This window comes from Mesorhizobium sp. P2_E6, assembly GCF_056403835.1.
This window is the reverse complement of the sequence record NZ_JBFUEQ010000004.1, coordinates 444,724-560,066: the sequence shown is the minus strand read 5'-3', so window position 1 is coordinate 560,066 and position 115,343 is coordinate 444,724. Positions and strand designations below refer to the sequence as shown.

Sequence of the window (115,343 nt, the reverse complement as noted above, 5' to 3'; positions counted from 1 at the left end):
CATCATTTGGCGATCTCGGGAGGAACGCTTTGTGACTGAAGAAAAACTGATCGAGTTCAAGTCGATTACCAAGGAGTTTGGCGGCACCCGCGCGCTCTCCGACGTGACGCTCGATCTGCACAAAGGCGAGATCCTGGCACTGCTCGGCGAGAATGGCGCCGGCAAGTCGACTTTGATCAAGACGCTCGCCGGCATCTACCGTCCCGATGGCGGCCGCATCCTGTTTCGCGGCGAGCCCTATCACCACCGCCCGCCGCGGCCCAACCAGCGCCAATCCGTCGCCTTCATTCACCAGGATCTCGGTCTGATCGAATGGATGACGGTCGGCGAAAATGTCGGCCTCGCCCAGGGATTTTCGCTGCGCTCTGGTCTCATCGACTGGCGTTCCACCGAAAAGCGGGCGCACGAAGCCCTGAAGCTGGTCGGTTGTGATTTCGATCCGACGACGCGCGTCCAGGATTTGACCCGCACCGAAAAATCACTGGTCGCCATCGCCCGCGCGCTGGCCACCGAGGCCGATGTGCTGGTGCTCGACGAGCCGACCGCCAGCCTTCCGGCCGACGAGGTCGACCGCCTGTTCGACGCCATCCGCCCGCTCAAGCAGCGCGGCGTTGGCATGATCTATGTCTCGCATCGCCTCGACGAGATCTTTCGCATCGCCGACCGCGTCGCCGTGCTGCGCGACGGCAGGCTGGTCGGCCAGAAGAAGGTCGCCGACACCAGGCCCGACGAGCTGGTCGAGATGATCGTCGGCCGTCCGGTAAGCCAGGTTTTCAGCAAGGCTCAAACGCAGCCCGGCGAGACGGTGTGCGCCGTCCGCGACTTGGTGTGCGCCGGCGCTGGCCCGGTGTCGTTCGACGTGCGCAAGGGCGAGTTGCTCGGCCTGGTCGGACTGCGCGGCGCCGGACAAGAACTGGTCGGCCGGGCGCTGTTCGGCTGCCAGGCCTTTTCCGGCTCGGTGACGATCAATGGCGCTACGCCCGACCTGTCGAGCCCGATCGCGGCGATGTCGGCCGGCGTCGGCCTCATCGCCCGCGACCGAACCGAAGAATCGATCGCGGCCTCCTTGTCGATCCGCGAAAACAGTTTTCTCAATCCCGGTGCCGGCAAGCGGGGCCTGTTCTCGTTTCTGGCACCGCACAAGGAGGCTGCGCTGGCGCAAGTGATCGGCGGCTTGGTTGGGCTGCGCCCCAACGATCCGAACCTGCCGATCGAGGCGTTGTCGGGCGGTAACCAGCAAAAGGTGGTCGTCGGGCGCTGGCTCCACACCGGCCGCACGTTGCTGATCGCCGAGGACCCGACGGCCGGCGTAGACGTCGGCGCCAAGGCCGAGATCTACCGGCTGATCGGCCGCGCGCTCGAAGCCGGCCTCGCCGTCGTCGTGGTGTCGACCGATTTCGAGGAGATCGCGCATATCTGCCACCGCGCGCTGGTGTTTTCGCGTGGACAGATCGTGCGCGAACTCACCGGCGACGACCTGACCACATCCGCCGTGATCATTGCGGCATCGGCTTCCGAAGCCGCCTGATTTTTCTGGGAGCGAACCCATGCAATCGATCGAATCCAGCGCACTCGAACCGACAAGCGGCGAAATGGCGGGCTTGTCTTTTGGGCAGAAGATCATCCGGCTGTTGCCGGTCTACGGGCTGGTGATCCTGACGGCGCTGCTGATCCTTTTGTTCTCGATCCTGCTGCCGAACACCTTTCCGACGCTGCTCAATTTGCGCTCGATCATCTCCGACAAGGCGATCATCGCGCTGCTGTCGCTGGCGGCGATGATCCCGATGGCGTCCGGTCGCATCGACCTGACCGTCGGCTACGGCATCGTGCTGTGGCACATCCTGGCCATCAGCCTGCAGACCATGTTCGGCGTTCCGTGGCCGCTGGCGGTGATCATCGTGCTGCTGCTCGGCGCCGCGACCGGCTTCCTCAATGGGCTGCTGGTCGAAGTCGCCCGGATCGACTCCTTCATCGCCACACTCGGCACCGGCACCGTGCTCTATGCTCTCGCCCTTTGGCACACTGGCGGCAGGCAAGTGGTTGGCGTGTTGCCCAACGGGTTCTACGCGCTGAACGGCACGATGGTGTTCGGGTTGCCAATCACCGGCCTCTATGTTTTGGCGATCGCCGTCGCGCTGTGGATCATCCTCGAATATCTGCCGATCGGCCGCTACGTCTATGCCATCGGTGCCAATCCGAAGGCTGCTGCGCTGAACGGCATTCCGGTGCGCCGCTTCGTCATCGGCGCCTTCATCTCGTCGGGTTTCCTGACGGCGCTGACAGGTGTGCTGCTCGCCTCCAAGCTGCGCATCGGCCAGGCCAGCGTCGGGCTGGAATATCTGCTGCCGGCGCTCGTCGGCGCCTTTCTCGGCTCGACCACCATCAAGCCCGGACGCGTCAATGTCTGGGGCACGATGACGGGCGTCATCATCCTGGCCGTCGGCATTTCCGGCATCCAGCAGTTCGGCGGCTCGTTCTTCGTCGAACCGCTGTTCAACGGCGTGACGCTGCTCGTCGCCATCGGCATCGCCGGCTACGCCCAGCGCAAGCGCGGCGCGGCGCACAGGGCCAGGATCAAGGCCGTAGCTCAGTCCTCGAAGTGACCAGCCGAACCCATCCGGGAACAATGGAATGAGCGACTACGAGATTCTGGACGATCGCTTCCGAAAGCTGACGATCGGGCATGCCAAGCTCGAACGGCTGTGGACCGGCAGCCGATGGGCCGAGGGGCCGGTCTATGTTCCCTCAGCAAGGCATTTGCTGTGGTCGGATATCCCCAACGACCGGCTGCTGCGCTACGACGAAAGCGACGGCTCGGTTAGTGTCTTCGAAACCCATTGCAACAACCAGAACGGCCACACGCTCGATGGCGAGGGCAGGGTTGTCGCTTGCGAACATCGCGGCCGGCGCATCTCCCGGCTCGAACATGATGGGCGCTGGCAGCCGCTTGTCGAAACCATCGACGGCAAGCGGTTCAATTCGCCGAACGATGTGGTGGTCAAATCCGACGGGACGATCTGGTTCACCGACCCGGTCTACGGCATCGACAGCCATTATGAAGGCATGATTGCCTCGCCGGAGATCGGCGGTTCCCATGTCTACCGGTTCGACGAAGCAACCGGCGAGGTGGGTGCGGTCATCACCGATATGGTGCAGCCGAACGGGCTGGCTTTTTCGCCCGACGAGAGCATCCTCTACGTGTCGGATACGGGCGCGAGCCATGTTCAGGGCCTGCCGCGTGCGATCAAGACCTATGATGTCGCCGCGGACGGCCGCTCGCTGCGGTCGCGCGGCACGCTGGCCGAGTGTGGTGCAGGGTTTTTCGACGGGTTCCGCGTCGATCGCGATGGCAATATCTGGGCCTCCAGCGCCGATGCGGTTCGCGTCTACGCGCCGGATGGGGTGCTGATTGGGCGCATCCTGGTTCCCGAAATCGTCTCCAATTTGTGCTTCGGCGGTCCGAAGCGCAACCGCCTCTACATCACCGCCCAGACGTCGCTCTATGCCATCTATGTCAACGCGCATCCAGCCGGTTTGGGCCCGGTGGCTGGGCATATCAGCCAGTGACCTGGCGCCCGAAGGCGAGTTCCGGAAGACCAGACAATTTTTTTGAAACCAAGGGAGGTACCAACATGCAACGCAGAACATTTTTGAAATCATCCGTCGCCTTGATGACTATCGCAATCGCTGCTCCAGTCCTGTTCGCCGGCCAGGCACGGGCGGACGCGATGGCCGACGCCATGGCGGTGGTCGAAAAATATGCCCAGAAAGTCACCGCCTGGGACGGCCCGACCACCGGTCCGAAGGCGCAGCCGGGCAAGACGATCGTCGTGCTCGCCGGCGACCTCAAGAACGGCGGCATTCTGGGCGTCACCACCGGCGTCGAGGAAGCGGCCAAGGCGATCGGCTGGGAGGTCAAGGTGATCGACGGCGCCGGCTCGATCGGTGGCCGCACCGCCGCCTTCGGCCAGGCGATGGCGCTAAAGCCGAATGGCATCGTCATCAACGGTTTCGACGCCATCGAGCAGGCACCGGCGCTGGAGCAGGCGAAGGCTGCCGGCATCCCGCTGGTTTCCTGGCATGCCGGACCGGTGATCGGACCAGACGAAAAGAGTGGTGTCTTCGCCAATGTCTCGACCGACGCCATGCAGGTCTCGACGGCCGCGGCCGACTGGGCCTATGCCGACGCCAAGGGCAAGCCCGGCGTCGTCATCTTCACCGATTCGACCTACGCCATCGCCATCGCCAAGGCCGACAAGATGAAGGCGGAGATCGAGCGCCTGGGCGGCAAGGTGCTCGAATATGTCGACACGCCGATCGCCGAGACCTCGCAGCGCATGCCGCAACTCACCACCTCGCTGCTGCAGAAATACGGCGATGCTTGGACGCATTCGCTGGCGATCAACGACCTCTATTTCGACTTCATGGGACCCTCGCTTGCCGCGGCAGGCAAGGCCGGCACCGACGCGCCGATCAATGTCGCCGCCGGCGACGGTTCGGAATCGGCCTATCAGCGCATCCGCGCCGGCCAGTTTCAGAAGGTAACTGTCGCCGAACCGCTCAACCTGCAGGGCTGGCAACTGGTCGACGAATTGAACCGCGCCATCGCCGGTGAAAAATGGTCGGGTTATCTGTCGCCGCTGCACGTGGTGACGGCCGAGAATGTCGAGTTCGACGGCGGCCCGAAGAATGCCTTCGACCCCGACAACGGCTACCGCGACCAGTACAAGAAAATCTGGGGCAAATAAGCACGCACGGAGGCGGGCGCATCACCCGATGCGCCCGCAAACCCGACCGATGTCTCAAGCGCACAAAGTCAGGAAAGTATTGCCATGATCATTCGCTACGCCCTCTTCGAAGGTGAAATCCATCCCGGGCAAGAGAGCGAATTCCGGCGCTTCGTCAGGGACAGGCTGGTGCCGCTGTGGACACAGTTTCCCGGCGCCCAGGAAGTGCGTGTTCTCGACGGCACGGCGCGCGACGAAGGTGCGCCCGCCTACGCGATGGCGCTGGCCATTCGCTATCCCGACATGGACGCCTGCAACCGGGCGCTTCAATCCGACGTAAGATTTCAAAGTCGGGAGGTCACCGGTGAACTGCTGAAGATGTTCACCGGCCGCGTGCATCACCATGTTTTCGAGGCAAATGAGTACGAGCCGGTCTGATTGGGATCTTGATCGGCAACGCTCCCATTGCTGTGATCGGCGTAGGCCGGTATCGGTGGTTGCGTATTCATGATTTGAACCTGCGGACCAGACGTCGCCCATTGGCTGCGGAACCATACGGAACAATGCGGGAAGATGTCTGATTTTGGCCCACGAAAAACTCAACAAAATCAACGCTTTTGATATACCCTCCAGGCCCACCAAAAGACCCATATAAGTAATTGATTCTGCTGTATATTTCTGAGGTTGCCCACAGCGTGGACTCGAACCCCCTCAATCTGACCAAAAACTAGCAGCAGGGATTTTCGTTGCGATCTCAGAATCGCCTGAGGCGAGATTGCATTGTTCGGGGGTTTGAATTGCGAGAGCGCTACCGCCTTTCCCCCAACTCATCAGATCGGCGGTTCCTGCTCCGTTGTCTTGGATGAGGGTTCATTTTGAATTGCCCGCAGCCGAAATCGTCAGACTGGCAGCCCGAGCTGCTTTCTCAGGCTCTTGTCGAATGCGGACGCGGGGACGAAACGGCGCAGGAGACTGACCTGGCGCGCCATTTTGCCCGCCGCATAGCGCCTCTTGGGCGCGGGATCCGTCGCAGCCGCCAAAACGGTCTTGGCTACCACTTCGGGCGCATCGCCTTTTTCCATCGCTTTCCGCACGGCCATGGTCATGCCGGCGCGCGCGGAGTCATAGACATCAAGCAACTGATCGGGCGCGGCGAGATTGCCCTCGAATGATGTACGGGTATAGGCGGGCTCCACCAACGACACGCGAATGCCGAACGGGCGCAATTCGTGATCGAGCGATTCGGAATAACCCTCGATGGCATGTTTGGTCGACGCGTAAAGCGCGAAATAGGGGGCGGGGATAAACCCCTGTACCGAACTCAAATTAACGATCCTGCCCTTTGCTTGGCGTCGCATTGTCGGCAACACCGCGTTGGTCACGCGGAACACGCCGAAGACGTTCACGTCGAACAGCGCCTGAGCCTGTGTGATCGAGGACTCTTCCGCGCCGCCAAAGAGACCCATGCCGGCATTGTTGACGAGCAGGTCGATGCGTCCAGCCTTGGCCAGAACGTCATCGACCATTTTCGCAACGGACGCGTCGTCGGTCACGTCACAGGCGAGCATGGCAATGCCACCGGAGTTTTCGGCGGCTCCGCGACGGCTGGTTCCGAATACGCGATAGCCCGCGCTTAGCAAGACATCGGCGGTAGCGCGGCCGATGCCGGAAGATGCCCCTGTGACCAGGGCGACGCCAGGATTGGTCTTGTTCATGGAAATCATTTCTTTCTTTGTGTTGGATCGGAGTTGGAGAAGCATGAAAGATCGGTCCGAAGGGTGCCAATCATGAGCGCCCCTGGCCCTCGCGTCGGGCCGCCGGGGCGGTCCAGCGCCTGAACAAGGCGCTGGCATTCACGCCGCCAAAGCCGAAGCCATTGGAGATCGCGTAATCCATCTCCATTGGCCGGGGCTCGTTTGCGACGAAGTCGATGCCGTCGGCGGCCGGATCGGGAGCGCTCAGATTGAGCGTTGGCGGCGCCACCTGATCCCGGAGCGCCAGGATCGCGAAGATGGCACCAAGCCCGCCAGCCGCGCCCAGCAGGTGTCCGGTCGCCGATTTCGTTGCGCTGACAGCTATCGCGAAATCGCGCCCGAACACGCTCTTGATCGCTTCGATCTCACCCAGGTCGCCTACTGGCGTGGAGGTCGCATGCGCATTGAGATGACGAACCTCGCGCGGCGAAATCCCTGCTTGCGCGATGGCGATCTCCATGGCCCGGCGCGCACCGTCGCCATCCTCAGGACCAGAAGTGACGTGGTGAGCATCCGCAGTCGTCCCGTAGCCGACGAGTTCGGCTAGCGGTTTTGCGCCGCGCGCCAGCGCATGGCTCAACGCCTCGATGACCAGCACACCCGCTCCTTCACCCATGACGAAGCCGTCGCGCGATGTGTCGAAGGGACGCGAGGCTTGAGCCGGCGCCCAATTGAAGCCGGTTGAAAGAGAGCGTGCCGCAGCAAACCCACCGAGACTGACTATGTTCATGCAAGCTTCCGTGCCCCCGCACACGGCAATATCAGCCTCGTTCGCGCGGATGAGACGGGCCGCGTCGCCGATCGCCTGGATGCCGGCCGCGCACGCCGTCACTGGCGCGCCGAGCGGGCCTTTGAAGCCATGGCGGATTGAGATGTGGCCTGCTGCGAGGTTCACCAGGAAGGACGGCACCGTAAAAGGCGACAGGCGGCGGGCGCCACGCAGGTCGACCGTACGCACGGCTTCTGTGATGGCGGGGAACCCGCCGACCCCCGAAGCGATGACCGTTGCCGTGCGCAGGCGATCCGTTTCCAAGGCAGGCTTCCATTTCGCCTGTGCAAGCGCCTCCTCTGCAGCAGCCAGCGCAAAGAGAATGAACCGATCCACCTTGCGCTGATCTTTTGCGGACAGGACGCCATCAGGATCGAAGCCAGCGTCCGGATCTTCATCCAAGGAGGGAACCACGCCGCCAATCTTCGCCGGCAAGTCTCCCACGACATCGTCAGGAAGCCTACGGATGCCCGAACGACCGGCCAGCAGGCGCGACCATGACGCTTCGACATTGGCGGCAAGGGGAGTGACCGCTCCCATGCCTGTAACAACAATCCGTCGCATTTATTTTCCTATCAAGTTGAGTGCGGCGCCAGCACTGCGCACGCCGTTCAAGCGCGGGCTGCTTCGCGAACCTGATCGGTCGCCGCATCCAGAAAGGCCTGTGCGAGATCGGGATCGTTGACGACGCGCGAAAGGAGCACCGCGCCGACCATCGTCGAGAGAATGGCCATGGCCTTGCCGCCGGTCTCCTCGCCATTGGTCTCGGCAATGAAACGGCCGAGGATATCGAGATGCTCCTTGATGCCGGCTTCGAATGACGCCTTCACCTCGGCGCCCTGCCTGGCAGCATCCGAGCCGAGCGCCACGATCGGACAGCCGTCCATCTTTTCTCCGCGATGATCCATACTGAGGTAGAATCCGATCACCGCGTCCAGCGGATCCTCAGGGTTCGCCGCAATTGCGGTCGACCATCGGTGGGTGGCACTCTCCATCGCCCGCCTGGACGCCTGCGCAGCCAGGTCGTCCTTTGATGCGAACTGCTTGTAAAAGGCGCCCTGGGTCAACCCGGCACCCTTCATCAGATCCTTAAGGCCGATGCCGTCAAAGCCGCGCTCGCGAAAAAGGCGGCTTGCCACATTGATCACGGTCTCGCGGTTTTCCGCAGCTTGAATTCGGCTCACGCGCATCATCGCTCTCCTTTTTTGATTGCGTTCGTAATCTATAATAGATATAGAGGGTGAATGCAATCTATCAAGAAAAGATACGAGATGATCCGCAAAACCCCGAGGGCTTCGCTCGCCTAGCAAGGATGTGACGGTCTCGACCGAGACTGACAAGCATCTGCGGGCCGACGCGACAATGCGTTGACCCTACACGCATACCGCACCTGCTTCCGGCAACGAGTTCTTGCGTCCGCGGGCTTGCCACACGGTGCTCTCGATCGTGCCATCCATTAAATTTGGAGGAGAGGTGAAATGCTATACAGTTATTTTGTCGAGAAATCGATCCGACAGAGCTTCGACCACATCAACAACCATCGGTGGGATGCGGCGGTGAAAGCACTCGCGCCGCATGTCCATCACCGAGTTTCCGGCGCCCACGCACTTGGCGGTGAGCGCCACGATAAAGAAGCTCTGCGCCGCTGGTTTCAGCGCTTCGGCCGTGTCCTGCCCACTCTTCGTCTCACGGTCAACCGCATCTGGGTGAAGGGCTGGCCGTGGCATACCACCGTGTCTGCCCAGTGGGACGGTACTGCAACGCTGCTCAACGGCGACACGTCGTACGTCAACCGTGGTCTCCACATGTTCACCCTGCGGTGGGGAAGAGTCTATGCAATTGAGGAATTTTTCGATTCGCAAGCGGCGGCTCGCGGTCTTGCCGCCCAAGGTGCATCTGGCCTCGAAGAAGCTGTCGCCGAACAGATTGTAAGCTAACAGAAGCGCGATCAGAGGCCACCAAAGGCCACCGGGTCATGTGACCGTGGGTGCGCTACCCGTGGCCCTCATAGCTTGGCTCGGGGTCGCCAGCACCTCGGCCCGGAAAATGCGTATTTGCCATCAGCGGTTCCTCCCGGTCCTCGATTGTGAGAATCGACTCACCTGAACTCGCGTCGGGGGGCGCCGCCGTCTCGCAGCCTGAATGCGACTCACACGCATTTTTTAGATTGCATTCGTAATCTATAACCTGTATAGCGGTCGAATGAAATCTATTTTGAGATGGAGGCGATCGTGAAAAAGAGAACCGTTATCGTATTGGGATCGACCCTGATGGCGATGTCATGGGCGGCGGCATTCGCCACGTTTGCTACTCCTGCGCAGGAAGCTCCTTTGGTGATCGACCCGAGGCAGGAAGCACCATTCGTCAGACTTGTGTCGGCAGCGCCGGTCACCGGATCAGAACGTGGCTTTACCGGAATCATCGGGGCGAGGGTGCAGAGCAATCTCGGCTTTCGGGTTCCCGGCAAGATCGTGGAACGGTTGGTGGACGTCGGTCAGCAGGTCAAAGCCGGTCAGCCGCTGATGCGGATTGACGATACCGATCTCCGCCTGGCACTTTCGGCAAAGCGCAATGCCGTTGCGGCTGCGCGGGCAACAGTCGTTCAGACACAGCCGGATGAACGGCGATACGCCAGCTTGCTCGGCAGTGGGTGGGTTACACCGCAGCGCTACGAGCAGGCGAAGGCTGCGTTGGATACCGCTCAAGCGCAACTTGCCGCTGCCGAAGCCGATGCACGGGTCGCCGAGAACGAGGCGGCCTACGCAGTTCTGTTGGCGGACGCGGATGGAACGGTGGTTGAAACGCTTGGCGAGCCGGGGCAGGTCGTCGCAGCCGGCCAGCCTGTGATCCGCACCGCCAAGGCAGGCCCGCGCGAAGCGGTCGTCGCGCTTCCCGAAACGATCCGGCCGGCGATCGGCTCGGCGGCCGTGGCCAGCGTGTATGGTGGCGATGAGCGTCGTTATTCAGCGCATCTGCGGCAGCTGTCGGACTCCGCCGATGCCCAGACCCGCACATATGAGGCGCGCTATGTGCTGGACGGCGAGGCTGCCACGGCACCGCTTGGCGCGACGGTAACCATTCGGCTCGCAAGCCAGGTGAAACAGCCGGAGGTTCAGGTGCCACTGGGAGCCGTGCTTGATGACGGCCGCAAGACCGGCGTTTGGGTGTTGGACAGCGCCACCTCAACCGTACGCTTTCAGCCCGTCCAGCTTGTTCGTGTTACCAGCGAAACCGCTGTGATCTCCGGTTTGAACTCCAACGTTCCCATTGTGTCGCTCGGCGCCCACCTCCTTCAGGAAGGCGCTCTCGTTAGGACTGGGTCCGAGAGCGGGAGCAACTAATGGGCTTCAATCTTTCCGCGATCGCCGTTCGCGAACGCGCCGTCACCTTGTTCTTCATCCTGCTGCTGGTGGCTGCCGGAGCCTACGCCTTCCTCATGCTTGGCCGGGCCGAGGACCCTAGCTTCACCATCAAGACCATGACGGTCACGACGGCGTGGCCGGGCGCGACGGCGCGCGAGATGCAGGACCTCGTCGCTGAGCCGTTGGAGAAGCGGCTTCAGGAACTGACTTGGTACGACCGGGTGGAGACGACCACACGGCCAGGGTATGCGTATATGACGGTCACGCTGAAGGACAGCACACCGTCATCCGTCGTGCAGGAGGAGTTCTACCAGGCTCGCAAGAAACTCGGGGATGAAGCCCGCAACCTGCCGCCCGGCGTCTTCGGCCCCTTCGTCAACGATGAATATTCGGATGTGAGCTTCGCCCTCTATGCGCTGAAGGCCAAAGGCATGCCGATGCGGGAACTGGCGAGGCAGGCGGAGGTGATCCGCCAGGACCTCCTGCACGTGCCCGGCGTCAAGAAGATCAACATCCTTGGTGAACGTCCCGAACAGATATTCGTGGAGTTTTCCTACGCCAAGCTGGCAACCCTCGGCGTGTCGGCACAGGACATCGTCGCTGCCTTGCAGCGGCAGAACACCGTCACGCCAGCAGGTTCGATCGACACCCTAGGGCCGCGCCTCTTCATTCGGGTCGACGGCGCCTATGACAGCGTTCAGGCGATCGCCGACACGCCGATTGTCGCTGGGGGGCGGACGCTGAAGCTCTCTGACATCGCCGAAGTCAGCCGCGGCTCTGAGGACCCTCCCACATACCTCATCCGACGCCAGGGCGAGCCTACCATCATGCTTGCAGCGGTTATGCAGGAGGGCTGGGATGGGCGCGCGCTCGGCAAGGCACTGGAGGACAAGACTGCCTCGATCGCGCAGACACTGCCGCTCGGCGTGACGCTCGACAAGGTAAGCGACCAGGCCGTCAACATCACCTCGGCGGTCGACGAATTCATGTTGAAGTTCGCGATGGCGCTCGGCGTCGTGCTGCTGATCAGCCTGATCAGCATGGGCTGGCGCGTCGGCATCGTCGTGGCGGCCGCCGTCCCTTTGACGCTCGCCGTCGTGTTCCTCATCATGCTGGAAACAGGCCGGTTTTTCGATCGCATCACGCTCGGCGCCCTCATCCTGGCGCTTGGTCTTCTTGTGGACGACGCCATCATCGCCATTGAGGTGATGGTGGTGAAGATGGAAGAGGGCATGGACCGCATCAAGGCGGCGGCCTATGCATGGAGCCACACTGCGGCGCCGATGCTATCGGGAACCCTGGTGACGATCGCCGGATTCGTGCCGGTGGGTTTTGCGCGCTCGACGGCCGGCGAATACGCCGGCAACATCTTCTGGGTGGTGGGGTTCGCCCTCATCGTCTCCTGGATCGTAGCGGTGGTCTTTACGCCTTATCTCGGCGTCAAAATGCTGCCCGCGATCAAACCGGTCGAGGGCGGTCACCACGCCATTTACAACACGCCTAACTATCGACGTTTGCGGCGGCTCATCACCTTTGCCGTGCGGCATAAATTTGCAACCTGCGGTATCGTTGGCATCGCCTTCGCGCTTTCCGTCGTCGGTATGGGGGGCATCAAACAGCAGTTCTTTCCGACATCCGACCGCCCCGAAGTGCTGGTGGAGGTTCGCCTGCCGGAAGGTGGTAGCATCGACACAACGACCGCAGCGGTCGAGAAGATCGAACATTGGCTGGACAGCCAGCCCGAGGCCAAGATCGTCACGAGCTATGTCGGTCAGGGCGCTCCGCGCTTCTTCTTCGCGATGGCCCCGGAGCTTCCGGATCCCGCTTTCGCCAAGATCGTCGTGCTGACCCCGGACGCCGAGGCGCGTGAGGCGTTGAAGAACCGGCTCCGAGAGGCGGTGGCGCAGGGGCTTGCACCCGAGGCGTATGTCCGCGTCACGCAGCTTGTGTTCGGCCCCTACACGCCGTTCCCGGTCGAGTTCAGGGTCATGGGACCCGATTCCACTCAACTCTACAGCATTTCCGAAAAGGCCCTCGACATCATGCGGAGCGTTCCGGATGTGCGGCAGGCCAACCGCGACTGGGGCAATCGCACGCCCGTACTTCGCTTTGTCCCGGATCAGGATCGACTGAACCTCATGGGCCTCTCGCCGGCGGAGGTGGCACAGCAACTGCAATTCCTTCTCACCGGCATCCCCGTTACGCAGGTCCGCGAGGACATCCGCAATGTCCCCATCGTGGCACGCAGCGCCGGTGGCGAGCGGCTGGATCCGGCGCGTCTGGCGGACTTCTCACTCGTGAGCCGAGACGGCCGCTCGATCCCGCTCGACCAGATAGGGCATTCGGAAATCCGTCAGGAAGAGCCAATCCTGAAGCGCCGCGACCGGACGCCCGTTGTCACGATCCGCGCGGACATCAATGAGGCGACCCAGCCTCCGGAGGTCTCCAAGCAGATCATGAAGGCCCTTCAGCCGTTGATCGCGTCCCTTCCGGTCGGCTATCGCATCGAAATGGGCGGATCGATCGAAGAGGCTGAAAAGGCCAACACCGCGCTGGGCAAGGTCTTCCCGGCTATGATAGCTGCCATGTTGATCGTCATCATGCTGCAGGTGCGATCCTTCTCGACGATGTTCATGGTCATGCTGACGGCGCCGCTTGGCCTTGTCGGCGTCGTGCCGATGCTGCTTACCTTCCACCAGCCCTTCGGATTCAACGCCATTCTGGGTATGATAGGACTGGCCGGCATCCTGATGCGCAACACGCTGATCCTGACCGAACAGATCAAGGAGAACCGTGCTGCCGGCATTGACGACTATCACGCTGTCATCGAGGCCACGGTGCAACGCACACGGCCCGTCATCCTGACCGCACTTGCAGCCGTGCTCGCGTTCATCCCCCTCACGCACTCTGTCTTCTGGGGATCGATGGCCTATACGCTGATCGGGGGAACGGCGGCCGGCACGGTGTTGATCCTGCTCTTCCTTCCCGCGCTCTACATCGCGTGGTTCCGGATCAAGCCGACCGCGGATGAGCCCCAGGAGGTTTCGCCGGAGGAGCCGGAACTGCGACCAGCAATGGCTACCGAGTAGGACTCTGGTGTCGAGCTTCGTTTGATGCCCAGCAGGTTTATCCTTTCAGCCTAATTAAAAGGACCAATCTCTCAATGACTCAATTTGTTACTTGTTCAGAGGGGCGCTTCGCTTATTTAAGCTGGGGTGAAGAGGGTGCTCCTATCGTCTTTTGTCTGCACGGCTTCCCAGATACGCCGCATAGTTTCAGCGACTTCGCGACCAAGCTCTCCTCTTTGGGTTATCGAGTGATCGCACCTTGGTTACGAGGTTACGCGCCTTCCACGTTGGATGGCCCCATCACAACCGAACAGCTCGTCAAAGATATTAAGAGTCTGATTGAAGCAATCTCTCCAAACAAAAAGGTCTTTATCGTCGCGCACGATTGGGGCGCGGCCCTTACCTACTTGACGCTGTCGCAGTATCCGCAGCTGTTCTTGCGGGCGGTGACCGCCTCTGTGCCGCATCCGACAGTTTTTTTTAAGAGCATCGTTACAAAGCCAAGTCAGTTTAAAAAGAGCTGGTATATCTTATTCTTCCAGCTAGGCCCCCTCGCTGATTACTTCGTGTCAAGGAATAAATTCTCCCTGATAGAAAAGCTGTGGCGGACTTGGTCTCCGGGCTATGCGCTCTCTGCCTCGCAATGGAAGATCATTAAAGAATGCCTCTCTCAAAGTATGCCAAAGCCGGTCATGTATTACCGTGCGATGTTCTGGCCGCCGTTGCCAGCCCTCAAGCAACTACGGGCGGCCAACAAGGTTCATACGCCGCTGCTGTATGTGCATAGCGTTGAGGACGGATGCATCAATCTTGAGTCTCGACGCGGCCAAGAGAACTATTTTATGGCGGAGCACCAAGAAGTCTTGCTTGAAGGCGTAGGCCACTTTGTGGCGCTCGAAGCCCCTGACAGACTGGCTCAAGAAGCGCATCGCTGGTTTCAAGGTTAGCAGTGTTCCGGTTTATTGAGACAGGGGATAAGTCGCGGTGGCGGAGAGTTCGAACGCCCGCTTGACCACCTCGCGCGGATAGGGCGGCGTGTGGTCGACGGTGCCGACCTGCTGCACCTCGTCGACGATCAGCATGTTCTTCTTGTCGAGGAACAGAATGCGGAACTGCGGCCTTATGGAGCAAAAGCACTGGTGCGTTTGCTCCATAGGACCGCTCCAGTCGACTGTTTGACGTCACGGGACCATGCGGAACGATACGGGAAGATTTCTTATTTTTGCCCACGAAAAACTCAATAAAATCAAGGATTTCAATACGTCCTCCAGGCCCACCAAAGTGACCGCTTAAGTGGCTGATTTTTATGAAATTTTCGGAAGGGGCCCACGACGTGGACTCGAACCGCCTATGTCTCACCTACCACTCATTGGTCGCAGGTCAGACAACCGACCCAAATCTGATCGTTTGTTGAGGTCGTGTGCAGCGCGTTGACGACTCTGTGCGATTGCAGGTTTTGCGAACATTAGAAATCCGAACACAGGTTCCAAAAAACCAGCCTTCGGATTTCGAGGTGGATGTCAGATTGGTCGTGTCCTGAAAACGGTCGGCTGCCGGACATAGCCGTGTCGCCTATTGGCCTGGCGCACAGATTTCCCTGATCGCTCTGAACGTCAGCTTTGCGCCTCAATCTCGGCCGTTGAGATCAATTAGGGGGTTGCCCAAAACCAGACATCTCCGGCGACCAAGTTGGCGGGCCCCGAGTGGGCCAAATCCAAATCCTTCCGATGACCGCTGTCGGCCGTTATTGCTCATCGGTTCCGTCAGGCGGGCCAGATTCGATATTGCCTGCCGGCTTGAATCTGCTCATTTCGAAAATCCGGGTGGCGCCGTTTTCCACGGTACGCCATCGCGGCCCATTTCGTAGCCTCTTTCGTACAGCGCCCGCATGAACTTGTTATCGAACGGGCTTTTTGCTTCGACTGTGAAGTCGGTTGGAATATCTATGTAGCTGTATTTGATGCCGTCGCGCTTGGCGACGGCGTAAAGCCGGTAGAGATCGCCAATCCCTTGCGTCTTGATGAGAGAAGAGACCGCCTTTTCGGCAATGTCAGGCAGCGTGGCCTTGACGATGCTCGGTTCCGGCGTCGTCCGGCCGTTGCGGATGATATAGAGCCGCGCCTTGACCCGAGCGTGGAACGTCTGGTCGAGCTCGCGCAGGCTCAGTCCAGCCGGCATCAGAAAGACCTCGTTGCTGGTGCCACCGTCGACATGCATTTCGTGATAGGTCTTGCCCGCCGCGGTCACTTCCAGTTCGACCGGCGGAAAAATGCCGGGAATGGATGTGGAAGCCAGGATGACCTGCTTGAAGAGCTTCAACCGGTCCGGCCGATTGCTCGCAGCAATAGCACCCATGTCCCAGATTACCGCCCGGTCCGCGTCGAGGTTGGTGGTTCCGATGAAGAGTCGCCGTCCCTTAGCTGACTCCCCTGCGATCTGATCGAGCATGTCCTGGGTTATGTATTTGTCGAGCATCTTGGCGAGCGGCGCATTGCTTGTGAAGGAGGCGCTTGACAGCACGCCGAGGAAGCTATGCTTGGTATAGATGTTGGCATCCTTGATTGTGGCGAAGGATTGCTTGAGTTGATCGTCATAAGCAGGCCCTAGGAACGCAAATGGAGCGATCAAAGATCCAGTACTGATGCCGGTGACAATGTCGAACTTGGGCCTAGTCCCGGCCTTGGTCCATCCGGTGAGAATTCCTGCTCCGAAGGCGCCGCTGCTGCCACCGCCGGAAAGCGTCAGCACATTGAGCTCTCGCGGTTTTATGGATGGGTCGGTCTTGGCCGCCTCCAACCGCTCGTTTCGAAATAAGACGAGCCGATCGGGCGGGACACTTGCATAGGAATCGCCCCAGGCACGTATGTCGCCGGGGAAGCCATTCACCTCGGCTGTCGCCATGTGGTCTGTAGGCACGCCGTCGCGTGGATAGGCTGCAATGCAGCCTGCAAGCTGGGTTACACACAGCCCAAGGAGGGTGAACCTCAGCAGAGCTTCCGCGGTCCTGGAGCTGAGCACTGCCTCGCTCGCTCGCCGCAGAATGCATGGGATGGCTGCCAATCCAACGTAGCGCACGCGCGGGGTCTCACAGGTAAATGGCATGGAAAGTTCCTCCGAATGTCATCGTAGGTGAGCCAACTCCACCCGGCAGGACTCCGCGAATGCGCGCAGGATGTCATGGGCGGCGACATGCGTGTTCCGCGCCTCCGGAGCAGTCGAAGGCGACTCGTACGTGTCTATGATGCGTTCGAGTACAGCTTCGGCGGCACCGATCGTGTTGGGCGCGGCAAAGAGGCGTAGCTTGTTGATGGTGGCATACATGGGAACAAGCTTGGCTGGGTCATCCAGGCGTTCCTGGACGATGCCATCTGCATAGGTTTTGGATGCCTGGTCGATCAACTCGCCGAACAGCCGCTCGCGATGCGAGCCTTTCTGTTCGAGCCGCTGCATATGGTCCTTTTGATACTGGGTGAGCCAGGTCGTGGCCACGGATGACAAAGCACCGATGGCCGAGCCGGCCAATGCCGATAGGGCTGAGATGGTCGCAGGGTCCAAAGTCATGGAGTTGCTCTTGAAGTTTCCGGTCGACGCCGGTTTGGTGGAGTGGATCCTCGCCAAGCCGAAACTCTGGCCGATTTTGAAATGTTCAGGCGTGCCACTGCCGGTGGCACGCTTCCTGCCCGAACCACCGTCTTGGTATCGTACGAGCGTGCCACGGATTGCGCGTGCTGCAGCGCCGCGAGCGGCATCTTGTCGACATGGCCGCGGGTGATCTGGTCCGGGAACATGGCGGCATCCGATTGTAGAAAGCGCTCGACGAGAGATGACGTTTCCGACATGGCTGTCCCCTTTCTCAGTACTGGGGTGCGAGAATGGGGAATGCCGGAACGTCAGGCACTGCTGTCGTCGTTTCGTCCTTTTCCCGTATGCCGTTTACAGCGACATAAAGAGCCGGGAGGAAGACCAGGGTCAGCAGGGTCGCGACGGCGAGCCCTCCGACGATGGCGAAAGCCATCGGTCCCCAGAACACGTCGTGCATGATCGGGATCATGCCGAGGATCGCGGCGGCGGCCGTCAGCATGATCGGCCGGAACCTGTGGGTGGTCGCGTCGATCACCGCCCTCCAGGGTTCGATACCCTGCGCCCGCTCGTGTTCGATTTGGTGGACAAGGATCACCGAGTTGCGGATGATCATACCGGCCAGCGCAATAATGCCGAGTGTCGCGATGAAGCCCATCGGCGTATTTGTGGTGAGCAAGGCAGCAGCGACGCCGATGAGACCGAGCGGCGCCACACTGATCACCATTGCCAGTTGGCGGAAGCTTCCGAGCTGCACCATAAGTACGGTGAGCATCAGGGTGATCATGAGCGGAAACTGGGCCACAAGAGCGGCGTTGCTCTGCGCGCTCTTTTCGACCGTGCCGCCGGTCTCAAGCAACGTGCCAGCCGGCATCGACTTGCGCAGCCCCTCGATTGCACCAGCGATCCGCCCGTGAACGGATGCTGGTTGCAGCCCCGGCAGCGGCTCTGCCTGCACGGTGATGGTGGGTAGGCGACCGCGGCGCCAGACATAGCCGTCATCGAGATCATACTGGAACTGCGCCAGCTCGCGCAGGGGAACCGAGGCACCGGTGGGCGTCGTGATCTGCAGATTGCGCAAGGCTTCGACGCTCGACCGCTCGTCGCTCTCGGCCCGTGCCACGACGTCGACCAGGTATATCGAGTCACGGATCTGTGTAACGGTCGAACCGCTGATCACACGGTTGAGCGCCTGGGCGAGCTGCTCGGAGCTCAGGCCTGCCTGCCGAACCCGGTCCTGGTCGACGACAATGCGCAGCGCCTTGTTCTTCTCTGCCCAGTCGTAGTTGACATTACGCACAAGGCCCGATGCTCGCAGAGTTTGCGCGACCTGCTCGGCATACTGCCTCGCCTCCTCGGTGGTCGGGGCGCTCACACGATATTGCACAGGCCAGCCGACGGGTGGTCCGAGTTCAAGGCGCGAGATACGAACAGTCACGTCCGGAAAGCTGCCGGCGAACAGGGTCTCCAGCCTGGCCTGCACCCGGTCACGCGCCTCGAGGTCCTTGGTGACAACCACGGTCTCGGCCATGAAGTCGTTGTCAAGTTGCACGTCGAGAGGCAGGTAGAAGCGGATGGCGCCGCCTCCGACATAGGACGAGAAGCGGGCGATGTCGGGGTCGCCGGCAAGGGCCTTTTCCAGCCGCTCCGTCTGCGCTTCGGTCGCAGCGATCGAGGCATTCTTCGGCAGGGTCATCGTCACGAGGAGCTCGGGCCGGTTGGAGGTCGGGAAGAACTGCTGCTGCACGAAGCCCATGCCGTACAGGGACGCGCCGAAGAGGATGAGCGCCGCGGCGATGGTGGGCCAGCGGTGCCGCATGGCGAAGCCAAGCAGGCGTTCGAAAGCGCGCATGAACCGGCCCGGCTCGCCGTTAGCGTGCGCTTTCTTCGGGTGCGACGGCAGAAGAGAGAGACCAATCACCGGCGCGAAGACGACGGCCACGAACCATGAGGCAACGAGCGCCACCGCGATGACGACAAACAGCGAGAGGCAGTATTGTCCCGTGTTGCTGTTGGCGAAGCCGATCGGCAGGAAGCCGAGGATCGTGATCAGCGTCCCCGTGAGCATCGGGAAGGCGGTGGAGGTGTAGGCGAAGGTTGCCGCCTTGATCTTCTCCATGCCTTCTTCGATCTTTGAGATCATCATCTCGATGGTGATCATCGCGTCATCGACGAGAAGCCCGAGCGCGATGATCAGGGCGCCGAGGGAGATGCGCTGCAGGCTGATGCCCAGCGCATCCATGGCCACAAAAACGATGGCAAGCACCAGGGGGATGGAGAGGGCGACCACAAGCCCGGCCCTGAAGCCGAGACTGAGGAAACTGACCACCAGAACGATGACGATCGCCTCTACAAGTGCTTCGGTGAAGCCGCCGATCGCTTCGTGCACGACCTCGGGCTGGTCCGACACGAGGTTGAGCTCAATGCCGACGGGAAAGCGCTGTTTCAGGCGTTCGGCCGCCTCGTGCAGGCCCTTGCCGAAGTCGAGATTGTTGCCGCCCTCCCGCATGTTGACACCGATGCCGATCGCCGGCTTGCCGTTGACGCGGAACATCTTGCTGGGCGGGTCGCTGTAGCCGCGCTGGACCTGGGCGATGTCGGTCAGTTTGTAGAAGCGCCCGTCAATCCAGAGGTTGAGGTTGGCAATGCCGTCAGGCGACAGCAGGGAACCTGTAACGTCGACGAGCATGTTCTCCTGAGGCGTGTTGATGATGCCCGAGGGCGCCACGGCATTCTGCCGGGCGATCGCCGCCAGCACGTCGTCCAGGCTGAGCTTGAGGTTCGCGAGCTTTTGCGGCGAGAAGTTCAGATAGACCTTCTCATCCTGGTCGCCATAGATATCGACCTTACCGACGTCGGGCGCACGCAGGAACTCGCCCCGCGCGGTCTCAGCGAAGTCGCGCGCTTCGCGTGCGGTGAAGCCGTCATAGGTGATGCCGTAGATGGTGCCGAAGACGTCGCCAAATTCATCGTTGAAGAAGGGCCCGACCACGCCTTGCGGCAGGGTCGGCCTTATGTCGCTGACCTTCTTGCGGACCTGGTACCAGATGTCGCTAAGGTCGCGCTTGGGCGTCGATTCCTTCAGGTAGACGAAAATCGTCGCCTGACCGGGCTTAGTGTAACTCTTGATGTAGTCGAGGTTAGGGGTCTCCTCGAGCTTCTTTTCGATCCTGTCCGTCACTTGCTTGAGCGTGTCAGCCGTGGTGGCCCCCGGCCAGTTTGCCTGGACCACCATGGTCTGTACGGTGAAATCCGGATCTTCCTGGCGGCCGAGCCGCTCATAGGCGCTCACCCCGCCAATGACGCAGATGAGCATGAGGAAGACGACGAGGGCGCGGTTGTGGACAGCCCATTCGGAGAGATTGAAACGCGTCATCACTTGGTCTCCGTCTCTGGCTTCACAAGGTCACCGTCGGCGAGCGAATTGACGCCGGCGGTCACCACCTTCTCCCCAGCGGACAGTCCGTGGCTCACCACGATCGAGGCCGCATCGAATTCGACAAGCTTGACCTCGCGGCGCTGCACCTTGTCGTCCTGGCCGACCACCCAAACCTGCGGGCGGCCTCCGGACTGCAGCAGAGCGCTCGGCGGCAATGTCGCGACCTCCTGACCTCCTTCGCTTTCGACGCGACCGACAACCACGGCCCCGAGGCGCATCTCCGCCGGCGGCGAAGCCAGCGCCACCTTCACCTGATAGGTGCCTGTCGCGCTGTCGGCCTCTGGCGAAATCTCGCGGATCGTGCCGGTGACGGCGATGTCGAGACGTCCCTGCAGCGATACGTTCACCGCCATGCCGAGCTTTGCCCGGGTGACATCATTGGTGGCCACCGCGAACACCGCCTCGCGTGCGTCATTGCCGGATATTTCGACGACCATCTGGCCCGCAGCCACGACCTGACCCGGGTCGGCTCCAGTCGCCGTCACCACACCGTCGTCGGGCGCCGTGAGCTGGGTATAGCTTAGTTGGTTCCGGGCGATACGCAGATTGGCTTCGGTCGCCTGGACCTCCGCTCGTGCGCTCTGCAGCGACTTGAGCGCGTCATCGTACTGGGAATGTGTGGCGAAGCCTTTGCCGAGCAGGATTCTGAAGCGTTCCTCCTGTGCGGATGCTTGGGCGAGCGCGGCCTTTGCTGCATCGACGTCGGCCTCGGCCGCAGTCACCTTGTTCTGGTAGTCGACGGCGCTGAGCTCCGCGAGCTTCTGGCCTTTCTTGACGATTGCGCCCATGTCGACCTCTCGCGAGATCATTCGACCGCCGACCTCGAAGCCGACCGCGCTCACATAACGCGATCGGATGCGGCCGGCGCCCTGCGCCACCAGCGCGAGCTTGTGAGGCGTTACCACGACGACCCGTGCAGGCCGTGGCGCTGATGGTGCGGCGGATTCTTCTTGAGAACAGCTGGAAAGACAAAGGCACGCGATACAGGCAGAAAGGAGCAGACCTGATGGCAGGCGCATGAGAGCCTCCGTTGGAACGGTGAGGTTGAAAGGATCGGCGGTTTTGCGAGCGCGGCGATCTCGCCGCTGTTCAATTTTGACTTTGGACTTTTAAGTCAAATCGACTATATGGTCAATATGAGATTTGCGCATTTGTGCTGTGCAAAAAAGTTAGGGGGATTGCAAAGAGTGATCTGAAAGGCAGGGCAGGGAGCCAGAGAGACGGGCGAAGGCACGCCTCTCTGACGGGTCTACTGCATGAACCACCCGTGACTCACCACGATCGACTGGCCGGTCAGTGCGTTCGACGGGAACGCCGCGAGGAACAGCGCTGTTTCCGCGACGTCCTGCACGGTCGTGAACTCACCGTCGACCGTTTCCCTCAGCATCATTGTCTTGATCACGTCTTCGGGAGAGATTCCGAGCTCGCGCGCCTGTTCCGGGATCTGTTTTTCCACCAGCGGCGTGCGGACGAATCCGGGGCAGATCACGTTGGCGCGGACGCCATGGGCGGCGCCTTCCTTGGCCACGACCTTGGCCAGGCCGATCAGGCCGTGCTTGGCGGTGACATATGGAGCCTTGAAAGGAGACGCCTCCTTGGAGTGGACGGATCCCATGTAAATGACGCTGCCGCTGTTCTGGCGGTACATTTGCCGCAAGGCGGCGCGGGTGGTCAGGAAGGCTCCATCCAAGTGGATAGAAAGCAACTTCCTCCATTTCTCGAAATCGAACTCGACGAGCGGCGCGACGATCTGGACGCCGGCGTTGCTGACAAGGATGTCGAGGCGCCCAAAGGTTTCGACAGCCCGCGCCATTCCGTTCTCGACCTGCTCCTCGTTGCTAACGTCCATGCCAATCCCAAGGGCGCGCTGAGAGGCCGGATCGATCTCAAGGGCCGTCTCCTGGGCCGCCTTCAGATCAAGATCCGCGATGACCACCTTTGCACCCTCGCGGGCAAAAGTAAGCGCAAGCTCCTTGCCAATGCCGCTCGCAGCTCCGGTGATTACCACGACCTTGTCCATAAGCCGGCCGCCGGCGTTCCCGTTTGATGGTGCTTCATTCTGCAAACGCATGGATTCTTCCTTTCAGATCGCGAGGATCGGATTTTGCGAGGTAGTCATGAACGACCTTGCCGAGCGCGAGTGTGAGATCGGCGACGATGTGCATCGCCGAAACCACCTCGAGCACTGGCAACTCGGCGACCGGAGCCAGTGCATGCGACCAGAGGTTCAGGGATGCCGGACCGGTCCAGGCGCCTCTCAGATCGACATCCTCCAGGTGATACTCCACGAGCTCGCAGATGCGCGGCGTGCCGTCGACGTGGGGAATGATCTTGAGCAGGAAATTCGGCTCCGCGAGGGAACCTCTCACCACCGAAAGATCGGCTGCTTGGTGCTTGTAGCCCATGGTGGCCGTAGCAACACGCACCGGGCCGTAATCGAGCGTACCCACCAAGGTATCAGTCTCAGTGCGCAGTGTCGGACTCGCAAGCTTCTTTGGAAATCCCCACAGCTCGCGCCCTCCGGCAATCGGTGGGTGGTCGTTAAGAAACATGCAGTGGGTATAGCTGCCTTTGCGGCCGCGCAACGTGACAGGGATGACCTGTCCGCTCTCCGTGTAGTTGCCGAAGCCCGTCGAGTCCGGCATGCGAATGAACTCGAATTTCACGAGGGGTTCGGATAGTTCGAGCGGCTCCGGCACGAGACTGCGCAGCTTCTTTGGATCTGTCCGATACGTGATGATCAGGTATTCGCGGTTTCGGAAGCGATATGGACCGACCGGATAGGCCGGGCTGGTCAGGGGCATGGCGAAGGCCGTTGCCCGGACGGTGTCTTGATGCATGGCTGAAGATTCCTTCAATTGTTGAAGTGGATGGCTCGCGTTGAGGAGGAGTCGCACAGGCTTGCGATTGGACTGAGCACGTCAGGCACCATTGCAGGCGCCTATTCCCGCCCGTCCTCGGCAAGATCGTAGGTGCTCACCCCTTCCAGGTTGTCGGGCCGTTGCAATGCCTCGGGATGGCGTAACGTGCGCACGGCGTCGAGATAGCCGGCGCGCCAATGCTCCTCCATGGACAGCCTCGAGAACTCATAATCCTTCGAGTGCCCCTCATGTTGTTTTGAGCGATATATCAGGTGCACGAGTTTGTAGACCTTGTGGTCCGCGATCGAGCTCAGTGCGGTTGCTTCCTCGCTGTCGAGCAACTCGGGCGGCAGTTTTGAAAGAAGGCTCGCGAGGGTGTGTCGGGCACGCTGATATTGCTTGAACTGATCGGTGTGCGCGCGTGAGCGGCTCGCATACTGGATTTCCTTCTGCCGCGTCGCGACCTCGGACAGATTGCGAGGAAATTCGCCGCGCGCACTCCAGAGATCCACCTGGAAGGCGAGCGTGTCCTGCCGTGCCCCATGTTCGACTACCCATTGCAGAGGCGTGTTCGAGATAAGGCCGCCGTCCCAATAGAATTCGCCGTCGATCTCGACGGCGGGGAAGCCAGGCGGAAGCGATCCGCTGGCCATCACGTGCTCGGGGCGGATTGTATGCTGATCATTGTCGAAATAGACGAAATTTCCGGAGCGCACGTTTACCGCACCGACACTGAAGCGCATGCGGCCGGCGTTGATCCGGTCGAAGTCGACGAGCCGCTCCAGTGTGCTCTTCAAATGTTTGGTTTCGTAGAAGCTCGTCCCCTCGAGGGAGCCGTCCGCTTGCAGCCAGGGAACGGGCTGCCGAAGGCTGAAGAAGCCAGGGGCACCGGCGACGAGCGCGCAAGCCGCGCTGAACTGATTGAAGAGCGAGCGGGGCAGGTTCCCTATCGGAGAGAATGAGGGCGCGGCAGCCCAGTCGAGAAGTGGGTTCGCGGTGATCTCGCGCCAGAAGGCCCGCAGCTTTGGAACCCGTTCGGCAGGTTCATTACCGGCTATTATGGCCGAGTTGATGGCACCGATTGAGACCCCGGCGACCCAGTCTGGATGGATATCGGCTTCGGCAAGAGCTTCGTAGACTCCGGCTTGATAGGCTCCGAGCGCGCCGCCGCCCTGCAACACCAGGGCAACGCATTCGAACGGGAGAGGCCGTTTTTCTGTTCTGAAGTCTTTCGGAGACAGTACGTTCATGGGGATGCTGTTCCTTCTTATCTGAAAGCGATAGGGCTGCAGGGGAGCCCGAGTGGGGCCGGTCGAATTCGCCGGCTGAATTTCAATTTGCATCTTTAGGTCAAATCGACTATATGGTCAATATGAGATTTTCGTAATGGTGCAATGCAAAAAGGTATGACGGATGGCAAAGGTTGATTTGGCGCGCAGGGCGGAGATCGGACGCGAGAAGCGGGAAAGGACACGCGCGTTGATCGTGGACGCAGGGGCAATGCTTCTGGCGGAGCGGCCTCGCGAGGGCCTCACGGTGGATGCAGTGGTAGAGGCAGCAGGTGTCGCGAAAGGCACGTTCTATTATCACTTCCAGAGCATCGATGAATTGGCCTCAGCCGTAGGGGAGAAACTCGGGGAGAGCTTTGACGCCGTGCTGACGCCTGCGCGCCTGGAACTACAAGATCCAGTCGAACGCCTGTCCTTCGCCTTCACGCGATTCTTGGAAAAGGCGATCTCGGACTCCAACTGGGCCCGGCTTGTCGTTCAGAGTTCTCACTCACCAACGGAATTTGCGCGAGCGATCCGTAATAACCTCAAGGCGGATATTGCCGAGGCGATTGTTCAAGGCCGCCTGAGCGTTCGGGACGCAGAGTTGGCAGTCGACATAGTGATTGGGATATGGCTGCAGGTGACGCGCGGCATTCTAGAGCGAGGCGCTCTGCCCGAATTGACAGGCCAGACTGTTAAGGCGGTGCTGCGCGCCATTGGCTCATCGCAGTCGGAGCAGCGTAAGGCTGCGAAGACATGATAGCGGATTGCGTTGAACGAATGTCCGCATTGCATGCCGTCCAAGCGATGAAGTTCTCCCCAGGATGTTCCAAGACCGTGGCTTGAAAGGCGATCTCTGGGTCAGGACCAGCCAAATCCCTTTGCCGAGACGAATGTCTGCCAGATCACGTCTCACACCCGAAAGCTGCCCGACCGCTTCCGGCCCAAAAACAGCCGCGTTCGTCACAGGTTCATCGACCTTTTTTGGGGGATGAAGAGGCACCTCGTGGAGGGAAACCTAGTCCTCCTCCTGGTCCTTAGGTTCGCCAGACCATATGAGAGAATACGAAGGAAATGGGTTGGCGAACCATCCGCCAACATATTGATTTTGTGTAGGAAACGTTGACCCTCCGTGACTAAAATAATCGTTATCCGCCAATAGGTTACGAAGCGGTTCGCCAAGGTCGACAAGAAGCTGGTTCAGCCATTCGGCAATAGGGTCACCTTATACCGAATGGCAGCTTTGGGTCGCATCGCGGTCGTTGGAGTGAAACTTTGCACTGCCTGGAAGCGGGCATTCGGGCTGTCCGGAAATTTTCAGGCCACGTCCCGCCGAATTGGCTTGCGATCGTCAGTCGCGAACACCGCGCTCGCCTCGCTGACGATAGAGACATGGTCCCTGGCGGCCTTGCCCGCAGCCACGCTGTCTCCGCGCATGATTGCGGTGACAATTAGGTCGTGTTCCTGCCAGGATTTGGCCAGCCGTCCGGGCAGCATGAACTGCGCGCGGCGGAAGGGTGCCAACCGGCTGCGGGTCATCACGGTGAGATCGTGGATATGCGTATTGTGGGCGCCACGATAAAGCCGGCTATGGAACTCGGTGTTGAAATACTCATAGTCCTCCTCGGCGCCCAGCTGAACCATCCGCGCTGAAGCCTGGTGCTCGATCTCGAGCCCGCGGCGCTCGCTGCTGGTCATGCGCTCGGCCGAGAAGCGCGCGCAGATCGCCTCCAGTTCGGCCATGCTCTCGAACATCGAGGCGAGATGCTCCTGCGTCACGACGGCGACGATAGCGCCCCTGTTGGGTCGCCTCTCGACCAGGCCCGTGGCGCTGAGCTGGCCGAGCGCCTCCCTGACCGGGGTGCGTGATACGTCGAAGCGGGCGGCGAGCGAGGCCTCGTCCAGCTTTTCGCCGGGGCGCAGGTAGCCGGTGACGATCCGGTCGCCGATCGCCCGCACCATCTGATCCACGGTCGTGCCCGACCTGATCAAGCTGCGCTTCCCCGACAAGTTTCCTCCGTCGCGTCTTCTCGTTGAGTCGGCCGACTCGTTGGTCCTTCGACTCGACATGCCTTCTATGCCTCTATTTTAATCTGCCTGTCAAACTGGCTATTTTCAAGGCAAAAAGTGCATGCAATTGCCTCTGCTGTGAGCACACGCCTTCGATATGATAACTGATTTTATTGGATAAATCTCAATTAGAAAACTGGCATGGTGATTGCATGCACTTTCTTGACGGCATGTTAACCGACCCGGAAAAGGGTCCCAAAGGGGAGCATTCACTATGACCGACAGATTCATGCTTAACCGCCGCCAACTGCTCAAGACGTCCGCCGCGGGAGCCGCGCTCGGCCTGGCCTCGGCATCCTTTCCCATCAGCCGTGCCTTCGCCGCCGCCGCCACCGTCGGCTTCATCTATGTCGGCCCGAAGGACGACTATGGCTACAACCAGGCGCATGCCGAGGGGGCGGCGTCGCTGAAGGGCATCGAAGGCATCTCCGTCGTCGAGGAGGAAAATGTTCCCGAGACGGTCGACGTCCAGAAGACGATGGAATCGATGATCAATCTCGATGGCGCCTCGCTGATCTTCCCGACCTCCTTCGGCTATTTCGATCCGCACATGCTGGCCATGTGCGCGAAATTCCCCGACGTGCAGTTCCGCCATTGCGGCGGCATGTGGAACAAGGACAAGCATCCGATGAATGCCGGTTCCTATTTCGGCTATATCGGCATGGGCCAGTATCTCAACGGCGTCGTCGCCGGCCACACCTCGAAGAGCAAAAAGCTCGGCTTCGTCGCCGCCAAGCCGATCCCGCAGGTGCTACTCAATATCAACTCCTTCCTGCTCGGCGCGCGCTCGGTCGACCCGACGATCACCTGCCAGGTGATCTTCACCGGCGAGTGGTCGCTGGCGGTCAAGGAGGCGGAAGCCACCAACGCCCTGGTCGACCAGGGCGCCGACGTCATCACCTGCCATGTCGACAGCCCGAAAGTGGTGGTCGAGACGGCCGCCGGCCGCGGCGCCTTCGTCTGCGGCTATCACGCCAACCAGAGCCCGCTGGCGCCGGAAAAATACCTCACCGGTGCCGAGTGGAACTGGGCCAAGGTCTACAAGATGTTCGTCGACGACCTCATCGCCGGCACGCCGCTTCCCAATTTCACTCGCGGCGGACTGGCCGACGGCTTCGTCAAGATGAGCCCGCTCGGCCCCGCGGTCGGTGAGGCGGCCCGCAAGCAATTCGACGCCACCCTGGCCGAAATGATGAAGGGCGGCTTCTCCGTCATCAAGGGCCCGCTGAAGAGCAACAAGGGCGCCGTCGTGGCGACGGAAGGCCAGGCCTTCGCGGAGACCGCCATCGAGCTCGAAAGCATGGACTATCTCGTCGAGGGCGTCGTCGGCTCGACCGCCTGAAGCTGAGTGCGGAGACGGGGACCATGACGGATACGACCAGCAGTGCGGAAGCGCCGGCGATGCTCGGCGCCAGGGGATATCCGGCGGCGCTCGAATGGGTCGCCAGGCGGGCGGAAGCTTTCGTCATCCCGCTCGCGGCGCTGGTCGTCGGCATGGTCCTGTTCAGCCTGTTCATTGCGCTGGTCGGCAAGTCGCCGGTCCAGCTCTATGAAACCATGTGGCGCGGCGGCTTCGGCTCGTGGTTCTCCATCCAGAACTCGCTGTCGCGCGGAGCGCCCCTGCTGCTCGCGGCGCTTTGCGTGGCGCTGCCGGCGCGGCTCGGCCTCGTCGTCATCGGCGGCGAGGGCGCCATCGTTCTCGGCGGCGTCGCCGCCGCTGCCATCGGCGTGGCGCTGGGCGGCGCGCCATCATCAATCGTCATTCTTGCCATGGGCGTGGCGGGCATGGCCGCCGGCGGCATCTGGATAGGTGCCGTCGGCGCGCTCCGCCACTACCGGGCCGTCAACGAAACCATCTCCAGCCTGCTGATGGCCTACATCGCCATCGCCCTGATGAACCAGCTGGTGGAAGGGCCGCTGCGCGACCCGGCCTCGCTCAACAAGCCCTCGACCCAGCCGCTCGCCGATATCTACCGCATCGGCAACATTCCGGGCATGGAGGTGCATTGGGGGCTTGCCGTCGGCGTCGTCGCCTGCGTGCTCTCCTGGCTGCTGATCGAAAAGACCCGCTGGGGCTTCGCCGCCCGTATCGCCGGCGGCAATGTCAGGGCAGCGCAGGTGCAGGGGCTGGCCGTCGGACCGCTCATCGTCGGCTTTACCGCGCTTGCCGGCGGCTTTGCCGGCCTTGCCGGCATGCTGGAAGTCGCGGCCGTGCAAGGCAGCGCCAACGGCTCGCTCGCCGCCGGCTATGGCTACACCGGCATCCTCGTCGCCTTCCTCGCCCGCCACAACCCGCTTGCCATCATCCCGGTCGCCATCCTGCTTGGCGGCATCGACGCGTCCGGCGGGCTGATCCAGCGCCGCATGGACCTGCCCGACGCCACCGTGCTGGTGCTGCAAGGCATGCTGTTCATCGTCATCCTGTTCAGCGAGACCTTGTACGGCCGCTTCAAGGCCTTCAATCCCGATTTGTGGCAGAGGGCCTCCTGATGGACGCAACCGAGATCGGTCTCTGGGGCGTGCCGCTCGCCATCCTCGGCGGTGCCATCCGCGTGTCGACGCCCTTTATCTTCGTCTCGCTCGGCGAGGCCATCACCGAGCGCTCCGGTCGCATCAACCTTGGCCTCGAAGGCACGCTCGTCTTCGGCGCCATGACCGCCTATGCGATCGCGGTGATGACCGACTCGCCATGGCTCGGCCTGCTGGCCGCCGCGGCCGCCGGCCTTTGCTTCGGCCTGTTCCATGGCTGGATCTGCAAATTCCCGAAAGTCAACGACATCGCAATCGGCATCGCGCTGATGCTGTTCGGCTCGGGGCTCGCCTTCTTCTTCGGCAAACCGTTCATCAAGCCGAAGGCGCCCAACCTTCCGGCCATTCCGTTCGGCGCCTGGTCCGACATTCCGCAGGTGCAGGCGGCACTCGACGTCAACGTCCTGTTCCTGATCGGGGCGGCACTTTCGCTCGTCCTGTGGTGGGCCTTCCGCAACACCCGCGCCGGCCTCATCGTGCGCGTCGTCGGCGACAGTTCCGACGCCGCGCGCGCCATGGGCCTCAACCCGAACACGGTGCGCCTCGTCGCCACCGGCGTCGGCGGCGCGCTGGCCGGCATCGGCGGCGCCTATCTGTCGCTCTACTATCCCGGCAGTTGGACGGAGCGCATCTCGTCGGGCCAGGGGCTGATGGCGGTGGCGCTGGTCATTTTCGCGCGCTGGAATCCGCTCGGCTGCTTTGCCGCCGCCCTTCTGTTCGGCGGCGCCGGCGCGCTCGGACCGGCGCTGCAGTCGGTCGGCGTCACGCAAGGCTACTATTTGTTCTACGCCGCCCCCTACATCCTCACCTTGATCATCATGATCGCCACCTCGTCGCCGACCCGTTCGCTTGCCGGCGCGCCGGGCGAATTGTCGATCACCAAATGACTGGCACCAAATAACTGGAGTTTTTGCCATGAACGCCAGAGCCGAAATCACCCAGCGCTATATCGACGCCGACCCGTATCCATGGCCCTACAATGGCGAACTTCGCCCCGACAACACGGCGTTGATCATCATCGACATGCAGACCGATTTCTGCGGACCGGGCGGCTATGTCGACCATATGGGCTACGACCTCTCGCTGGTGCGCGCGCCGATCGAGCCGATCAAATCGGTGCTGTCGGCTATGCGCGCGAAAGGCTACACCATCATCCACACCCGCGAGGGCCACCGGCCCGACCTCGCCGACCTGCCCGCCAACAAGCGCTGGCGCTCGCGCCGCATCAATGCCGGCATTGGCGACCCCGGCCCCTGCGGGCGCATCCTGGTGCGCGGCGAGCCGGGCTGGGACATCATTCCCGACCTTTACCCGATCGAGGGCGAGCCGATCATCGACAAGCCGGGCAAGGGCTCGTTCTGCGCCACCGACCTGGAGTTGATCCTCAACCAGCGCGGCATCGAAAACATCGTGCTCACCGGCATCACCACCGACGTCTGCGTCCACACCACCATGCGCGAGGCCAACGACCGCGGTTTCGAATGCGTGATGCTGGAGGATTGCTGCGGGGCGACCGACTACGGCAATCATCTCGCCGCGATCAAGATGATCAAGATGCAGGGCGGCGTCTTCGGTGCGGTGTCGAACGCGGCGTCCTTCGTCGCCCAACTGCCGTGAGGAAGCCAGGATGAGCGCGATCACCGGCAAAGCCGTCGGCGTACAGACCATCGGCATGGCCATGCGTTTCGGCGCCTTCACGGCGCTGGGCGATGTCTCCATCAAGGTGCCGGCCGGCTCCTTCCACGCACTGCTCGGCGAGAACGGCGCCGGCAAGTCGACGCTGGTCAAATGCATAATGGGTTTCTATCACCCGACCGCCGGCGACATTCTGGTCGACGGCCGCGAGGTGGCGATCGCCAGCCCCAGGGACGCATCGGCGCTCGGCCTCGGCATGGTCTACCAGCATTTTACGCTTGTCCCGTCGCTGACCGGTGCCGAAAACCTGGTCATTTCGCGTGAGAAGGTTCCCGGCGTGATCGACTGGCGCAAGGAGCGCGGCGACCTTGCCGTGTTCATGGATCGCATGCCGTTCAAGCTGCCGCTCGACGTCAAGGTGGCCGAACTGGCGGCCGGCGAGAAGCAGAAGCTGGAGATCATCAAGCAGCTTTATCTTGGCCGCTCCTTCCTGGTGCTGGACGAGCCGACCTCCGTGCTCACCCCCGGCGAGGCGCAGGAAGTGCTGGGCCTTGTGCGCGACATGACAAAAGCCGGCGACCTGACCGTGCTGATGATCTCGCACAAATTCCACGAGGTGACGGCGTTCGCCGACGACGTCAGCGTGCTGCGCAAGGGTCGGCTGACCGGCACCGGCCGCGTCGTCGACCTCGACCGCAAAGCCATGGCGACGATGATGATCGGCGATCAGCCGATCGCCGCGCTCGACAGCCGCGCCGAGCCGAAGCCGGACGCCGAGATCGTGCTCAAGGTCAAGGCGCTGAAGGCGCCTGACCGCACCGGGCTGAAGTCGATCCGGATCGAGGATCTCGGCGTGCGCTCCGGCGAGATCGTCGGCATCGCCGGCATTTCCGGCAACGGCCAGAAGGAATTCCTCGAAGTGCTGGCCGGCCAGCGCCCCCGCGATGCCGGCGAAGTCATGGTGCGCGGTACCGCCTATGCGGCGACGCGCGCCGAGGCGCGTGCGCTTAACGTCCGCCTCATCCCGGAAGAGCCGCTGAAAAACGCCTGCGCGCCGAAGATGACGGTGGCCGAGAACATTTCTTTCCGCACCTTCGACATCGACAGCAACGGCAAGCCGGTAAGCTGGATCAGCGCCGGCGCCATCAAGGCATTCAGCGCCGGGCTGGTCGAGCAGTTCAAGGTCAAGACCGCCTCGCTTGCCTCGCCAATCGCTTCGCTGTCGGGCGGCAATGTGCAGCGTGCCGTGCTCGCGAGGGAACTGACCGGCGAAGTCGACCTTCTGATCGTCTCCAACCCATGCTTCGGCCTCGACTTCTCGGCCGTGGCCGAAATCCGCGCCCGCATCATGAAGGCGCGCAATGCGGGTGCCGCCGTGCTCCTGATGTCGGAAGACCTCGACGAACTGCTCGAACTGTCCGACCGCATCTTCGTCATGTCGGACGGCGCGCTGGTCTACGAGACGCCGATTGCGCAGGCCAGCGTGCAGACCATCGGCGAACACATGGCGGGACATCACTGATGGCGGAAATCGATGCGCTGCCGTTTTCCTTCACCTTCAAGCCGCAGACCATGGCGCTGGTGGTCATCGACATGCAGCGAGACTTCGCCGAGCCCGGCGGCTTCGGCGCCAGTCTCGGCAACGACGTCGGTCGCGTGACCGCGATCGTGCCGACAGTGAAGCGGCTGATCGAAGGCTTTCGCGCTGCCGGCCTGCCGGTGATCCACACCATGGAGTGCCATAGGCCCGACCTTTCGGACCTGCCGCCGGCCAAGCGCGACCGCGGCAATCCGTCGATCCGCATCGGCGATATGGGCCCGATGGGACGTCTACTGATCGCGGGCGAACCCGGCACCGCGATCCTCGACGAGCTTGCGCCCTTGCCCGGCGAGATCGTCATCGAGAAGCCCGGCAAGGGCGCCTTCTATGCGACCAGCCTCGGCAACGACCTCAAGTGGATCGGCGCCCGCCAACTGGTCTTTGCCGGCGTGACGACCGAAGTTTGCGTGCAGACGACGATGCGCGAGGCCAACGACCGTGGCTATGAATGCCTGGTCGCCGAAGATGCGACGGAAAGCTACTTTCCCGAATTCAAGGCAGCGGCCTTGGCCATGATCAGGGCGCAAGGCGCGATCGTCGGCTGGACGGCAACGACCGACCAGGTGCTGGAGGGAATCGCGAATGCCTAATCTCGCGTTTGCCGGCCTGCTTGACGGCGGCTGGCGCGATCTGGCGTTCGAGCATTTCCGCGACGGTATCGGGGTGTACTGGCTGCTGAAGGGCGGACCGGTCGAACCCTCGGTCGCGATCCTCAAATACCGGCCCGGCGCCGGCGTGCCGCGCCACCGCCATGCCGGGCTGGAAACCATCGTCGTGCTGGAAGGCATCCAGAGCGACGAGAACGGTGACTATCCTGCCGGCAGCGTGATCCTCAATCCGGTCGGGACCGAGCATTCGGTGTGGACGAAGGACGGCTGCGTCGTGCTGATCCAGTGGGACCTGCCGGTGATCATTCTGGGGGAGACGAAATGAGTGATGTCCACTTCGACATAGCGAGCCTGCACGCGGCCTATCGGGACGGCGTCAGCGTTGGCGATGTGATCGCGACGATCCATGCCCGCATCGAGACAGCTGATGATCCGGGCATCTTCATCCATCTCGCCGCGAGGGCGGATCTGCTTGCGGCGGCCGAAGCGCTCGGCCCGTTCGACCCGCTGGGAAAACCGCTCTGGGGCATCCCCTTCGCCGTCAAGGACAACATCGACGTCGCCGGCATGCCGACGACCGCGGCCTGCGCCGAATACACCTACTGGCCCGACAGTGACGCCACCGTAGTGGCGCGGCTGAGGGCAGCCGGCGCGCTGGTCGTCGGCAAGACCAATCTCGACCAGTTTGCCACCGGCCTTGTCGGCGTCCGCACGCCCTGGCCGATCCCGCGCAACGCCATCGACGCGGAGCTGGTGCCGGGCGGCTCCTCCTCGGGGTCGGCGGTGGCGACGGCGCGCGGCATCGTTTCCTTCGCGCTCGGCACCGACACCGCCGGCTCCGGCCGCATCCCGGCCGGCCTCAACAACATCGTCGGGCTGAAGCCGACCGTCGGTGCGCTGTCGACGGCCGGGGTGGTGCCGGCCTGCCGAACGCTCGATTGCGTCTCGGTGTTCGCGCTGACCGTCGACGACGCCTATCGGGTGTTCTCGGTCGCAGCCGCGCGCGATGCGGCCGATCCCTATTCGCGCGACATCGCCGTGCAGCCGCTCACCGCCCGCCCGCCGGTGCTGAGCGTCGGCGTACCGGCGAAGGCCGACCTGAAATTCTTCGGCGATGCTGCGATGCAGGCCGGCTTCGAGGCCTCGCTCGCCATGCTGTCGCGGCTCGGCTGCCGGCTGGTCGAGATTCCCTTCGGCGATTTCTACGCCACCGCCAACCTGCTCTACGAGGGCGCCTGGGTAGCCGAACGCTATGCCGCAATCCGCGATTTCATGGAAGCCAACGAAGCCGCCTTGCATCCGGTGACGCGCAAAATCATCGGCGGCGCCAGAGGTCTGTCGGCGGTGGACGCCTTTCGCGGCCTCTATGCCTTGCAGGCCTACAAGGCAAAGCTCGCCCCGGTCATCGCCTCGGTCGACCTGCTCTGTGTGCCGACCGCGCCGACGCACTACACCACTGCCGCCGTGCTCGCCGATCCGGTCGAGACCAACAGCCGGCTCGGCACCTACACCAATTTCGTCAATCTGCTCGACATGTGCGGTATCGCCGTGCCGACAGGCAAGCGCGACGATGGGCTGCCGATGAGCGTGACATTGCTTGCGGCCGCCGGACTGGACGGCCTTGTGGCGTCCGTCGCGCGCGATCTCCATGCCGCGAACGGGCTCACCCTCGGCGCGACTGGCTGGCGGCAGCCGAGCGCGCAGCCTGTCGGCGCATCGACCGAAGACGGCACGATCGAATTGGTGGTGGTCGGCGCTCACCTCTCGGGAATGCCGCTCAATGGCCAGCTTAGGGAGGCTGGTGCCCGGTTCTGCCGGGCGATGAGGACGGCCTCTTCATACAAGCTTTATGAGCTCGCGGGCCAAGCCACGCCCAAGCCGGGACTGGTCCGTGTCGGCAACGGCGGCACTGCGATCGAGGTGGAGATCTGGCGGCTCCCTGTCGACGCTTTCGGCCACTTTGTGGCCGCCATCCCGCCGCCGCTGGGCATTGGCAGTATAGAGCTTGATGACGGCAGCACCGCCAAAGGCTTTCTGGTGGAATCCGTGGGCTTGCTAGGCGCTTCTGACATCTCGTCATTCGGTGGCTGGCGCCGCTTTTTGTCAGATCGCGTTCCCGTTTGAACTTCATCAACGCACTTTGCGAAGGTAAGAGGGGCTAGGCCCGACCGAGGTAGGTTGAACTTCTGATTATCTTCGTTGCGAAGCCGGAAAGCTGGCAGTCCGCTTGCAGCCCAAAATCAGCTACGCTTGTCACGGGTTCATCGATCCTTTTGTCCGCGTGCATGGAAAAACTAGTCCTCCTCCTAGTCCTTAGGTTCGCCTGACCATACGAGTGAATACGAAGGAAATGGGTTGGCGAACCATCCGCTAACATATTGATTTTGTGTAGAAAACGGTGACCCTCCGGGCCCACCATAACTATTGATTTTTGAGGCGGCAAATCACGGCTGCTTCATGCCACAATCATTCTCTGACGCAGCTGCGGAATAGAGAAGCAGAGAGAATGCTAAGCTTGGACGTCAAATCGCGCCGAGCAGACTCTGTTGTGGACAAGAAAACCCGGCGGCAACCCGCCGGGTTTCGGTTTCGCCGAAGCGAGACCTGTTAGAAGTCGCGCTGGAAGCGGAGCATACCACCGACGCTGTTCTCCTTGTCGGCAGGCGTAAACGCGGGGTTGACAAAGTCAACATCGCCAAACCGGCCTGCATGGAGATAGTCGACTTCGGCCGTGACCGTGAAGCCGGGAACAACGTTGTAAGCGACGTTCGCTGCAACGCCGAGGTTCTTCCAGTCGTCAGCAGACACCTGAAGGTTGAACGAGGTCTTCTCGTTGAATTTGTAGGTGCCACCACCCCAGACTGCCCAGTTGCCGCCCCACTGCTTGTAGAAGCCGCGACCGTTGGCCGGGAAAGCCAGGGTCCCGTCGCTGAGGTTGTCGTCGGTGCCGTAGCCCGCCATGACCCACAGTTGCAGAGCGTCAGACACGTTCACGTCCAAGCGGGCCTTGAAGGCGACTTCTTCGTAGTTGCTGTCATAAGCGACGACACCGGTGATGGCGCCCCAGCCCTGCGTCCACTTCACACCGCCGACGACATGCGGAACGTAGCTGTCGATCGTGTAGGCGCCATAGCCTTCTTCGAGCGAGACGACGGCGGAGAAGCCGTTGCCAGCATCGAAGTAGTACTGGATGACGTTGGTATCGAAGACGCCGTACGGAACCAGCGTATCCTGGAGGACGTTGCCGGCGTAGCCGACGAACGTATCGAAGGCCGATTCGTCCTTGCCGACGCGCAGACCACCGAGCTGGATCCAGGCGAAGTTCAGCTCGGTGTCCTTATTGTGAGCGTCGTTGCCGAACTCGTCACCGAAGCCGTTCAAATTACCGAATCTGAAGCGGGTCTCGGTGTAGGTCTTCAAGGTACCGAGTTCGGTTTCCTGGCCGGTCCAGGTCTTCAGCGTGAAGCGGGTGTTCTTGAAGTACGTGCTGTTGTCATCTCCATCCTGATGATCCGCGGATTTCGCACCGTCGAACGAGCCGGTGTCACCGATGCCGATGTCGTAGCGGACATAGCCGCCGATGCGCAGGCAGGTTTCGGTGCCGGGGATGTAGAAGTAGCCAACGCCGTAGACGTCGCAGATCTTGACGTATTCAGCGGGTTCCGGCTCGGCGACGACGACGGCGTCGGCGGCGCGCGCACCGGAAACAGCGATTAGAGCCGCAGCGGAGCTGAGAAGAAGGCTCTTGACGTTCATTTTAAACTCCAGCTTCAAAGTGGGTGCCGTGAATCTACCGGCCTCCGAAAGAGATGAGTCACACTCTTTTCCAAGTGCGAGATTTACGCTCGCGCTTAGTCACCACAATCGAAATCGGCCGCAACGAAATCAGTCGAGACGACATTGCCCAAACGATGTGACAAAAAAGGTACTATTTCTTTTCAACCCTAGGTCGCAGTAACGATTAAACTATCTGAGCCAGATAGCGATAGCGGCGCGTTTAACGAAGAAACCCGTGAAGTTGGCCAGCTGCTTGTCGTAGCGGGTTGCGACACTGCGGAACTGCTTGAGCTTCGGAGAATGGCCCGCCGTCTTCGGCGACGTCAAGATGAGGACAGCGCTCCTCGACCGTCTCACCCATCATTGCGAGATCATCGAGACCGGCAACGAGTCCTGGCGCTTCAAGAACCGCGCCTGATCACCCAATCAGCTGCCAAGCGCAATCCGCGCTCGACCGGGCTGCGCAACCCTGACCAGGTCCGCCCGGGCGAACGTTGACCGCTCCGCACTACATAAAGGAGGTCAAAATTGGACGCCGATCGGAGGGCAGTTTTGGAAGCCGTTTGACAAACGGGATCTGGCGGAAATGTGTGACCGAACCAACAGGCGGCGAAAAGTTCGCATTTGAAGGTGGAATTGCGCCGACAGCATTCCTCAAAAATCAGTGCTTCAAGTCATATGCTTGACCCGTCGATCGTAGTTGCTCAAGTGTTTTTCCTGCGCAACTTCCCGACCCGTCTGCGCCCACCGGATCGGCCTTGCCTCTTACAGTTATGGTGCCGGCCAGCCTGTCCGGCGAAATATAGACGGCAACCCCGTCTTGGCTAATTGTGGACAAATAGAAAGCACGATGCAGACCGCTAACCTCGCAATGCACCAAGAAGGGAAAGTCATCAAATGATCCCTCGCTGGAATGCGCGATGGCCGCAAACTGCGATAGCGCAATGGCAGCAAAAGCTGCTCTTACGCGAGGATTCCGCCAAGACGCGACATATGCCATTGATTGGAACCCCCGCTTGCTCGCCGTTATCCTTGATCGCCCGGTCGTGACGGTGGTGGTGCGGACAACCACGCCATTCCCACATCCGCCCTATGAGCGGCTCTTCGAAAACCAAGTTCCGCACATAACAAGTTTCGCGCATATAGTGTCATTTGGCAAGTTCAGGCCCAGCGAGTGCAATCGGAAAATGGCGCTTCATGGTATGTGTCCTCCCAAAAATCCCGGCCTCAGCTGGGGCGCCGTCGGCTGCCTAGTGTCTCGCCCTTACTCTAAAAGTTTGGACCCTTGTTCCACGGGCGCGGTGCCTGGGGTGTCGCCCAGAACGCTTCACCGTATCTGCCTTATCTAGTCGTGCGGCGAACAATGCCTGGATCGGCTCTGCATCGCGGATTGTGCGGGCATCGTGGATGTCCTTGATGGGCGATCAAGTCAATCACACGTGGCCGCAGCCTCAAGCGCTTCGGCACGGGAAGGTTTGTGCAAATCCGCGATCCGCCGAACAGAAGCGTAGAACCTTGGATAGTCGCCGGAGCACAAATCGAACAAGCGAAGAAACGCCGGAACCTGTTCGCCATAGACAGCGGTCGCGGCGAGCTTTGCGTTGTTGATCGGGGCATCGAACCACGCGTCGTACCCCCGGTATCCGCCCCAGCGCCTGTCGCGCATTTGCCTGTAGCGCGTCCGGAGCTTGTCGATCGTGGCTGCCTTGGCAGCCGCCATCTGCTCCGGGGTACGGGGACTTGCATAGACCTGCCCCAACTCGTCCCGCGTTTTCGACAGCAGTCCAAGAAAATCGGCTCGGCGCTTGCGATCGGCTTCGTAGCGGCGCAATCCGGCGCGATCGCCAGCAGCGCGCAGCCATTTCCTTACGCCGGTGGTTTCGACGGCAACCGCGAAAGCCTCATTGAATGCGGAATCGTCATGCACATAGATGCGCTGATGCGCCAGCTCATGAAAGACAAGGCTTGCGAGATACGTGTCATCCTGACGAAGCATGGTGCTTAGCAGCGGGTCACTGGACCAGCCCAGTGTGGAATAGGCGGTGATGCCTGTGACATAGACGTCCAGCCCCTGTCGATGAAGCTCGACAGCGGTGTCAGTCGCGGATTTCCGAGCAAAGTAACCCCGGTACGGCACGCAGCCGAAAACCGGAAAGCACCAGGTTCGCGGCGTCAGGGAGAATTGTGGCGCCGCAAAAACGGCCCAGGTCACAGCGTCCCGACCGATGTCAACATAGCTGCGGTAGCTGTTGTTTTCGGGCAGTGCCAGTTCATCTGTGGCAAACCGTCGTATGGCGCTCGCCGACGTCAACTTGGTGCGCAATGCCTCGGGCGTGGAAGGATCATGGATCAGTTTTCCAACATCTTCGCGCGCCGCCATGATCTGCACATGACCTTCCAACGACTGCGCGTAGTAGGAAATGCTTGTGCAGCCGGTCACCCCGGACGCCATGATCATCGCGGCAAGCAATCGAAAAACGCGCTTCACCAGCTTGCCCACCGCTTGCTCTTCTCCCCATGGAGCAAATATCCCCATTGCCCCGGTCTCAAACAGGCGCACCAATTTTCGTCAAGGTCTGGAAGGGGTGGCGGGTCGAAATTTCGACTTTGGCAGGTTTGGCAAATGCGGGCCATTCGCCTCGAGTTGACGGATGTCCCACCGCGGGACGGAGTCCGCAAGCTGCGGACTGTCCACTGGGATGCTACATTCCCCCAAAGCGCCGGTCTGCTGCCGGCCTGATCTCAGTCCTTCGATGTTACCAGTAGGTGTGGCTGTTCGGAGCGCGGAGCAGACAGGACGTTACGATGCGGATGCTGCGACCTTGGAAGGCACACCGCGTCCGAACTCGACGTCCCAGCTACGCTCCACGGGTGCGGCTTCGCCACTCAACCCGAGTTTGGGGAAAAGCAGTTCGGCGACGTTGAACGCCTCTTCCAGGTGCGGGTAGCCGGACGCGATGATCGTTTCGATGCCGATGTCCTGATACTCACGTATGCGCGCAGCAACATTGTCGGGATTGCCGACCAGCGCCGTTCCCGCGCCGCCACGCACCAGCCCAGGTCCAGCCCACAGATTCGGACCGACAACCAGCCGGTCGCGCCGGCCCTGATGAAGTGCCGACATGCGCTTCTGCCCAACGGATTCCGAGATGTGGACAAATCCGTTCTGGGCTTCGGCGATCAGGTCGTCGGTGACGTGGCTGATCAGCCGGTCAGCGGCAGCCCAGGCCTCATCCTCCGTTTCGCGTACGATCAGATGAATGCGAAGGCCGAAACGGATCGTGCGGCCTTGTGCAGCCGTTGCTTTCCTCACGCGATCGATCTTCTCGGCAAGCTGGTCCACCGGTTCGCCCCAGCTCAGATAGGCGTCCACATGCTTGGCGGCGATTGCAATGCCGGCGTCGGAAGAGCCTCCGAACCAGAGTGGCGGATGGGGTTGCTGAACCGGCGGGAAGGAAATGTCGGTGCCGTGGGCAGAAAGGTACTTGCCCTCGAAATCCGCTGGCTCACCCGAAAGTATCCGCCGCCAAATGGTCAGGAACTCGTCGGTTTGGGCATAGCGCTCGTCATGGCTGAGCTTGTTGCCGTCGCCGGCGAGGTCGGCTGGATCCGCGCCGGTGACGACATTGAGCAGGACGCGGCCGCCGGAGATGCGGTCCAGGGTGGCGGCATGACGGGCAAACAGGGCCGGTGTTCCGCTGCCCGGCCGAAGTGCGACGAGGAACTTCAGCCGTTCGGTGAGCGGGATCAGCCCGGCCGCCACGATCCAGGCGTCCTCACACCGCGTCCCGGTGGGCAGCAGCACGCCCTTGAAGCCAAGCCGGTCGGCGGCCTGGGCGATCTCCTTGAGATAGCCGAAGGTTGCCGGGCGGTGCCGCTCGTCGGTGCCGAGATACGGTCCATCGCCATGCGTCGGCAGGTACCAGTAGAGGTCGAGCGGCTTGCTGGGCATCGGATTGTTCCTTCAGCGATGTGGAATGTGTGGGCAGGCAAGCGTCAGAGCTTGCCCTTCCAGGGGATGAGACGGTGCTCCAGCCAGCGCATGCCGCTGGTGAACGCAAAGGCAAGGATGGCGATGACGATGAGGCCGACGAAGACGACGTCGGTGGCGAGGAAATTGGCGGCCGACATGATCATGTAGCCAAGGCCTGACTGGGCCGCGATAAGCTCGGCCGCGACCAGCGTCGACAATCCGGCACCGATGGCAATCTTCAAGCCGGTCATGATTTCCGGCAATGCGGACGGCAGGATGATGCTGGTGAACAGTTGCAGCCGGCTGGCGCCGAGCGACAGCGCGGCATTGATGCGTTCAGCCGGCACTGACCGGACACCGGCCTGTGCGGCAAAGCAGATTGGGGCAAAGGTTGACAGCGACAGGAGCACGATCTTGGAAGTCTCGCCGATGCCCAGCCAGATGATCAGCAGGGGCAGGTAGGCCAGCGGCGGCAAGCCCCAGTAGAGATCGATCGGCACGCTGAAGATGCCCTTGACCCAACGATTGAGGCCCATCAGCAGGCCGAGCGGAATGCCCAGGAAAATGCCGACGCCGAGCGCCGCGGCGATACGGCCCAGGCTTGCCAGTGTGTGGTCGAGAAGCGTGCCGTTGGCATAACCGTCGGCCCAGACGGCGCTGAACTGGGTCAGCACCTCGGCTGGCGACGGCAGGAACAGCGGCGACGCCCAGCCAAAGCGCGCGGCGATGAACCACAACGCGATCAGTGCAGCCAGCGTGACCAGGCTTATGCCGAGCGTGCCTGTCGACGCGGATCGGCGTGGCCGGAGGGAAGGCCTGCGCTGGGTCGTCGAAGGTGGGAACGAAGTCGGGGAATTGGCGGCAAGCGTCATTGCAAGGTTCCTGTGCGGGCGCCTTCCGGCTGGTGGATCAGCGAGCGGATTTCCTGACGCAGTTCAATGAAACGCGGGTGGGACTGGATCGGCCCGATGTCGCCGCTCCTGGCAAACTCGCGGACGAAATCGGCCTCGAACCGGGCAACGATACGGCCAGGCCGAGGCGACATCACAACGATGGTCGTGCCGAGCGTGAGGGCTTCCTCTATGGAATGGGTGATGAACAGGATCTGCTTGCCGGTCTTGGCCCAGACCGAGGCCAGAAGCTGCTGCATTGTCTCGCGCGTCAGGCTGTCGAGGGCGCCGAACGGCTCGTCCATCAGCAGGATCTTCGGATCGGTGGCCAGGGCTCGCGCGATGCCGACGCGCTGGCGCATGCCGCCGGACAGTTCATAGGGCGGCTTTTCGGCGAAATCGGCGAGCCCGACCAGTTCCAGCAGACGCCTCGATCGCTCATGGCGTTCACTGCGCGGCACGCCCCGGTATTTCAGGCCGAGAGCAACGTTGTCCAGCACATTGGCCCAGGGCAACAAGGTATCCTTCTGGAAGACGACACCACGATCGCCGCCGGGGGCGACAATCTCCTTTCCATCCAGAGTGATCGTGCCCTGGGTGAGCGGCAGGAAGCCGGCGATCGCGTTGAGCAATGTCGACTTGCCGCACCCGGAAGCACCGACGGCGACGACAATGGAATCAGGTGCAATGTCGAGCGAGACGTGATCGAGCGCGTGAACGTCCTGGCCGTCGGAAGCTGGAAAGGTGACGCTGGCGTCGCGAATTCGAAGCATGGTGGCCTCCAGGCAAGCCTGGCTGGCGAGATTGCCGCCAGCCAGAGCCGAATGTCGTTCAAGGACTTTTAGTTGGAAGCCTTGGCGGCCTCCGCATATTGCGGATCGGCGGCTGAGGCGTAGCTGTCCTTGATGGCGGTGATCTTCTTCTGGTCCTTCAGGAAGCCCGCAGTGTCCTTGAGGATTTTCGCGACAGCGCTCTTGTCGCCACCGCCCAGCCATTTGTCGGAAGCCTGTTCGTCGAGCGGCGGAACCACCGTCGTCTTCAACTGCTCCGAATTCTCGGCCGCCGTGCCGCCCTGCAATTTGGCGATCGCCTTGGCGCTCTCGGAGTCCGGTCCCCAGGAAGCCGGGTTGGTCAGGTATGACGTCGTGTAGCCGTCGATCAGCCGCACATACTGGCCGAGGAAGTCGGGATTGGCCTTGGCAAAATCGCCGGTCACGACAAGTGCGCTGAAGGTCGGAGCGCCGCGATCAGCGACCTGGCCGGCTGTGAGCAGGACCTTGCCGTTCTTCTTGAGTTCGGAGAGTGCCGGATCCCAGACGAAGGCGCCATCGATGTCACCGCGCTTCCAGGCCGCGACGATTTCGGGCTGAGGAATGGCGATGACCTGGGTTTCCTTCTCCGTGATGCCTTCCTGCTTGAGTACGGCGAGAAGCTGGTAATGGTCAGTCGAGACGGGTGCTGCGGCGAGCTTCTTGCCCCGCAAGTCGGCCGGCGACTTGATCTCGGGCCGCACCACCAGGGCTTCGCCGTCACGAGAGACCGAGGAGATGTAGAACGCCTTCACGTCGATGCCCCTGCTGACGGCGGCCGCGAACGGGCTCGATCCGACATCACCGATCTGGACGTCGCCGGATGCGATGGCGGCGAAGATGTCGGCGCCTGAATTGAAGCGGCGGAATTCGATGTCCCAGCCGGTCTTCTTGGCAAGATCGCCATTGGCAATGCCGAGATTGTACGGATTGGCACCCGTCTGGTAGGCGATGACGACTTTCTTGTCGGCGGCAAGCGCTGCGGCGGAGCTGGCCGCCAGGGCAAGCCCGACAAGGGCAGCGGAAATCAGTTTTCGCATGGTATCTTAATCCTTTGAAACAGAGGGCACAGCTTCGATTGCCAGCCCTGAGGGAGGGGCCGAGGATTAAAGTCCACTAATATTATAGACTTAGACAGGGATGAAATTCCGAAAGGCTGGCCCTCGGTAAAAAATTACGGCTTCGACGCGAACCGGCCCCAACGGATCATTCTCACGCAAACCCGAGGGGCCGGTCCGACGCATTATTTGTGGGATCAGTCCGTTTATCGGCGGGTCGAATTTCTCTCGACTGCCGCGGCCGCTCTAGCTTGAACTAATGCTTGCTGTTCACCGGCTTGCGATTATGGTTGGCCAGGTTTTCTGAGGCGGCAGGGGAAACAGCATTTTGCCTCGTCGATCAGCTCGATCGCACCTGCTTGGTCTGATCGCGGCCGCGGTGATACCGGTCTGGCTCTTCGCGGCCTATCTGCTGGTCCAATATGCTGTGCATGAGCGGTCCCGCTTCGACCAGGACGCTCGCCAAACCGCCCGGCAGGTTTCGCTCGTTGTCGAGGGCGAACTAGCCAATCTTCAAACGACTCTCAACGGTCTGTCGAAATCGCCTGCTCTGGCCAATGGCGATCTGGAAACCTTTCGCGGCGAGGCGCTCAGCCTGGTCGAAGGGACGGACCGGATCATCGTCCTGCGCGATTTAGGTCGCAATCAGTTGTTGAATACAGGGATCGGGCACGGTGAAGTTCTGCCGCCGGTCGAACCGATGCCGGCAGGGGATCTGGAGAAACTCAAAGCGTCCGGCATTTTCGTCAGCGACGTCTTTGCCAGCGAGGATTCCAAAAACTACCGCATAGCCGTTGCCATACGGGTGCCGGCGCCGACGGGCGAAGATCTGGTCCTTTCGATTTCCATCCCGACCGGACGCATCCGGGATGTGATGATGCCTGCTGTTCTTGAGGGGTGGACGGTTGGTGTTGGAGATCGCCACGGAAGTTACGTGGCACGTTCCAGGTCGCATCAGGAGATGAGCGGCAAGCCTGGATTGCCGGAATATCTGGAAAAGATCGTTGGCCGCTCCGGCAGCTTCACATCCCGCAACTTCGAGGGCACCACGCTGCTGGCGGGCTACTACCGATCCTCCTATTCCGATTGGTTCTATACCGCCAACGTGCCGCTTTCCGAGGTGCAGGCGCCGCTATGGCGCTCGCTCGCGGCAATTTGCGGGATCGGCCTGCTGGCACTTCTTGTGTCGATCGCTCTCGGCTACGTCGTGGGAAAGCGCTTCACTGGAGCGACCACCGACCTAGCTGCCCGAGCTGAGGCGCTTGGTCAGGGCCGCGCAGTTGAGCCCATGTCCACCACGGTTGCGGAGTTCGGCGCCATTGCGCAGGCGCTGGTAGACGCCGAGCGCGCCATCGCCGAGCGCCGGTATGAATTGGAGACAGTACTGGAGACGGTGCCGGCAGCGGTCTGGTTCACCTATGACCCCCAAGCCCTACAGGTCATTCGCAATCGCTTCGCGGCGGAACTCATGGGTTTGCCGACCGACGCCCGCAAATCGTTTGGCGCGCCCGACCTCGTGATCAACACCGTGGCGGTCAAGGACGGGCATACGGTGAGCCGAGAGGACCGGCCTCTGAGCCGGGCCATGCGTGGAGAGCTGACAGACAACGAAGAATTCGCCTATACGCTTCCGTCTGGCGTGGAGCGCTTTCTGCTCTCGAGCGCGCGTCCGATCCGCAGCCCGGGCGGCAGCATAATTGGTGCCGTGCAGATCAGCCTCGATATAACCGACCGCAGACGCGGCGAAGAGCATCGCAAATTGCTGGTCAACGAACTCAACCACCGCGTCAAGAACACGCTTTCGGTGGTCCAGGCAATCGCAAGCCAGACGATCCGCAACGCAACCACTTTGCCCGAGGCAGGACGGGTCCTGTCCGACCGGCTCATCTCGCTGGCGAAGGCGCACGATATCCTGACGCAGAAGAACTGGAGCGGCGCCGATCTCCATGATCTGGTCACAGCCTCGATCAAGCCACACGCTCCGATCGAACGATTTCAAATCAGCGGAGGGAAGGTTTGGCTTCCGCCCAACGTCGCCCTTTCATGTGCTCTAGCACTTCATGAACTTACGACAAATGCGATCAAATATGGGGCGTTGTCGAATTCAAACGGCAGGGTTTCGCTATCCTGGAAGCTTGTTGGTCAAAAACAGCAACGCCAACTTGAACTCGAATGGCGAGAGACTGGTGGCCCGACCGTCGGTCCCGTCGAGCGCAAGGGGTTTGGCACCCAGCTCCTGGAGCGCATATTCGACTCCGATTCCGCGGGACGCGTGGTGCTGACTTTCGAAAGATCGGGACTGGTCTGCCTTTTCCAGGTGAACCTGTCTGAGCCGAATGAGGCTGAAGCACATTTTCCAGGCAGCGAAACTTAGACCTCGCTGTTCAGTCCAAACTATTTTCGGGTGCGCCAATGGCGCATGGCGGACCCTTGGAAGTCATTCGCTTGAGTTGATTGCCGGCGTGTCGCTTCTGGCACCGTGTGATTTCAGGCTGCGTCGCAAGAACGGCGACAGATGGGATCGTCAGACCATCAATCCGCAGTCTTGCCCAATGTGTCGGCGACGACCGCACCGCGCTTGCCCATGGGCAGGGCAGGGCCCGTGGTCGAGTCAACGGCCGTCTGATGTTCCATCTCCGCGTTGATGGCGGCGCCGGCAATAAGGATGATGACTGAAATCCAAGTCCACATCATCAAGCCGACCACCGCGCCAAGCGATCCGTACGTGGCGTTGTAGTTGGCGAAATGCTGCAGATAGAACGAGAAGAGCCACGATGCCCCGATCCAGACAGTGGTCGCGATCAAGGCTCCCCAACTCAGCCATCGCCACTTGGCATACTCTCGACTCGGCCCGAAGCGATAGAGCAGGGAAATGCCGGTCAGCGTGGTGCAAACCAGGATCGGCCATCGGGACGCCGCAACAAGCGTTTCGGTCCAGGCATCAAGGTAGAAATAGCGCAACAATGCCGGAACGACGCCCACGGTCAGCAACAGCACGATGCCAATCAGCAAGGCTCCGACCGTAAACAGGATCGACATCAGGTTGAGGGTGATGAAGCTGCGTTTCTCGCGCTCTTCATAAGCAATGTTCATGGCGTCGAAGAGCGCCTTCATGCCGCTGTTGGCGCTCCATAACGCGATGCCAAGGCCGATGAAGAAGCCGGTTCCGAGAGCACCCGGTTTCTGCTTGGCCAGGGCCTGCAATTGGTCGCGAATAAGATCGAGCCCGCCCGACGGCAGCAAACCGCCCAGATAGGCGACATGATCCGCGACCGTGACAGGATCCGCGACGAAACCATAGATCGAAATGAAGGCCGCCAGCGCCGGAAACAGGGCGAGCAATAGATAGAAGGTCGCGCCTGCCGCGACCAGCAGGACCCGGTCCTTGTTGAATTCTTCCCACAGCCGCCAGAAGATATCCTTCCAGCCCAGTGCCGGGATCTGTGATGGCCAGGCAGCATCGCGTCCGCGGCCTCTAGGCTCCGACCGCAGGGTGGCTTTGCTGCCTTCTGTGGTTGATGCAGCTCGACTGGCCGCTTCCCCATCGATGAGTGAGGGTTTCGTTCCGGTCGGCTGCTGTTTCCCTTCCGCCTTCGAAGCCACTGTGCGCGCCTCAATCAATCCCGCGTTCAACAGATGTCGTTGGGCGCCGCCAGCGCGGCAAAGTACCTCTCGCCTGATCCGGCTTTGCTTAGCCGTCCAACACCGCCTTTCAGATCGGCGCAGCTACGTCTCTTTCTGCGCGCTCTATTAGGCGACATGATATCCCCTAAGGACGGCCCGTCGCTGCCGTGAATGGAGCGACGGGCGTTATGCTCAGTCGCGCTTCCGCGGGTCGGAGAATTCGAACCTACCATCCCTGCCGGCCATACCAGTCATCGATATCGCGACGGGCTCGATCCTTCTCGATGCCGTAACGCTCCTGGATTTTGCCTTCGAGCTGATCGCGTTTACCGGCGATTCGATCAAGATCATCGTCAGTGAGTTTGCCCCATTGTTCCTTGATCTTACCCTTGACCTGCTTCCAGTTTCCTTCGACGCGGTTCCAGTCCATGACACAGGGTCTCCTTCGTTTCACACAAGGCCAAACGTCGTCCGAAGAGGGAGGTTCCACGATGTCCTCGCCGTTCGGACTTTCTCAAAACGCTGTGCAGATGGCCGGAGCCTGTTGGGCTGGGCAGGCGGCAGGAACCATCCACCTCGCGGGCCGTTGGGTCACAGGAAGGGACATCCGACAGATGGTTGACGAGCAAGGAAGGCCACCGGCTGCGACGGACGATATGGCTCGTCGTCTGGCTAGAGAGACCGGCATCACCGAAGCACAGGCCCGTGAGTTGATCGACTTCCTCGGGCTCAATTGGGCATCGCTCTTGCGGGAAGCGCGGATGCTGAAAAACAGGAAGCCTTAGACCGCAGCTTTCTGACTGGGATCATGTGGAGCCTGTCGGCAGCCAAGACAAACGGCCGAGCTTTGGGCCGTGTGATCCCGCTGACGGGATCACACGGCCCGATAGTATCAATATCCGTCGGGACACCGTGCGATGTAGACACGCCCATTACGATCTCTGTAGCGGCACTGACCGGCTTCACTGGCATGCCCGATCACCGCGCCCGCAATGGCTCCAGCGGCACCGCCAACGATCGCGCCTTTCACGGGATCACCGGCTACGGCGGCACCAATTGCCGCACCGCCCAGACCACCGACTGCGGCGCCCTGCTCGGTGCGCGAGCATGCTGCGAGCGGAATGATAAGGCTCAATATGAGCAATGTCTTTTTCATGAGTTGTCCTCCAGCGGCCCGACATTGAGCCCGGTGATAAATGCGCGATTTGTTTTTTCGATCCATCGATTTGCTAATTTAGCTTTTGATTGCGCGAGCCATCTTCAGCGAGGGCAGAAACGGAAGACCACGTACTGGTTCAAGCATGGACTGCTCGGCGCATCTGTCCGGCGAGGAAAACCTTCGCATCTAGAAAAGGCGGCATGGGCATTGGAACATTAGACAGTTCCAAGTGTTCACTCGATGCGAGGGTTGCCACCAAATCCTCAAAGGCTGGGCGAGAGAGCTTGGTCTGCCAAATCATTTTGAGGAGATCGAACCGTGCACAGCATTATCTATCTCGTCGGGCTCGTCGTCGTCGTCCTTGCCGTTCTGAGCTTTTTTGGCCTCAGGAGGTAGCACAAAGCCGACATGACCCAGACTGTTGAACCGCCAATATTGCCAGAGGGCAGCCCGGATCGGGAGATCAATTGTGAAGTCGCACTGGAGACCGCATTTGCTGCTTTGGTAACTGCCTCACAGGCGCAGGGATGGACACCCCACGAAACGGCCGTGACCCTGTTGAAGATTGCCACACAACATGGCCAGCAGGTTCAGGCTCTCGTTGCGGCAATCAAGAGCGAGCCGAAATGAGTCAATGGGTTGGCAACGCGGTAGTGGATCAGTTTGAACTCTGAAGCGCTGGCTATTTCTAGCGGCTTCGACCGCCGTCAAAAGGTCGCCAACTTATGGATGTCTGCATCGCCCGAACACGGGACGACAATATCAAAACCGGCAAGAGCGGCTTGCTGCTCATCTCAGACAATTATGATGCCTTCGCCGCGCGTGTGTTGGCGGCAAGAAGCGCGGTTCGCACTCTCGATCTCATGTACTACCTCTGGCATGACGACCACACCGGCCGCTTGCTTCTGCAGGAAGTTTTCCGGGCCGCTCAGCGGGGCGTGCGCGTGCGAATGCTGCTTGATGACGTCAACCCGCGCAAAAGTGATTCTGCATATCTGGCGTTGAGCAGCCATCCAAACATCGAGCTGAAGCTGTTCAATCCGAGCGGCGTCAGAGCACGCGGCATTGTACGCGGCATGGAAGTTCTCCTGCGGCTTTTTGCATTGACGCGCAGGATGCACAACAAGGCGTGGATAGCCGACGACGACATCGCCATTGTCGGGGGGCGCAATGTCGGCGATGCCTACTTTGATGCAGCAGAAACAAATTTCCGCGACCTCGACGTTCTCCTCCTCGGCCCCGCCGTGCAGCAAACCGCCGAAATTTTCAAGGCTTTCTGGACGTGCCAGGACGCAAAACCAATTGGCGCGCTCGGTCCAGCCGCTGCGACCACGCAGGCCGAATTGTTTGGAGGAAGCGATGCTGAAACCGAGTCAAAACTTTTGAACGGGATCGGCGACCATGGGACCGTCGCTGAGTTCATTGCGGCCGGCAACGATGTGCACTGGGTGGAACGTGTTCGAGTGATTTCCGACCCTCCAGAGAAAGTGCGCGGCTGGAGACGTCGCAGTTGGCTGTTGAAGGAATTGCTTCCGATCATTCAGTCAGCGCGCAATTGCTTGGAAATTGTGTCTCCCTATTTCATTCCTGGCAAAAGGGGGTCCGCAATCTTGTCGGACCTCGTCAGCAACGGCGTTGAAGTTGCGGTTCTGACCAATTCATTGGCAGCCACTGATGTCGCAGCGGTCCACGGCGCCTATGCAAATTATCGCAAGCGATTGCTCAGGAACGGTGTCAAGATTTTTGAGCTTCAGCCGTTCAGCCGGCGGCAGGCGATCTCGGTATTTGGATCCAAGGGCGCCAGCCTGCACACGAAGGCTTTCAGCGTCGATGACAAGACCGGTTTCGTCGGCTCCTTCAATTTTGACCCGCGATCGGTGTCGTTGAACTCGGAAATGGGAGTGCTTTTTGAGGATCAGGAATTGGTCGCTGAACTGCGGCGCAGGTTCCAGGCAGAGATATCACCGGAAGCGAGTTATCGGCTCGAACTGAAAAACAACGCGCTCCACTGGCATGGATGCGACGAAGGCAGGTCCCAAAATTATTCTCACGAACCTGAAGCGGGGATTTTCCGCCGCATCCTGGCGATCCTGGTCCGCCATCTCCCGATCGAGTCCCAACTTTAGGCAGCAACGCGACCATCGAGTGTCACCCTGCTACCGGTCACTCGCCCACGGTGCTCGAGGCATGTGTAGCGTAAGGTCGAGCCTAAGCGCGTAGATCCCTGCGTTAACGCGTCTTCGTGCCGAGGGCAGCAGGGTTGCCTGCACGCAGTACACAACGATCGAACTAGGCCAGAGCCCGCAGCGCGGTCGGCGCGTCAGAGTCAAAGCTCGACTTTGGCGACGTTGTCTTTGTATTCGTCTTTGGGATCGAACCCGAGCAACATCTTGATCCCTGCCATTACGCTCGATCCATCCAGCCAAATCTCTGCCTCCCGCGGATCGAACCGTAGCAACGCTAGCCTCGGATCATCTTTCCCGCCCTCAAACCATGCGGCCACAAAGCGATTCCAAAGCCGATCGATCGTTGCACGGTCGTTGTCGAGCCAAAGATTCCCCTGCACCGTGGCGAACAGATCGTGGCCTTTGGACGTGAAGGTCGCGGTCGCTTTGCTGCCATCCGTCAGACCCTGAACGAGTTCGGTGTCTTTCGCCGTAAAGAACCAGACTGGACCATTTCCGTCAGTCTCCATTTGTGCAGTCATTGGACGAGGAATGACCTTGGAGTTATCGAGTCCGATCATCATCGTCATATCGGACTTCAAGGATGCCCAGAACCTGGATTTGAGTTCGGCGGGGGCTGGCATAGGCGTTTCCTTTCGAATTGGCGAAAGGGGACAAACGACTGTTGGGCATGTCGGTTCCGAAGGGGCCGGCGATTGGTCCGGTGGTTCGTGTGTTTTGAGCACCACGTCTACGCGGCCGTCAGTACAGACGAAGGTGGTCCGCCGCGTTCGCTAGGGCAGCCTGTCTGCAGTTTTCGCTTGCGAGAAAATGCTATGGTAGCTTATCAATTGGCTATGCCTTGGCGATGCCTTCTGTCCTCTTAATGAGCGTCCATCGGCGCAATTGGGATGGCCGAAAATAGAAGGTCCTTGGTCGCCACGGGGTGCGTAAGTTCGAATGCGGGAGATTGCGAATTGAGCCAGTCAGCGCCGAGACGCTTGGTGATCGGAATAAGTGGCGCTTCGGGAGTCGTGTACGGTATACGACTGCTTGAGCTTGGACGAGAACTCGAGTTGGAGACGCATCTGGTCATGACGAAGTCAGCCAAGATTGCTACCGCTCACGAATCTTCAACGAAGGTCAAGGACATAGAAGCACTGGCCAGCGTCGTTCACTCGGCTGACGACATAGCGGCTTCCATTTCGAGCGGCTCCTTCAAGACCCTTGGTATGATCGTTGCGCCCTGTTCCATACGAAGCCTTTCCGAAATTGCCCATGGCACGACATCGAGCCTCTTGACCCGAGCGGCAGATGTGGTCCTGAAAGAGCGTCGCAGACTGGTGCTCATGGTGCGCGAAACGCCGCTCCACCTTGGGCACCTGCGTAGCATGACCCTGGCGACCGAAGCCGGCGCTATCATCATGCCGCCGGTCCCGGCCTTCTACTCAAAGCCGGAGACCATCGCCGATATCGTCGACCACACTGTTGGGCGAGCACTTGACCTGTTCGGTTTCGATGTCTCGGGACTTCGGCGCTGGTCCGGACATTGACGCGACTGGTCCCAAGCAGATCCTAAGCTGCGCGCCGATCAATCCAAGGTGACATTGATGTTCTTGAGCTGCGTGCAGGCCAGGAGTTCCTCGATGGATTCCTCGCGGCCGAGTCCCGATTGCTTATAGCCGCCAAACGGTGCGCCCAAATAGTGTGCGCTGCTGTTGTTGATCCAGATGTAGCCGGCTTCGATGCGCGCGGCCGCTTTATGAGCGGTTGATAGATCGCGGGTCCAGATCGAGGCGGTAAGGCCGAGGTCGGAGTCGTTGACGGCCTCGAACATCTCCTCCTCGTCTTGCCATTTGATCACCGACATCACTGGTCCGAAAATCTCCTCGCGGGCGATCCTCATTGCGGGATGCACATTCACGAAGACCGTCGGTGGATAGAAGAAGCCGCCCGAGAATTTCGGATCAGCAGGCGCGAGACCGCCTGCAATCAGGGTGGCGCCGTCCTCGTGTCCGTACCGGACATATCTCTCAGTTTTCTCCAATTGCTGCTGGCTGACCAAACAGCCCATTTCAGTTGTCGGGTCGGTGGGAACACCATAGGAAAACTTGGAAACTGCCGCGGTTATTTGTTGGACGACCGCATCGTGAATGGACTCATGCAGGAATATCCTCGATGTGGATCCGCAGGACTGGCCGCACCAGGTGAAGTTCATTCCTTGGACGGCTCCCGCGGCGACCTTGGCCGGGTCAGCGTCGGGAAACGCGACAAGCGCGTTCTTGCCGCCGAGCTCCAGGCTCAACTTCTTCAACGTACCGGCCGCAGACCGGGCAATCGCCTTGCCGGTCTCGACGGAACCGATCAGTCCGACCATCGCGACCTGTGGATTCTCGACCAGCGCCTCGCCACATTCACGCCCGCCAGGAAGTACGCTCAACACACCGTCCGGAAACAGGTGGCCGATCAACTCGGCGAAGAGCAGGGTCGACAAAGGAGCCTGTACTGGCGGCTTGATGACAACAGCATTTCCAGCCACGAGAGGCGCAGCGGCACGTTGCGCGGCGAACAGGAAGGGGTGATTGAAAGCATTGATACGCACCACCACGCCCAATGGCTCACGGACGGAATAATTGAGCGAATCGTGGCTGAACGGAATCGTGTTCCCTTTTAACTCGGTTGCCAGTCCCGCAAAAAACTCGAATGTCGCCGCACCTGCCTCGGCGTCACGGATCATTCTCTTGAAAGGGCCACCGGAATCGGCCGAGTCCGTCAGGGTAATCCTCTCCGAATTCGCGCGGATGATCCTCGCTGCCTCCCTGACAATAGCCGCCCTTTCGGACAATTTGACCTGCCGCCAGATCTTGAATCCCGCGGTGGCCGCGCGAACTGCCTTATCAACATCCGCTTTGCTCGCCGCCGCGGCATTTCCCAAACTTTCCCCCGTAGCCGGGTTGATGATCTCGTCAACAGCGCCATCCATCGCCTCGTGCCATTGGCCGCCATAAAAGAGGGTTCGGTGGGTTGGTAGAGCAGCCATGTACGACGTCATTCTGGTTCACTCCGCGCTGATTGGGTCGTGCCAGAACATGGTCCCGGCGAAAAAATGTCGGCTTCGTCGAACCTTTCGAGTTCGCCATAGCATACAAAATGTATATTAATTCATAAGGCTTACCCGCGTCAACTCGTGGCTCGATCGCGGCTCGTGACCATAGGTCCGTGGTGAAGCGACCAGTTGATAAACTGGCTCGCAGGTTGAGAAGCTGACCGCTCTCAAGGCGGCGCGGCAAGATAGGAGACGCCATCCGAGTTTTCATCATGTCTGGCTTTACAACGAATTTCAGTGTGGAAAATGCTCCCACCGTAGCCGTCGAAATTGCTATCCGAAAGATTACCCTATAAACATATGTTTCGAATGTATTGTCTTCTTTGTTGTTTCACGGAGAGCGCGGTGGTCAAGCCTGCCTTTCACGATAGAGCCTATGCGATGAAGAATGTCATGGAGATGATTGGATAATGGCGGCGCTGAAGAACAAGTCCGTCGAGCGCCCTGCGAAGAAAGGCCCGCCTCCCAAGAGGAAGACCAAGGCTCGTGCGTTCGTTCCTCCTGTGACGGTTTCCCATGCCGAGTTGCTGGTCGACGGAAGCGACGACAATTTTCGGCAAGTGATCTATCTGTTTGTCGAGGTGCTCGGCAGGCTGGCGATGTGCCGGGAAGCCTTTGGCCGGGCAATCGGGCTGACTGGGTCACAATTTGCGGTACTCGTTGGGGTTGCTTACCGCCAAGGAGAAGGCGGCGTCACCATCAAGCGGCTCTCGAACTATGTCCATCTCGCTTCCACGCATGTCACGACGGAAGTTGGACGCCTCATTCGCAAAGGGTTGCTGAACAAGGTTGCGGCAGACGATGATCGTCGCAGCGTCCTGGTCAGCCTCACGCCCGAAGGCGAAGCCGCCGTCATATCGGTGACCGCGTTCGTCCGGCAGGTAAACGACGTGTTGTTCGCGGGCATCACCGCGGCGGACCTGGCGTCCGCGCAATCCATGTTCACCAGACTATCACGCAACAGCGAATTCGCCGTCGCCGAACTCAAGGTTGCCGAGCGCGACGACAGGTTCTTCGACAAGGATTGATGTGATGGTTTGTTTGCTGTCGCAGCATTGACCTCACGGCATCAATCGGACGTTTGTGCAGCGCGCTGGGACGGAATCCACAAATCGGACAGCTCGGTGCACACCACGCTGTCGTAGGACAGATCTGCGTTGAGGATACCCAGATCGCGTGCAAAGCGGCTCATACCTTCAACCGCACGTCTTGAGACGGACGCATCGTAGAAGGGCAGGTCGCGACGAATGAGATCGACTATGAGGTCCGCCGCTCTACCGGGGAAAAGCCTACGTCCGACTTTGCCTGCGAGGTCGACGTCCTGTTTCAGCGCCGCGTGAGTTTCAACGATCGCTGAGACGATCGCGGCCGCCTCTTGGGGCCTGTCGGCAGCAAAGGACGCCCGCGTGGCGATCGACGCAAATGTGAATTCAAATGCAGAAGGTGGGCCGTCTCGCCGAACATCGGCGACGACCGATCCTATCCCATCTCGAACCGCCAGTTCGGCGGCCATCCCGTTTGCCCAGAACCCATCGATCAGCCGCTCTTCGAGCGCCTTGGCCGCGTTCAATCCGAAATTCACCGTCTGACCAGGCTTCGATGGAACCGGCATGATGGTCACGGTGTCGGTCTCGATCCCGCTCTCGACCAGCAGCCGACGCAACCCCATCTCGACCCACGGTGCAGCGCCAATGCGCTTGCCTCTCACCACCGACAAGTCGTGGCGTGATGCCTTGAAATCCGTATGCATGACCAGGAACCAGTACATGCCCTGGGCTTGGGCGCAGAGCAGCTTGGCGCCTTCGAATCCTGGAAATGCCGCCAGCGCCGAATGCGCGGAACCGGCCACGATATCGACGTCGCCGTCACGCAAGGCGCGGTAGGCCCGGTCGACCGGGAAGATGAGCTCGAGCGACACGTCGAGCCCAGCCTTCTTGAAGAAGCCGAGTTCGATCGCCGCTTCGGCGGGAAAGTACGAATTCGACACCAGATCGGGAACGGCGAGCTTCAACATAGGCATTTCCTGTCCAGGGAGGCGACAGCCAGGTGGGTGATGTCACCCAGGGCCGGATCCTAGTAATAGTGGGTCTCGAGAAGCAGGCAGCCGTGCTTCGACTTGAACGGGCCGTGGTAGATGCCGGGCGGGCGAACCGCATAGGTGTAGCCGGTGAATTCTTCTCCGCCCTCTCCATTGATGTCGTTGCCAACGATCAGGTCGCCCGCAAGGAGAAAGACCTCTTCCCAATAGGCGTGAACGAACGGGGCGGTCGTATAGACACCAGGGTCGAAGCGCAGAAGGCGGGTGCGGTTTCCCTTACCCGCCGCCTCGTCCAGACTGCCGGCGACGATCTTCTGCTTGATGCCCGACGGATAGCCTTCGGGCGTGTGCCAGCCTTCGTCCAGGTCGAGCTTGAAGAATTCCTGATGAACCTTGGTCGTCGACATGCCGATTATCCTCGTTCGGGTAAGCTTATGGTCGAATAAGAGGCGGTCAGGCTCTCTCCGGTCAGCGGATCGCGAAGCGTCATCTCGAAACGCTCGGATGCGCCGATCTCTCCTTGCACCGCGAGCGTTCCGCAAAACATCGCAGAACCATCAGCCATCGTTTCCTTGCCCGTCCCAAGTCGGATCAGTTCCGCTGGCGGTCGCATCGTGCGCAGCGTTCCCTCCTGGTAGAGGCGTCGCTCGCCTCCAACTACGACATGAGATTGAATCTCGAGGTCGTCCCATCGATCGGCGACGTCGGCGAACCGCCACAGAATGCGCCCGACGGGTTTGGCGCACATCTGCTTGGACAAGGTGACGCCGACCGTCTCGGCCTTGCGGTCCGTATGATCGGAACCGATCCCCACCCAGAGTTCACCGGAAAGCGAGAAAATCACCGGTTCGACTTCGCCGCTGGAAGCTGTCCCCATCACCTCGATGGTCTCGTTCGTCGTCAGCAGGGACGACGCGACGCGATAGAAGATCGGGGTTGCTTCGGGACGCCGTACACCGAGCGCCTCAAGTTCGAGGATATGCTTTTCGACCGCCTCCTGATTGCGCCCGGTCCAGCCCGCGATCGTCAGGTGGGTGATCTTCTTCGGATCCAGTGCCCTTGTCTGTATCATTGGAATTCTCCGCCCGTGGCCGATTGCTTCGATGGATTGCCGCCAAGGCCTGCCAAGCAGGCCTCGACCGCGCGTGCGATGGAAAGAAGCCTGTCGTCCTGGCCGGCCCGACCGACCAACATGAGGCTGGCACTTGAGCCTATGCCCGTCAGCGGCAGCGCTATGGCCGGACAGTCGAAGAAGTTCGCGACCGCCGTGTTGCGCAGCAACATGAGATTGCGCTCCGAGAAGCCTTCAGCCGTGCTGACCTGATCGAAGGTCGGCGCGACAATCGGCACGGTCGGCATTACCAGCACGTCCAATTCCTCGAAGTGCTGATCGAAGCTTCGTGCCAAGGCCTGCCGTTCACTGATCATGTCGATATAGTCGGCAGCACTGATCGAGCTTCCTCTCTGAATGCGGCTCAGAATGTTTGGATCAATGTCCGGGTTCCCGTCCAAGCGATGGCGGTGAAGGGCGAAGGCCTCAGCCGCGGCGATGCCGCCGCGCTGGTTGACAGCGCGCATGCCGTCGAATTCAGGTGCCGCGACATCCCTGACCAGCACGGATGCGCACGAGAGCGCCGCAAGCGCTGCCTCGAAGCCCTCCGACACCACACCATCAAGACCATCGAGAACAAGGCCTTGAGCGACGCCAACGCGCAAGCCAGCCAGCGACGTCGCGCGGGAAGAATGCGGCTCCTGGCCCGACATGATTGCCACCGACACCGCGCAGTCGTCGATCGTGCGCGCGATCGAACCGACGGAATCGAGCGTCATCGAAAGAGGGTACGCGCCCGTGGTCGGAATACGAGCCTTGGTCGGCTTGAACCCGACAAGACCACACAGCGCCGCTGGAATCCTGACCGATCCACCAGTGTCGGTTCCGATGCCGATGCCGCAGAACCCGTCCGCCACCGCGACCGCAGCCCCCGATGACGACCCTCCGGGTACGCGGTTCCTGTCGAGTGGATTGCGCGGCGTGCCGTAATGGGGATTCGTGCCGATGCCCGAAAATGCGAATTCGCTCATGCTCGTCTTGGCGACGATGACGGCGCCGGCCGCTCGGAGCCGATGGATGGCCGGAGCGTCTGTCCCCGCCACTCGTCCCTCGTGCAACAGGGCCTTGGATCCCGCCCGCGTTACTTCGCCCCTGACGTCGAAGAGATCCTTGATGCTGACAATGACACCATCGAGCGGACCCAAAGGCGTTCCGGTGCGCGAACGGGCGTCGGCAGCATCCGCGGCCTCCCTCGCGGCGTCGGCATAGACCGTCAGGCAGGCGCGGGAGCCTTCACCCGACGGATCGCCGATCCTGGCGAGTGCCTCCTCCAATCGCTCTCTTGCAAGGGTTGGACCGCTATGCATGGGGTCTGTTCCGTCGAACCTATTTGTATTAGTCTTTTATCTACATTAGATAGCTTCATTGAACATATAAAAGCATGAGGCCGGTCTGTCCAGCCGTTTTCGCTCGGCTAGTCGCGGCGGGCCGACGCCAGGGTCCGTTGCGGTGGCTGCATGCCGTCTCTAGACTCGGATCGCCTGCTGTTGGGACGCCGGCCGCCAACTGCCGGAGAGAGGCTATCGATCGATGACCGGGAAAGCCGACAATACCGACGGGAATGGGCTTTTCGCGCCGCATCCGTTCTGGAGTTTCTCGCTCGAAACCTATGGTCGGCCCGAAATCGGCAGCGCCTGTCTGAAACTGCAGGAGAAATTGGGCGTCGACGTCAATCTGCTGCTTTTTTGCGTCTGGTGGAGCGCGCAGCCCAGGCCAGATCTCGACCGAGAGACGTTCGGCATCATCGTCGAAAGGGCCGATGCCTGGCATAGAGAGGTCGTCCTTGTCATGCGCGCTGCTCGCCGTGCCTGCAAGGCGGGAGCCGCGTCGCTCACCGCGGATGAGGCAAAGGGGCTGCATAGGCACGTGCTTGCCAGTGAGATCGAGTGTGAGCACGGCGAGCAACTCATCATCGCGAGGACTGCTGAGGAACTGACTGCCGGGAGGGCGCCGAGAGAGGACGGCCGCCTCGCCGCACTGCACAGCAACCTACGGCACTACTTCACGCTTGCCGGCATTCGGCCGGATCGGGATGACCTCGAGGAATTGGAGCGTGTGACCGGCTGCTCCTTCACGGCGTGGTGAAATCACTCGGTTTCGCGCGAGGCCTGGTTCAACATAAGCTTCATAAAAAACATAAATTTCGTATGTTTTAATTGACTTTCGCGACGATGAAACGCAGACTTCTTCCAGCCGGTTGACGAGCCGAACGACGCAATCCGCCGCGGACATAAGGCCCGGCGCGCGACCATCAAGATACATTCCGAGGAAGCGATGACGAACGAAGCCGGCATCTCCTATCCGTCAGTGCAGCTGTTCATCGGGAACACATGGCGCAACAGCGACGACGGAGGAACCTATTCGGTCGTCAATCCGGCGACAGGACAACCAATCGGCCATGTTGCCAGCGCAACTGCGATTGACCTCGAGCGCGCGGTGGAGGCGGCACGGCTGGGCTTCGCCGAATGGCGCGCCGTCGCACCTTACCAGCGGTCGAAGATCATGCGCGCCGCGGCAGCGCTGCTGAGGGAGCGTACTGCGATTATCGCGCGGCTTTTGACGCTCGAACAAGGAAAGCCTTTGGCCGAATCGTCCGCGGAAGTGCAGGTCGCGGCCGATACGATCGAATGGTTCGCCGAAGAAAGCAGGCGCACCTACGGCAGAGTCGTGCCGTCGCGGGCGCCTGCAACACAGCAACTCGTCCTGAAGGAGCCAGTTGGCCCCGTGGCCGTTCTGACGCCATGGAACTTTCCCCTGAACCAGGCTGCCCGCAAGATCGCCGCAGCCATCGGTGCCGGTTGCTCGGTGGTAGCCAAGCCTGCAGAAGAAGCGCCAGCATGCGTCGCGGAATTGGCCAGGGCATTTCTGGATGCCGGCCTGCCGAAGGGTGTGCTCAATCTTGTCTACGGCAATCCTGCCGCCATTTCCGAATTCCTGATCGCCCATCCGGCTATTCGCAAGATTTCCTTCACCGGATCGACGGCCGTCGGCAAGAAGCTTGCTGCCCTTGCCGGCCAACACATGAAGCGCACGACGATGGAGCTTGGTGGACATGCACCCGTCCTCGTGTTCGATGATGCGAACATCTCGGCGGCCGCCAAGGTCATGGCGCAGGCCAAATTCCGGAATGCCGGACAGATCTGTGTTTCGCCGACCCGCTTCCTGATCCAGCAGGCAGCCTATGACGATTTCCTGAGCCACTTCGTGGCAGAGGCATCGACGCTGCGCATCGGCGACGGCATGAATGCGGGTACAACGATTGGACCTCTCGCCAATGAGCGGCGTCTGCATGCGATGGAAGCTCTCGTCCAGGACGCGCTGGAGCAAGGTGCGCGGCTCCGCAGCGGGGGCCGGCGCCACGGGAATATCGGCTACTACTTCGAACCGACCATCCTCTCGGAGGTGCCACTTTCCGCGAGAGCAATGAACGAGGAGCCGTTCGGGCCGATCGCGCTCTTCAGGCCGTTCGAGACGCTGGAAGAAGCGGTGGACGAGGCCAATAGGCTACCCTTTGGCCTCGCGGCCTTCGCCTTCACGCGATCGAATACAATCATATCGCAACTTGGATCGCGACTTGAGACCGGGATGTTGAGCGTCAATGACAATCTGCTGGCGCTGCCGGAAGTACCATTTGGCGGGGTCAAGGATTCTGGCCACGGTTCGGAGGGCGGGAGCGAAGCGATGGAAGCCTACATGGTCACCAAGTTGGTCAAGGTGACCGAGGCCTGACCCTTTACGGCGCGCACAGCGCGGACTGCATCCAATGACGCTGCAGCCTTTGGCGCCGCCGATGGTATTCAGGGCCACCCCGTGCTGCCTATGCGTATGGTTCCCGCATCTACGTCGCCGGATTTACCAGGTTCTTGGCGAATGCGGCTTCAACAGCCGATACGATTTGTTCGCATTCCTCGCGCTGGATAATCAAGGCCGGTGAGAAGATCATCATGTGCCCGACGATTCTGACCAGAGCGCCGGCGTCATAGGCCAGTTGCCCGAGCGTGGCCATGTACTGCTTTCCAGCGGGCGCCTTGGCCGCGCGGTCACAGACGACCTCGATCGCGAACATCAGACCCTTGCCACGGACGTTTCCGATCGTCTCGTGGCGATCAGCCATCGCCCGCATGGCTGGGATCAGGAAGTCACTTTGCACACGCGTGTTGGTGACCACGTCGAGCGCGACGGTTTCCTCGAGGCACGCAAGTGCTGCAGCGCAGCCAACCGGATGGCCTGAGTAGGTGTAGCCATGGGATATGATGCCCATCGCGTCCGTGTTGTTTTTGAAAGCCCGTTCGAGACGCTCGTTGACGACCAATGCGCCCATCGGAAAATATCCCGACGTGATTGCCTTAGCCAGGCAAATCATGTCCGGCTTGACGCCCCACCCCCGGCAGCCGAACCAGCTGCCAGTGCGGCCGAAGCCGGTAACGACCTCATCGGCGATCAGCAAGATGCCGTGACGGTCGAGGATCTGCCGCAGTCGAGGCCAATAGACTTCCGGCGGAACGATGACGCCGCCGGCACCCAGCACTGGCTCGGCGATAAAGGCGGCGATCGTATCGGCGCCCTGGAACTGGATTTCGTCCTCCACGGCGGCCAGGCACAATTCCGCGAGCCTTGTCGGATCGGCCTCATTGAAGGCATTGCGATAGTCGAACGGGACCGGAACATGGAAACAGCCCGGTAGAAGTGGTTCATATGCCCGGCGAAACGTAGTGTTGCCGTTGACGGAGGCGCCGCCGAAATGGGTCCCGTGATAGCCGCGCTTGATGGACAGAAACTTGCTGCGATCCAGTTGACCCATCATCTTCCAGTATTGTCGCGCCAGCCTGAGCGCGGTCTCGACGGAATCCGATCCGCCCGACGTGAAAAAGGCCCGTCTCATGTCCTCGGGCTGCAGCATCTCCACGAGCACATGGCTAAGTTCGATCAGGCGCTCATTGGTTGAGCCCTTGAACGCAGAATAATACGGCAGTTGCGCCAGTTGTTCGGCGATAGCATCCTTGATGGCCTGGTTCGAATAGCCGAGATTGACGTTCCATAGGCCTGCCCCGGCGTCCACCGCTTTGCGTCCGTCGTCATCGAACACATAAACCCCTTCGCCGCGCGCGATGATGCGGGGAGGGTGGGCCTCCATATCGTTGGGATGTGCCATAGGATGGTAGACGTGCTTCGCGTTGCTATCGCGCAGAAAGTTCTTGCTGGGCTGTGGCCGCATGGTCTGCTCCTTGAGCGAAATGTTGGATCTGTCGTTCTGCGTTGGATCCGTCGAGAGCGATGGACCTGCGCACGGCCGTCACAGGAATGGGTTTGCCCCAATCAAGAGTAGTGGCCAAAGCCCGTTAGCTCGAGTTGATTGCGGGCCCGTTCGACGGGCTTCGGGGATTTGAGCACCTCGTTTGGTGCAAGCACGGGTCGCGGCTCCTCCTTAAACGCGACGCAATCTGTCCAGTCCCAACGCGCCGTCACGTCCTGTCCCGCGCGGTGACCCCGGCTTTGACTGCTCGTCGGCATCTTGGCGATGAGGGACTGGCCACCCCTGAGCCGCATGATGAGCTTCGTCTGGTCGCCGAGATAGACGACCTCTTCCACCACAGCCGGAAAACTGTTCGCCGACTCGCTGCCGTCTTCGGACAAGGCCAACCTGACCTTCTCCGGCCGGATTGAGACGACGGCATTCACGTAGTTGTTGCGGATATCGCCGACCCGCGCGACGAGCCGCCCGGATCCTGATACCTCCACTTCGCACGCGTCGCCGCGAAATTGGGTCGCCAATCCCGGGAGCAGATTGTTTTCGCCAACAAAACGCGCCACGAAGGCATTCTCAGGGTGCTCGTACAGCGTTTCCGGGCCCGCCAACTGCTCAACGACGCCGTTGTTGAAGATGGCAATTCGATCGGACATTGTCAGCGCTTCCCCCTGGTCATGCGTGACGTAGACAACGGTCACGCCAAGCCGCTTGTGGATGGCTCGAATCTCAAGCTGCATCTCCTCCCTCAGCTGCCGGTCGAGCGCGCCCAATGGCTCGTCCATAAGGACGATCTTGGGCTCGAAGACGAGAGCACGGGCCAGGGCCACGCGCTGCTGCTGGCCGCCGGACAACTCGGCAGGGCGCCGTCCCGACACCTGCGGAAGGCGGACCATGTCAAGGGCACGTGCAACGTGGGCATCGATCTCGCTGCGCGACATGCCTCGGATGACAAGGGGAAAGGCGATGTTCTGGCCGACGGTCATGTGCGGAAATAGGGCGTAGTTCTGGAACACCACGCCAATGTCGCGCCTATAGGGGGGCTGGCTGGAAAGCGACTTGCCTTCGAGCAGGATTTCGCCGGAGGAGGGCGCTTCGAATCCCGCCAGCATCATCAGGGACGTCGTCTTGCCCGAGCCTGACGGTCCGAGCATGGTCAGGAATTCGCCTCTAGCAACCTTGAGATCGAGGTTGCGAACGACCCTCGTGCGCCCGTCGTAGGTTTTCGTGATGTTGAGGAATTCGACAATCGTGTCCAAGGAAGTCTCCGGTTCTTTCATTCCGATCCCGGCCGGGGGGCCTTTGGTCAGAGATGTGGATTTGGCTTGTTTCACCGAGAGCCGTTCGCGGTCGGCGGAAGCCTCTCGCGCCTCTTAAGGAATTCGAGCGCCGTCATCAGCAGCACCGCGATGACCAGCATCACCGTCGCCGCGGCAGCGATCGTGAGTTCGAACAGGTCCGTCGCCCGACTGTACATCTGCACGGGAAGGGTGCGCTGGCTCGGCCCAGCGATGAACAGGGCGGCGATGACGTCGTCGAAAGAGATTGCGAAGGCAAAAATGGCCCCGGTGACGATCCCAGGGAGGATGAGTGGAAAGGTGACGCGACGAAACGCAGTCAGCGGTCCCGCACCCAGGCTTCCGGCGGCGCGAAGCAACGTGGCGTCGAAGCGGGCGAGCGTCGCTGAAACTGTAACGACGACCATAGGCGAAGCGAGCGCCGTGTGCGCGAAGATCAAGCCCGTGTAGCTGTTGTCCAGCCCGACTTGTACCAGTGCTAGATACATGCTTACGCCGGCAATGACGCTAGGCACGATCATTGGTGTCAGGAAAATGACCATCAAGACATTCTTGCCCGCGAACTTTGCCTTCCAAAGGCCGACCGCGGCACTCACGCCCAATGCAGTCGCGAGCAATGTCGAGGCTGTGGCGACCACGACGCTGTTGATCAATGCCCGGCGCCACTCGAGCGACCCGATCAATTCCCGGTACCATCGGAGGCTGTACGTCTCGATGGGGTAATGGAAGAGCGCCAGGTCATTGAAGGACAGGGGGACAAACACAAAGATCGGTCCGATCAGGAACAGGCAAAACAGCACGCCAAAACCACGCAGGGCCCAGAAGGCAAATTTTTGCCCATTCGTTTCAAAGGGACGCGTCGACATAGGACTTACCCCACACTTAGTTTCGTGGTGCCGGCGAGCTTCGTGAACAGCCAGTAAAAGAGGTACACCGCGACGAGCAGGATCACGGACAGCGCCGCTGCAAGGCCCCAGTTCAAACTGCGGTTGACGTAGAAGACGATCATGTAGGGGATGCCTTGGTCATTCGGGCCGCCAAGAATGGCCGGAATAACGAAGACCCCAAGGCATTGTATGAACACCAGCAGAGCGCCTGCAGCGACACCCGGTCCGATCTGGGGCAGATAAACGCGACGAAAGGCAATCCAGGGAGGCGCACCCAACGATGCTGCGGCGCGCATATGCGATTGCGGCACGGACTTCATGGCGCTGTAGAGCGGCAGCACCATGTAGGGAACGAAGATGTGCAACAACGAGACGTAGACCGCGAAGCGATTGAACAGGAGCTCAAGCGGCTGGTCGATCAATCCGAAGTCCATCAGGGCCTGGTTGATGATGCCATTTCGCTGCAACAGCACCATCCAGGACAAAGTGCGAACGAGGACGGCCGTCCAAAACGGCAGCAGGACCATGAAGATCAGCAATCGGGCCACGCGGTCTGAGACGCTCGCGGTTAGATAGGCAAACGGAAATCCAAACAGGAATGCCAGGACTGTGACGACGAGCGATATTTCGAAGGTGCGCATGATTGTGGGGACAAACACGCGATCCGATACGTCCACCAGCCGGACGTGATCCTGTGGATCCCGCCTCAGGTCCAGTGATGAGAGAAGATAGAAATCAGTCAGAGGCCCACCGGCCTGCCGAATGACCGACCAAGTCGCCACCTCTTCCCATTTGGGCGAGATGCCGGCCAGAACGTGCCGGGCGTCAGCGGAGGGGGAGGTACCTTGGACAGCCGTACGCGTTCTCATCAGCAGGGCGCGCATGCCTGGCAGGCCGTAGTTGAGACGCGTCCCGGCGCGCGCGACGATTTGCGTTGCTCCGCCACTCTTCAGGTCAGCAACGAGCGCCACGAAGGCGGCATCGGGAATGGGCTCGGCGTTGCTGGGGTTCCAGTCGGCGAGCGCGGCAATGGTTGCGGGAAGGGCCTCGGAGACCCCGCTGTCCACGACACTGCGGGTCAGCAGGTTTGCGACCGGCCCGATAAAGACCAGAACCAGAAAAACAAGGAGCGGAGCAATGAGGGCAAACGCGCGGATCTTGCCCGCGCGCTGCGATCTTTTGAGATCCCGGATCAGGTGCTTTGTATCGTCGGAGACCGTGGCATCGACCTCGACAAGCACTTGATTTCCCGAACCGTACAATGTCACTGACCTGCCACCCAGGTATCGAACCTCTTGGCGAGGGCGTCATAGTTGTTGATCCAGAAATCAGCATCCGATTTGAAGGTGCTTTTCAGGTTTTCAGGATCGGTCGACACGAACGGACGGATGTCGTCTGAGGTCAGCGGCAATGCGTTGCGGTTGGGAACCGAAATGGCGAGCATATTGGTGACCGCAGCCTGCGGTTCGGGCTGCGAAGCATATTCGAGGAACTTGTAGGCATTGTCGATCTGCGGGCTCTCCGCGATGATCGCCCAATAGTCCACATGAGTGATGGCATCCTTCAGCACCGCGCCCAGATTTGTTTTCTGTGTCTTGTTGAAAAAACGAATGCCGTTGTCAAAGGTAACCGTCATGACAACCTCGCCCGATGCCAGCATCTGCCTGGATTGGCCGACATTGGTCCACCACACGATATCCTTCTTGAGTGCGTCGAGCTTCTTGAAGGCGCGGTCTACGCCCTCTGGCGTTGCCAGAACGCTGTAGACATCTGCTCCGGCGACACCATCAGCCAATAGTGCTATCTCCAGTGCATCGACCGGCGATTTGGCCATAGCCCGTTTCCCAGGCCACTTTTGCGTGTCCCAGAGATCGGCCCAGGATGTCGGCTCGGTCTTGACCACGTTCTTATCGTAGCCGAGGGCTGTGTTGTAAACCACGTACGGGATCCCGCATTCGAAGCGCGGGTCTGCGATATTGTAGTCTTTGAGATTGGGAAGCTTCGATCTGTCGATTTTTGCGAAGAACCCCTCATCGCAGCCCTGCAGAACCTCGATATCCTCGGCCGCCACAACATCCCAGGTGTTGCCGCCGCCCTCCAGCTTGGTGCGAACGGCGCCGATGCCGGCGTCACGATCGTCGACGGCGACGTCGAGTTTACTCTGCTCCTTGAAAGGGGCCAGGACGGCCTTCTTGAGCGTCTCACCCAACGGTCCGAGGCTGACCGCCACGGTCAGGTCTTCTGCGCGGCTGGCCTGAGAAGACAACAGCGCCGCACCAAACGCGAGCGCAATACCAAGCTTGAGCGCTTTCGCACTCACTGCATCATTTCCGTTCATTTCATTCTCCCATTGTTTCGCCGCAAGGCGACCGTCTTCCACATACCAGACCAAGGCTTATGTCATTGTTTTATGTTATTATTTCTTGTCGTTCCCGGGGTGTTTTCCGATACAAAAGGTCTACTGCCAGGCTTCGATAAAGCATACAGTCTGTAGATAATCTATTAGGTTTGTAATGGTGTCAAGGCATGTGCCAACGACGCACTGCGCCCGGATGAACCTGGCCTTGGCTTTCGATTCGTTGCGCGAGAAATCCGGTTCTCGGGCGAGCGGATTTCCTCCCGCTTGGGGCAGGCGCAGATTGACAGCACCCGATAAATGTACAACATATAGCTACTTGTTGTATTTATAGTCGGACTGGAACGGTCTCTGCAGATGGAGGAAAAGACGATGATTGCGGCTACCCGTGCCTCTTCGGAGGCTACCACCCCGGCGTCATCTGGGCTGCGTACAGGCGATGAATACCTGCGTTCCTTGAATGACGGGCGCGTTGTCTACGTCGACGGCGAGAAGGTGGCCAACGTTACAACGCATCCGGCCTTTGCCGCAGCTGCCCATTCGGCAGCGAGCCTCTACGACATTGCGTCGGACCCTTCGATGGCCGAGCGCATGACATACATCTCTCCGAGCTCTGGCGCACGCGTCCTGCGGGCCTACCAGATTCCACGAACCCACGCCGATCTGCGCGCCAAGCGGCTCGCTTCGGAGACTTGGTCGGAAGCGTCGTACGGCATGATGGGACGGACGCCCGACCATGTCGCGGGCTTCTTCTGCGGGTATGCAGCCGTTCCGGAAGTCTTCGCGTCAGCTGGCAAGGAATTCGGCGAGCGGGTCGTCAGTTTCTACGAGAAGATGCGGGAAAACCATCTGTGGGCCACCTATGCAATCGTTCCGCCGCAGATCGATCGATCCAAGCCCGCACACAAACAGAGCGACCCGACCCTCTATGCCGGCGTTGTCAAGGAGAAGGACGGAGGCATCGTTGTGGCCGGTGCCCAACAGCTGGCCACCGCGGGGATCTATTCCGACTATCTCTACCTGAGCTGTATCCACCCGTTGCAGCCAGGCGACGAGAACTACGCAATCGGCGTTGCCATTCCGATGAATGCGCCAGGCTTGAAACTTTATCCAAGGCGGCCCTTCGCCTTGCAGGCGAGCAACACTTTCGACCACCCCTTGAGCAGCCGCTTCGACGAGTCGGATTGCTTCGTGGTCCTCGACAATGTGTTCATTCCCTGGGAGCACGTCTTCATCTACCGCAACCTCGAAATCTGCAGGGATCAGTGGTGGAAGACGCCATCCCATCTCTACGGCAACCTTCAGGCCCAAGCGCGATATGCGACCAAGCTGCGCTTCATGATCGGCCTGGCAGCGCGGATGAACGAATCGACCGGGAATGCCAATTTGCCGCCAGTTATGGTGCAGATGGGCGAATTGGCGGCGCTGGTCTCGATCGTCGAGAACATGCTGGAGGCGCAAGAGACACTCGCCACTGTCGACGAGAAGGGCGTCCTCTGGCCGAGCAAGACTGCATTGTATTCCGTGATGGCACTGCAGTCGGAAATCAACCCACGGATGATCGAGATCATCCGTGAGCTGACAGGCTCCGCCATGATCACGATGCCATCGTCGGTCAAGGATCTGGAGAGCCCGGCAACCGCGGCCGACATGGACCGCTACATGGCGTCCGGCGTGAGCAGCGCGCGCGATCGGATCCAGCTTATGCGTCTGGCCTGGGATTTCGTCGGATCAGAGTTCGGCAACCGCCATCATCAGTACGAGAAATTCTACGGCGGTGCATCCTTCATCGTGAAACAGAACATGCTGAGGAGCTACGACATGAAACGCGCAACCGATCTCGTCGACGCCGCCTTGTCCGCGGTCTGACGCTGCATGACCGAAAGCGGGGATCGCACGATGGCGCACGAACATCTGAGTGTGGAATCAGCACGAATATTGCGTGACGCTTTCGGCACGTTTGCGACCGGGGTTGTCATTGTGACCGCCAATCACGCGGGAGAGAGGCTGGGGGCGACCGTCAGTTCGTTCAACTCGGTCTCGCTCGATCCGCCGCTAATCTCGTTCAGCATCGCGCGAAATGCCAAAGCCGTGCATGGCTGGAACAACGTCAACCAATTTGCTGTCAGCGTCCTGGCGCAATCACAGGCGGATCTGTCGACGCGCTTCGCCCGAAGCCTTGGTGACAAGTGGACGGGCGTCAGCACCTTCCCGGCCGGATCGATCGATGCTCGGTTAATTTCGGGCGCACTCCTCTGGTTCGAATGCGAGGTCTACAACCGATACGATGGTGGCGATCACATAATGATCCTAGGCAGGGTCGTCGCAGCAATGCGCAATAGCGAGGCGGCGGCGCCGCTGCTGTTCTTCGGCGGTGCCTATCGGAGCGTCGCGCCGCATACGCAAGGCGACAGGGTGCCTGACGAGGCGATGTGGCTACACGGTTGGTAAGATGTGACCGGCACCGGGCGCGTCGAGGTCAGGCGTTCCACCAACCAAGCTACGCAGTTTTGTAAAAGTCGCCGTCCAAGATCGAAAACCCCGCGTACCGCCTCAACGTGTAGCGCTTCGGCGGCTCTGAGAACAGCAACCTCACTGTCACGGTTTCGCCGTGTCCCAGCCGATTTGCGTCTGCGTTCGGATTGAGCGTTCATGGACCCGATCTGCAATGTCATCTTGCCATCGTAAACTGTAGATGGCGGATCTGTGAGCAACAGTAGGTCGCGAAGAACGATCCATATAGAAGCGCCCAAGTGGTTCTCGGTCGTAGCCAATTTCCGTATCTTCGCATGTTTGGACCGTGACCACGTCTTACCAACTCAGCGCGTAACGAAGGCTTCGCGTGAGCTATCGCTTAAGCTCCTTCGAAGAGGTGGTTCCATCGCTCTCTGATGTCATTGGCCTCTGTGATGCTGAGTGCGGATGTTCGCGGGTAGCTGGCAAGGTGTTGGAACGGAATGCAGGCGTCGATAATCATCTTGGAGTTGGAGGTCAGACCGATATCGCGGTCTGCGGCGGAGATGCGGGGGTCAAGTGACGAACTCCAGGCATTGCGCACGATATCGACATCCTCCGACGGCTCCGCGCGCGTGGTCACCGCCCACATCACATCGGCGAGATTTGACGGATCGACGTCATCGTCCACCAGCACGATCATGCGCCCCATATAGCTGTTGGCCGCAGCAATCAGACCAGCTCGTTTGGCATGCCCCGCGTAGCGCTGTTTCAGTGAGACGACGGTCATCAATTGCGACACGTGCTGCCAAGCGCCGACGACATCGGCTACGCCGGCCGCCTCGATGTTGCCCCAGATGCTGGCCGCACGGAATGGCAGCCCGAAATGGAAACGCGGCGGCTTCATTGGCGGCGAACCGAGCAGGATCGGGTCTGTGCGATGATGCGTGGCGTCGACCCGCATAACCGGCGCCGGGCGCTTCTCCGCGGCGTAATAGCCGGTGAACTCTCCGAACGGCCCCTCAGGCAAGCTCGTCTCGCTGAACGGCAGCAGCATCCCTTCCAGGACGATTTCGGCATGCGCCGGGATCGGCAGGCCCGTGACCGGACCCGGGTATACCTCGATCGGGGCACCCTTGATCGCGCCGGCGAAGTCGAGTTCGGACGCCCCTTCTGGAAGATATTCGAAGCCGGCGATGAAAATCGCCGGATCTTCGCCATTCACGATTGCGATCGGACAGGGCTGACCGCGATCCCAGTACTTCTTCGAGATCATCGCCCCATGGCGGCCATTGTGATCGAATTGGACCGTCACCCGGTTCCTGTCGTGGACCTGGACGCGGTAGATCGAACAGTTGACCCAACCCGTGTCAGGATCGCGGGTGATAACGACACTACCGGATCCGATGTAGGCCCCGCCGTCGTTGCGATGCCAAATCGGGCTGGGATATTGCGATAGATCGACATCATCGCCCGTCACGGAGTTTTCGAGATAGGGTGCATCCTTGATCTGGTTCGGTGAAACAGGTTTGAGACCGCCGCGCATGGTCTTCCAGGCCTTCAGGGCTTCCAGCGGTGGCAGGTTCGGATCGATGCCCAGGGCAAGAGCAGCACGGCGTGCGCTGACTGTCGCATTGGTGAAGATCCTATTGCCCGCTGGCTGACCTGGAATTGCATCGAACAGCAGTGCCGGGCAACGCGGGTGCCCGGCAGCTACCTCCGTGATGGCGCCGATTTCATGCTCGAGCGCTGCGCCGGAGACACGTCGCAGATCGCCGATTGCCTCAACGAGCGAAACGAAGTCGCGTAGATCTCTGTATGCAACGGCCATTTCAAACCTCGGTGTTTTTCTGTTCGCCCGGCCCAGTTTCGGTGGACCGGTCATTTGTCAAATTGCCTGCCGGTTCAGCGCGTGAGCACGATCAGAGTCAACATTAATACAACACATATATAAATCCATAGCTATGTTTTGTTGCTTTTTATTGTCGACTTTTGATCGCGGCACGTTCGGCGGAGGGCAGCGGGATCGTTGCAGTCGCGATGCCGTTTGGGCGCCACTTTCAGGCTTGAAGCCGGTCCTTGCCGCTCGACCGTCCGGTTTGCGGATATTCCGACGACAGAGCATCCGCAATTCGATCCAGTGCAGAGAACAGAACCTTGATTTCCTGTGCTGACATGCCTTGCTTGGCCGTGACATTCACGATCGAAGCTCGATCGAGAAGACGCGGACGCAGCCCAGCACCTGCGGGCGTCAAGAACACGTTGATGTTTCGCCGATCCGACGAATTTCGCCGGCGCTCGACGAAGCCAAGGCGCTCGAGTTCATCCAGGATGGTGGTGGAAGATGCTGTTTCGACGCCAACCCGCCGAGACAGCTCCGTCTGCGTCAGGCCATCCTCTTCCCAGAGCCGTTCAAGATGGACGAATTGCCCAAATGTTACATCCTCCTTCGCCAATTCCAAGCGAAGCGCACGACTAAACGCCATGTGCGCCAACCTGAGTCGCTTACCCAGGCCAATCTCCGATTTCGTGTCTGGCAACGGTTGTCCTCCTGCACCAATTGTGGACGTCGGCATTCGCCGATCTACCAAATGCCGCGACCCGACTACACGAAAATTGGCGCTGGTCCCTTTCAATTCATGCAGCAGGCGAGGCGATCCTCTCGGCCTTGCGGGCATGTTTCCATGGCGCGTAGCTCGGCTCCAGCTTGAAGAGCGATTGCGCGGTGCCGCCAAGGATGGCACGCTTGGCGCCCTCGGAGATAAACGGCAAGTCATAGATCGTGCTCGGCAGATCCATATCCCAGTGCGGATAATCCGACGAATAAAGCAACTGGCTTTCGGCCTTGATCATCTTGAAGGTCAGTTCGAGCGCTTCTCGATTCTCCACCATTTCCATTGGCTGAGACGTGTAAAACATCTCGCGCATGTAGTCGCTGGGCTTGCGCTTCAGCAAAGGCGCGTCGGAACTGCGCATCATATACTCGTTGTCCAGCCGCTGCATCAGGAAAGGCACCCAGGCCAGTCCGCTCTCGATCCATACCGTTTTCAAGCGCGGAAAGCGTTCTGGCAGACCATTGACCAGCCAGTTCGTCATATGCACCATATTGTGCCAGACGAAGCCTAGCGCATGAACCGAGATAAACCGGTTCATCAGGGCAGTCGATTTGTCGCCCCAAGTGTAGGCGGCGTGAAAGCCGAGCGGCAGGTCGCGTTCCTGCAGGGCCGCGTAAACCTTCATGTAGGCGTTGTCGTGAACGCCCTTGTAGTGGGTTGAGGTGACCATGAAACCGATCACCCCCTTCCGGTCCCCGAATTCCTCGATCACCTTCAGGCAGGCGTCGGGATCGTTGAAGGGGAGGTAGAGCATGGAAGTCAGGCGCGGCTCTTCGGCCAGAACATTGTCGCATAGCCAGCGATTGTAGGCTCGGGCGAGGGCGGTTTCGACCTCGATGCGCGGACAGGTAGCAATGTTGAGCATCGGCGTGGGGAACATGCAGGCCATGTCCACGCCCATCGAATCCATCCACCGCCGCATCAGCGTGATGTCGCGATGGATCGTTGGCGGAACCTTTTCGCGGCTGCGCAGGGGATAGCGCGCTACTCGGCCGGTCATCTCCTGGTAGGAACCGTCGACCGACGTCACCCCGCCTCGGGCCATGCCTTGGTATTTTGCCTCCATGCGCAACACCGGATCGTCGATATATTCGGCGATCTCCTGGAACGCTTCCGTTTCGTAGTGGTGGGAATCAACGTCAACGATCAGGAAATCCTCGTAGCCGCGGGCAAGCGCCTGCTGCTTGGCATGATCAAGGTGAACCTCGGTGTCGAAGTTTTCGCGAGACGGCTCGATGAGATGGTTTCCGGGCGTGAAGGTCATGTCTCTGGATCTCCGTCTTGGATGTATTGGTTGTCACGCCGGCTGGAGCCGACCTTGGTCATCGCCTGCCAGGCCGCGAGTTCGAAGACTTCGATTCCCGCGCTTTCGAGGATAGCGGTACTGGCGATGACCGCATCGGTGGCCGAGAGGCGGCTGTTGCCGACTGCCAGCCGTATCGGGAGATTGCTCTGCGCTTTGGCCGCGAGGACACGAAGCAGCGCGGTGATGGTGCCAGCGAGCTGAGATTCCGAGATGGTGTCCAGATGGTCGGCATCGACTGCCAGTTCGCAGTGCCGGATGAGGTCTCCCGCCAGATCCTCGAAATTTGGTGCGGGTGCGCTAGATGTCGACATAGATGCCGCCGTCACGAGTCACGACGTCGAATTTTCGCAGTTGCAATCGCGCGTCACAGACATGCTTTCCGGTTGCCAAGTGGAATTCATAGCCATGCCAGGGGCAGACGATGTGCATGTCGTCCGTGTTGAAGCGCTGCCCAGTGAACAGGCCGGCGCCGTCGATGACGTCCTCGACCTGGGGGAGTTTGAGACCTTCACAGGCCGGCCCGCCCTGGTGCGGACAGAGGTTGCGGTACGCGTAAAAGGCATTGCCCTGATGGATGACGCCAATCTCCAGCAAGTCATGCTTGATGACGCGCGTCGTGCCCTCAGGCAGTTCGTCGATGTTGCAAACAAAATGCTCAGCCATGTATTTTTCGACCTCAAATTGATAAGGTACCTTACTATATTCCAGTATCACCGCGCGTCAAGTGTTGGCGCTTCCCCTGAGGCGAAGTTTTTCAGCCCGGGCTGCATGCGCTCTGACGAATTCCAACGATAAGACGCGCCATCAGGCTGGGTGCGACCGCGCACAGGCGGCGTCGATCGCCCCATCCCCACGTCAAAGCGCAGGGTCATTCCGGAGAGCTCAGATCGACTGGCCCTTTTCGACTGATTTGCGAAAGAAGCGGACAGGATAGTCTTCGAACAGGCCGGCAAGGACGAACGGGTCGTTGCCAATGAGTTCTTCTGCCTCCTGCCTGTTGTCGGTATCGATGATCAACACCTGGCCGAAACGCTCGGACTGGTCGTCGGAAAGGATCGGCCCAGCCAGCCAGAGCTTCTCCATTCTGGTGATCCAGTATGCGTCGTGGGCAGCGCGGTTGGCCGTCCGCAGGTCAATCGTGTTGGGCCGGCTTTTCATGATGGCGATGAACAATGTTATCTCCCTTCCGAGCGACGATTTTGCGATTGGTACTCAACCTTGGATGCCGGCCCGGCAGGGGCTGTGCTCAAGGCCTTGTCAGGAACGAACTGTCGATTTCGCCGACCGTGTTTGCGCCGAGCATCGCCATGTCCCGGTCGATCTCCTGGCCGATCAACTGGATGGCATGGCGCACGCCCCCGCCGCCCAGCACGGCTGCGAACAGGAATGGCCGGCCGATGAAGACGAAGTCCGCACCTGCGGCCAGTGCCTTCAGCACGTCGGTTCCGCGCCGCACACCGCCGTCGAGCATGACACGCATGCCGTTGGCTTGCTGAACGATCTGCGGAAGCACATGCAAGGGCGATATCGCACCGTCCAACTGGCGCCCTCCGTGGTTCGAAACGATGATGCCGTCGACGCCGCATTCACGTGCCCTGGCCGCATCCTGAGCGGCAAGGATGCCCTTGAGAACGAAGGTGCCTTTCCAACGGTCGCGGATAGACTGGACATGGCTCCAGTTCAGCTGATCGCGCGCACCGATCGATCGCACCAGATTGCGTGAGAGAATCGGCGGGCCGCGGAAGGCGTCCATGTTCTCGAAACGCGGAACGCCCGTTGTCATCGTCCGTGCAAAAGTCCCGATCGACCAGCGCGGGTGAAGCAGGCCGTCGAGGGCCAGTCGAAGGCTCGGGCGAAGCGGAATGCTGAAGCCGGTCCGGATGTTGTTTTCCCGGTTGGCCGGCACTGGAAGATCGACGGTCAGCACAAAGGTTTCGTAGCCGGCCGCCGCGACGCGGTCGACCATCGCCTTGATCCGCTCGGGCTCGCCAGGAAGGTAAGATTGAAACCATCTGGCCGAACCCTCGGCGGCAAGCCGCTCGAGAGGCATGATCGATGTTGCGCTGACGATCATCGGAATGTTCTCGTCGGCGGCGGCCCGGGCAAGCACGAGGTCGCCTTCGAACGTCGACAAGCCGCTCAAGCCCATCGGGGCAATGCCGATCGGAAGTCGGTACTCGCGGCCAAACAGCACGGTGGCCGGGCTGCGGGCCGAAACATCCACGAGCACTCTTGGCACCAAGGCGGCCTTGAGAAAGGCGCTGCGGTTGGCGGCAAAGGACTGGCCCGTTTCCGCGGCGCCGGCATAATATTCGTAGATCGGACGCGGTAGCCTGCGGCGGGCTATGGTCTGGAAATCGTCGAGGTTCAGAACGGAAGTCAGCGCCCGTGCGGATCTCGACGATTGCCGTCTTCGTTCGGTGACAATTGTCGCCATTTTCGCGGGGTTGCCGGGAAGGTCGCCTGCCGGGGTCGAGGCAGCCACCCCAGTGGTTCGCAGGTCGAGTTCGTGTTTTGGCGAGTTGCCGGCATTCACGTTACGGGTGCCAAGCAATGCGTTCTGGTCATCGGTCATGATCGCGCCGTCAACTGGTCGACATGACGAGCCCGGCTTGCTCGCGCTCGGTTGCATTCGACTGCCAGCCCGCATTCACATTGTTGCGCAGCTTTCCACGCAGGAAGAAGTCGTGAATTACCTCGGCGGCGAGTGTGCGCATGTCGACGTAGGAGGCCTCGGAAAAGAACGCCGCGTGCGGCGTCAGCGCCAAGCGACCTGCAAGCCATGGCTCCCGGCTCAACCACGCGGCGAGCAGCGGCGAGGCGACATCCGGCGGTTCGCTGGGGAGAACATCCAAGCCGGCAGCGCCGAGATGGCCCGACCGCAGCGCGGCCTCCACGGCATTCAAGTCGACCAGCTTGCCTCTTGCGATGTTGATGAGGATGGCGCCGGGCTTCATCTGCGCCAGCCGCGCCGCATTCATGAGCGAATGCGTCTCTGGCGTCAGCGGGGTATGAAGGCTCACCACATCGGAGGCGGCTAGCAATTCCTCAAGCGAACCCGCCCGCTTGAGGCCTATGCCCAGCTCGTGGCCCTCCGGCAAGAGCGGGTCATAGTAGACGACCTTCATATCGAATGCGCTTGCGCGCCGTGCCACGGCGGTTCCGATGCGGCCAAGGCCGACCGCGCCAAAGGTGGTTCCACGCAGACGGCGAACCACCGGAACGTTCTCGGCGAAATACTCGCCCACAGGGTTCGCCCTCAGCCGAGCTTCATAGCTTCCAAGCCCCCGAGCCAAATGCAGCAACAATGCCAGGGCGTGATCGGCCACTTCCGTTGTGCCGTAGTTCGGCACGTTGCAAACGGGGATGCCGCGCCCGGTGCAAGCGGCGAGATCAATGTTGTCGAAGCCAACGCCGACCCGCACGATAAGCCGGCAGTTGTCCAGCATCGCGACAATGCCTGCGTCTATCCGCACGCGATGCCAGACAAGGAGTGCATCGCAGGATCGCCATACAGCTTCCGGAATCGCCCTGGCATCGTTCTCGTCGTGAACGTCGTATTCGAAGCTGTCTCCGGTCACCGACCGCTCGATGTCGAGGACCTTCACGTATGTATCGGGAACCAGTATCCTGAGTTTTGCCATGGCCGACGGGTTCCGCCTGTAAAACAGTCTGTTAGGCGCCAAGCGCGCTTTATGAGGCGCCGCCGGCGGCGTAACCGGCGCCGATATGCACGTCGAGAACCACGACCTTGCCGGCTTGAACCGCAGCGACGGCTTTGCGCATTTCGCTATCCAGTGTTTCCGCCTCGCGGATCGGCCCGACCCCCTCCGCGCCCTGGGCACGCGCCATCATTGCAATATCGGGAGCGGGGTCATCGATGCGCTGCCCAATCCATTTGTTTTCCACCGGCCGGTCTCTTCGACGTGCGACCCGTTCCTGGTGCAGTTCATCATTGAAGTACGAGCGGTTGTTGGCCACCACAACGAGCAGCGGGATGCCGTAGTGCACCGCCGTCCACAATGCTGTGATGCCCATCAAGGTGTCGCCATCGCCCAGGACGGCGACCGGCAAGCGGTCGGTTCCCATCAACGCCAGGGCCGAGCCGACGGCCATGCCCGGGCCGGAGCCAACACCACCGCCGCCGGAATGGCCGAGCTGATCCAGCGGATGGTCGAAATCGGTGAGTGCGCCGTCCCAGCCGAGCGGGATGCGCAGGAGCGATATCGGCGTTTCCCGTGCTGCACTGGCCATTGCGAAGGCGATGTCGGCAAGGCCAAGTTCCTCGGCCTTGCCGGGTTTTGCCGGCTGGCGGTTGAGCGCTTGATACGTCTGCTTGGTGGTGGGAAGGAGCGGCAACAAGCTCGAAGCGAATGCTTCGGGTGTTGTCGCCAGGTGAATGTCGACGGGTGGCAGTGCCTGGTGGTCAAAGCTCCATCCGTTGTGCAACTGATGATCGACTGAAACCTGAATGATCTGCGCCCGGCAGGTCTTGCCCGGGAAATGCGTGGCGAGTACGCCCGCCAGATCGACCCAATCAAGCGACAGGATGACATCGGCCTCCTTCAGCCTTGTTGCAGCCGCCTTGGTAACCGACATGCCAGGAGCACCGGCATGAAGGGGATGCGCGGTCGGGAATGCGGCGCCGACCTTGAGGTCGGTAATCACCATGGCGCCAAGCCGCTCGGCCAGCGTGACGCGCTCCGCCCAGGCCTGCATGTCACGCGAAACGCGCCCCATAAGGATGACCGGGTGTTTGGCGCCAGCCAGGGCCGCAGCAGCAGCTTTCAGCATAGCCTCATTTGGCGCGGACGCCGCAACCGGCTGATAGCGATCGAGCGATGGCAAGGGAGAACCTGCTATAATGGCCTCCTCCTGAATCTCTGAATCCAGGTTGATATAGATCGGACCCTGAGGCGCCGTCATCCCTAGCTGCATGCCACGCAAGATCGCCTCTTCGGCGGCCGCCAGGGAGGCAGGCTGGTCGTCCCATTTGACGTAGCCGCGGATCATCGATCCCTGGTCACGTGCGCAGTGGATCCAGTCGATGAACGGCCTCCGCTTGGCCGCATCGACCGGACCGGTTCCACCAAGAATGAGCATCGGCACGCGGTCGCACCAGGCGTTGAAGATGGCCATCGTTGCATGCATCAGTCCGACATTGGCATGGAGAGCGACCGCCAGCGGCTTTCCGGTAACCTTGGCATAACCATGCGCGATCGCCACGGCATGCTCCTCATGGAGGCAGACCAGCATCTGTGGATTGGCATTGCCGCCGAAATTCACGATGCTGTCGTGCAGCCCGCGGAAGCTCGAGCCCGGGTTGAGACATAAATATTTCAGATCGAAGGCAGCCAGCAGACTGGCGACCCGATCGCTACCCCACAGCTCATTCCCCGCCTGGAACGACGCCGGAACCTCTGGCCGGTTCGGCCGCGTACGCGATGAATGTTCGTTTACGGCGCTGTCTGTCATGGCAAACCAACTCGAATATCGTGGCCGCGGCCAACTCGATTTACGTTCAATATGTAGATGAATAGTGAAGCTATTTCCCTGCATGTCAAGCCTCTCCGAGAACAAAGCGCGCATCGACCAATCGCCTATCCGAGGCGGACAGCGTTCATAGCCCCGGCCAGATACCGTCCCATCAGCCCAAGCCTTGAAGATCTGAAGCGGCCATCAGGCGGTTTCACACGAAACTGCACGGCGAGCCGACGCCTCGAGGAATCCGGGCTGCGGGTTGCCCAAAATTATGTGCCATTCGAGGCCTTGAATACACTTTGTATCTATGTAATGTTAGTTTCTGATGTAGCTAAATTAGGCCATAGAGCCTCGACGACCATCGGTTGATCGCAAGGGCTGCATCCGCGAGGCGAGCGTGCTCACGGCGCGGTCGCTCTGTTGGGAACGGATGACTGTTATCTGCGCTGAAAGTCTTGGCCACCGATGCCTCGACGGCGCCCATCAATGGAGGTTGATATGCTCAATATGAGGGTTCTGCCGCTCTTCGCCGTCGGCGCGATGTTATTTGCGTCAAATCCGGCGGCAGCGCAGCAACTTGAGAAGGTTAAGGTCGCGACGACGTTCCTTGGGCTTTGGGATACGTCTCAGCCAACGCTTTGCAAGCAGCGCGGCGAGTTCGAGAAGGCGGGCCTCGATGTTGAGGTCATTTCCACACGAGGGGGGTCGGAGAACGTGCAGGCCGTAGTGGCCGGCGGTATGGATATCGGCTACTCGCCCGGCATCAACGCCGTTCTGGCCGCGTCCATGCAGGGTGCGAAAATCAAGATCATCAGTGCGGAGTTCATGGGCCAGAACGACACGTTCTTCTATGTTCCTGCGGCAAGCCCCATCAAAGGCATCGACGACCTGACAGGAAAGACGGTCGCCTTCTCGCGTCCGGGTGGCGCCACCGAGGCGGCTCTGCTCGCTCTCAAAACCGAGAAGGGTATCGACTTCAAGCCGACAGCGACCGGCGGCATGGATGCCACTTTCACAATGATAATGACTGGTCAGATCGACGTGGGTTATTCAGTGCCTCCGTCCGTGCTCGGTTCGGTCGAGAAGGGCGAGGTGCGCGTGCTCTTCTCCGGCGACGACATCAAATCCCAGGCCGATTTGACCGGCCGTGTCATTATCGCGAATTCGGACTTTATCTCTGGCCACCGGGATGTTGCCGAAAAGTTCCTCAAGGTCCTGGATGGCTGCATCGACTGGGCCTACGCGAACCCTGAGGCGTCTGCGAAGTTCTACGGCGAACTCAACAAGGTAGATGCGAACATCGCTGCGAAGGGCCTCGCCTTCTACAAACGGCCTGCCCTGGCCTTCGGACCGATTGCCCATCTGGATCGGGTTATTGATCAGGCTGTCGCAGGAAAGTCGATCAGCAGGCGTCTAACAGACGATGAGCAGAAACAACTAATCGACATTGTTTATTCGACTCCGAAGTAGGCCATCGAAAGATGGTTTTATGAATAGTCGTCTTAAATACGGATGATAATTTTAGAAATGGATGGATCGTTGAAAGGCGATCCATCCACATGTTCTTTGATTGATGAAATCATCGCCTGAATATTTAAGTATCGCATGTTGACAACGCCTTTATCCTCTCCAATGATAATGTACCTTATGTTTGGTAGGCGACTGAGACGCGTTGTCGAGCCGAAGCCATAAGAGCGAGCCGCAATTGGGCCGCGCTCTGAAGATCGAAGACCGGAGGGATGAGAGTGTTCCCAGCCAGGGCCAAGAGCCGCCAGCCACAAACAGGGATTTGACACCCATGAACGTGCCTCAAACGCTCGTCACTCCAACTGCCGCAGCCGACGCTCTCATTCCGGCACTCGCCCTGCGGAACGTCGGAAAATCCTACGGTGAAGGTGCTGCTGAAACCTGGGCTGTACGGGATTTCTCTTTCGATGTGCAGCCTGGTGAATTCATCTCGATCATCGGGCCAAGCGGCTGCGGTAAGTCAACGCTATTCAGCATCATAGGCGGGTTCTTCTCGCGCTATTCCGGCGAGGTTCTCGTCGAAGGGCAAACTGGTGCACAGATCCGGAAATCGATCGGCAGCGTTTTTCAGGAAGAATCCACATTTCCCTGGCGAACCGCCCTCGACAATGTCGCCTTTCCGCTCGAGGCCGCTGGCGTGCCGAAGCGCGAGCGGTTGGAGCAGGCGAGAGACCTGATCGCCTTGGTGGGTCTCAATGGCTTCGAGAACCATTATCCGTCAGAAATGTCTGGCGGCATGCGCCAGCGTATCGCCATCGCGCGAACTTTGGCGGCGAAACCAAAGATCCTCCTGATGGATGAGCCCTTCGCGGCGCTGGATGAGCAGACGCGCATGCTCCTCGGCGACAAGGTCCTGCAAATTCAGCAGTCGCTGAAGCAGACCACGTTGCTCATTACGCACAACATCACCGAAGCGGTTCAGCTCAGCGACCGCGTGATTGTGATGACCTATCGGCCAGGTCGTATCAAACGCATCGTGGAAATCGACCTGCCGCGCCCGCGTACGTCGGAGATCATCGGCAGCGAGAGATTCGGCCGGATCGTCGGCGGCATTTGGGCGGATCTTCGCACCGAAGCGAGCCTGGGGATGGCCGAGGCGGAAGTGAAGCAACAGGCCGGAGCCTAGCCCGATTCTGGCCGGGCCGAGCAGCAGCGAAGTCATCGATACAGGAAAAGGTTGAGCGATGAAGTTGAGCGGAGACTATCCACTTCAGTTTCCTCCCGAAGTGGTATGGCACTACCTGAACGACGAACAGACCCTGCTGAAATCCATTCCCGGTTGTCAGTCCCTCACACGCACGTCGGATACGTCGTTCAACGCCGTCGTGTCCGTGAAGCTCGGTCCGGTCAGCGCCAAATTCAAAGGCGATGTCGAACTGACGGATCTCGACCCGCCTTTCGGCTACACGATCTCCGGCACGGGCAGTGGCGGCATTGCCGGCTTTGCGAAGGGCAGCGCGCGGGTTCGTCTGACACCCGTCAATGGTGGCACGACGCTCTCTTATGAGGTCGATGCTCAGATTGGCGGCAAGCTCGCGCAACTCGGTGCGCGGCTCATTGATTCCACCAGCAGGAAATTGGCCATGGAGTTCTTCGAGAACTTTGGCGAGCAGGTGGGACAGCATGCTTCCGCCAAGGTTGCAGCGTCGCCGCGCGGCTGAAGCGCAATGCAGATGGCGGACCGCAGCTCAGCCCTCGTAGAAATAATAATAAAATAGCTTAATTATGTAGCTTTTTGATTGACCTAAATTGGCAAACAGGGTTTAATCCCACCAACGACGGAGTGCGAGAATGAAGTCCTGGTTGTCCTATGGCTTTAACGATATGCGGTTGGAAGACGCGCCCATGCCATCGGCGGATCCTGGCTGGGTGGTGTTGCGAACGCGCGTGCTGGAATTGTCCGTGACGGAAGTGGCCGAGTTTCGCGGCCTGCCGGTTTCGGGGCACGAAACCTTGAAGGCTATGTTCGCCAAGCAGCGCCCGGTCCCGCTTTTCGGGCATGAGTTCTGTGCTGAGGTCGTCGAGGTCGGCAAGGGTGTCGAGAACGTCAAGCTTGGCGAGCGCGTGTTCTACCATCGCGGCGTTCCATGCGGCGGTTGTAAATATTGCAATGCGGGGCTGTCTACGCTCTGCCGATCGGTCATCAACGTCGGCGAAGATACGCCCGGCTGTCTCGCCGAGTATTTTGCGGCGCCGGCGCGGATGCTTGCTGCGGTTCCCGATGAGGTGTCGGACTTTGAGTGCGCGGCCCTTCAGCCTCTCGTGTCGATCGTCGGTGCAATCGAGGGCGTGGGCATATCCATGGGCGACACGGTCGCGGTCATCGGGCTCGGGCCAATGGGGCTCGATTCGCTCCAAGTTGCGCGCGCTGCGGGGGCAGGCAAGGTTATCGCCATGGCGCGTCGCGAGCCGGTGTTGGAGCTGGCAAGAAAGCTCGGCGCCGACATTACCGTCAACGTGACTACGACCGACCCGGTCGCTGCCGTAATGGAGGCGACAAATGGCCTTGGCTGCGACGTGGTCATCGAGTGCGCCGGTGGCAGCCGAGAGCAGGGGCATGCCGGCACAGATGCATTCCAGCAGGGACTCCAGATGCTGCGGCATGAAGGGCGCATCATGGAGGTCGGCCATCTGCCAGTGGGCACCGAGGTCGTCTACGGCCTGATCGAGAAGAAGGGGCTGCGCGTTTACGGACGCCGGTTGCCGTCCCCGAAGATGGTGCGATACGCGATCGACCTGGTCGCCTCGAAGCGAGTGCAGATCGAGCCGACAATCACGCACAAACTGGAGGGGATCGAGAAGGTACCCGATGCCTTTGAGATCCTCGGCAACAAGTCAGTCTATGGCGCGATCAACCCGCCTCAGGTCGTCGTCTGGCAATAACTCGGCTGTGGCCAATCGTGTCGTTGCCAGCCGCCGCACGGTCTGGCGGTAACAAAGTGGAGCGCTTTGATGATTTCGGAAGAAAGCTTGGCAGCCCTGTCCTATCCGATCATGCCGAGGATCGTAACCAACGAATTTCCGGGACCGATCGCACGCACGCTGATCGAGCGGGCTCTCAAAGCCCAGAGTCCCACCAGGCCTTCCGTTCGTGGACGCCTGGTCGTGGAGGGCGGCAAGGGCGCCGGAATCCAGGATCCCGATGGCAACATCTTCCTCGATATGTCCGCCGGCGTTGCGGTGTCGAGCGTGGGACGGAACCATCCTAAGGTCGTGGCTGCGATCAAAAGCCAGTCGGAAAAGTTGATGCATTCGGCCGGCCTGATCAATGAGACCACCGTTGCGCTTGCCGAGAAACTGGCTTCGACGATGCCGCACGGTTTGCGCGACGAATGCTTCACCTGGTTCGGGATGAGCGGGTCGGGTGCGATCGAAACGGCTCTAAAATTTGCCAAGGCGATCACCGGCAAGTCACAGATTGTCGCCTTCGAGGGAGCCTACCATGGCGTATTCCATGGTTCGTTGGCACTCACCACCCGCGAGAACTTCAGGGCTGGGTTCGGTCCGCTGATGCCGGGCGCAATCCATATGCCATATGCCTATTGCTACCGTTGCTTCGCCGACCTGCGCTATCCGGAATGCGAGGTGCGCTGCGCCAAGTATCTCGATTACAAGCTCACCACTCCGAACACAGGCGCCGACGACGTCGCGGCGGTGATCATCGAATCCATGCAGGCGGACGGCGGCTACATCGATCCGCCTGTCGAATTCATGCAGATGTTGCGTGAGACCTGCACCAAGAAGGGGATTCTGCTCATCGTCGACGAAGTGCAAGCGGGCGGCGGGCGGACTGGCAAGATGTGGGCAAGCGAGCATTTCGGCATTGTTCCCGACATGGTCGTATGGGCCAAGGCTATCGGCGGCGATATGCCCCTTTCCGGCCTCACGATTCACGAGCGGTATCGAGGCAAACTTCCACTCGGCTCCCAGGTTCTAACTGCTGCGGAAAATGCTGTCGCCAACGTCGTCGCGCTGGCCAACCTGGAAATCCTGACCGATCCGGCAGACGACCTCATTGGTCGCGCGGCCATCGTGGGGGCCGAAATGAAGGCGGAGTTGACGGCAATTGCCGCGAAAAGCCGGTTCATGGACGATGTGCGCGGTCGTGGCTTCTTCATCGGTATTGAACTTGTTTCCGACAAGGCGACCCGCACGCCCCTCGACGCCAAACGGGTCGGTGCGATCCTCCAGCGCTGCGAGCAGCTCGGCGTACGTGTCATGGCGTGTGGCCGCTATGGATCGACCATTCGTCTTATGCCGCCCCTGGTCACCACGAAGGCGCACCTGTGGGAAGGGATTCGCATCTTCGCCGCCGCAGTGGCCGAGGTGGAAGCGACGTCCCTTCACTGAGGGACCGCAGTGTCAAGAGAAGCGCAAGTCTGCCGGGTGTAGCGAGGGAAATGTGAGCGAATTTACGTGCAATCAGGAAATCGTGACGCTCGCACGGCGCAATCTAACCCAGGATGTCTGGGACTATCTGACCGGCGGCGCGGAATCGGAAATGACGATGCGACGCAACCGGCACGCACTCGACAGCTATGCCTTTATTCCTCGCGTCTTGCGCGACATGTCCCAGATCGATGTGTCGACGACGGTCGTTGGCAACAAGGTCCGGATTCCCGTGCTGCTGGCGCCGATCGGTTCGCTGCAGGCGATATCTGTCGGCGGCGGTGCCAGTGCGGCACGTGCGGCCGCGGCTTTCGGAACCATCCCGATTATCAGCTCGATAACCGAGCCGTCGCTCGAAGAGATCGCCGCAGCAACGGACGGGCCCAAGATCTTCCAGCTCTACGTGCGCGGCGATTTCGATTGGGTGAAGGCGATCCTTGGCCGTGTGAAGAATGCCGGCTACACCTCGCTCGCGCTGACGGTCGATTCCGCCTACTACGGAATCCGCGAGCGCCAGCTTATGAACCGGTGGTTGCCGCCCAGTGTGAAGGCCCAGAAGGACCGTCATCTGCAGGCAGCGATCACCTGGGATCTGATGGCCCGGATTCGGGATTTCTGGGATGGCTCCTTCATACTGAAGGGGATCGCCTCGGCCGAGGATGCCGAGATGGCGGTCGAGCGCGGCGTCGACACGCTCTATGTTTCCAACCATGGCGGACGCCAGTTGGACCATTGCCTGGGTGCGCTGGACACGTTGGCCGAAATCGCTCCGCACGTGAAGGGCAGGGCGGAACTGATTGTCGACGGCGGTTTCCTGCGAGGCACCGACGTCATCAAAGCGGTTGCCCTTGGCGCCAGTGCTGTGGCGATCGGTCGTCTTCAGGGCTGGGCGCTCGCCGCGGGCGGCGAAGCGGGTCTGGTGCGCTGCCTGGAACTCATCGAGCGGGAGATCATCAACGCGCTGGGTCTCCTGGGCGTGAATGATTTTTCGCAGCTGACCGCCAGCTACGTGCGCAAGGCCGATGTCATCGGACCCACGCATGAGCTCAGCACTTTCTACCATCTCAAAGATCGTTTGGTCTGAGGAACAAGCCATGCATGATCAGCTCGCGCACCTGATTGCAGGAGAGTGGACCAAGGGCAGCGGGCGCGAGACGCTGGCAGTTGTCAATCCCGCATCAGAAGTCGAACTCGGACGCCTTCCCGTCGCAGTGATGGCCGACCTGGATCGCGCGCTGGAATCTGCGGAACTCGGATTTGTCATGTGGCGCAAGGTTTTGCCGCAGGAGCGCGCCAAGGTCGTGCGGCGCTTTGCGACGTTGATCCGTGAGAATGCAGCACTTCTCGCGCCGACGATCACAGCCGAACAGGGCAAGCCGCTTGCGGAGGCAAAGGCCGAGGTTGCCGCCACCGCTGAACTTATCGAGTGGCTGTCAGAGGAGGCGCGCCGGATTTATGGGCGAGTGGTTCCATCCCGCTACGAAGATAGCAGGATCCTTGTCACGCATGAGCCGGTGGGGCCGGTCGCAGCATTCTCGCCCTGGAATTTCCCTTGCATGATGGCGGCCCGTAAGATCGCGCATGCTGTTGCGGCGGGCTGCTCGGTCGTCTTGAAGCCGTCCGAGGAAACGCCTGGCGCGGCAGTCATCCTGGGTCGGCTGTGCCTTGAAGCCGGGATCCCGAAGGATGTTGTCAACATCGTCTTCGGCAATCCTGCCGAGATTTCCGACTATCTCATTTCCAGCCCTGTGATCAAAAAGGTCAGCCTGACGGGATCTGTCGCGGTCGGGAAACATGTGGCGCAGATGGCAGCGCGCGCGTTGAAGAAGGTGACGCTGGAACTTGGCGGCCACTCGCCGGCGATCGTCATGGCCGATGCGGATGTGGATCGCGCCGTGGAACAATGCGTGAAGGCCCGCTTCCGCAACGCCGGACAGGTTTGCACGGCACCGACACGTTTCTTCGTCCAGTCCGAAGTCATGGAGCAATTTTCGCAGCGTTTCGTTGCAGCGGCAGCCAAGATCACCGTCGGCGACGGCGCGGAAGACAGGTTCCAGATGGGGCCGGTGGCGAACCGTCGAAGATTGGAGGCCATGGAAGGTTTCGTGCAGGATGCCGTCGACCGCGGCGCGCAGGTGGTCGCCGGCGGCGGCCGCGTCGGCAATCGCGGTTTTTTCTATTCGCCCACTGTTCTGACCGGCGTCCCCGATGGCGCCGACGTGATGCAGCAGGAACCGTTCGGCCCTGTCGCACCGATCGTAGCGTTCGACGATTTGGACGAAGTCTTGAAAAGGGCAAACAGCCTTCCCTACGGTTTGGCCGCCTATGCATTCACGCGTTCTCACCGCAGCGCGGCAGTTCTGTCGGATGGGCTGAAAGCGGGAGTCGTCGCTGTGAACGGTGTGACCGTGACGGCGCCCGAAGCACCTTTCGGCGGAGTTGGCGACAGTGGCCTGGGCCGAGAAGCCGGGATTGAGGGGCTACTCGAGCACACCAACATCAAAACCATCGTCGAAACTTTCGCTTGACGGACGGCAGGGACCTCAAATGACACCCGACATTCCGCTTCCCGCTCAAGACGCCCGGATGGTCTGGGGGAGCGACGTGGCCGCCGAGATGCTCCGTCGGCTTGGGATTGAGTATGTCTGCGTCAATCCCGGATCGAGCTTTCGCGGCCTGCATGACAGTCTGATCAACTATCTTGCCAACGAGTCGCCGGCGATGCTGCTGGCGCTTCATGAAGAAAGCGTCGTCTCTATTGCGCATGGATATGCAAAGGCGGCGGGTCGCCCGATGGCCGTGGTGTTGCACAGCAATGTCGGGCTGATGAACGGCATGATGTCGATATTCAATGCCTGGTGCGATCGTGTGCCGATCATAATGCTCGGCGCGACAGGCGCGGTCGACACCGCGGTTCGTCGCAACTGGATCGACTGGCTACACACCAGCCGCGACCAGGGCGCATTGATCCGCAATTTCGTCAAATGGGACGACCAGCCGACGTCGCCTTCTGCGATCGTCGAGGCAATGTTGCGCGCCCACATGTCGGCCTGCACCGCGCCGTGCGGGCCGTCCTATGTCGCGCTGGATCGGCGCCTGCAGGAAGATGCGTTGACCGGCAACGTGGAATTTCCGGATTTCGACTTGTTCCGCACGCCCGCGCCATCCCGCGCCGCCGATGAGACGATCAGCGAGATTGCCGGTCTGCTCGTCGCCGCGCGGAAACCTGTATTGCTGGTCGGTCGCGCCTCGCGTTTGCCGGAAGATTGGGAACAAAGGGTTCGTCTCGCCGAATTGCTCGACGCCCGCGTCATCACCGACCTCAGGATGGGTGCCAGCTTTCCGACCGACCATCCGCTTCACGGCGCGCCGCCCGACCTGTTTCTGACGCCGGTCAACCGGCAGGTTCTGGCCGAAGCCGATGTCGTCCTCAGCCTGGATTGGGGCGATACCGCGGACGTCATGCGCCAGGCTGCCGTGGACGGAAAGCACCGGGCCAAATTGATCCAAGTTTCCATCGACCACCACGTCCACAATGGATGGTCTGGCGATCACCAGAGACTGGTCGGCGCCGACTTGCGCGTGGCTGTCGATCCGGACACCCTGTTGAGGCCGCTCTCGGATGCACTCGAGCGGCTGGGCATGCAGCGAACGCCCTATCCGGTGCCGAGCCCCGCTCAACGGTCCGGTCAACGACGCAGTAAGGGCACGCCGCGCCTCGAGGATATCGGCACGGCGCTGTCGGCGGCACGCGGAGAGCGCAAACTATGCCTGGCGCGCGTGCCGCTGAACTGGCCGGCCGGATCCTACGTCTTCCACGAACCGCTCGATTACCTGGGCTATGACGGCGGCGGGGGTGTCGGCTCGGGCCCGGGCATGACGATCGGGACGGCGCTGGCCCTGAAAGACACGGGCCGACTGGCAGTTGGCCTGATGGGAGACGGCGAGTTCCTGGGTTCACCGACCGCGCTTTGGACTGCGTCCCACTACAAGATCCCGGTGTTGATCGTCGTCGCCAACAACCGGAGCTACTACACCGACGAGGTGCAACAGGAATCGGTCGCAAAGCAGCGCAACCGACCCGTGGAGAACAAGTGGATCGGCCAACGCATAGACGATCCGCCCATCGATATTCCTGGCATCGCCAGGGATTTCGGCTTCTCATCTGAACCAACCGTCGCGGATGTTGCCGATCTTGGCGCTGCCATTGAGCGCGGGCTGAAAGCGGTCGAGGCCGGCTACTGCTACCTTCTCGACATCACCATCGACTCGTCAGAAGGGTCCAGCCTCGAATGGCTCAACCATCACTAGGAGGTCTCCTGCTTGAACCGGATGATCAGCCCGCAATGTCTTTGGTGAAGGAAAATTCCGCAGAACCGGACAACGCGACGTCGGTGACCGCAGTCACCGCGGGAAACGCTGGCGGCGGCCGCCCGGATGGACGCCGGCGGCGCTCTGGTATCGGAAGGATCATTTCCCGCACACTCGATCCCGCGACCCTGTTCGGGATCGCCAGCGTGCTGGTGGCCCTGGCCATTGTCGAAGGACTGGTGCGATTGGATATCGTCTCGCCAGTGATCATTGCTCGGCCGAGCGATGCCATTGCCGGGCTCTTCGTGGGGGATCTGCGCGCCGAATTGTTCCACGGCGCAGAACTGACCTTCGCTCTGGTCGGCGCTGCACTCATCCTGGAGATCTGCATTGCGGTGCCGCTAGGCTACTTTCTCTACCGCTATCGCGATTTTGGACTGGCTTACGAAGGCTGGCTGGCGGCGTTGTTCGCGGCACCGATCTTTCTTCTCTACCCACTTTTCATGGTCATCTTCGGAAGAAACGATTTCACCCTGATCTTCATGGGCTTCGCCTCGGGCGTGATTCCCATTATCACGCATGTGAGGGCGGCCTTCATGTCCGTTCCCGAAACGCTGATAAAGGTCGGAAAAAGCTTCAGTCTTTCGGACGCTGCCATATTCCGCCAGATCATCCTGCCTAGCGGGGCGCCCACAATCTTCGCCGGAATCCGGCTCGGGCTCCTCTACACGCTGATCAATATTGTGGCGGTGGAATATCTCGTCGATGCCGGCGGCCTGGGGCGGATCGTGTCCGATCGCTACTACCGCTTCGACGTCATAGGCACCTATACCGCAATCATCGCCATTGCGCTCGTCAGCATCCTTGCAAACGCAATCGTCAACAGGCTCGAGAAGCTTGTGAGGTGACATGAGAATCGCCATCCCCTCCTCGGGAACCACGTTCTTGTCCAAAGTCGCTGTGATAAGGATATCCACCGTCGTCCTCCTGCTCGCGTTCTGGCAGGCAATCGCCATTTCGGGACTGCTCTACCAAGGCGTTGTTCCGCAGCCGCTCTCGGTCTTGAGCGCACTTGTGGCCGAATTCGGCGACGCGACCTTCTATCGCGACCTGGCGATCACCCTTTTCGAATCCTTCACAGGCTTCTTTGCGGGGTCGGCTATCGCTGTCGTGGTCGGCATATGGCTCGGTTCGAATCCGTTTATACGCAGGGCCTTCGAGCCTTACATCCATGCCCTCGGAAGCACGCCCAAGATAATCTTCCTGCCCATCCTGTTTCTGGTCTTCGGATTGGGCATCGAATCGAAAATCGCCAAGGCCGCCATGTCGGCCTTCTTTCCCGTTGTTTTCAGCACGATCACAGGCTTCCTCCTGATCGACAAGGCGCTGCTGAACGTCGGGCGCAGCTTCAATCTGAGCCTGTGGCAAATGGGCCGTATGATCTATCTCCCTGCCATGTTGCGCCCCTTGTTCGTAGGGTTCCAACTCGGCATAGCGATGTCGATCATCGGCGTGCTTTCCGCCGAGATCGCCTACGCCAATATCGGTCTGGGTGCGCGCCTGATCCACTATTCCGATGCCTTCAACATCAGCGCGATGTACGCAGTCATAGTTGTGATCTTTGCGGTCACGTCGCTTGTGAATTCCGGTTTTTCCCTGCTTCAGCGGCCATTCCTGCATCACGAACGCTCGCGCGAGGGTGTCACGAGCGCCAAGCAGGGCCGTTCGACCGCAGCTACGCCGTAACGGCATCCCGAGCCGACCATGACGGTATAAGAGGCAAACTGCTGATGGAAAATGGCGGCATCGGAGCATCCGTCGAAAGGCGGGAGGATCTGCGCCTCATTCGCGGCCTTGGCCGCTACACCGACGACGTGTCGACCGAATTTTCGCGGGTGCTTCATCTCGTCGTCGTCCGCTCGCCCCATGCGGCGGCGCGGATCGTTTCCATCGATGCCTCGCAGGCGCGAAGCGCGCCGGGCGTCAGGGCGGTGCTCACGCGCGAGGAGATGGCGACAGAAAATTTTCATCCCTTCCCAACGCGGGTGCGGCGCAATCAGCCCGATGGCCAGCCGAATTTCGTTCCGCCATACCTTCCCCTGGCTGACGGCTGCGCGCGCCACGTCGGTGACGCCGTTGCGGCCGTCGTCGCCGACACGCTCAACGAAGCGAAAGATGCGGCAGAGCTGATTGAAATCGAGTACGAAAGCCTGCCCTTCGTGGTCGACACCGCCGAAGCGGCGAACCCCGATGCCCCGCTCGTTTGGCCCTCACAACCGAGCAACATCTGCTTCGAGCAACGATCCGGGGACAGGTCGGCCTGCGACGCCGCCTTCGCCTCGGCGGCTCATGTCGTGTCGGAGCGTTTCGTCATCAGCCGCGTCGCCACCAACGCGCTTGAGCCGCGATCAGCCCTGGGCGCGTTCGATGGACGAACGCAGAGATTCACACTTTACGCCGGCATGCAGTCGCCTCATGCGATGCGCCGCGAGATCGCTCAGGTGTTCGGTCTGCCACCAAGCCGTTTCAGGATTGTCGCGCCGGACGTTGGCGGTGCCTTCGGCATGAAGGCCAGTCTGCATCCCGAACTCATTCTTGTGCTGTGGGCCTCCAAACTCGTCGGCAGTCCGGTCAAGCACATATGCGAAAGGTCGGAGGGTTTCTTGTCCGACCATCAATCACGCGACAACGTCTCCGACGTATCTCTTGCCCTGGATGAGAGCGGCAGGTTCCTGGGTCTTCGCGTTTCGACTTTGGCCAATCTCGGAGCCTATGTCGCATCCAATGGGCTTCACTCGCCGACCAACAATATCGGCGGACTGGCCGGCCAGTACACGACTCCGGCTTTCGACGTGGTCGTGCGCGGCGTCTTCAGCAATACGCTGCCGACTTGCCCATACCGCGGCGCGGGCCGCCCCGAGGCGTCGTTCTGCATAGAGCAGATCATCGACAAGGCGGCTCGACAGTTGAACATTGACAGGGTCGAGATCAGGCGACTGAACATGATCCCTGCAAGCGCGATGCCTTTCAGGACACCGCTTGTGTTTACCTATGACAGCGGCGAGTTCGAGGCCGTCATGGACAAATGTGTCGCCGCCGCCGACTGGGGCCGGTTCGAAGAACGCCGGGAGGAAGCAAAGGCCCGCGGTTTTCTGCGAGGAATCGGCATCGCCTGCGTCATCGAGATCGCCGGCGGACCATTCGAGCGTCCTTTCGAAGAGTCCGCGGAAATCCGCTTCGATTCGTCGGGCAATGTGACAATCCTGGCCGGCAGCCATTCGCAGGGACAGGGTCATGAGACTGCCTACCTCCAGATGGCGCAGGAGTTCCTCGGATTGTCGTGCGAGAACGTGCAAATCATCTTTGGAGATACCGACGCCGTGCCGCACGGGCGCGGAACATTCGGATCGCGAACCATGATGGCGTTTGGAGCGGCCTTCGTGCGCGCGACGCAGAAGGTCATCGAGAAAGGCCGCCTCATCGCAGCACACCTGCTGAATGCGCCGGGAAGTGCCATTGAATTCAGGGATGGCTATTTTTCAGTTGCCGGCACTAACCGGAACATTTCCCTGGCCGAGGTAGCAATCGCTTCCTTCGTGCCGTCCAGAATGCCTTTGGGACTGGAAATCGGCCTTCAGGAGACGGCAATCGTTGCGCTCGAGCAGGCCACCTATCCCAATGGATGCCACATCTGCGAAGTGGAAATCGATCCGCAGACGGGCATGACCGGCATCGTCGCCTATCACGTCGTCGACGACGTCGGCGTGCTGATAAACCCGATGCTCGTCAAGGGACAGATCCAGGGCGGCGTTGCCCAGGGTGCTGGACAGATATTGAGCGAGCAGGTCGTCTACAGCGAGGACGGCCAGATCGTGACGGGGTCGTTTATGGACTACGGCATGCCTCGCGCCGACGATCTTCCCTCTATCAACGTCGAAAGCCATTCCGTCCCCACCACGACCAACCCGCTTGGTGTCAAGGGAGCGGGCGAGGCTGGGACGGTGGGCGCGCTGCCCGCGGTCATGAGCGCCATCAAGGATGCCCTGCTGCCGATGGGTGTTCAGCAACTGGAAATGCCGGCGACACCGTCAAGGATCTGGGGAGCGCTTGCCGCGGCAAAGGACGCTGCTCCAGATTTTCAGGCCGGCGATCGGTGAAGGCATCACTGCTGTAGGTCGGATTGGCGACACGCAGCTTCCGGCTTCGCCAGGAGCGTTCAGATGTCCTTGTTCTTATTGGTGAGACCGTGGACAAGCAGCATGACCAGGATGATCGCACCGAAGATCATCTCGCGCGCGGCAGCGGGCATCTGCATCACCGAAAGGATCGACGACAGAAGCGTGATGAAGATCGCACCGGCGAAGGTGCCGATGTAGTTCCCTCGACCACCCTGAATGGAGGTTCCCCCGACCACCACAGCCGAGATGACCGGCATAAGATAAGGGTCGCCCATGCCCTGATAGGCCTGGTTGGTGTAGCCGAGCAGCAGGATAGCGCCGAAACTCGAAAACACTCCGGCAAGGACGAAGGTCGCCACTGTTACCAGACGCACCCGCGCCCCGGCAAGAAACACTGCACGTCGCGAATTGCCCAGTGCACAGAGGTAGTTGCCATAGACGGTACGCCGGAGCATCCAGACTGTGATCACGGCGACACCGAGCCATACGAGAAAGGCGTTGGGGATGCCGAAGGTCCGACCGATCGCCGCCTGCGTCGCCAGCCAGGGGACCTCGCCGTTGGGACGGCTGTTTCCGGTGTAGAAAACCGTGGCGCCAAGCAGCATGGCGTTGACCGCTAGCGTCCAGACCATCGCGGGTACGCGAAAAACGGCAACACCGATGGCGTTCAAGAGCCCAACACCCATGCCAAAGCATAGGCCCAGCGGAATTGCCAGGCTGGCGATCACGGGATTGGAGCTGCCAGAGGCCGAGATGACGACAATCGCCGTGCCAGTGATCGTCCACGGCACCGAAAGGTCGATCTCGCCCAGCAGGATCACCAGCATGGCACCGGTTGCGATGATACCAAGAAAGGCGGCGATCTGAAGCTGCTGTAGAATGTAGCCGGGCTTCAGGAAGCCGGGGTACAACAGCGAACCGCCCAACAGCAGAGCGACGCAGCCCAGCGCAATCAGCAGGACCGATACGTGGTCCCGGCTTAGCCAGCGACGGGATTTGTAGGACGTAGCGCTTTGTGCGGCTGCATCAGTCATCAGCGGTACAACTCAAGCCGGCTGCGCACCCGGAAAACGCCGAGCGCGCCGAGTGCAATTGCGGTTGCGAGGATCAATCCCTCGAAGAACGGTTGCGCCAACGGCGGCAGCCCGGAGAAGAACATCAGCGACGAGATCGTCTTGAGGATCAAAGCGCCGATAACGGCGCCGATGGGGCTGCCGACGCCACCGCTCAACGCCACTCCGCCCAACACGATGGCGCCGATCGAGTTCAGCGTGTAGGACGGCGCGATATTGGGATCGCCAGTAAGCGTGACCATGCTGACATAGATGCCGGCAAGGGCCGCGATAAAGCCGCTGCTGCCGTAGGCAATGAGCTTGAGCCGGTTCACGCGAAGGCCGGTCATGTAAGCCGACTGTTCCGACGATCCGACGGCATAGAGGCCGAGACCGATGTCCGACCGGCGCAGAAGGACCATCAGAGCGACAAGAACGATGACAAGAATAATCGCCGAGACCGGGGCGCCTGCCACTGCATAGGTGAGCGCATCTGACATTGTCTCATTGATGCTGCCTCCGGGCGTAGGCCGCAGAAGCAGAGCGATGCCACCGAAGATGCCACCCGTCGCAAGGGTGGTGACGATTGGCTGCACCCGGCCATAGACAACCACGATCCCATTCACCAGCCCGCAAGCCACCCCGACGGCCAGCACTGCAATCATACCAAGGGCAATCGAGGTCGGAGATCCATTGAGAAGGAACGAGGCCACCACGTTGGTCAGCGCAATAATAGACCCTACCGACAGATCGATTCCCTTGACCAGAACCACAAAGAACTGAGCGATCGCGGCAAGCCCAAGCAATGTCCCCTGGTTCGACCAGATGGTAACCACATAGGTTGAAAAGCCGCGTGGATGGATGGCTATATAGCCGGCGAAAAGTATCACCAGCGCGAGCGCGGCAATCGCTTCCTTTGCGTTTTGGCGTAGCCAGGTCATCATGCTCGGGCCTCAGCGTGAAGGTGCACGTTCATCGAGGCGGCGATGAGCGCATCGGCGGATAGCTGATCGCCCTTTAGTTCCTTGGCCACACTGCCCCGGTAGAAGACATAGACCCGGTCGCACAAGTGGATAAGTTCCTCATAGTCGGTCGATTGCAGGATCACAGCCATCCCCTCGGCCGCCAGGTCGGTGAGCAGCCTGTAGATCTGAGCCTTGGTCGGCAGGTCAATGCCGCGTGTCGGGTCCATCAGCAGCAGACATTTGGGCGACAACACCAGCCATTTGGCCAGCACCACCTTCTGCTGGTTGCCGCCCGACAGCGTCGAGACGGGGTCGTCGAGCGAACCGTAGGTCAGTGCCAGCCGTTCGATCAGTTCTTGGAGCCGGGCCTCGTTGTTGCCGTTCAGGTCGAGCAGGCCGAAGGGGGCGCGCCCAAGAACCGCCAAGCGCAGGTTTTGCGCCACCGACATGCTGGGGATCAACCCTTCGGTCTTGCGATCCTCAGGCACGAGCGCCAGACCGATATCGGATTGCTTCACCCTCGGCGGCTGCAGACCATTCAGTCGCTTGCCATTGAGCGTGATGCGGCCCGTCACGCCGCGCAGCACACCGAAGACAGCATGCATGATCTGCTGCTGTCCCTGCGCGTCCAAACCGCCGAGCCCGACGATTTCGCCGGCGCGCGCGGCAAGCGACACGTCGACAAGCTGGCTTTGCCAACTGACGTTCGACACATCCAGAACGAGCGGCGCCGTGTCGGGCACAGGCGGGCGGCGCGGCGGAAACAGCTCTTCCAGCGAGCGGCCGATCATCAGGCCTACGATCTCATCGGTCGTGCGCGCGCCGACGTCGAAGGTCTCGATATGCTTGCCGTTGCGGAAGACGGATATGCGGTCGGCGATGGCGTCGACCTCGTGCATGCGATGCGAGATGAAAAGGATCGCGACGCCCTGCTCCTTCAGCATTCTGAGGACACCGAACACCGTTTCGACGAGTTCGCTGGTCAACGCCGAGGTCGCCTCGTCAAGGATAAGAAGCTTGGGCTTGCGGAACACGGCCTTGGCGATTTCCACAAGCTGGCGTTCGGACAGCGACAGGCCCGAGACGCGGGCGCCGAGCGGGATCGACCTGGCCCCTACGAGGTCCAGCGCCTCGCGCGCCTCCCGATAAACGCCGCGCTCGATCAATCCCATCCGGGTGCGAGGGGCGGCAAGCACGATGTTGTCGCCGACCGAAAGGTGCGGCATCAGTGACAGTTCCTGGAACATGCAGACCGTGCCCTGTTCGGCCGCCTCGCGCGGCGAGGAAAAGCGCACCGTCTGCCCGCCGATGGAGATCGTTCCTGTGTCCGGCTGGATGACACCGGCCAACAATTTCATCAGCGTCGATTTGCCGGCGCCATTTTCGCCGAGAATGGCGTGCACGCGTCCCGGCTCGCAGCGGAAATCCACCATAGTCAACGCCGGAACGCCACCGTAGGATTTCGACACCGATTTCAGTTCAACATAGCGGTCGGCCATGCGCGCTCCCTGCCGTCGACCCAGCCGGCGCAGACGCCGGCCAGGTTCGTGTGTCATTGCCTAGTTGGCGTTATCGGCCGTCTGGCCGTTCAGCTCATCCGGCGTGAATACGGGGAAGCACTGCGGAAAGCCGGTGGCCGTGTAGAAGGTCTTAGGCAGGTTGGGGTAGAAATCCTGGCCCTCTGCCAGGTCCGCATTGTTCTTCTGCGGGATAGGCAGGAAAACCTTCTGGGGCAGCGCGTTGCCTTCCAGCAGCACGACCGAGGCCTCCAGCGCCATCGCGGCCAACGCCGGCGCCTGGGCGGCGGTGATCCCCGGGTACTTGCCTTTGTTGACCAGCATCCGCGTGCCGTTGCCGGCGTCGAAGCCGACCGGGACGACCGGGTGCTTCGCTGCGGCCAGCGCCTCGAGCGCGCCAACGGAGCCCTCCTGGACAACGATGCCGTCAAAATTGCCGTTGGTGGCGATGGCGTCGGACGTCACTTTCGACGCCGTACCCACGTCCCAGTCGCCCTCGACCTTGACCGCCTTTAGATCGGGGTACTTGGAGAAGACCTCGCTGAAGCCCGCTTGGTTGTCGCGGTCGACGCTGTTGCCGGGGACGCCATCGATTTCCAGAACCTGACCCGAAACATTGCCCTTCTTGGCCTTGATGCCATCGACCACGGCCTGCGCCTTGATCCGGCCCAGTTCGACCTGGTTTTCATTGATCTGCACGACTTGGTCGGAATCGAGGACGTTGTCATAGGTGACCAGCACCACACCGGCTTGCTTGGCACGCCTCACGACTGCGTCGAAGGCGGTGGGATTGACGGCATTGATGATCACGGCGTCGTAGCCGGCGGCGATGAAGTTGTCGATCGCAGAGATCTGCGCCGTGGAATCGTTGCCCACCGATATGATCTTCAGTTCGGACAGCTTGGACTTGTTCTCGGGACGGGCGCCCCAGGCTTTGGCGGTCTGGATTGAGTTGGCACGCCAATCGTTGCCGACATAGCCGTTGACCAAGGCAATCTTGTAGGGCCCGGACTTCTTCGGATACGAGATCACCGAAGCACTGTCTGGCGCAGAAGCGTAGCAGTCGGGCTTGTAGGTGTCCTGCGCCCAGGCGCTTGTGAACATTGCGGTGGATGCTGCAAGAGCGCCCATCATCAGAAGTGCAATACGTCTTTTCATTTCATTTTCCTCCCGTCTGTCGGCGACCATCGCCGGTTTTCAAATTGATCCCCCCGCAGTTACCGCCGCGGAGGCCGAATTCTTGGAATGAGCGCACATGGTCGGATCATGGGTTCTGCTGCCTTCGACGCCGGTTCAACGAGACGGCAATGATGATGATGGCTCCCTTGATCACCTCCTGGATGCTGGTGGAAAGACCGAGCACGAGAAGACCAAAGCCGAGAATTCCAATGAAGATTGCACCGACGACGGAACCGACAATTGATCCATAGCCGCCGAAGAGACTTGTCCCGCCTATGATCACGGCCGCGATGACGTCGAGTTCAAGACCCGCTCCCAGGCTGGGATTGCCGGCCGTCGAGCGGGCCGCGAGCATCATGCCTGCAAGGGACGCGGTCATGCCCGACAGCACAAAGGCAAAGATCTTGACGCCGTCCGTGCGCACTCCGGAAAAGCGGGCGGCTATGGCATTTCCGCCAGTCGCATAAACACGCCTTCCATAGGGCATCTGGTGCAAGAGATAGTAGCCGCCGGCGGTCAGGACGATGGTCCACCAGATTGGCGCCTGGATGCCTAGAAAACTGCCATTCCAGAACAGGTTCGAAAAATCATCATCGACGATAGACACCGGCCGAGTGCCGGTGATCGTTAGTGCCAATCCGGAAAAGATGGAGAGCATGCCAAGCGTTACGAGAAACGATGGAATGCGCAATTTTGTAACAAGGATGCCCGAGGTCGCTCCTATCGCGGCGCCGGCGCCCAGAACCAGAAGTGCGGCGACATAGGTCGGGACATTCTGCTCGAGCAACAGCGCCCCGATCATCCCTGAAAAGCTGGCGAGGGATCCGACCGACAGGTCGATTTCACCGCAGATGATCACGAACGTCATGCCGATCGCCATTGCGGAGACGATGGCTGTGATGCGCAAAACCGCGCTTGCAGTTGAGACAGAAGCGAAGTGGGGAGCAAACAGGACGAAATAGAGGGTGATAGCCAGGAAGATTACATAAGTGATGTGATCGCGTAAGAAATTCATTGCACTTGCGCGCAAGGGCATCGACGACTGTTTCATGCTGCAACTCCCTGGGCGCGTATGCTGGTTTGTCTGGCGGCCTCGGCCTGCAGCATCGCGCGAAGTCCTGTCTCGTCATGCGCTTGACCGATGCTGCGCGTGATCCGTCCATCCGCCATCACAAGAATGCGATCGGACAGATCCAGGAGTTCCTCGAGTTCGGAAGAAACGAGCAGCACGGCGACGCCTTCGCCGGCTGTACGACGCACAAGTTCGCGCATATCGCGCTTGGCGTTGATGTCGACGCCCGAGGTAGGCTCGTCGAGGATCAACAGCTTAGGCTTCATTGCCAGCCATTTGGCGAAGACGATCTTCTGCTGATTGCCGCCCGAAAGCTCCTGGGCTTTCTGCAAGGGACCGCGACACAGGATATTGAGATCGTCTCGGCATTGTCGGAACAGAGCCGTCATCCGGGCCTTCGCCATCGGCCCGAACGGACCCGCCAGCGAGAAATCGGAAAGGCGGGGAAGCGAGAGGTTCTCCTCGATAGAGCGCCCGCCTACAAGACCTTCGAGCCGGCGGTCTTCCGGAACAAGCGCGATACCGGCAGCGATGGCCCCCGTGACACTGCCCAGCCGAACCGGTTCACCCGCGACGGCGATGTCGCCCGAGACATCGGGAAGGACGCCGAACAAGGCCTTGGCCAAGGTCGACCGTCCGCTGCCCACAAGCCCGGCAAGGCCGACGATCTCACCTGGGTCGATCGAAAGCGATACGCCAGCCAGCTTGCGTGACGTGGCAAGATTGCTGACCTCCAGGGCAGGGGTTCCCGCAGCCGTTGCCGGACGGCGCGTCGCGGGCGCTGCGGCGGCTGGCAAAGGCGCTTGGCCCTTTGGCCGCGACATCATCGCGGCGATATCCTCGATGGATGTCTTGCTCGGATCAAGCGGGCCAACCAGTCGCCCATCCTTGATGATCGAGATGCGATCCGAAAGCCGCAGCACATCGGCCATGCGATGGCTGATGTAGACGATACCGATCCCGTTCTGCTTGAGCTGGCCGATGGTGCGAAAGAGCGTTTCCTCCTCGTGGATGGTCAGAGATGAAGTCGGCTCATCCATCACGAGCAGCTTGGCGCCCCGCGAAATCGCCTTGAGGATCTCGACCATCTGGCGTTGGGCGAAGGCCAGATCGCCCACCCGCGCCGAGGCGTCGAGTGAGAATGCATAGCGCTCGATCAAAGCCCGAGCCTCGCGAACCATTTTCCTGCTGTCGACACGCCGGCCAAAGGCGAGGGGCTCGCGAAGGACAAAGAGGTTCTCGGCAACCGAGCGGTTCGGCAAGACGCTCAGTTCCTGGAAGATCATCGCGATCCCGCGATCGATCCTCTCTCGAAGCGACAAGGCGGTGACATCCTGTCCGTCAAACAGAATCCGGCCTTCATCCGTTCGATACGCCCCCATGAGAATCTTCATGAGCGTCGACTTGCCCGCGCCGTTTTCGCCGAGCAGTGCATGCGTTTCACCAGCCATGACATCGAACGAAATGTCCGAAAGCACGCGGTTTGCGCCAAACGACTTGCCGATGCGTTGCATCGTTACGATAGCGTTCTTGGACGTTGAAGTTGTCGCTTCGGGCATGACGATTTCTCGATCGCTCGGGGAGCGCCGGCGGACTGCTGCGGCCCGCCGGCGAAAGAAGGAGCTAGAAGCACTCGCCGTTGCAGATTTTCACCACCGAAGCCGGCGCATCTTCCTTTGTGACCTGCTTGAGGGCACTGAGGAGGTCGAGCTTCTTGACGCGCAATGTCGGCACCGAAATGTATGGCGGGACCTCATGTCCAAGCAACGCAAGCGCGGCCGCCTTGGCCTCGGCGACGCCCTGGTCGTAGGGACGCTGCGCGCCTACGGCCAGAAATTCGCCACGTGCAACGTTCAGCGCGCTGTCCGCGGCGATGTCATTCGTGGTGACGACGATATCGCGCCCAAGTGTCTTGGCCGCGGCCACGACTTGCTGGGCGGGCGTGTCCCAGGCAACGAAAATGCCCTTCATGTCGGGATGCGCCGTCAACATGGCGGTGGCAACCTCGTAGGCCTTCTCCGGCGCGGTGAAGGTGCCGACATCCGCGACCTTGATGTCGGGATGTTCGCCGAAGGCCTTCAGTGCGCCGACCTTGCGGGCCGCAACGGAGTAGTAATAGTCATAAACCAGCGTGATGACGCCGACCTCGCCCTTGCCGCCAATCGCACTTACAAGTTCCTGCGCTGCGAAATAGGCGTTCTTCTCATTGTCGGAGGCGACAACGGACACATAGTCCTTGCCCGGCGCCATATCGACCGGGACATTGTCCATGAAAACCAGCTTGATGCCGGCGGCTGCCGCCTTCTTGTAAGCTTCGGATTCAGACTTCGGATCGATCGGGATCGAGAAGATCACATCCGGCTTACGGGCAATCATCTGCTCGAGATCGCTGATTTGCTGGCCGGGCTGGAACTTGGCGTCGGTGGTTCCGACAATCTCGATGCCAAAGTCCTTGAGTGTGTTGGTGATTCCGGCGACCTGCAACTGGGGCCAGCCGGCATCCATGGTATGCATCACCAGTCCTGCGGTGAACTTTCCGGCCTTGAGCTTGGCAAGGTCGTCGGCCGAAAACTTTAGCACATCTGGCGACACCGCCGGCGGGCCGTCCGGGAAGCCCGGGACGGGTTGGCCCCTCGGCGACAGGGGCAGCGGCTCGAGCAAGGCCTTTGCCTCAGGTGGAATGGTGTCATCGGCGATCGCCGAGGATGCGGCCATTCCTGACAGCGCCACGGCCAAAGCGGCCGCCATAAACCCACGATAGTGCATTTCATTCCTCCCGATCATATGAAACGGCCGTATCGGCCGGGTGGCGACCTGGCTGGTCGTACTGGTTGGGCGGTGTTCAGCGCCCGTAAGGCATCAATGCCGCCGTGGCGGCACCCGAGTAATTCACGTAGACCGTCTTCTTGCGCATGTAGCTCTCGAGCCCATGCACGCCGTCGTCACCGCCCAGTCCGCTTTCGCGGAAGCCGACATGGAAACCCTGCAGCATTTCCGGTCCAATCCGGTTGACGTAGATCTCACCGAACGAAACCTCGTTGACGGCGTTCATGACGCGGCTCAGATCATTGGTGAAAAGATAGGCCGACAGGCCATAGCGACTGGCATTGGTGATGCTGACCGCTTCCTCGAAGGTGTCGAAGGGCATGATCGGCACGACCGGGCCGAAGATTTCGCGCGTCATGATCGGCATGTCGGGCGTCACATCGGTCAATACGGTCGGATTGAGCCAGTAGCCGCCATCGATCGGCGCCTTGGTCGGGCGGCCACCGGCGAGAGCGAGCCTGGCGCCACCTGCGACGGCTTCGGCAAGAACCGCCTCGACCTTTTCCAACTCCTCACGGCTGACCTTGGGGCCGATATCGGTGTTTGCCTGCATCGGATCACCGACGACGAGCGACTTGGAGAATTCCACGAAGCGCGTGACGAACTGATCGTAAATCGAACGATGGACGAGCGTGCGTTCGTTGCAGATGCAGACTTGTCCGCAATTCATGTAGCGCGAGGTGGCTGCCGAACGCACTGCCAGGTCGAGATCGGCATCGGCCAGGACGATGAATGGCGCCTTGCCGCCGAGCTCCAGCGAAACCGGCGTCAGATTGCGAGAAGCGTTGGCCATGATGCGCTTGCCGGTCGGCACGCTGCCCGTCATGGTGATGAGGTCGATTCCGGGTTCCGTGCAGAGCACTTCGCCTATGGTTTCACCTGGTCCCGTTATGATGTTGACCACGCCAGCCGGCACGCCCGCTTCGACAAAGATGCGACCCAATTCGAGTGCCGATAGTGGCGTGTCTTCATGCGGCTTGAGGACGATGGTGTCGCCGGCGATCATGGCGGGCGCCACCTTTCGGCTGACCAGGGCGCTCGGGTAATTCCACGGAATGATGGCGGCGACGACGCCTACAGGCACGCGCTGGATCCAGACCTGCTCTCCCGCATAGTCGGATGGCAGGATCTCACCTTGAATGCGACGGGCAAACTCGGCGTAGTAGTCGAAGAACTCGGCCGCGCCGCCGACTTCACCTATTGCTTCATTGATCGGTTTGCCTTGTTCCCTGACCACCACCTCGGCCAGATGTCGGGCGTTCTGCCGGATCAAGACCGCGATCCGCTTCATGATCGCCGCACGGGCAAGAGGTGATTTGAGCCCCCAAGCCTTCTGCGCCTTGCGGGCGGCTTCTATCGCCTGGCGAGCCTGACCTGGGCTTGCCTCGGGCACGTCGACAAAGGCCTTGCCGTTGGCCGGATTGATCACCGGGCGCGTGCCGGCTTCGCCGGAGACAAACTTCCCGTCGATCAACATGTGATGGGATTTCTTGTCTTCTACTGCCATGGTTCAATCCGCTTCTGCGTGCGTTGCAGGCGTGCCGACGCCTAAGGGTTGGATTTTGCCGCGGCCATTTGGACCGCGAACTCGATCGCTTCGATAAGACTGTCCTCGTTGGCGATGCCCTTGCCGGCGATGTCGAAGGCCGTGCCGTGATCGACGGAGGTGCGGATGATCGGAAGGCCGAGCGTGACATTGACACCGGAGAGCGCCTTCCACTGACCGGTCGCGGGATCGACGTTGAAGCCGAGCAGTTTCACCGGGACATGGCCCTGATCGTGATACATCGCGACCACCGCGTCATACTGGCGGGCGCGCAACTTGACGAAAACCGTATCGCCCGGAACAGGCCCAAACACGGTAAAATCGGCGGGCGTGTAGGAAGCGACGACGGGGGTCGTGATGTCGATATCCTCACGACCGAAAATGCCGCCTTCGCCGGCGTGCGGATTGAGCGCGGCAATCGCAATGCGGGGATGGGCAATGCCAAGGCCGTGCAACGCCTCGACCGTCAACTGGATTACCCGCCGCAACCGAGGTTCGGTCAGTTTCGACGGAACCTGTGCGAGCGCTACATGGGTCGAGACATGGCTGACGCGAAAATCGCCATGGGCCAGCATCATCACGGAATCGCGGGCGCCTGTCAGATCTGCCAGCATGTCGGTGTGACCGGCATAGTGATAGCCGGCCAGATTGAGCGCTTCCTTGTTGAGGGGAGCCGTGACGATGCCTGCAATTGAACCGGCCTGTGCAAGGCGAACAGCTTTTTCGATCGCCAGATAGGCGAGGCGCCCGCCTTCGGCCGACATGACGCCCGTTTCAATGGGAGTCCGTTCGGGGCCGGCTTCGAGAAGGGCTACAGGCGGAAAAGTCCCAGCGGCGGAAGCCGACGGATCTTCCTCCTCGATGCGCCCGGAAATCGACTCCATTGCACGCATCGCGGTGACGCTGCCGATAATGAGAAGCGACAACGATCCTTCGGCAAGGCGCGGTTTCAGCCGTGCGCATGCCTTTGCGATGATCTCAGGGCCGATGCCCGCAGGATCACCCATTGTGATGCCGAGTCTTGGACCAGACATAAACGCCCCTAATCGGTCAATTGTGATCATCTTCTAATCCTTCTAACCATGAATGCGCAATAGTTTTCTTTTTCAGTCATTCGTAATCACCTGAATGGTGAAAATCCGGCTGTTTGCCTGCCTCTCCGTGGGTGCGATCCCGGTGTATTCGGCTGCTGAGACATCGTTTGACGCCATTTGACCGGCGGGGATGGACCCGCCGGTGCTTGGCCGGCGATTGTCTTGATCAGCGACGCGCGAGAGCCGCGAGCCTGCAGAGCAGGGCACTGTCGCCGAATGCGCCAGATTTCGAAATTGTGGCTAGCCCCTCGAAAACGCCGCCTTTGACTCTGGAAACCGGAAGCCCTGGCTCAATCTCGCATTCGACCGTGAGTTCGACGGCACCCAGGCTGTCGCACACCGATCGCAATGTTTCACCGCCAGTGACGAGCAAGGTGCCGGGCTTTGGCAAGCCCGCGAGAAGCGAGGCAAACACCTTGCCGATATGATCTGCCACGACGTGGCGATCGCCCGATGCAACGACGCTGACAGCCGACGGCTCCCCGCGCATCATCCGTTTCGCCAAACGCATTTTCGCTTTGTCGACGTCGTGTTCCACGACGATATGCGCATCCGCATGCCTGGCGGCAAAGAGGGCTACCTGTCCCGCCGTGACCTCATGATTTGTGCCGACAAGGGCCAGGAATGGGGCGGAAAACGCAGGAACAGGCTTGTGTGGCGCATTCATGTGCCGTGCAAGTGCCGCCGCCAAGCCGCCAGTACCGACCCACAACGTCGCGCCCTCCGGCACCGTCGCGACGATCTTGTCCAGGTCCGCATCCGTTTCGGCGTCATAGAGTGTGATGAAATCAACTGGGCGTGACCCTGGTGTTGAACGCCCAGCCGGAAAGCGCTGGCCTAGACCGGCAACAAGGTCGGGACCTACCATTTCGGGTTGATCGAGTCGCCATTGGCGCCCAAGGCGCGTAACACGTCCCTGAAATGGGAACGCAGGTGCCAGAACAACGCGCTGGTACGCCCCGTTGAGGATGCAGGCCTCGATTTCGGCGATGACGTGGCCGCGCAAGAGGCTGTCGATCTTCTTGAAACTCAGGTGTCCGGCGGCAAGCCATGGCGCAAGCGTCCGGTGTCGCTCGACGGCCGTCGCCACTGGCCCCTCCCGGGTGGCGGCATCGATAGCCATACGCCCCGCAAACGTACGGTCCAGCTGCCAGCTGACCCCAATGCCATTCCCAGGCGATGCGAAGGAAACCGCGCTGTCCAGGGCCCCGGTCAGGTCGTCCGCGACGACCCGGATATCCATAGCCTCAAGAGCGCTCAACTGAAGAACCCGAACGGCTGACGCGCACGACCCTGACGTCCACATCGAGCGTTCGAAGATTGGTGAGGTGAGCCTGATCGATGCCCTCGTCGGTAATGATCTGGTGGATGTCGGCCAGACGGCAGATGGTGCAAAAATTGGGCGCAGTGAACTTCGAATGGTCGGCAAGCACGACGACGCGGCGCGCCGCGGCGATCATCGCCTGCTTCATTGCCGCAACCTCCAGGGAGGTCTCCGTGAGCATGTCGCCGGTGATGGCATGCGTCCCCAGAATGGCTATGTCGGCGTGAATGGTTCGCAGGAAATTCTCGCCAGGCTGGCCGATAAGGGTCAGCGAACCAGGCTTGCAGGTGCCTCCAGGCATGACCAGGCGTACTTCCGGCACAGGTGCAAGGATCTGCGCGATCGCAAGGCTGTTGGTCACGGCCGTAAGCGGGATAGGCGCCGCAGCGATGGCGCGGGCGACTTCCAGAACGGTCGTGCTTGCGTCGAAAATGACGCTCTGGCTAGCTCGAAGCTCCGACATCATGGCAGCGCCTATGGCCTCTTTCTCGGCCCTGGCGAAATGCGCTGCAGTGGCGAGATCCGGCTCGAAGGTGGCCAGTTCCGTGCGTTGAAGCATCGCCCCGCCATGCGTTCGCTCCAACGCTCCTTGCCTTTCAAGCGTCTCGAGATCGCGACGGATCGTCGAAGGCGACGCGCCGATGAGATCGATGAGTTCCTGGACGCCGACGGCTCCTTCTCGTTTCAGGCATTCGAGAATGAAGGCGTGACGCTTGGCCGGAATCAGATCGACCCGTCCGCGCCCGCCGTCGTCTTCCCATGACCCGCCGGACACGACAGGCGCCATGTCCTCCGCCGCTGATTTTCGAACATTCCTTGCCACGTTCGCATCTCCGCATGGTGTCGCAACGCGCTCGCCTGAATCACAGCGCTCTGCATCGCGAATATCACGAATCCCTCAGGCGAGCCCAATGATTTGTCACCTTGGTGGGCGAATTGCTATCGTTTTTGGCTGACTTAGAATTATTTTGACTGATTTTGACCGCATATGGTAATCAAGTGTCGTCAATCGTCGTCATCTGGTGGTTGGAGAACGAGCAGTTCTGGTCAAAAAGTCTAAATGAATCAGCAATGCAAAGGGCCAGTGGGCTCCATTGCGAACCGGGTTGGAGGAACCATGTTTTTCTTGTCTAGGCTGAAATCGGCCGTCATCGGCGTCGCTGCTGCGGCCTTCTTGTCAACGGCGGCTGTCGCTGCCGACGGCCCCACGGTCGGCGTTGTCGTGCCGACCCTGGATGCGCAATTCTGGAACAGCTATGTCGCCTTCATGAAAAAGGGAGCGGATGAACTCGGCGTGAATCTCGTCGTGCTCAACGCCGACAACAAGCCCGACCAGATGGTCAAGTCGCTCGAGGATCTGGTGGCCCAGAAAGTCGATGGCATAATCTTCACGCCCTATTGGGCCACTGCCGCTCGTGGACTTACCTTGGCGAAGGAAGCCGACATACCGGTCATCCTCACTGACAGCTACCCGGATTTTTCGCCTCAAACCGAGCGTTTCCCAAACTACATCGCCTTTATCGGGCCGAGCGATGAAGACGCCGGATACCAAATGGCCAAGGCGCTGTTCGCTGCGATCAAGCCCGGGCCGGACGGTAAAAAAGTGATCGGCGTGGTCAACGGCACCGCCGGCACCTCGGTCGCCATTGATCGTCGCAAGGGTCTGGAAGACGCTCTCAAGGAAGCTCCCGATGTGCGTGTCGCTGGTGAGGTCGATGGCAATTTCGTCCGTGATACTTCGCAGACGGCATTTGAATCGCTCTTCCAGGGGAATCCGGAGATCACCGGCGTCTGGGCTGCGAACGGCGGCACTGCGACCGGCGTGATGGCCGCTCTCAAGAACCACGGGAAAACGCCGGGGAAGGAGGTCATGGTCGTCGGAATGGATCTCAACCCTGAGAATGTCGAAGCGGTAAAGTCCGGCGATCTGCTCTTCGACATCGGCGGTCATTGGCTTCAGGGCGGCTTCGCCCTTGTCGCCCTCTTCGACCAGATCAAGGGCGTTCCGGTTCCCGCGGGCGCTGACAATGTCAAGCTGAAGCTGCTGCCGTTGACCAAGGATCGCGTTGCGCAGTTTGAAAAGGACTTTCCGGGCGGAGTGCCCACCTATGATTTCCGACAGCACTCCCGCTTCTACAACAAGGACGCCAAGCCAGCCGTTTTCGAGATGCAATACAGCAACTGAACGCAAGGTTCGGCCTGCCTGCAACCGCACGGTTGCGGGCAGGCTTCTCCCAGGGCATTGGACGTATTCGATCCATGACGCTTACCGCGAGCGATCTGCGCAAGAGTTACGGCCAGACACGTGCCGTGGATGGCGTGTCGGTGGTGCTTCTGCCTGGTATGGTTCACGCCATCGTCGGCGAAAACGGAGCTGGCAAATCGACGACCCTGCGGATGCTCGCCGGTGCCGAACGGCCTGACAGCGGCGTGATGACGCTGGACGAAGCACGATATGCCCCACAGAGTGTCAGCGGTGCGGCGGCCCTTGGCGTGTCGCTTGTTTACCAGGAAATCACGATCAACCGGTCGTTGTCGGTTGCTGAAAACATCTTTATCGATCGCCTGCGAAGGTTCGCCGGTCGCCTCGGTCTCATCGATCGCAGACGTATGGAATCGGCGGCGCAAGCGATCCTCGAGCGGATCGGCGCGCAAATACCAGTCTCTGCAGACACAGGCCGCCTCAATCTCGGCGAGCTGAAATGCATCGAGATCGCCCGAGCTCTATCTACAAATCCGAAAATTCTCCTCCTCGACGAATCCACCGCCTATCTGGATCACCGCGAGGTTCAGGCGGTCCTTGGCGTCATCAACGAACTCAAGGTTCAGGGGATGACCGTAGCTTTCGTTTCTCATCATCTCGACGAGGTGCTTGCCGTCGCCGATGGACTGACGATCCTGAAGGATGGGCAATATGTCGGAACATATCGTACAGCCGAGATCGAGCCCAATGAGATTCATCGCCGCATGGTGGGACGCGACCTCGCGAAAGGTATCTATCCGTCTCGTCTGACGGCAGACCCAAGCAAGCCCGCGCGGGGCCCTGTTGTCTTCCAAGCCTGCGACGTGGCCGTTGGGCGCGAACTCAACGGCGTCAGCCTGGATGTTCATGCCGGCGAAATCCTCGGCCTTGCCGGATTGAAAGGCGCTGGCGCCGAAGCGCTGTTCGCAGCCATTTGCGGCGACCTGCCTTTAGGCCACGGCACGATGAGGCTTGCGGATGTTCCATTCGCGCCATCGAGCCCGACTGATGCTTGGCGGCAGGGCGTAGCCCATCTGCCCGGCGACCGTCACAATGAAGGGCTGATCGCTGAGTTCAGTGTCCTCGACAATCTGGTGATGGTCCGCCCGCCCCGGCATGGGCCATTCTTCGACCGCCCCGCTGCCATCGCCATTGCGGCCGATCTCATCACTCGGATCGGAATCAAGACGCAGAGCATCGACGCGTCCTGCCGTTCTCTCTCGGGAGGCAATCTGCAAAAGGTGGTGATTGGCAAATGCTTGGCCGTACAGCCACGCCTGCTCCTGCTCAACAACCCAACGCGCGGCGTCGACATCGGCGCTCGCACGGAGATCTATCGAATCATACGGCAGAAGGCGGCGGAAGGCCTCGCCGTGATCCTTTCTTCGGAAGACATGCCTGAACTGATCGGTATGTCGGACCGCTTGCTGGTGCTCCGGCAAGGACATGTCACGCATCGCATCGAGACTGCAGCCGATGCCACCGAACACGACATCATTGGACATATGGCCTGACCATGGACACAAACGAGACCGCGAGCACCGCCATGACGCCGAGCGCAAGCGGCGAAAAAATCCGCAGCGCGAGCAGCTTCGAACTCCTCAAGCGCACTTTTCCGCTCGCGATGCTCGTTCTGCTCGTCGTCATATTCTCTCTGTCGTCGCCGCGCTTTCTCACCTTCAGCAACTTTCTCATCGTGCTTCAGCAGGGCACTGTGCTGCTGGTCGCGGCGCTGGGCATGACCTTCGTCATCATGGCGGGCTCGATCGATCTTTCGGTCGGTTCAATCGTCGCCCTCGCGGCATTGGCAACGGCCTTGACGGCCGATCGTCTCGGCGCTGCGGCAATCATTCCGGCCATTGCTGTTGGTGCGGTTGCCGGTTTGATCAATGGCGTGCTCCTCGCCAAGGGCAAGGTCCCGTCCTTCATAGCCACCATGGGGGCGATGGTGGTGTATCGCGGCATCGTGCTTCTGTTCACCCGCGGCGCTCCAGTGTCGATAGACGACGAGCAATTCCTCAACGCCTATGCCGAACGTACTTTGGGCATTCCCAATTCGGTGATCATTGGCCTGGTGCTGATGGTCCTTGCCTATGGCATCATCAACAGGACGGTGTTCGGACGCGAGGTCCGCGCCATCGGCGGTGGGGAACGCGTCGCCATCTTGACCGGCATTCAGGTCGCCCGCGTGAAAATCTACATGTATGTGCTTCTCGGGGCCCTGTGCGGCATCGCGGGATTGCTGCAGGGCGCGCGCGCCATGGCCGCCACAGCGCAGCTCGGGGAAGGGCTTGAACTGGATGTCATTGCTGCCGTCGTGGTCGGCGGAACGCCTTTAACCGGAGGTGTGGGCAGTGTTGTTGGTACCGCGCTTGGCGTTCTGATCATCACGCTTCTGTCGAACGGCATGAACATGACCGGTGTCGATCCATACCTCCAGAATATCGTCAAGGGTACGGTTCTCGTTTGCGCCGTATTCGTCACCATCGATCGTAAGAAGATTGGCATCATCAAGTAGCGACAGACCGGCTTCGGAGGGATCGCTAATCATAGTAACTATCGTCGTCTTTCGCTTGTCTGGATCGATCCGGCCCGTCTAGCGTGCCTATCACAGCCGCAAGGCGACCTTCCTCCCTTCGTGGAATGCGTAGGGCGCCTGGCGTGGAGCGGCGGCATCGCCGACCTCCGTGAAAGGTTGCGATGTGCCTTTCAACTCTTTCGCCAGCCAATCCGCCGCCACGTTGGTGGTTGCGAGAACAAGGCAATCGCCCGGTACGAAACTTTCTTCACGGGTGTTGTGGTCGACGACGGTCACGCCGTCCCCGTGCCACTCCAGAACGCTGACGTCCACGAACCATTTGACGCCAAGCTGGCGCAATGTCCGTCGCAGCGGGAAATCGGCAGCTGTCCGCTGCAGTTCCTTGCCGACCAGCGGATCGGGCGTGAGAATGGTCACTTGATGGCCATCCTCGGCAAGTTTCCAGGCTGTGCCACCGCCGCGCCAGCCTCCGCCCTCGTCGAGCAAAAGCACGCGCTTGCCGGGTCGCGCATGGCGGGCCATCACGGCTTCGATCGAGAAGACATTGCCCTTTTCGATGCCTGGCAGGCTCGGCATTGCCGGCAGCGCCTTCTGAAATCCGGTTTCTGGAGACACCGACCCTGTGGCCAGGATGACGGTGTCGGCTTGGAATGAGGGGATTTCCGATGCCTCGACATAGGTGTTCAGCCGTATGTCGACATTCAGCTTGCTGAGCTGGCGCTCATACCAGCCAAGAAGGTCGAGGATTTGCCCCCGGCGCGGCTGCAGCCCGGCGAGCAGAAAGTTCCCGCCCAGTCTGCTGGAGGCTTCGGCCAGCACCACGTCGTGACCCCGTTCGGCGGCAACGCGTGCCGTCTCGAGGCCAGCGGGACCGCCGCCGACGACAAGTACCCGTTTTTTGATGGCGGCGGCCGTGAACCGGTCACCGCCCCATTCAAACTCGCGTCCTGCCGAGGGATTGATAAGGCAGCTGATCCAGTAGTCGCGTGAACGGCGGCCCCAGCACATCTGGTTGCAGGAAATGCACCCGCGCACATCGTCCGGCCGGTCTGCCGCGGCCTTGCGTGCCAGATGCGGGTCGGCGATCTGGCCCCGCACGATCGAGACCAGGTCCGCAGCCTTTTCGCCGAGCACCGTTTCGGCATTTTCAGGCGTCCTGATATGGCTCTCGGCCACCACGAGGGCCGTCTTGACCACGCCCTTGAGGGTCGCCGCAAGATCGGCGCCAAGTTTCTCCGGGTAGAGAAAAGTCGGCATTATCTTGTAGAAATCGAGGTAGCTGCCGGTTCCGCAGGTCACGTAGTCGATCAGCCCCTGCTCATCATGCAACCGAATGATCTCCGCCAGTTCCTGGCGACTGAGCGCGACTGTGTAGTCGGGCTCATCGCTGACCGAGAGCCCAACGATAAAATCTCGACCGCATGTTTCCCGGATGCGGGTCAGGATCTCGCGGGAGATCCGTGTGCGGTTTTCGAGCGAGCCTCCCCATTGGTCTTCGCGTTGGTTTGTCCAGGGCGTCCAGAATTGATCGATCAGCCCGACATAGGCAGCCCAGACTTCGACACCATCGAAACCGGCTTCCCGGCAGCGGCGCGCGGCCTGAACGAAGCCGTCGATGGTCTCCCAGATCTCATCCTGCGACATAGCGTGGGAACCGTCGCTGTCATGGTAGCTCGGAAGGCCCGAGGGCGACCAATGTGCGTGAAATGAGTTGTCCGAATCGCCATGCGCACCGACGTGGTAGAGTTGCTGGATGGCGATCGCCCCGTGGTCCTTGATCGCCCGCGTGACCTGTTGGAAATGAGGAATGACGCTATCGTCGCCAGGTCGGAAATTGCCGCGTGTCAGCACGGCGGCTTGATGGACGGGCATGGGTTCGACAACAATCATGCCGGCCCCGCCAATCGCTCGTTCGGCATAGTAGGCAACGTGCCGTTCGGTCGGCACGCCATTTTCGGCCATGTTGGCGGTGTGAGCCCCGAACACGATCCGGTTTCGCAGGGTGCGACTGCCCAGCGTTACAGGTGAAAACAGATGCGGAAAGAGTTTTGACATTGTACATCACCTGCGGGTCGGAGGACGGCAAACCGCCTCGTGTGGCAATCAGGAGGCTTGTCCCATACTCACGGATTTCTGAAGCGCTGCAGCAAGTCCGTCTGCCACGGTCGCTTCAAATCCGGCTGCGCGCATGGCCTCGATTGCTGCTGCGGTGGTGCCGCGGTAGTCGAGGAAGGTCTGGACGATGTCTTTGGGATTGTCTGCGCGAGCCTCGAGGAGTTTTCCCGCTCCAATCAGCACCGCGCTGACGCTCCTTCGGGCAATGTCCGGGCTTATTCCTCGACCGACGGCATCGTCCATCATCGCTGCGGCAAGGAGGGCCGGAAAGGCCGGGCCGGATCCGGTGAGGCCCGTCAGATAGTCGATATCTGCTTCACTTTTGACTTCATCTGCGGCGCCACAGGCCTCCAGAATCCGACGGGCGACATCGCGGTCATCCGCAGTGACACCCCGAGAACCTATCCAGGGAGTATAGGAATTGCGCACCTCTGCCGCAGCATTCGGAAGCGTGCGCACGACGCGTTCGGTCTTGAGACGTCGAGCCAGTTGGTCGAGAGGCACTCCGGCCATGACCGACATGGCGAGCTTGCCATACGCAGAGATGTCGATGGCAGGCCAGTCCTGGGGGCGGACCGATACGATGATGACATCGGATCGGTCGGCCAGTTCCTGATTGTCCCTGGTCCATGTGGCGTTTGGCAGAAAGCCGGGTTGCCCGCTTCTGTAAGAAAGCGTGAGGTGCTGAGCGGCGACTATCTGTGCATCGATGATGGCCTCGGCGATGGCCCGTCCAAGCCAGCCACCTCCGCCAATTATTCCGATGCTCAAGGGTTCGCCCATCGTCGAAACTCTTCCTCAACCCGCGGAATGGCCATGTCTGGCGAAGAACCGATCCAGCTCCCGCTTCTGTGGGGCCTCGCCCGTAAAAATCTCAACGTACCCGGGAATGCGCTTCATGCGGACCGCGAGATCTTCCCTGGTCTGCATTGAGATGTAGCCGATCTGGACGAGGTAGATGGTGCGCGCTCGAACATCGGCCGAGCCTTCTTCGTAGCCATACCGGACGAACATCTGGCTCATTGCATCGAGGCGCGTCTGATCGGCTGTCTGTACCTCCGCCAGGATCTCGGGAGATTGAAGCGCCCAGCTTCTGACTGCGAACTCGAACTGGGAGTCGAACAAGGTCTTGTCGAGCCAGCAGTCGAAAACGTTCAGCATCGCTTCGGCCACTGTCTCGGCATAGGCCTCAGCCTGCTTGACGAGGTTGCCGGTATTCTTATCCCGCCATCGGATCAATAGGGCCGCCAACAGTTCTTCTCGATCCTTGAAGAACCAATAGAAGCTGGTGCGGGACAGGCCCAGCTTCTTGGCCAAGGGCGAAATTCTCACGGTGTCGACGCCGGATTCGAGAAGCAAGTCGTAGGCGGCTTCAAGCCACCCCTCCGGCGATCCGCGCCATCCGCTGTCGTTCGAAATTTGCTCCATGAGCGACCAACCTAACAAAACGCAAAAGTGAAAACCAGCAAAATGTACACCTATGTCGATTTGATCGACCTATGAGAACTCAAACTTGACATATCTGTACATTTTCAAATAGCGTTTGCACCTGCCACCCCAGTCCGGAGTCCGTCAGATGTCGAACGATCCCCTTTTGCAGCCGTACAAACTCAAGCATTTGACCCTTCGCAACCGCATCATCGTGACGTCCCACGAGCCGGCCTATCCGGAGGATGGGATGCCGAAGGAGCGCTATCTTGCTTACACGGTGGAGCGGGCGAAAGGCGGTGTGGCGATGACGATGACGGCCGGGTCGGCGGCGGTCTCGAAGGACAGCCCCCCGGTTTTCAACAACCTGCTCGCCTACAAGGACGAGATCGTACCGTGGATCAAGCAAATGACCGATGCGGTGCACGAAGAGGGCGCCGCCATCATGATCCAGCTGACCCATCTCGGACGGCGCACCCGCTGGGACAAAGGCGATTGGCTGCCCGTTGTGGCTCCGTCCCATCATCGCGAAGCCTCACACCGAGCGTTTCCCAAGAAGATTGAAGACTGGGATATCGAGCGCATCATCAAGGACTTCGCAGACGCCGCCGAACGGATGAAGGCAGGCGGGATGGATGGCGTCGAGCTCGAGGCCTACGGCCACCTGCTCGAACAGTTCACGTCTCCCCTCACGAACGAACTTGACGGTCCTTATGGCGGTTCGCTCGATAATCGCATGCGCTTCTGCATGGATGTCTTGAAGGCGATCCGGTCACGGGTGGGCGAGGACTTCATCCTGGGCGTGCGATACACTGCGGATGAATGTCTCCCCGGCGGCACTGGCAAGTCGGAAGGCCTTGAAATCTCCAAACGCCTCAAGGAAAGCGGACTTATCGATTACCTCAACGTGATCCGCGGCCACATCGACACCGACGCGGGCCTGACGGACGTCATTCCGATTCAGGGAATGGCGAACGCCCCACACCTTGATTTTGCGGGCGAGATTCGTGCCGCGACCAACTTTCCGACCTTCCATGCGGCAAAAATTTCGGATGTGGCGACTGCGCGCCACGCGATCGCGTCGGGCAAGGTCGACATGATCGGCATGACGCGCGCTCACATGACCGACCCACACATCGTGCGGAAGATCATCGAAAAGCGCGAAGACGAAATCAGGCCCTGCGTCGGCGCCAACTATTGCCTTGACCGCATCTATCAGGGCGGGGCGGCATACTGCATTCACAACCCCGCCACTGGTCGCGAGCTGACCATGCCGCACATTGTCGCCAAGGCCGAGACCCGCAAGAAGATCGTCGTCGTCGGTGCAGGTCCGGCCGGCCTCGAGGCCGCCCGCGTGGCGGGTGAGCGGGGACACCAGGTTGTGGTGTTCGAAGCCGCGAGCGGACCGGGAGGAC

At 60.6% G+C, this 115,343-nt stretch carries 97 protein-coding genes and 3 pseudogenes (1 of these 100 running past the window's edge); 44 read left to right on the top strand and 56 right to left on the bottom strand.

The annotated features are described in order from the left end of the window. The first annotated feature begins 31 nt into the window (after nt 1-31). From AC1D08_RS13425 to AC1D08_RS13405, 5 genes are all read left to right on the top strand, one after another. On the top strand, nt 32-1,528 hold the full coding sequence (locus AC1D08_RS13425; RefSeq protein WP_477423332.1) for a sugar ABC transporter ATP-binding protein: 1,497 nt from the start codon (nt 32-34) through the stop codon (nt 1,526-1,528). Nucleotides 1,529-1,547: 19 nt separating this feature from the next. Then, a complete protein-coding gene (locus AC1D08_RS13420; RefSeq protein ID WP_477423330.1) occupies nt 1,548-2,603 on the top strand; it encodes an ABC transporter permease in 1,056 nt (351 codons plus the stop codon). A 28-nt stretch (nt 2,604-2,631) separates the two neighbouring features. Further along, nucleotides 2,632-3,567 (top strand): SMP-30/gluconolactonase/LRE family protein, encoded by a 936-nt coding sequence (locus tag AC1D08_RS13415; RefSeq protein WP_477423328.1) that lies wholly within the window; start codon nt 2,632-2,634, stop codon nt 3,565-3,567. A 65-nt stretch (nt 3,568-3,632) separates the two neighbouring features. Continuing rightward, a complete protein-coding gene (locus AC1D08_RS13410) occupies nt 3,633-4,748 on the top strand; it encodes an ABC transporter substrate-binding protein (protein WP_477423327.1) in 1,116 nt (371 codons plus the stop codon). 84 nt (nt 4,749-4,832) lie between these two features. Beyond that, nucleotides 4,833-5,165: a hypothetical protein gene (locus AC1D08_RS13405; RefSeq protein ID WP_477423325.1), complete on the top strand. Its 333-nt coding sequence runs from the start codon at nt 4,833-4,835 to the stop codon at nt 5,163-5,165. Nucleotides 5,166-5,626: 461 nt separating this feature from the next. Here the strand turns inward: AC1D08_RS13405 and AC1D08_RS13400 are convergent, their stop codons facing one another. From AC1D08_RS13400 to AC1D08_RS13390, 3 genes are all read right to left on the bottom strand, one after another. Beyond that, nucleotides 5,627-6,442, bottom strand: a complete 816-nt coding sequence (locus AC1D08_RS13400; protein ID WP_477423323.1) for an oxidoreductase — start codon at nt 6,440-6,442, stop codon at nt 5,627-5,629. Between the two features lie 70 nt (nt 6,443-6,512). Next, nucleotides 6,513-7,814, bottom strand: a complete 1,302-nt coding sequence (gene fabF, locus AC1D08_RS13395; RefSeq protein WP_477423322.1) for a beta-ketoacyl-ACP synthase II — start codon at nt 7,812-7,814, stop codon at nt 6,513-6,515. 47 nt (nt 7,815-7,861) lie between these two features. Continuing rightward, nucleotides 7,862-8,440: a TetR/AcrR family transcriptional regulator gene (locus AC1D08_RS13390; RefSeq protein WP_477423364.1), complete on the bottom strand. Its 579-nt coding sequence runs from the start codon at nt 8,438-8,440 to the stop codon at nt 7,862-7,864. 288 nt (nt 8,441-8,728) lie between these two features. On the opposite strand from AC1D08_RS13390, the gene AC1D08_RS13385 reads away from it, so the two are divergent. The 4 genes from AC1D08_RS13385 (at nt 8,729) to AC1D08_RS13370 (ending at nt 14,627) form a co-directional block, all read left to right on the top strand. Beyond that, nucleotides 8,729-9,187: a nuclear transport factor 2 family protein gene (locus AC1D08_RS13385; protein WP_477423321.1), complete on the top strand. Its 459-nt coding sequence runs from the start codon at nt 8,729-8,731 to the stop codon at nt 9,185-9,187. A gap of 339 nt (nt 9,188-9,526) precedes the next feature. After that, nucleotides 9,527-10,591, top strand: coding sequence for an efflux RND transporter periplasmic adaptor subunit (locus tag AC1D08_RS13380; protein ID WP_477423362.1), 1,065 nt, complete (start codon nt 9,527-9,529; stop codon nt 10,589-10,591). Continuing rightward, a complete protein-coding gene (locus AC1D08_RS13375) occupies nt 10,591-13,701 on the top strand; it encodes an efflux RND transporter permease subunit (protein WP_477423320.1) in 3,111 nt (1,036 codons plus the stop codon). Before AC1D08_RS13380 ends, AC1D08_RS13375 begins: the two co-directional genes overlap by 1 nt. A 74-nt stretch (nt 13,702-13,775) precedes the next feature. Continuing rightward, the gene (locus AC1D08_RS13370; protein WP_477423318.1) at nt 13,776-14,627 is read left to right on the top strand and encodes an alpha/beta fold hydrolase; all 852 of its coding nucleotides are present in this window, start codon (nt 13,776-13,778) and stop codon (nt 14,625-14,627) included. 12 nt (nt 14,628-14,639) lie between these two features. Here the strand turns inward: AC1D08_RS13370 and AC1D08_RS13365 are convergent. From AC1D08_RS13365 to AC1D08_RS13330, 8 genes and pseudogenes are all read right to left on the bottom strand, one after another. Further along, nucleotides 14,640-14,801 (bottom strand): annotated as a pseudogene (locus tag AC1D08_RS13365) (JAB domain-containing protein); the annotation flags it as partial. Nucleotides 14,802-15,486: 685 nt separating this feature from the next. Further along, nucleotides 15,487-16,782 (bottom strand): patatin-like phospholipase family protein, encoded by a 1,296-nt coding sequence (locus AC1D08_RS13360; RefSeq protein ID WP_477423316.1) that lies wholly within the window; start codon nt 16,780-16,782, stop codon nt 15,487-15,489. Nucleotides 16,783-16,800: 18 nt separating this feature from the next. Next, a complete protein-coding gene (locus AC1D08_RS13355) occupies nt 16,801-17,241 on the bottom strand; it encodes a hypothetical protein (RefSeq protein WP_477423315.1) in 441 nt (146 codons plus the stop codon). 292 nt (nt 17,242-17,533) lie between these two features. Beyond that, nucleotides 17,534-20,635: an efflux RND transporter permease subunit gene (locus AC1D08_RS13350; protein ID WP_477423313.1), complete on the bottom strand. Its 3,102-nt coding sequence runs from the start codon at nt 20,633-20,635 to the stop codon at nt 17,534-17,536. Further along, nucleotides 20,635-21,603 carry an efflux RND transporter periplasmic adaptor subunit gene (locus AC1D08_RS13345; protein ID WP_477423311.1) on the bottom strand — a complete coding sequence of 323 codons (969 nt, stop codon included), beginning with the start codon at nt 21,601-21,603 and terminating at the stop codon, nt 20,635-20,637. The genes AC1D08_RS13350 and AC1D08_RS13345 overlap by 1 nt, the downstream gene beginning before the upstream one ends. A 344-nt stretch (nt 21,604-21,947) precedes the next feature. Beyond that, the gene (locus tag AC1D08_RS13340) at nt 21,948-22,718 is read right to left on the bottom strand and encodes a 3-hydroxybutyrate dehydrogenase (protein WP_477423360.1); all 771 of its coding nucleotides are present in this window, start codon (nt 22,716-22,718) and stop codon (nt 21,948-21,950) included. Nucleotides 22,719-22,752: 34 nt separating this feature from the next. Next, nucleotides 22,753-23,538, bottom strand: a complete 786-nt coding sequence (locus AC1D08_RS13335; RefSeq protein WP_477423310.1) for an acetoacetate decarboxylase — start codon at nt 23,536-23,538, stop codon at nt 22,753-22,755. A 101-nt stretch (nt 23,539-23,639) separates the two neighbouring features. Next, nucleotides 23,640-24,809: a patatin-like phospholipase family protein gene (locus AC1D08_RS13330; protein WP_477423308.1), complete on the bottom strand. Its 1,170-nt coding sequence runs from the start codon at nt 24,807-24,809 to the stop codon at nt 23,640-23,642. Nucleotides 24,810-24,972: 163 nt separating this feature from the next. Between AC1D08_RS13330 and AC1D08_RS13325 the strand changes: the two genes are divergently transcribed. Next, complete coding sequence (locus AC1D08_RS13325) at nt 24,973-25,590, top strand: TetR/AcrR family transcriptional regulator (RefSeq protein ID WP_477423306.1); 618 nt, start codon at nt 24,973-24,975, stop codon at nt 25,588-25,590. A 557-nt stretch (nt 25,591-26,147) separates the two neighbouring features. Here the strand turns inward: AC1D08_RS13325 and AC1D08_RS13320 are convergent. Beyond that, nucleotides 26,148-26,822, bottom strand: a complete 675-nt coding sequence (locus AC1D08_RS13320; RefSeq protein ID WP_477423304.1) for a GntR family transcriptional regulator — start codon at nt 26,820-26,822, stop codon at nt 26,148-26,150. 292 nt (nt 26,823-27,114) lie between these two features. Between AC1D08_RS13320 and AC1D08_RS13315 the strand changes: the two genes are divergently transcribed. Genes AC1D08_RS13315 through atzF form a run of 8 tightly spaced genes read left to right on the top strand, consistent with a single transcriptional unit; the run spans nt 27,115 to nt 35,396 of the window. Beyond that, entirely contained in the window at nt 27,115-28,242 is a 1,128-nt protein-coding gene (locus tag AC1D08_RS13315; protein ID WP_477423302.1) for a BMP family ABC transporter substrate-binding protein, read from the top strand. Nucleotides 28,243-28,301: 59 nt separating this feature from the next. After that, a complete protein-coding gene (locus tag AC1D08_RS13310) occupies nt 28,302-29,390 on the top strand; it encodes an ABC transporter permease (protein ID WP_477423358.1) in 1,089 nt (362 codons plus the stop codon). After that, the gene (locus AC1D08_RS13305; protein ID WP_477423301.1) at nt 29,390-30,316 is read left to right on the top strand and encodes an ABC transporter permease; all 927 of its coding nucleotides are present in this window, start codon (nt 29,390-29,392) and stop codon (nt 30,314-30,316) included. Before AC1D08_RS13310 ends, AC1D08_RS13305 begins: the two co-directional genes overlap by 1 nt. Nucleotides 30,317-30,344: 28 nt before the next feature. Then, the gene (gene biuH / locus AC1D08_RS13300) at nt 30,345-31,046 is read left to right on the top strand and encodes a biuret amidohydrolase (RefSeq protein ID WP_203277336.1); all 702 of its coding nucleotides are present in this window, start codon (nt 30,345-30,347) and stop codon (nt 31,044-31,046) included. 10 nt (nt 31,047-31,056) lie between these two features. Beyond that, on the top strand, nt 31,057-32,586 hold the full coding sequence (locus tag AC1D08_RS13295) for an ABC transporter ATP-binding protein (protein WP_477423299.1): 1,530 nt from the start codon (nt 31,057-31,059) through the stop codon (nt 32,584-32,586). Then, nucleotides 32,586-33,254 carry a cysteine hydrolase family protein gene (locus AC1D08_RS13290; RefSeq protein ID WP_352561467.1) on the top strand — a complete coding sequence of 223 codons (669 nt, stop codon included), beginning with the start codon at nt 32,586-32,588 and terminating at the stop codon, nt 33,252-33,254. The genes AC1D08_RS13295 and AC1D08_RS13290 overlap by 1 nt, the downstream gene beginning before the upstream one ends. Then, on the top strand, nt 33,247-33,597 hold the full coding sequence (locus tag AC1D08_RS13285) for a cupin domain-containing protein (RefSeq protein ID WP_477399816.1): 351 nt from the start codon (nt 33,247-33,249) through the stop codon (nt 33,595-33,597). The genes AC1D08_RS13290 and AC1D08_RS13285 overlap by 8 nt, the downstream gene beginning before the upstream one ends. Next, on the top strand, nt 33,594-35,396 hold the full coding sequence (gene atzF, locus AC1D08_RS13280) for an allophanate hydrolase (protein ID WP_477423298.1): 1,803 nt from the start codon (nt 33,594-33,596) through the stop codon (nt 35,394-35,396). Before AC1D08_RS13285 ends, atzF begins: the two co-directional genes overlap by 4 nt. A gap of 483 nt (nt 35,397-35,879) precedes the next feature. On the opposite strand, the gene AC1D08_RS13275 is transcribed toward atzF, so the two are convergent. Together AC1D08_RS13275 and AC1D08_RS13270 are read right to left on the bottom strand one after the other, a co-directional pair. Further along, complete coding sequence (locus AC1D08_RS13275) at nt 35,880-37,028, bottom strand: porin (RefSeq protein ID WP_477423296.1); 1,149 nt, start codon at nt 37,026-37,028, stop codon at nt 35,880-35,882. Between the two features lie 210 nt (nt 37,029-37,238). Then, nucleotides 37,239-37,343: pseudogene (locus AC1D08_RS13270) on the bottom strand (IS5/IS1182 family transposase); the annotation flags it as partial. Between AC1D08_RS13270 and AC1D08_RS13265 the strand changes: the two are divergent. After that, nucleotides 37,336-37,467, top strand: a pseudogene (locus AC1D08_RS13265) (ATP-binding protein); the annotation flags it as partial. The pseudogenes AC1D08_RS13270 and AC1D08_RS13265 sit on opposite strands and share 8 nt — an antisense overlap. Before the next feature lie 1,011 nt (nt 37,468-38,478). Here the strand turns inward: AC1D08_RS13265 and AC1D08_RS13260 are convergent. From AC1D08_RS13260 to tauA, 5 genes are all read right to left on the bottom strand, one after another. Next, nucleotides 38,479-39,501, bottom strand: coding sequence for an aminopeptidase (locus AC1D08_RS13260; RefSeq protein WP_477423356.1), 1,023 nt, complete (start codon nt 39,499-39,501; stop codon nt 38,479-38,481). Nucleotides 39,502-39,849: 348 nt separating this feature from the next. Then, nucleotides 39,850-41,001 (bottom strand): FMNH2-dependent alkanesulfonate monooxygenase, encoded by a 1,152-nt coding sequence (gene ssuD, locus AC1D08_RS13255; RefSeq protein ID WP_477423294.1) that lies wholly within the window; start codon nt 40,999-41,001, stop codon nt 39,850-39,852. A 44-nt stretch (nt 41,002-41,045) separates the two neighbouring features. Continuing rightward, a complete protein-coding gene (locus AC1D08_RS13250; RefSeq protein WP_457153791.1) occupies nt 41,046-41,894 on the bottom strand; it encodes an ABC transporter permease subunit in 849 nt (282 codons plus the stop codon). After that, nucleotides 41,891-42,685: a taurine ABC transporter ATP-binding protein gene (locus tag AC1D08_RS13245; protein WP_457153790.1), complete on the bottom strand. Its 795-nt coding sequence runs from the start codon at nt 42,683-42,685 to the stop codon at nt 41,891-41,893. Before AC1D08_RS13245 ends, AC1D08_RS13250 begins: the two co-directional genes overlap by 4 nt. Before the next feature lie 68 nt (nt 42,686-42,753). Then, nucleotides 42,754-43,761 (bottom strand): taurine ABC transporter substrate-binding protein, encoded by a 1,008-nt coding sequence (gene tauA, locus AC1D08_RS13240; protein ID WP_457153789.1) that lies wholly within the window; start codon nt 43,759-43,761, stop codon nt 42,754-42,756. A 346-nt stretch (nt 43,762-44,107) separates the two neighbouring features. Between tauA and AC1D08_RS13235 the strand changes: the two genes are divergently transcribed. Then, nucleotides 44,108-46,153 (top strand): sensor histidine kinase, encoded by a 2,046-nt coding sequence (locus AC1D08_RS13235; RefSeq protein ID WP_477423292.1) that lies wholly within the window; start codon nt 44,108-44,110, stop codon nt 46,151-46,153. Between the two features lie 158 nt (nt 46,154-46,311). On the opposite strand, the gene AC1D08_RS13230 is transcribed toward AC1D08_RS13235, so the two are convergent. Next, a complete protein-coding gene (locus AC1D08_RS13230; protein ID WP_477227073.1) occupies nt 46,312-47,382 on the bottom strand; it encodes a YihY/virulence factor BrkB family protein in 1,071 nt (356 codons plus the stop codon). 247 nt (nt 47,383-47,629) lie between these two features. After that, on the bottom strand, nt 47,630-47,833 hold the full coding sequence (locus tag AC1D08_RS13225) for a CsbD family protein (protein WP_095091057.1): 204 nt from the start codon (nt 47,831-47,833) through the stop codon (nt 47,630-47,632). Nucleotides 47,834-47,894: 61 nt separating this feature from the next. Between AC1D08_RS13225 and AC1D08_RS13220 the strand changes: the two genes are divergently transcribed. Beyond that, nucleotides 47,895-48,188, top strand: coding sequence for a hypothetical protein (locus AC1D08_RS13220; protein ID WP_477423290.1), 294 nt, complete (start codon nt 47,895-47,897; stop codon nt 48,186-48,188). Nucleotides 48,189-48,295: 107 nt separating this feature from the next. Here AC1D08_RS13220 and AC1D08_RS13215 read toward each other — a convergent pair whose 3' ends face one another. After that, nucleotides 48,296-48,559, bottom strand: a complete 264-nt coding sequence (locus AC1D08_RS13215; RefSeq protein ID WP_095091059.1) for a YMGG-like glycine zipper-containing protein — start codon at nt 48,557-48,559, stop codon at nt 48,296-48,298. Nucleotides 48,560-48,970: 411 nt separating this feature from the next. Here AC1D08_RS13215 and AC1D08_RS13210 point away from each other — a divergent pair, with 411 nt between their 5' ends. Together AC1D08_RS13210 and AC1D08_RS13205 are read left to right on the top strand one after the other, a co-directional pair. Continuing rightward, the gene (locus AC1D08_RS13210) at nt 48,971-49,192 is read left to right on the top strand and encodes a hypothetical protein (RefSeq protein ID WP_095091060.1); all 222 of its coding nucleotides are present in this window, start codon (nt 48,971-48,973) and stop codon (nt 49,190-49,192) included. 95 nt (nt 49,193-49,287) lie between these two features. Next, nucleotides 49,288-50,688: a phospholipase D-like domain-containing protein gene (locus AC1D08_RS13205; RefSeq protein WP_477423288.1), complete on the top strand. Its 1,401-nt coding sequence runs from the start codon at nt 49,288-49,290 to the stop codon at nt 50,686-50,688. A 200-nt stretch (nt 50,689-50,888) separates the two neighbouring features. Here AC1D08_RS13205 and AC1D08_RS13200 read toward each other — a convergent pair whose 3' ends face one another. Further along, nucleotides 50,889-51,371 (bottom strand): pyridoxamine 5'-phosphate oxidase family protein, encoded by a 483-nt coding sequence (locus AC1D08_RS13200; protein ID WP_095091062.1) that lies wholly within the window; start codon nt 51,369-51,371, stop codon nt 50,889-50,891. A gap of 333 nt (nt 51,372-51,704) precedes the next feature. Between AC1D08_RS13200 and AC1D08_RS13195 the strand changes: the two genes are divergently transcribed. Beyond that, nucleotides 51,705-52,280, top strand: coding sequence for a UbiX family flavin prenyltransferase (locus AC1D08_RS13195; protein WP_457155509.1), 576 nt, complete (start codon nt 51,705-51,707; stop codon nt 52,278-52,280). Nucleotides 52,281-52,318: 38 nt separating this feature from the next. Here the strand turns inward: AC1D08_RS13195 and AC1D08_RS13190 are convergent, their stop codons facing one another. After that, nucleotides 52,319-53,779 (bottom strand): aldehyde dehydrogenase family protein, encoded by a 1,461-nt coding sequence (locus AC1D08_RS13190; RefSeq protein WP_477423286.1) that lies wholly within the window; start codon nt 53,777-53,779, stop codon nt 52,319-52,321. Between the two features lie 464 nt (nt 53,780-54,243). On the opposite strand from AC1D08_RS13190, the gene AC1D08_RS13185 reads away from it, so the two are divergent. Then, on the top strand, nt 54,244-54,861 hold the full coding sequence (locus tag AC1D08_RS13185; protein WP_457154548.1) for a MarR family winged helix-turn-helix transcriptional regulator: 618 nt from the start codon (nt 54,244-54,246) through the stop codon (nt 54,859-54,861). 41 nt (nt 54,862-54,902) lie between these two features. On the opposite strand, the gene AC1D08_RS13180 is transcribed toward AC1D08_RS13185, so the two are convergent. From AC1D08_RS13180 to AC1D08_RS13165, 4 genes are read right to left on the bottom strand one after another with little or no spacing between them, the layout of a single operon-like run. Then, nucleotides 54,903-55,847 (bottom strand): ABC transporter substrate-binding protein, encoded by a 945-nt coding sequence (locus tag AC1D08_RS13180; RefSeq protein WP_457154547.1) that lies wholly within the window; start codon nt 55,845-55,847, stop codon nt 54,903-54,905. A 59-nt stretch (nt 55,848-55,906) separates the two neighbouring features. Continuing rightward, complete coding sequence (locus AC1D08_RS13175) at nt 55,907-56,278, bottom strand: cupin (RefSeq protein WP_457154546.1); 372 nt, start codon at nt 56,276-56,278, stop codon at nt 55,907-55,909. Nucleotides 56,279-56,283: 5 nt separating this feature from the next. After that, nucleotides 56,284-56,943 carry a DUF2848 domain-containing protein gene (locus AC1D08_RS13170; protein ID WP_477423284.1) on the bottom strand — a complete coding sequence of 220 codons (660 nt, stop codon included), beginning with the start codon at nt 56,941-56,943 and terminating at the stop codon, nt 56,284-56,286. Next, entirely contained in the window at nt 56,940-58,289 is a 1,350-nt protein-coding gene (locus tag AC1D08_RS13165) for an amidase (protein WP_477423282.1), read from the bottom strand. The genes AC1D08_RS13170 and AC1D08_RS13165 overlap by 4 nt, the downstream gene beginning before the upstream one ends. A 223-nt stretch (nt 58,290-58,512) precedes the next feature. Between AC1D08_RS13165 and AC1D08_RS13160 the strand changes: the two genes are divergently transcribed. Then, nucleotides 58,513-59,067, top strand: a complete 555-nt coding sequence (locus tag AC1D08_RS13160; protein ID WP_477423280.1) for a TIGR02444 family protein — start codon at nt 58,513-58,515, stop codon at nt 59,065-59,067. 189 nt (nt 59,068-59,256) lie between these two features. Further along, the gene (locus tag AC1D08_RS13155) at nt 59,257-60,711 is read left to right on the top strand and encodes an NAD-dependent succinate-semialdehyde dehydrogenase (protein WP_457155170.1); all 1,455 of its coding nucleotides are present in this window, start codon (nt 59,257-59,259) and stop codon (nt 60,709-60,711) included. 109 nt (nt 60,712-60,820) lie between these two features. On the opposite strand, the gene AC1D08_RS13150 is transcribed toward AC1D08_RS13155, so the two are convergent. From AC1D08_RS13150 to AC1D08_RS13130, 5 genes are all read right to left on the bottom strand, one after another. Beyond that, complete coding sequence (locus tag AC1D08_RS13150) at nt 60,821-62,197, bottom strand: aminotransferase class III-fold pyridoxal phosphate-dependent enzyme (RefSeq protein WP_477423278.1); 1,377 nt, start codon at nt 62,195-62,197, stop codon at nt 60,821-60,823. A 101-nt stretch (nt 62,198-62,298) separates the two neighbouring features. Continuing rightward, nucleotides 62,299-63,486, bottom strand: coding sequence for an ABC transporter ATP-binding protein (locus tag AC1D08_RS13145; RefSeq protein WP_457154295.1), 1,188 nt, complete (start codon nt 63,484-63,486; stop codon nt 62,299-62,301). 71 nt (nt 63,487-63,557) lie between these two features. Next, nucleotides 63,558-64,391 (bottom strand): ABC transporter permease, encoded by an 834-nt coding sequence (locus AC1D08_RS13140; protein ID WP_457154294.1) that lies wholly within the window; start codon nt 64,389-64,391, stop codon nt 63,558-63,560. A 5-nt stretch (nt 64,392-64,396) separates the two neighbouring features. After that, nucleotides 64,397-65,653, bottom strand: a complete 1,257-nt coding sequence (locus AC1D08_RS13135; RefSeq protein ID WP_477423276.1) for an ABC transporter permease — start codon at nt 65,651-65,653, stop codon at nt 64,397-64,399. 23 nt (nt 65,654-65,676) lie between these two features. Continuing rightward, on the bottom strand, nt 65,677-66,750 hold the full coding sequence (locus tag AC1D08_RS13130) for an extracellular solute-binding protein (protein WP_477423275.1): 1,074 nt from the start codon (nt 66,748-66,750) through the stop codon (nt 65,677-65,679). Nucleotides 66,751-67,140: 390 nt separating this feature from the next. Between AC1D08_RS13130 and AC1D08_RS13125 the strand changes: the two genes are divergently transcribed. Both AC1D08_RS13125 and AC1D08_RS13120 read left to right on the top strand, forming a co-directional pair. After that, a complete protein-coding gene (locus AC1D08_RS13125; RefSeq protein ID WP_477423273.1) occupies nt 67,141-68,637 on the top strand; it encodes a 4-hydroxyphenylacetate 3-hydroxylase family protein in 1,497 nt (498 codons plus the stop codon). Nucleotides 68,638-68,667: 30 nt separating this feature from the next. Further along, entirely contained in the window at nt 68,668-69,219 is a 552-nt protein-coding gene (locus tag AC1D08_RS13120; protein ID WP_457154695.1) for a flavin reductase family protein, read from the top strand. A 403-nt stretch (nt 69,220-69,622) separates the two neighbouring features. Here AC1D08_RS13120 and AC1D08_RS13115 read toward each other — a convergent pair whose 3' ends face one another. The 9 genes from AC1D08_RS13115 to AC1D08_RS13075 form a co-directional block, all read right to left on the bottom strand. Beyond that, the gene (locus tag AC1D08_RS13115) at nt 69,623-71,107 is read right to left on the bottom strand and encodes a UbiD family decarboxylase (protein ID WP_457154694.1); all 1,485 of its coding nucleotides are present in this window, start codon (nt 71,105-71,107) and stop codon (nt 69,623-69,625) included. 175 nt (nt 71,108-71,282) lie between these two features. After that, nucleotides 71,283-71,762, bottom strand: coding sequence for a MarR family winged helix-turn-helix transcriptional regulator (locus AC1D08_RS13110; RefSeq protein ID WP_477423270.1), 480 nt, complete (start codon nt 71,760-71,762; stop codon nt 71,283-71,285). 97 nt (nt 71,763-71,859) lie between these two features. After that, entirely contained in the window at nt 71,860-73,101 is a 1,242-nt protein-coding gene (locus AC1D08_RS13105) for an amidohydrolase family protein (RefSeq protein ID WP_477423269.1), read from the bottom strand. After that, the gene (locus AC1D08_RS13100) at nt 73,098-73,454 is read right to left on the bottom strand and encodes a hypothetical protein (RefSeq protein WP_477423267.1); all 357 of its coding nucleotides are present in this window, start codon (nt 73,452-73,454) and stop codon (nt 73,098-73,100) included. The genes AC1D08_RS13105 and AC1D08_RS13100 overlap by 4 nt, the downstream gene beginning before the upstream one ends. Then, complete coding sequence (locus tag AC1D08_RS13095) at nt 73,441-73,806, bottom strand: Rieske (2Fe-2S) protein (protein WP_457153350.1); 366 nt, start codon at nt 73,804-73,806, stop codon at nt 73,441-73,443. The genes AC1D08_RS13100 and AC1D08_RS13095 overlap by 14 nt, the downstream gene beginning before the upstream one ends. A gap of 219 nt (nt 73,807-74,025) precedes the next feature. Beyond that, nucleotides 74,026-74,316 carry a YciI family protein gene (locus AC1D08_RS13090; RefSeq protein ID WP_457153351.1) on the bottom strand — a complete coding sequence of 97 codons (291 nt, stop codon included), beginning with the start codon at nt 74,314-74,316 and terminating at the stop codon, nt 74,026-74,028. A 73-nt stretch (nt 74,317-74,389) separates the two neighbouring features. Further along, nucleotides 74,390-75,580, bottom strand: coding sequence for an alpha-hydroxy acid oxidase (locus AC1D08_RS13085; protein WP_477423354.1), 1,191 nt, complete (start codon nt 75,578-75,580; stop codon nt 74,390-74,392). Between the two features lie 148 nt (nt 75,581-75,728). Beyond that, on the bottom strand, nt 75,729-76,787 hold the full coding sequence (locus AC1D08_RS13080) for a C-terminal binding protein (RefSeq protein WP_457153352.1): 1,059 nt from the start codon (nt 76,785-76,787) through the stop codon (nt 75,729-75,731). Nucleotides 76,788-76,836: 49 nt separating this feature from the next. Continuing rightward, nucleotides 76,837-78,618, bottom strand: a complete 1,782-nt coding sequence (locus AC1D08_RS13075) for a thiamine pyrophosphate-binding protein (RefSeq protein ID WP_457153353.1) — start codon at nt 78,616-78,618, stop codon at nt 76,837-76,839. A 504-nt stretch (nt 78,619-79,122) separates the two neighbouring features. On the opposite strand from AC1D08_RS13075, the gene AC1D08_RS13070 reads away from it, so the two are divergent. From AC1D08_RS13070 to AC1D08_RS13020, 11 genes are all read left to right on the top strand, one after another. Continuing rightward, complete coding sequence (locus tag AC1D08_RS13070) at nt 79,123-80,094, top strand: ABC transporter substrate-binding protein (RefSeq protein WP_457153354.1); 972 nt, start codon at nt 79,123-79,125, stop codon at nt 80,092-80,094. Between the two features lie 328 nt (nt 80,095-80,422). After that, entirely contained in the window at nt 80,423-81,277 is an 855-nt protein-coding gene (locus tag AC1D08_RS13065) for an ABC transporter ATP-binding protein (RefSeq protein WP_477423264.1), read from the top strand. Between the two features lie 58 nt (nt 81,278-81,335). Then, nucleotides 81,336-81,812 carry an SRPBCC family protein gene (locus tag AC1D08_RS13060; RefSeq protein WP_477423262.1) on the top strand — a complete coding sequence of 159 codons (477 nt, stop codon included), beginning with the start codon at nt 81,336-81,338 and terminating at the stop codon, nt 81,810-81,812. Nucleotides 81,813-81,942: 130 nt separating this feature from the next. Then, nucleotides 81,943-83,034 (top strand): zinc-dependent alcohol dehydrogenase, encoded by a 1,092-nt coding sequence (locus AC1D08_RS13055; protein WP_477226567.1) that lies wholly within the window; start codon nt 81,943-81,945, stop codon nt 83,032-83,034. Between the two features lie 69 nt (nt 83,035-83,103). Continuing rightward, nucleotides 83,104-84,501, top strand: a complete 1,398-nt coding sequence (locus AC1D08_RS13050; protein WP_477423260.1) for an aspartate aminotransferase family protein — start codon at nt 83,104-83,106, stop codon at nt 84,499-84,501. Nucleotides 84,502-84,553: 52 nt separating this feature from the next. Further along, nucleotides 84,554-85,624 carry an alpha-hydroxy acid oxidase gene (locus AC1D08_RS13045; RefSeq protein ID WP_457154062.1) on the top strand — a complete coding sequence of 357 codons (1,071 nt, stop codon included), beginning with the start codon at nt 84,554-84,556 and terminating at the stop codon, nt 85,622-85,624. Beyond that, a complete protein-coding gene (locus AC1D08_RS13040) occupies nt 85,581-87,068 on the top strand; it encodes an NAD-dependent succinate-semialdehyde dehydrogenase (protein ID WP_477423258.1) in 1,488 nt (495 codons plus the stop codon). The genes AC1D08_RS13045 and AC1D08_RS13040 overlap by 44 nt, the downstream gene beginning before the upstream one ends. A gap of 19 nt (nt 87,069-87,087) precedes the next feature. After that, nucleotides 87,088-88,851 (top strand): thiamine pyrophosphate-binding protein, encoded by a 1,764-nt coding sequence (locus AC1D08_RS13035; RefSeq protein ID WP_457154060.1) that lies wholly within the window; start codon nt 87,088-87,090, stop codon nt 88,849-88,851. A 35-nt stretch (nt 88,852-88,886) separates the two neighbouring features. Next, nucleotides 88,887-89,759, top strand: a complete 873-nt coding sequence (locus AC1D08_RS13030; RefSeq protein ID WP_477423256.1) for an ABC transporter permease — start codon at nt 88,887-88,889, stop codon at nt 89,757-89,759. A 37-nt stretch (nt 89,760-89,796) separates the two neighbouring features. Next, the gene (locus tag AC1D08_RS13025; protein WP_477423254.1) at nt 89,797-90,597 is read left to right on the top strand and encodes an ABC transporter permease; all 801 of its coding nucleotides are present in this window, start codon (nt 89,797-89,799) and stop codon (nt 90,595-90,597) included. A 44-nt stretch (nt 90,598-90,641) separates the two neighbouring features. Beyond that, nucleotides 90,642-93,008, top strand: coding sequence for a xanthine dehydrogenase family protein molybdopterin-binding subunit (locus tag AC1D08_RS13020; RefSeq protein ID WP_477423352.1), 2,367 nt, complete (start codon nt 90,642-90,644; stop codon nt 93,006-93,008). Nucleotides 93,009-93,067: 59 nt separating this feature from the next. On the opposite strand, the gene AC1D08_RS13015 is transcribed toward AC1D08_RS13020, so the two are convergent. From AC1D08_RS13015 to AC1D08_RS12965, 11 genes are all read right to left on the bottom strand, one after another. Then, entirely contained in the window at nt 93,068-94,063 is a 996-nt protein-coding gene (locus AC1D08_RS13015) for an ABC transporter permease (RefSeq protein WP_477423252.1), read from the bottom strand. Then, complete coding sequence (locus AC1D08_RS13010; protein ID WP_477226576.1) at nt 94,063-95,025, bottom strand: ABC transporter permease; 963 nt, start codon at nt 95,023-95,025, stop codon at nt 94,063-94,065. The genes AC1D08_RS13015 and AC1D08_RS13010 overlap by 1 nt, the downstream gene beginning before the upstream one ends. Next, nucleotides 95,022-96,545: a sugar ABC transporter ATP-binding protein gene (locus tag AC1D08_RS13005; protein ID WP_477414947.1), complete on the bottom strand. Its 1,524-nt coding sequence runs from the start codon at nt 96,543-96,545 to the stop codon at nt 95,022-95,024. The genes AC1D08_RS13010 and AC1D08_RS13005 overlap by 4 nt, the downstream gene beginning before the upstream one ends. A gap of 60 nt (nt 96,546-96,605) precedes the next feature. Continuing rightward, nucleotides 96,606-97,721 (bottom strand): sugar ABC transporter substrate-binding protein, encoded by a 1,116-nt coding sequence (locus AC1D08_RS13000; RefSeq protein WP_457154889.1) that lies wholly within the window; start codon nt 97,719-97,721, stop codon nt 96,606-96,608. Between the two features lie 106 nt (nt 97,722-97,827). Beyond that, entirely contained in the window at nt 97,828-98,793 is a 966-nt protein-coding gene (locus AC1D08_RS12995) for an ABC transporter permease (protein ID WP_477423251.1), read from the bottom strand. After that, on the bottom strand, nt 98,790-100,373 hold the full coding sequence (locus AC1D08_RS12990; RefSeq protein WP_457153647.1) for a sugar ABC transporter ATP-binding protein: 1,584 nt from the start codon (nt 100,371-100,373) through the stop codon (nt 98,790-98,792). Before AC1D08_RS12990 ends, AC1D08_RS12995 begins: the two co-directional genes overlap by 4 nt. Nucleotides 100,374-100,437: 64 nt before the next feature. Then, nucleotides 100,438-101,580: a substrate-binding domain-containing protein gene (locus AC1D08_RS12985; protein ID WP_457153648.1), complete on the bottom strand. Its 1,143-nt coding sequence runs from the start codon at nt 101,578-101,580 to the stop codon at nt 100,438-100,440. A 76-nt stretch (nt 101,581-101,656) separates the two neighbouring features. Next, a complete protein-coding gene (gene aldA / locus AC1D08_RS12980) occupies nt 101,657-103,147 on the bottom strand; it encodes an aldehyde dehydrogenase (RefSeq protein WP_477423249.1) in 1,491 nt (496 codons plus the stop codon). Between the two features lie 41 nt (nt 103,148-103,188). Next, nucleotides 103,189-104,193, bottom strand: coding sequence for a 4-hydroxythreonine-4-phosphate dehydrogenase PdxA (pdxA, locus tag AC1D08_RS12975; protein ID WP_457153650.1), 1,005 nt, complete (start codon nt 104,191-104,193; stop codon nt 103,189-103,191). A 253-nt stretch (nt 104,194-104,446) separates the two neighbouring features. After that, the gene (locus tag AC1D08_RS12970; RefSeq protein ID WP_477344649.1) at nt 104,447-105,523 is read right to left on the bottom strand and encodes a four-carbon acid sugar kinase family protein; all 1,077 of its coding nucleotides are present in this window, start codon (nt 105,521-105,523) and stop codon (nt 104,447-104,449) included. Between the two features lie 4 nt (nt 105,524-105,527). Continuing rightward, nucleotides 105,528-106,391 (bottom strand): DeoR/GlpR family DNA-binding transcription regulator, encoded by an 864-nt coding sequence (locus tag AC1D08_RS12965; protein ID WP_477423247.1) that lies wholly within the window; start codon nt 106,389-106,391, stop codon nt 105,528-105,530. Nucleotides 106,392-106,664: 273 nt separating this feature from the next. Here AC1D08_RS12965 and AC1D08_RS12960 point away from each other — a divergent pair, with 273 nt between their 5' ends. From AC1D08_RS12960 to AC1D08_RS12950, 3 genes are all read left to right on the top strand, one after another. Then, entirely contained in the window at nt 106,665-107,789 is a 1,125-nt protein-coding gene (locus AC1D08_RS12960) for an ABC transporter substrate-binding protein (protein WP_477226585.1), read from the top strand. 74 nt (nt 107,790-107,863) lie between these two features. Further along, nucleotides 107,864-109,360 (top strand): sugar ABC transporter ATP-binding protein, encoded by a 1,497-nt coding sequence (locus AC1D08_RS12955; RefSeq protein WP_477226586.1) that lies wholly within the window; start codon nt 107,864-107,866, stop codon nt 109,358-109,360. A 2-nt stretch (nt 109,361-109,362) separates the two neighbouring features. After that, nucleotides 109,363-110,364, top strand: coding sequence for an ABC transporter permease (locus tag AC1D08_RS12950; protein ID WP_477226587.1), 1,002 nt, complete (start codon nt 109,363-109,365; stop codon nt 110,362-110,364). Nucleotides 110,365-110,454: 90 nt separating this feature from the next. Here the strand turns inward: AC1D08_RS12950 and AC1D08_RS12945 are convergent, their stop codons facing one another. From AC1D08_RS12945 to AC1D08_RS12935, 3 genes are read right to left on the bottom strand one after another with little or no spacing between them, the layout of a single operon-like run. Further along, nucleotides 110,455-112,440, bottom strand: coding sequence for an oxidoreductase (locus AC1D08_RS12945; protein ID WP_457154038.1), 1,986 nt, complete (start codon nt 112,438-112,440; stop codon nt 110,455-110,457). Between the two features lie 48 nt (nt 112,441-112,488). Then, nucleotides 112,489-113,283, bottom strand: a complete 795-nt coding sequence (locus AC1D08_RS12940) for a pyrroline-5-carboxylate reductase family protein (protein ID WP_477423245.1) — start codon at nt 113,281-113,283, stop codon at nt 112,489-112,491. A gap of 15 nt (nt 113,284-113,298) precedes the next feature. Then, nucleotides 113,299-113,928, bottom strand: coding sequence for a TetR/AcrR family transcriptional regulator (locus AC1D08_RS12935; protein WP_457154040.1), 630 nt, complete (start codon nt 113,926-113,928; stop codon nt 113,299-113,301). 148 nt (nt 113,929-114,076) lie between these two features. Between AC1D08_RS12935 and AC1D08_RS12930 the strand changes: the two genes are divergently transcribed. Further along, nucleotides 114,077-115,343, top strand: partial view of an oxidoreductase gene (locus AC1D08_RS12930; RefSeq protein ID WP_477423243.1) — the 5' portion only. It continues 770 nt past the right edge of the window; the window shows 1,267 of its 2,037 coding nt (coding positions 1-1,267); it begins with the start codon at nt 114,077-114,079; its stop codon lies beyond the right edge, outside the window.

Bases quoted from the DNA above. Each gene is read 5' to 3' on its own strand.
- AC1D08_RS13180 (WP_457154547.1), bottom strand. From the start codon at position 55,847: ATGTTGAAGCTCGCCGTTCCCGATCTGGTGTCGAATTCGTACTTTCCC.
- AC1D08_RS13115 (WP_457154694.1), bottom strand. From the start codon at position 71,107: ATGACCGGTCCACCGAAACTGGGCCGGGCGAACAGAAAAACACCGAGG.
- AC1D08_RS13085 (WP_477423354.1), bottom strand. From the start codon at position 75,580: ATGGCGACAATTGTCACCGAACGAAGACGGCAATCGTCGAGATCCGCA.
- AC1D08_RS13330 (WP_477423308.1), bottom strand. From the start codon at position 24,809: ATGAACGTACTGTCTCCGAAAGACTTCAGAACAGAAAAACGGCCTCTC.
- AC1D08_RS13275 (WP_477423296.1), bottom strand. From the start codon at position 37,028: ATGAACGTCAAGAGCCTTCTTCTCAGCTCCGCTGCGGCTCTAATCGCT.
- AC1D08_RS13325 (WP_477423306.1), top strand. From the start codon at position 24,973: ATGGCAAAGGTTGATTTGGCGCGCAGGGCGGAGATCGGACGCGAGAAG.
- AC1D08_RS13005 (WP_477414947.1), bottom strand. From the start codon at position 96,545: ATGGCCGACCGCTATGTTGAACTGAAATCGGTGTCGAAATCCTACGGT.
- AC1D08_RS13305 (WP_477423301.1), top strand. From the start codon at position 29,390: ATGGACGCAACCGAGATCGGTCTCTGGGGCGTGCCGCTCGCCATCCTC.
- AC1D08_RS13385 (WP_477423321.1), top strand. From the start codon at position 8,729: ATGCTATACAGTTATTTTGTCGAGAAATCGATCCGACAGAGCTTCGAC.
- AC1D08_RS13360 (WP_477423316.1), bottom strand. From the start codon at position 16,782: ATGCCATTTACCTGTGAGACCCCGCGCGTGCGCTACGTTGGATTGGCA.
- AC1D08_RS12960 (WP_477226585.1), top strand. From the start codon at position 106,665: ATGAATCAGCAATGCAAAGGGCCAGTGGGCTCCATTGCGAACCGGGTT.
- AC1D08_RS13075 (WP_457153353.1), bottom strand. From the start codon at position 78,618: ATGACAGACAGCGCCGTAAACGAACATTCATCGCGTACGCGGCCGAAC.
- aldA (WP_477423249.1), bottom strand. From the start codon at position 103,147: ATGGCAGTAGAAGACAAGAAATCCCATCACATGTTGATCGACGGGAAG.
- AC1D08_RS13190 (WP_477423286.1), bottom strand. From the start codon at position 53,779: ATGACGTCGTACATGGCTGCTCTACCAACCCACCGAACCCTCTTTTAT.
- AC1D08_RS13050 (WP_477423260.1), top strand. From the start codon at position 83,104: ATGATTTCGGAAGAAAGCTTGGCAGCCCTGTCCTATCCGATCATGCCG.
- AC1D08_RS13125 (WP_477423273.1), top strand. From the start codon at position 67,141: ATGATTGCGGCTACCCGTGCCTCTTCGGAGGCTACCACCCCGGCGTCA.
- AC1D08_RS13390 (WP_477423364.1), bottom strand. From the start codon at position 8,440: ATGCGCGTGAGCCGAATTCAAGCTGCGGAAAACCGCGAGACCGTGATC.
- AC1D08_RS12985 (WP_457153648.1), bottom strand. From the start codon at position 101,580: ATGCACTATCGTGGGTTTATGGCGGCCGCTTTGGCCGTGGCGCTGTCA.
- AC1D08_RS13095 (WP_457153350.1), bottom strand. From the start codon at position 73,806: ATGGCTGAGCATTTTGTTTGCAACATCGACGAACTGCCTGAGGGCACG.
- AC1D08_RS13380 (WP_477423362.1), top strand. From the start codon at position 9,527: ATGTCATGGGCGGCGGCATTCGCCACGTTTGCTACTCCTGCGCAGGAA.
- AC1D08_RS12990 (WP_457153647.1), bottom strand. From the start codon at position 100,373: ATGCCCGAAGCGACAACTTCAACGTCCAAGAACGCTATCGTAACGATG.
- AC1D08_RS13175 (WP_457154546.1), bottom strand. From the start codon at position 56,278: ATGTCGACGACCAAGGTTCATCAGGAATTCTTCAAGCTCGACCTGGAC.
- AC1D08_RS13335 (WP_477423310.1), bottom strand. From the start codon at position 23,538: ATGCATCAAGACACCGTCCGGGCAACGGCCTTCGCCATGCCCCTGACC.
- AC1D08_RS13160 (WP_477423280.1), top strand. From the start codon at position 58,513: ATGACCGGGAAAGCCGACAATACCGACGGGAATGGGCTTTTCGCGCCG.
- AC1D08_RS13040 (WP_477423258.1), top strand. From the start codon at position 85,581: ATGAGCTCAGCACTTTCTACCATCTCAAAGATCGTTTGGTCTGAGGAA.
- AC1D08_RS12995 (WP_477423251.1), bottom strand. From the start codon at position 98,793: ATGAAACAGTCGTCGATGCCCTTGCGCGCAAGTGCAATGAATTTCTTA.
- fabF (WP_477423322.1), bottom strand. From the start codon at position 7,814: ATGCGACGGATTGTTGTTACAGGCATGGGAGCGGTCACTCCCCTTGCC.
- AC1D08_RS12940 (WP_477423245.1), bottom strand. From the start codon at position 113,283: ATGGGCGAACCCTTGAGCATCGGAATAATTGGCGGAGGTGGCTGGCTT.
- AC1D08_RS13010 (WP_477226576.1), bottom strand. From the start codon at position 95,025: ATGATGACCTGGCTACGCCAAAACGCAAAGGAAGCGATTGCCGCGCTC.
- AC1D08_RS13400 (WP_477423323.1), bottom strand. From the start codon at position 6,442: ATGAACAAGACCAATCCTGGCGTCGCCCTGGTCACAGGGGCATCTTCC.
- AC1D08_RS13350 (WP_477423313.1), bottom strand. From the start codon at position 20,635: ATGACGCGTTTCAATCTCTCCGAATGGGCTGTCCACAACCGCGCCCTC.
- AC1D08_RS13285 (WP_477399816.1), top strand. From the start codon at position 33,247: ATGCCTAATCTCGCGTTTGCCGGCCTGCTTGACGGCGGCTGGCGCGAT.
- biuH (WP_203277336.1), top strand. From the start codon at position 30,345: ATGAACGCCAGAGCCGAAATCACCCAGCGCTATATCGACGCCGACCCG.
- AC1D08_RS12950 (WP_477226587.1), top strand. From the start codon at position 109,363: ATGGACACAAACGAGACCGCGAGCACCGCCATGACGCCGAGCGCAAGC.
- AC1D08_RS13225 (WP_095091057.1), bottom strand. From the start codon at position 47,833: ATGGACTGGAACCGCGTCGAAGGAAACTGGAAGCAGGTCAAGGGTAAG.
- AC1D08_RS13055 (WP_477226567.1), top strand. From the start codon at position 81,943: ATGAAGTCCTGGTTGTCCTATGGCTTTAACGATATGCGGTTGGAAGAC.
- AC1D08_RS13150 (WP_477423278.1), bottom strand. From the start codon at position 62,197: ATGCGGCCACAGCCCAGCAAGAACTTTCTGCGCGATAGCAACGCGAAG.
- AC1D08_RS13100 (WP_477423267.1), bottom strand. From the start codon at position 73,454: ATGTCGACATCTAGCGCACCCGCACCAAATTTCGAGGATCTGGCGGGA.
- AC1D08_RS13370 (WP_477423318.1), top strand. From the start codon at position 13,776: ATGACTCAATTTGTTACTTGTTCAGAGGGGCGCTTCGCTTATTTAAGC.
- AC1D08_RS13165 (WP_477423282.1), bottom strand. From the start codon at position 58,289: ATGCATAGCGGTCCAACCCTTGCAAGAGAGCGATTGGAGGAGGCACTC.
- AC1D08_RS13405 (WP_477423325.1), top strand. From the start codon at position 4,833: ATGATCATTCGCTACGCCCTCTTCGAAGGTGAAATCCATCCCGGGCAA.
- AC1D08_RS13065 (WP_477423264.1), top strand. From the start codon at position 80,423: ATGAACGTGCCTCAAACGCTCGTCACTCCAACTGCCGCAGCCGACGCT.
- AC1D08_RS13340 (WP_477423360.1), bottom strand. From the start codon at position 22,718: ATGGACAAGGTCGTGGTAATCACCGGAGCTGCGAGCGGCATTGGCAAG.
- AC1D08_RS13290 (WP_352561467.1), top strand. From the start codon at position 32,586: ATGGCGGAAATCGATGCGCTGCCGTTTTCCTTCACCTTCAAGCCGCAG.
- AC1D08_RS13020 (WP_477423352.1), top strand. From the start codon at position 90,642: ATGGAAAATGGCGGCATCGGAGCATCCGTCGAAAGGCGGGAGGATCTG.
- AC1D08_RS12965 (WP_477423247.1), bottom strand. From the start codon at position 106,391: ATGGCGCCTGTCGTGTCCGGCGGGTCATGGGAAGACGACGGCGGGCGC.
- AC1D08_RS13000 (WP_457154889.1), bottom strand. From the start codon at position 97,721: ATGAAAAGACGTATTGCACTTCTGATGATGGGCGCTCTTGCAGCATCC.
- AC1D08_RS13080 (WP_457153352.1), bottom strand. From the start codon at position 76,787: ATGGCAAAACTCAGGATACTGGTTCCCGATACATACGTGAAGGTCCTC.
- AC1D08_RS13035 (WP_457154060.1), top strand. From the start codon at position 87,088: ATGACACCCGACATTCCGCTTCCCGCTCAAGACGCCCGGATGGTCTGG.
- AC1D08_RS13315 (WP_477423302.1), top strand. From the start codon at position 27,115: ATGACCGACAGATTCATGCTTAACCGCCGCCAACTGCTCAAGACGTCC.
- ssuD (WP_477423294.1), bottom strand. From the start codon at position 41,001: ATGCCCAGCAAGCCGCTCGACCTCTACTGGTACCTGCCGACGCATGGC.
- AC1D08_RS13140 (WP_457154294.1), bottom strand. From the start codon at position 64,391: ATGTCGACGCGTCCCTTTGAAACGAATGGGCAAAAATTTGCCTTCTGG.
- AC1D08_RS13220 (WP_477423290.1), top strand. From the start codon at position 47,895: ATGTCCTCGCCGTTCGGACTTTCTCAAAACGCTGTGCAGATGGCCGGA.
- AC1D08_RS13295 (WP_477423299.1), top strand. From the start codon at position 31,057: ATGAGCGCGATCACCGGCAAAGCCGTCGGCGTACAGACCATCGGCATG.
- AC1D08_RS13210 (WP_095091060.1), top strand. From the start codon at position 48,971: ATGACCCAGACTGTTGAACCGCCAATATTGCCAGAGGGCAGCCCGGAT.
- AC1D08_RS13070 (WP_457153354.1), top strand. From the start codon at position 79,123: ATGCTCAATATGAGGGTTCTGCCGCTCTTCGCCGTCGGCGCGATGTTA.
- AC1D08_RS13420 (WP_477423330.1), top strand. From the start codon at position 1,548: ATGCAATCGATCGAATCCAGCGCACTCGAACCGACAAGCGGCGAAATG.
- AC1D08_RS13415 (WP_477423328.1), top strand. From the start codon at position 2,632: ATGAGCGACTACGAGATTCTGGACGATCGCTTCCGAAAGCTGACGATC.
- AC1D08_RS13015 (WP_477423252.1), bottom strand. From the start codon at position 94,063: ATGACTGATGCAGCCGCACAAAGCGCTACGTCCTACAAATCCCGTCGC.
- atzF (WP_477423298.1), top strand. From the start codon at position 33,594: ATGAGTGATGTCCACTTCGACATAGCGAGCCTGCACGCGGCCTATCGG.
- pdxA (WP_457153650.1), bottom strand. From the start codon at position 104,193: ATGGGTGATCCTGCGGGCATCGGCCCTGAGATCATCGCAAAGGCATGC.
- AC1D08_RS13185 (WP_457154548.1), top strand. From the start codon at position 54,244: ATGGCGGCGCTGAAGAACAAGTCCGTCGAGCGCCCTGCGAAGAAAGGC.
- AC1D08_RS13170 (WP_477423284.1), bottom strand. From the start codon at position 56,943: ATGATACAGACAAGGGCACTGGATCCGAAGAAGATCACCCACCTGACG.
- AC1D08_RS13155 (WP_457155170.1), top strand. From the start codon at position 59,257: ATGACGAACGAAGCCGGCATCTCCTATCCGTCAGTGCAGCTGTTCATC.
- AC1D08_RS13215 (WP_095091059.1), bottom strand. From the start codon at position 48,559: ATGAAAAAGACATTGCTCATATTGAGCCTTATCATTCCGCTCGCAGCA.
- AC1D08_RS12955 (WP_477226586.1), top strand. From the start codon at position 107,864: ATGACGCTTACCGCGAGCGATCTGCGCAAGAGTTACGGCCAGACACGT.
- AC1D08_RS13060 (WP_477423262.1), top strand. From the start codon at position 81,336: ATGAAGTTGAGCGGAGACTATCCACTTCAGTTTCCTCCCGAAGTGGTA.
- AC1D08_RS13310 (WP_477423358.1), top strand. From the start codon at position 28,302: ATGCTCGGCGCCAGGGGATATCCGGCGGCGCTCGAATGGGTCGCCAGG.
- AC1D08_RS13410 (WP_477423327.1), top strand. From the start codon at position 3,633: ATGCAACGCAGAACATTTTTGAAATCATCCGTCGCCTTGATGACTATC.
- AC1D08_RS13030 (WP_477423256.1), top strand. From the start codon at position 88,887: ATGTCTTTGGTGAAGGAAAATTCCGCAGAACCGGACAACGCGACGTCG.
- AC1D08_RS13105 (WP_477423269.1), bottom strand. From the start codon at position 73,101: ATGACCTTCACGCCCGGAAACCATCTCATCGAGCCGTCTCGCGAAAAC.
- AC1D08_RS12935 (WP_457154040.1), bottom strand. From the start codon at position 113,928: ATGGAGCAAATTTCGAACGACAGCGGATGGCGCGGATCGCCGGAGGGG.
- AC1D08_RS13130 (WP_477423275.1), bottom strand. From the start codon at position 66,750: ATGAACGGAAATGATGCAGTGAGTGCGAAAGCGCTCAAGCTTGGTATT.
- AC1D08_RS13375 (WP_477423320.1), top strand. From the start codon at position 10,591: ATGGGCTTCAATCTTTCCGCGATCGCCGTTCGCGAACGCGCCGTCACC.
- AC1D08_RS12970 (WP_477344649.1), bottom strand. From the start codon at position 105,523: ATGGATATCCGGGTCGTCGCGGACGACCTGACCGGGGCCCTGGACAGC.
- AC1D08_RS13250 (WP_457153791.1), bottom strand. From the start codon at position 41,894: ATGACGCTTGCCGCCAATTCCCCGACTTCGTTCCCACCTTCGACGACC.
- AC1D08_RS13120 (WP_457154695.1), top strand. From the start codon at position 68,668: ATGGCGCACGAACATCTGAGTGTGGAATCAGCACGAATATTGCGTGAC.
- AC1D08_RS13205 (WP_477423288.1), top strand. From the start codon at position 49,288: ATGGATGTCTGCATCGCCCGAACACGGGACGACAATATCAAAACCGGC.
- tauA (WP_457153789.1), bottom strand. From the start codon at position 43,761: ATGCGAAAACTGATTTCCGCTGCCCTTGTCGGGCTTGCCCTGGCGGCC.
- AC1D08_RS13200 (WP_095091062.1), bottom strand. From the start codon at position 51,371: ATGCCAGCCCCCGCCGAACTCAAATCCAGGTTCTGGGCATCCTTGAAG.
- AC1D08_RS13245 (WP_457153790.1), bottom strand. From the start codon at position 42,685: ATGCTTCGAATTCGCGACGCCAGCGTCACCTTTCCAGCTTCCGACGGC.
- AC1D08_RS13355 (WP_477423315.1), bottom strand. From the start codon at position 17,241: ATGACTTTGGACCCTGCGACCATCTCAGCCCTATCGGCATTGGCCGGC.
- AC1D08_RS12945 (WP_457154038.1), bottom strand. From the start codon at position 112,440: ATGTCAAAACTCTTTCCGCATCTGTTTTCACCTGTAACGCTGGGCAGT.
- AC1D08_RS13260 (WP_477423356.1), bottom strand. From the start codon at position 39,501: ATGGCGTCCGGGGTGACCGGCTGCACAAGCATTTCCTACTACGCGCAG.